Origin of the sequence: Acinetobacter sp. AOR18_HL (assembly GCF_027855145.1) — a bacterium.
Taxonomy (GTDB): Bacteria; Pseudomonadota; Gammaproteobacteria; order Pseudomonadales; family Moraxellaceae; genus Acinetobacter; species Acinetobacter pittii.
Genome location: NZ_JAKTIG010000061.1, coordinates 57672 through 173014, shown reverse-complemented (window position 1 = coordinate 173014; position 115343 = coordinate 57672). Strand labels below are relative to the sequence as shown.

Sequence of the window (115343 nt, the reverse complement as noted above, 5' to 3'; positions counted from 1 at the left end):
TGTCCATCACGGGTAAAAGGAGTCACAGGTGCTGGGGTTAATCCACGTAAATCTAAACTCATAATCGTACTTCCTATATAGTGTAATTAAATATTCTCTGGTTCTTAATCTGACTTAAATCGTGTTGTAGAGAACATGATTGGAGTATAGAAATAGGTGAGCTATGTAGGAATTACCAATTCTTGAATTTCAGTTATACTCAAAATGTATGGCTCAAAATACTGCCTATTTACGATTTAGGAAGAATCGATGAATTATGAATTATGGAAAATATTTTTAGACGCGGTGGAACTCGGTAGCTTAAGCAAAGTCGCGATGCTGCATAACACCAACCAACCGCAAATCAGTCGGCAAATGAACGAGCTTGAAGCGCAATGTGGTGGTCGTTTATTTAACCGAACTGGACGCGGCGTTGAACTCACCGATTTAGGTCAGCATTTACTTCCTAAAATTCGTTCATGGCTAAACGTAACCGACCAACTCAATAATGAAATTTTACATTCGACCGATACACCGATCGGGACGGTTCGCATTGCCAGTTTGCCGTCTACTGCACATCCATTGTTATCAACGTTGTATAAAGTGCTTCAAGAGAAATATCCCTTAATTAAACTGTCGGTGCGTGAAGGGCAAGGGGTGCATTTGGAAAAATGGCTTGAAGATGGCAGCGTCGATTTAGCCATACTTTATCCCTTTAATCCAACGCCTAAACAAGGCGATGTTTACCTTACCGAAGCCGATACTTATTTGGTTGGATGCGAAGGTGATGAGTTAACTCAGGCCAATGAAGTCGACTTTAAAGAGGTAAGTAAGTTACCACTGGTCACGTTTTGCAGGCCAAGTAACTGGCGCAATTTTTTAGACCACATGGCTTATGAAAATGGGGTAGAGCTAAATATTGTGTTTGAGGCCGACTCGATTAGTTTACAAACGCATTTGGTTTCCGAATCTCGCATGTACACCATGCTGGGGCCGCAAGCTTTAAAAAAAGCCAGCCAATACACCTCAATTCAAGCCGCAAAAATTATTAACCCCGCACTCAAGCGCTACATTTCTTTGTCTATTTCTAAGCACGGCTATTTAACACCTGCGTGTAAGGCGGTAATGGAAGAAATTAGAAATCTTGCCGATTTGCTTTAAGAAAAGTGCAGCAAAGCGAGCGGATAATTAATTCAATTTATTAAACAGTGATTTAAGTTTTACTTGAATTATTGCTTGACTTGTTTAAATGATAATTATTATCATTTGTGGGTTCCTTGTTTTGAGTCCAATTGCTGTGAACAAAACTTCTTTGCTTGTAGATCAGTTATATAGAAGTCACCAAAGCTGGCTTCACCAATGGTTGAGACAAAAATTAGGTAATACTGATCAGGCCGCAGATCTGGTTCAGGACATATTTATTAAACTGCTACAAACCCGAGACGAGCTATTCGGCATTAAGGAACCGCGTGCTTATTTAACCTCGATTGCTAAAAATCTGCTCATTGACCAAGTGCGCCGTAAACGCATTGAACAAGCTTATTTAGATGGCTTGAGTCAAATGGAATATATGCTTGATGCAGTGGCGTCACCCGAAGACCAAATGCAAATTATTCAAGCGATTAACCAGCTTTGTAAAGCACTCGAAGGAGTTTCTGATAAAGCACAGCAAGCTTTTATTTTGCATTATCTCGAAGGCTATACCCATAAAGAAATTGCCGAGCGTTTAAATGTGTCGACCAAAATGATTCAAAAATATTTGGCGAGCTGTTTAATTCAGTGCTACCAAAACCGACAAGACATGGACGCTTGCATTTAAATGGCCATGGATAAAAGCAAACATCACCAGTTGGTTGAAGAAGCCGCGCATTGGATTGTTCAACTGAGTTCGGATGATGAAAGCTCACGAAAAAACGCCAAGCAAAAATTTGAAGAGTGGAAAAAAACCAGTGAGCAACACCGTCAAGTGGCTGCCGATATTGAACAGTGCATTGGGTCAATTCAAAAACTTTCCCAAACCAGCGGACATAAAAAAGTCACTAAAGTTGCCCTTAAAGCTGGCCTAAACTCAGGCAAAGCCTATAAACATTTGCGGGCAGGAACAGCTTTTGCCGTTGTGTTTGTTGCCATGAGTGGGGCGTTATTTTATTTAACTGACACCACTGTGGCCTATGTGACTGCCGATATTCAAGGACAATCGGGGCAGTGGACCACGCAAACCTTACCAGATGGTTCACGTTTAATTTTACGTGGTAAAAGCGCAGTCAATCTTGATTTTAAAACCAACCAGCGAGTGGTTGAGTTGGTGCAAGGTCAAATTTATGTCGATGTTGCCAAAGATAAAACTAGACCGTTTTTGGTCAAAACCAGTCATGGACAAATTCAGGCACTCGGCACAGCTTTTAGCGTCAGTTATGACCCTTCGGCAACCGAACTCAACATGTTGCACTCGAAGGTAAAAGTAGAAGCCACGCAAGTTAAAACCACTCAATTGCACGCTACTCGTCAGGCTATTGTCGAGGCAGGTCAAGCCATTAAAATGGACCAAAATGGCGTACAAAAATTGCCTGAACTGAATGTTTATAACGAACAACAAAAATGGCAAAAGCATCAGCTTATGGTAGAAAACCTGCCGCTGAATCAAGTGTTACAAGAGCTAGACCGCAACTACAAAGGCAAAATTATTTTTAATGATGCGGCACTGCAACACGTGCGGGTCAATGCGGTATTACCTTTAGACCAAACCACAGAATCGCTTAAGCTTTTGGCTACGGTTTTTCCAGACCTGAAAATTAAGCAAATCACGCCGTTTGTGGTCATGGTTTCTTTAAAATAATAAAAAATTAAATTTATTTTCGATTTTAGGTTCCACTTTTTTGAAAGTCGTTCGTCATAGTAAGTAGAAGCAATAAATATGGATCATTTTAATTTGTTGTATTGAATGATTCTTATTACGATTTACTGGGGCGGGGCAAATGAAAAAAGCGGGAACAGGGCAAAAGCGGAATCGATCGATTTTTCGATTCTCAACACTGGCGTTTGCAATACATGCTGTGTCGATGGGTGGGCTTGTTGTACTTCCTATGCAGCAGGCTTATGCAGAAACAGCTGGGGTTAAAAGCTATAACATTCCTGCGGGCCGTCTTGCTAACGTACTGAATCAGTTTGCCGAACAATCGGGTACTTCAATTGCAATGGATGCCCAACAACTCCAAGGGCTACATAGCCTAGGCTTAAAAGGTAACTTTGCAGTCGAACAAGGTTTTGAGCAGCTTTTAAAAGCAACCGAATTTAATGCTGTAAAAGTTGGGCAGGGCTACACACTCACCAAAAAATCTATGCCGCGAGTCACTCCCGCTAAGGTCCAGACCGCTAGTCTGCCGCCAAGTAGTGCTGTAATTGAAGAAGATGCGTCGGTACGACTTACGCCAATTGTGGTGTACGGCAAAGAAGACCGTGACACAGAAGGCTATAACAAAGTTTATGACGCAAACCGTTCTTCGGTCTATGCGGGCAAAGACTATGTCGAACGCTTTAAAGGAACCAACCCAGCCGATGTTTTACAAGGTATGGTGGGAGTCTATAGCGGTGATGCCCGTAACAGTGGCGCACTCGACCCAAGTGTACGTGGTGTGCAGGGTGTTGGTCGTGTGCCTTTAACTATTGATGGCACTGAACAGTCGATTGCCGTGTGGCGTGGCTACAACGGGGTAAATAACAGAAACTATATCGACCCCAATCTCATTGCGGGCATTGAAGTCATTAAAGGCCCATCTTTAGAGCGCAATACGACAACTTCTGTAGGTGGTGGTGTGGTAGTTAAAACGCTAGAGGCCGATGACATTGTTCGTCCGGGTAAGTCTTTTGGTGCAGAGTTAAAAGTAGAAGGCTCAACTAACTCAATCGATCCATCTTTGCCAGATATGAGTAAAGTGGGCCAAAACTACGATGCCACAACGCCTTGGATCGACATGAACGGGTCAAAATATGACCCCGATATTTATAAAAAGAACCGGACCAGAAGTGATAACTCTCATTTTTCGGGCGATGACTTAGCGGGCCGACTGGCAATTGCCACCAAGCAAGACAAATTCGATTTACTGGCAGTTTATGCAGTACGTGAGCGCGGCAACTATTTTTCGGGTACACATGGCGCGGGCTACTATAAACGAGCGACGCCAGACAGTAGCCTCGATTTTATTCCTTACTTTGCCTATGCCTATCAACCGGGAGATGAAGTTCCCAACACTTCAAGCCATATGGAGTCGTGGTTGTTAAAAGGGACCTATCGCCCAACCGATAACCAGACTCTTAAACTGACCTACCGAGATACCAAAAATATTTTTGGTGAAATTATGCCATCTCGAATTGTTTGGGGCATTACGCCTGACTTGGGTGTTCCGCAGTGGCCTTTAAGCAATATTCACTTTAAAGCTTATAGCTTCGAATATAAGTTTAAGCCTGAGAATAATCGCTGGATTGATTTCTACGCCAACATTTGGCAAACCGACACCGAAAGCCAGACCTACACACGTGGTGGATGGCCAACCACAATCGATTTTCGAGATAACACCATTATTAACACGGCGATAAGCCATTCTGACAATACGCGTAAAGGCATTACGGTCAGCAATAAAACCCGTTTGTTAGACCAGCTTGATTTGACACTCGGTGGAAGTTTCTTAAAAGAAAAGCTGACATCTGACGATATATATGGCGAATTTGGCCCAAGTTATTCGCTCTATCAAGCATTGCCACGAGCAGGGCGCCGTGAGGAAAAAACATTCGACTTTAACTTTAATTATAGACCGCTATCTTGGTTAAGTTTTGATGCGGGCATGCGTTATCGTTCATATTGGGCTGTTGATGACTTTTTAAATAAGTCTTTGCAGAGCGAGATTGACCCGAGTTTAAATCCGCTGTTTACCAAAAAAAGTAGGCTTAAAGAATATACCTTTGAATATCAGACCATGCCTGAGAGTTACACCTCGACTCAGCAGCGTTTAATCAATGTTTTAAAACAGCGTTATGCCACAAAAAATCCTGATTGGGATGGGCAGCTCGACACTGTACCTGCATCTGAGAGCACTTTATATAACATGATCTGGTCACAGAAAAATACGCTGACCTGGAAAGCCGATGCGAATGGGCAATTGTCGCTTGCCGATAATCCTTTAAACCAGCTCAATGCCTCTGGCCAAAAGTACGTCGTAACTGGCGGGAATTTTATGTCGGTGGTAGACCAAGTTCCAGTTGAGTCTGCCGACAAAGTTAAAGATAGCGGCTGGGCACCGCAGTTAGGTGCCTCAATTCACCTTACGCCAAACAGCAGAATCTATGCACGCTATGCAGAGGAATATCGCTTACCAAGTTTGTTTGAAAGCACTGTCGGTTTTTCTGCCATGTTGCCATATCAAGCAATCAAACCTGAACACGCTTTTAACTACGAAGTAGGGTATGTCTATGACATGCGTGATTGGTTTAGCACAGCGCGCAATGCCGACATTAAGCTCGCCTATTACTACAACAAAACCAAAAATGTGATTGAGCGTGACCAAAACCTTATTTTTACCAATATGGATGAGCAAAAGCTATCAGGTCTAGAGTTACAAAGTCGTTTTGATAATGGCGGTTTTTTCACAGACTTGAGCGTGGCCTATAACTTAAAAAATGAAGTATGTGACACCAATAGTGCCATTAACAAAATGATTTTAGGCGGCACGGTTCAAACCGAGCAGGGCCTTGAGTTCCGCGAACCGTATCAGCGTTGTGTCGATGACGGTTTCCCAAATGGCTACTTGGTAACAATGGCCACTCCTGAACTGAGTTTCCACGGTTTGCTTGGCGCACGCTTTTTTGATGAAAAGTTAGAGCTCGGTGCACGCGCAACATTCTATAAAGCTTATGAAAGCCCGCTACGCAAAAACAATGATGCTAGCGTCAATAAAGGCTATTACCTCAATGTGCCTTTGGCTTGGGATGACACGTGGATTTTTGATGCCTATGCGCGTTATCAGTTCGATAACTACAACACGGTTGAGTTTGTCGGCAGTAATCTTTCTAACCAGTTTTATATCGATCCTTTAACTCGTAGTGCCATGGCCGCACCCGGCCGAACGATGAAAATTAGTTGGACCACCAAATTTTAAACAGAATTTGATTCCCTCTACACATACATAAATGGGAGTCAGGTAACGGTAAATAATAAGTTTGAATGATTATTATTTACAAGAAGAGAGTAGGTTTGCAGCTGGGCCTACTCAATAAACTAAAAAATAGCGAAATCGTTATTTTAAATTAAACAATAACTTAGTTTTAAAAAAGATGGAGTAACAACAAATGAAAATCTCTCAATTGTTCTTGGGTCTCGTTGCTTGTTCAACTGCATTTGCTTATGCAGGAATTGATGGTATTTCGAGTAATGAAAGTAACATCAAAATCGGTGCTGCTGCCAATGCAAGCCATCCGGGTGGTGTAGCAGCGGTGTCGGTTCAAGCTGCGGGTGCACCATATAACGCTTTTACAGGTTTTAGTTCGTTAAAAGGTTTGGCTCAGGCTTTTGCTGCTCAGGGAACGAGTAACACCAATGTAACGGTTGGCAGCAAAACCTTTAATATTTCACATATTCCAGTGTCTGCAATGCCACCTTCACACAGTGCATTAGGTAATTTTAACTTTGGTCAGGTGGGCACACAGGAAGTCTATTTTGGTGAATGGTGGAAAGCGGGCGACACGCCGGCAAGCGCGAGCCATACCGTTTACTACGCGGGTGATAACACCAATACCACTGTTCCAACCGCGGGTACTGCAACCTATACCGTTGCAGGGATTAACGGTTCTGGAAGCAATCTGTTAAGTGGTACGTTCACGGCAAATTATGGCGCTGGTACACTTGAAGGAACGCTTACAGGAACTGGTACGGCTGTTTCATCATTAAGCCTAGATGGTGTGGCATTTAACCCAGGTACTGCTGCGTTTGCAGGTTTGGCAACGGCTAATGGTACGGCTGGTGTCGACAACTCTGGTGTAGTTCAAGGTCAATTCTTCGGTGCAAATGCTTCGGCTTTAGCGGGTATTGCCCAGTTTGATAACGTGTCTTACAACACTGCATTTGGCGGTGCTAAAAATTAATCAATGCAAAAGGAATCTAAATATGTAGGTTCCTTTTGTTTTTGGGCTTTTGCTTGGTTGCTTCAGGTTTATTGTTTTATGAAACGAACGCTTTTGTGCTGTCTGACATTGTTGAGTTGTCCATTTTTATATGCCGACGAAGACACACAGCTTCGTCTCAATCAAAGCTTGGACCAAACACTTTTACAAGAACAGCGCCAGTTTCACGAGCAGGGAACCATTCGTAGTACCGAGCAATTACCAAAACTTCAAATTAATGGACAAGAATATAGTGTTGAGCAAAATCCGAATGATCTTGCCAAGGCGTTATATTTGGCAGTCATGCAAAAACAGTGGCTCAAAGCCACGGTTTATTTAGAACATTATAAAAAATATGTTGGCTACGATCGGGCTTTAACCGACTTTGCCGAAGGGGCAGTTGCACGTTCTCAGGGTCAACTGAAATTGGCTGAACAAAAATTTCAAAGCAGCTTAAAACAACAACCTCATAATTTAATTTGTGAACTTGAGTTAGCGTGCGTGCTGTTTGAACAACAGAAAAATAAGGAAGCAGCACGCCTTTTTATTTCCATTCAAGACCAACTGAAACAAAGTGATCCCGCTGTTATTCCTTCTGGGGTTTTAACAACAGTGAATACCTTTGTCCAAGCATTAAAAAAACGAGACTCTTGGCAAGGCTCGATTTCAGCGGGTTATACCTATGTTAGTAATTTAAATAGTTCGTCTGAACAAAGCAAAACATGGACGCTTTATGGCAAAGATAGTGACGGTAATATTATCCCAATTGAGCAAGTTACCCGTGGGACCCCTAAAGCTGAATCGGCAACGGGGTTAGATTACGAAGCCAGTCTGATTAAACGCTATGCGATTAAGGGGCATCATGGCATGGCTTTACGTGCACTGGCGTTTGGACAGTCCTATAACGACCACGCGGCATTTAATGAATCTACCATTAACATTAATGCAGGCTACAGCTACTTTGACTTAAAAAATCAAATTGGGGTGAGTCCGCTATTTGAACATAAACGTTATGGCAATGATGGTCTTTACAATGCCTGGGGTGCGCGTGCCGAGTGGATGCATTTTATCTCTGCAGATAAAGCTTTCAAGCTTGAGGCTGAGAGTAAAGATTTAAATTATCAGAAATATAAAACCCTAGATGGGGTAGAAAGCTCAGCTTTTGCTACTTTCTGGAAGATTTTTCCAGACCAGTGGACTTTTTTTGGTGGTCTAGATGTGCTCGACCATTCGACCCAAGAAAAATACATGGCTGCCTACCAACAGCAAGGTGTGCGATTGGGCTTAAGCAAATCTTGGAGTACAGGATTTAATACCACTTTGCTGAGTTCTTATCGTTGGCGCCTGTTTGATAAATACGCAGAAACTTTCTTAGCTCGTCGTCATGATTTTGAACAAAACTATACCCTTGTTGTGCAAATGCCGCGCTTTGAGTTTTATGGCATGACGCCTAATTTAACCTATCGCTATAACCATAATAAAAGCAATGTTGATTGGCTGTATTCCTACGATAAACACAACATTAGTCTCAAGCTTGAGCATCGTTTTTAGGGAATAAGCCATGAAATCAAAATCTTTATTCCCTACACATAAGCCGATGGTTATGTTGCCTTTACCACAAGGGCCGAAGCACTTTTATAAGTGCTTAACCGTAGTGGTGGTGATTGGACTGCATGTATTTGCTGTCTGGATGCTGAGTCATTTAATTGAACCTTATACTTTTAAAGCAACACCCAAAGTAGATGCCTTAAAAGTAAGTTTTGTGTCATTGGCGCCTGCTAAAAAGCCATCGGCTGAAAAGATCGAAAGCCAACCTAAAAAAAGTGTAACGCCTCAATCTACGTTAAACAGTTCAGTCTCTTCAGTACCTGAAGAATCAAAAAAATCGCCTACCAATGTCCAAACATTAGTGTCAAAAGCTGCCCCTAAAGAGGTTGTGCAAAATAATTTAAATGACAAACAGCAAGTACAACCCAAAATGACTTTAAACAATCTAGCTTCGTCTCAAGCAGCGCAGCCTACAGAAAGGCGAGTGGCTCATAACGATAAAAAACTGAGTTCGACAGACCTTGAACAAACGCAAACTGAGCATTTGCTACAAAACACCAATAGCGAAACCAAAAGTGGCGGTATCAAAACACCCGCAATGCAGCAAGAATATTCCAAAGCACCGAGCACTCAAGTTGAACACGATGATGTTGTTCAGGTGAGTAGTGTGGATGTGCTGAGTTTTGGCGGGCTTGACTACGATGACCGCGAGTTAAAACAACAAAATCGTTTGGTTGAGCTTCGAATTCGCATTAATGAAAAAGGGCAGTCAATTGACATCCAATTACGTCAAAGTTCAGGCATTCAAAGCCTTGATGAACGGGTCATGCAAGCTACACGTAAATCCAGATTTAAACCCCACAAAATTAACGGTCGAGCCGTGACCATTGTTGTGGATTTTCCAGTCCAACTCAAACTCAATCGGGGCCGTTAACCGATGAGCGATATCCATTTTGCAGGAGAAAGATGATGAACTCATCTACAGACCAAATCATTAGCAACAGCTTGTCTTTACGTTTGAAACAAGAAACTGCTGCTGAACACGAACGTATGCATCAATTAATGTCAGAGGCAAAGGTGTTTTCAAGTAAAGAAAAATACGCGCAATTTACGTTGTCTCAATATTACTTTCAGCGTGAAATTGAACATCTTTTTGAGAAAGAAGGGGTAGCAGGCCTGATTCCAGACTTAGACATTCGTGGCCGCTCAAAACAAGCACTTGCCGATTTAAATGATTTGGGTATTCAACCCAACGGGCAGCAATTACAGAGTGAAAACGTACAGCTACCCGAAGCTTTAGGCTGGATTTATGTGTCTGAAGGTTCAACTTTAGGGGCTGCATTTTTATTTAAAGAAGCTCAAAAGCATTTAGGTTTTTCTGAAACGTTTGCTGCGCGTAATTTAGCGGCCTATCCCGAAGGGCGCGCTAAAGTTTGGAAACGTTTTGTACAAGCACTTGATGAAGCAGGCTTTGACCAAACCCAGCAAGACCGAGTTGTTCAAGGAGCGTTAGATGCCTTTGGATATTTTGGTCAAGCGCTTGATCAGCTTGATGAATTGAAATAATAAAAAGTGGATAAAGGGAATACCCGATATGGATAAACTCAATCAAGTAAATGTAATCGTAAAACATGAGCAGTCGTTAGCACCCGCTCAACCAGTCAGTAAGCTTTCCCGTTCTGTTTGGGCACGTTGGGTGTTTATTGGTTTGGCTTGGTTGTGTATTGCGCTTGGCATATTGGGTATTTTTATTCCGGGTTTACCCACTGTCGACTTTATGATTTTGGCGGTTTTCTTTGCTGCTCGAGGTTCTGAAAAACTCCATCAATGGTTTCGAAATCATCGCTATATCGGCCCACTCATTCGTGAGTGGCAAGAACATCGTCGTATTCCCAAAAAGGCGAAATACATCTCGACCTTAAGTATGAGTCTGGCTGCGGGACTGATGATTTGGACCATTCCGCATCCGTGGTTTGTCTATCCAGCAATTTTATGTATGGCTGGGGTATTGGCGTGGATGTGGCTTAAAAAATAAAATTATGACTGGCATTTTTGCATGGTACGCATCATGGATTTTACAAAATCACGCGGTATTTCAGGACTTTGTAAACTCAAACTTCCAAGTTTATGCATGAGCTTAGGGGAGTATTGGCGTTCTAAACGATGATAAATGCATGTACAGCTTGCACGGCTGTGACCAGCAGCAATACATTTCAAATAGAAATCACGATGAGGACTGTTTTTTTGACCCGCGAAGGCAACAGATACAAATAATAATCCCCCTAAAAAAACTGAAAAATTATAAAGTGACATATATCTACTCGTGATTGTTGTTATTGATTATCCATATTTTGGCATAACTTTTTCAGGTCCAAAACCAGTTGATGTCAACTAGCGGCTTCATCATAGTTAGAACAGTTTTGGAGGTCAAATTGATTTGAGGAGGAGAACAGTTTAGTGTTTTAAAAATAGTCAATTTTGATTGTTGCCATTTTAAAGACAGTGTTACGACATTACGCACCCTATTTTTTTACATGATTTTTTGCTTTCATAAACGCTTTAGTATTATTCATTTTTAAATCATTTATATACAACTTGCTTACTTTAAAGTTTTAATTTAACAGGATATTTTTTATGACAGATACCCCAATTAAAAAAGACACAGAAAGTACCTGGGCAATATGTCGAGATCCTGTTTTACTTACCATGGTGGGTGGAGCAATTGATACTATTGGCTTTATTGCATTGTTTGGCTTTTTCACCGCGCATGTGACGGGAAACTTAGTGTTGGCAGGGGCAGCATGGGTTAAAGGTGGCTCTGGTTTATGGATAAAGCTCGCAGCAATTCCACTATTTATTTTGACTGTTGTCATTACCAAACTGTTGATTGACCGCAGTCAGGTCAAGCACAAAACGCTGTCTTATTTATTTTTATTTGAAGCTATTTTTCTATGTGCCTTTATGGTGGCAGGGCTTTACTTCGAGCCATTTAAAGATCCGGATGCGCTAACAGTTGCAGTAACAGGAGGACTGGGTTTAATTGCTTTGGCTATTCGTAATACTTCAAGCAAAACCCTTATTAAAAATATTAGCCCAAGCACTATGATGACAGGCAACACTACCCAGCTTGGGATTGATATTGCCAACTTACTTAAAAACAATAATGCAGCCAATCGGGCCAGCTTTCTAAAAAGTGCCAGTATTGTAATTGGTTTTGTGATTGGTGCTTTCTTGGGAGCGATCCTCTATGTCTATTTTGATTTCTGGAGTGTAGCGCCGTTTATCTTACCAATTTTGTATTTCTCTTATTTAGCTTCAAAGCAAAAGTTCAACCAAGCTTGATTTGAAAAAATAACAAAAAGCCTGAATTAAAATGAGTTCAGGCTTTTTTTTGAAATAAAGGAAGACGGAAGCGGAGTCGAAATTGTTCGTTCATTGCTTTACAGGCATAATGACCAGATGGGGAATACATTCGATTAAGGAAGGCAGAATGACAAAGTCTTACCATTATTCAATCATAACAATAATGGCTTTGCTCAGTGGTTGTCAGGTCATTCATTTAAAAGAAAGTAATTTAAGCAATGCTTTAAAAAGTAAGAATGAAAGTATTTTGACCGACGGCACCTTAAGTCATCAAACCCAAAACTTACTGTATTTGGTCAAAGAAGATGAAAAAACTTGCCTGCAAAATTTTGATGATTGTTTAAAGAAAATTCAGAGCTTGTCCGAAAATAGTAGCCGAGAAGAACGCTATGCTGCGCTGAGTGAAATTTACTTGGCAAAAGCTTTAGATGTCGGGCGTAGTAGCCAGTGTCATGTTATTAATAAAAGTAAGAGTTGCGTTGAGCAAGAGTTAGCGCTGTTCGATAAAAGCTTGCGCTATAGTTATGTCTATTTATTTGATTCTGAAGAGTCGCCGTTTGATCGGGTGTTTGACCATCGCCAAAATCAGGTACGTATTTTTTATAACGTCGCCTTGTCAAAGCTTATGACCACGTATTTTAATCATTTAAATACACATCGTTTTCCGCCATTGCTGAAAGCAAATGGGCATGAGTACCACGTCAATTTTGACCACGCGTTAGATGTACAAAAAATAGAAGTCGATACTTTTCGCTCAAGCTATAACATGAACTTTTCTGGTTTTAATACCGTTAACCGTAAGGATGGTTTGGGGGCAGAGTTTATTGTTGGGCGTAAAGAAAATGATGTGAATCACGGCTTCATTTTAGACCCCGATAATTTTTATGCTCACCAAGCCAATCCTAATATTCACTTACCACGCTTCTTTCCAGCTACTGCCATTGCATATCCAAAACAAAAAGCCACAGCCGATCAGGTCATTGCTGGGGCAGAGTTAGAAATTTCAATGTTCGATCCATATCGACAAGACCGTGTAAAAATTGAAGGTGTGGACTATCCACTGACTGCAAACTATTCGGCTCCTTATGGGCTTTGGTTGTCGAAATATAATTTAGGTGCGGCAGGTTATTGGTCTTTAATTAATAAAGAAGCCAATTTAATCATGCCGCATTTATATATGCTGGAACCTTTTAACCCAAATAAGAAAATTATTGTGTTTGTTCATGGTTTAGCAAGTAGCCCAGAGGCATGGGTGAGCCTAACCAATGACATTATGGGCGATGCTGAATTAAGGAAAAACTATCAGGTTTGGCAGGTGTTTTATTCAACCAATATGCCGATTTTTGAAAGTCGTTTTCAGATTTATTCATTGTTGAATCAGGCTTTTCAAAACATTGCGAAAGACAGTTATGCGGCACACGATGCAGTGTTGGTCGGGCATAGTATGGGCGGTGTGATTAGCCGTTTACTGGTGAGTAATGCCGATATTTCAGAGCAAGCCATACAAAAAATGAATGAAGCGCAGTTAAATCGTTTAAAAGAAAATCCGGTAATTCGTGAGCGTTTTCAGTTCAAGGCTTTGCCATATTTTAATCGAGTTGTTTTTGTTTCGGCACCGCATCATGGTACAGACTACGCTGATCGATGGTTTACCCAAATTGCCCGCCGTATCATTCGTTTGCCAGCTGATTTTTTTATTGCAGTTGAAATGAGAGATGAGAAAAATACAAAACTCAGAAAAGGCTTAATTGAAAATGGGGCGAGTAATTTAAGTCGCTCTTCTAACTTCATGCAGTTGACTCAAGCCATTCAACCATCGCCACAAGTGGTCTATCACTCAATTATGGGTAATATTAATCGGACAACTGATAAGTTAAAAAGCAGTGATGGGATTGTACCGTATCAAAGTTCGCATTTGGGTGGGGAGCAGTCTGAGTTGATCATTAAAGGTGGCCATTCGATTCAAACTAGCCCTGAGGCAATTTTAGAATTACGCCGTATTTTACGATTGCATTTAAAGCAGTCGCAGTCTTCAAAGTAGAGAGTTTTATTCTTAGAAAACCACTGCTGAACTGGGTCAACAGTGGTTGAAATAATTAATTTAGCTGATTTTGTTTGAGCGATTTTTTATGCTCAAAGTAGCTGATTGAAAAAATAACCAAACCGACCAAATACAACACACCAGACAAGAGTAGTAAGTCTAGTCCTGCGGCATAGAGCAACCAAAGCGCATAGATTGAAGCAACGCTTGCAATCGCAATATGAGGTGTACGTTTATGGCGAATGGATTCTTTAAGGTAAAAAGCCGACACCAGAAAATAAGGCAGCAAAATCATGACCGATGAAATCAATAAAAGCTGAGTGTAGTTTTTATTGAAAAAATACACGGCAATGAGTGAGCCTTGCACCACAAGCGTCGTCAGCCAAAGTGATGAGATTGGTACATTATTTTGATTATTCTTTAAAAAAAATTTCGGGAAAGCACCATTTTTTGCAGCCAGAAATGGAATTTCAGTGGCAAATAAAGTCCAACTTAAATAAGAGGATGCAACAGAAATAATGAGTCCAATGGTAATAATGATGGTACCCGGCAAGCCGATCAGTTGCTGCAAAATGGTCGCCATTGATGGGTTATGCATGCCTGCAAGCGCTTCACGACTTGCCACACCATAAGCCAATACGGTCACCATCACGTAAAAACTTAATGCCAGCAAAACACCTAAAATAGTTGCTTTACCAATATCATGACGTTTTTTTGCACGTGATGATAAAACTACAGCACCTTCAATACCGGTAAATACCCAAAGGGTAATCAACATCAGGTCTTTCACTTGCTGCCAAAGTGGAACTTGCAAAGAAAAGTCATGTAAGTTGAGTTTGAACAAATCAAACTTAAAGGCAATGAAGGTAAAGAAGATGAAAACTACCATTGGAATAATTTTGGCAATGGTCGCCAGTAAATTCACAATCGCAGCTTCTTTAATGCCTCGACTTACTAACCAGTGCACCAGCCACACAAAAATGCTTGAGCCAATCAGTGAATAGAGCGTATTACCTTCACCAAAAATAATATGGTCTTTGTTATCGGTAAACATGCCGACGCCTGAAAAGGCAATCACCACATAACCGACAATACCAATGGTAGTACACAACCAATAGCCCCACGCTGAGCAAAACCCGATCAGGTCTCCAAAGCCTTCTCGTGCATAGTTATAAATACCGCCGTCAAGATCTGGTCGTTGACGCGTTAAATGCAACAATGAGAGGGCCAAGAAAATAATACCGACCCCAGTAATGAGCCATGCGACTAGAAGGGCAGAACCATTGGCAACCTGAGCCATATTTTGGGGGAGGTTAAAGACGCCTGACCCCACCATAGAACTAAAGACCAGCGCTGTAAGAGACAATAATCCGATTTTGGCAGCAGACATGGTATTTATTCTTTAAAAAATTGAGAAAGTTCAGCAATGTGTTCTGGCCCGATACCACAGCAACCACCCACTAAACTTGCACCTGCTTGCTGCCATTGTTTAGCAAAACCTAGATAAGCTGGAGCATCTAAGTCTTTACGAATTTCATCCAGACCATCGTTGGCAGTAGCGCTTTCATCTTGCGGTGGGAAAGCATTGGCATAAGCACCAATTTGCACAGACTCTGGAATAAGACCTTTAATTTCATTAATTGCTTGCAAGATCACTTCAGGTTGGCAGCAGTTAAACAACACTGCTTTGGCATTTGATTGTTTGATGAACTCAGCCACTTGCTGCATATTTTCACCAGAACGAAGGAGTGCTTGTTCTTGTTTAATCTCATCTTGCAGCGTAAATGATACCCAATAGTCTTTACCATCTTGTGGTAATAACGCATGTACTGTTTCAACTTCTTTTAAGCACGATTGAGTTTCAGCGAGCCAGAAATCTACTTCTGGTGCCAATGTGTTAATGATCGGCTCAGCAAGGCTTTTAGCTTGTTCAGGTTGGAACAGGTCGGCACGATAAGAACCAAATAACGGTGGTAAGCAGCCTGCGATTTTGACATTTTTACCGCTTTCTTTAACTGCATTTTTTGCCTGTTCAATTGCAACTTTAATTAAACGCACACCGTCAGTTTCAAAGCGTTCTTGTCCAATATGAAATGGCACAACAGCATAGTTATTGGTGGTAATCACTTCTGAACCAGCATTGATAAAATCAAGATGTACTTCTTTTACTGTTTCTGGAGCTTCAATGAGTGCAAGTGCAGACCACTCTGGTTGACGAAACGGAGCGCCACGACGGGCCAATTCACGGCCTAAACCGCCATCTAAAATCTTCATAAATTACAACATAAAGGGAGAAAAAATATTTGATTAATCTAGCGTGTAGATGGATTGTGTTCAATCGCGAATATGCTCGATATATTTCTAAATAAATTAGATTGTTATGAATATTTTTTCTTAAGAGGATTTCTGTAGACGATGTTCAGTTTTACTGATGAACTTCACGTGAAAAAGATGAGGTATTTATTTGAACACATTGAATAAAAAATGATCTTATAACGCGCCAAATTGCTGCCAACTTTCGCCAGTGTGCTGCGTTTTATAATACGCTTTAAGTTGTTCAAGTTGCATAAAATGTATGCCTGACCAAATCAATAAACTAATGAATAATAAAACCTTAGATAAGCTGCGAACTTTTTCTAGGCGAGCAAAAGCTAACAGTACAAAAAATAAGGCAGGTAAAAATATAAAGAATTGAACAGGGGAGAAAAATAAATGAGCAGTACTGAAATATAACGCCGCTGCACTGATGAGCAGATTTAAAACAGAACATAGCTTTTGATATTTACCGAGCTTAAATGCATAAGCGGTGATGGCAAGTAGTACGGCTGAGCTGATGTAAATTGCTGTACCACCAATCATCCATATATAAAAACCGCTTACCAAAAGATAAGCCAGCAGCAAAAAAAGCACGAGCTTAAAACCAGATGACAAAAGGCGAGGTGATGATTTTAAAGGCGTCATAGCGAATCTAAATATCTCAGCTGAGGTCTTAAAAACAAAAGGACGAATCGAAATTCATCCTTTTGGAATTTTATTTATACATCGTCAAACTTAATTTGCTTTTGCAACTGGGGCAGCAGCAGTTTCATCGTTTGCAGCCTTGAACGGAGATGTATAGTTCAAGCCAAGTGTAGAACTTGTGTACTGGCGAACTTTGTCGAGTAACACAGGATCTTTGCTTAAGTCTTGTTTATAAGACACTACAATTTCATGAAGCTTCTGGTTCCACTTACCTTCAGTTTGCTCAGGGAAAGCTTTTTCAAGTAAGTTAAGCATGATGTATGGAGAAGTCGAAGCACCCGGAGACGCACCTAACAATGCAGTTACAGCACCATCTTTAGACGCAAAGATTTCTGTACCGAATTGAAGCGTTGCTGGTTTACCCGGTTCTTTCTTGATGATCTGAACACGTTGACCACCTTGGCTTAAACGCCAGTCTTCAGCTTTCGCATCTGGGTAGTATTTACGAAGTTCATTTAGACGGTCTTCATCTGACATCATGACTTGGCTCACCAAGTATTTAACAAGATCAAGGTTTTCCAAGCCAACAGTGGTCATTGGTAAAACGTTGTTTTTGTTGGTTGATGCAAGTAAATCAAGCTGAGAACCATTTTTCAGGAACTTGTTTGAATACGTTGCAAATGGGCCAAACAATACATATTTTTTACCGTCGATATAACGTGTATCAATATGCGGTACAGACATTGGAGGCGCACCAAGTTCAGCACGGCCATACACTTTTGCTGTGTGTTCAGCAGTAATTTTTGGGTTGTCAGTAATTAAGAACTCACCACCAACAGGGAAGCCAGCATATTGTTTCGCTTCTGGTAAACCAGTAAGTTGCAATAATTTAACTGCTGCACCGCCTGCACCGATAAATACAAAACGTGTTTTAACGTGATCTACTTTACCAGTTTTCAAATTTTTGAAAGACACAGTCCAAGTTTTGTCATCATTTTGGCTGATGCCTGTCACTTCAGTTGATGTCTGTAATTTGAAATTCGGGTTTTGATTTAAATGACCTACTAATTGTTTAGTGATTGAACCATAGTTCACGTCAGAGCCAACATCCATACGGGTCGCGGCAACTTTTTGACTTGGATCACGGTCATTCATGACTAAAGGTGCCCATTGTTTAATCACAGCAGGGTCTTCAGTAAATTTCATACCTTTGAACAACGGGCTTTGAATCATGGCAGCATAACGTTTTTCTAAGAATTGAACGTTATCGCCCCAAACGAAAGCAATATGCGGAACTGGATTAATGAATGATTTCGGTTCAGCTAAAACGCCTTGTTTTACCTGATATGACCAGAACTGTTTAGCAACTTCAAATTGAGAAGCAACTTTTTCAGCTTTGGCAATTTCCATTTTACCGTTTTTCTCTTCGGTATAGTTCATTTCCATAAAGCCAGAGTGGCCTGTTCCGGCATTGTTAAAGCCGTTTGAGCTTTCTTGAGCAACTTGATCAAGACGCTCAAACATACGAATTTGCCAGTTTGGTTCAAGCTCAGTTAAATAAGTACCAAGAGTAGCACTCATGATGCCGCCGCCAACAAGAACAGCATCAACAACTGGCTCATCTTTTGCAGTTTCAACTTGTTTTGACGTTGTTGGTCTAAACAAGAATGCAATACCTGCAATTAGAATAAGAATGATTAATACCAGAAGGTATTTCAAAAACTTTTTCATGTAAGGGGGACCTTAAAATAAGTTATTTGAGTCACTTAAGGTGTGAGGAAACCTAGACAGCGTATCCAGACAAAACGGATATAAATGCGAAAGTAAATTCTCAAAATTAGAGAACTTCGAAAAAAATAAAAATTACTTGGGATTATCGCAAACACTCTATATTTTAGACTAATTTTGCATTGACAAGACAATTTTTATAATAAATGGGGTTCATCAAAATCATAAATATGATTTATATTTAATCAAATTGAGCTTTGAAAAGATAATTTAAGCCAAATATTTTTATTTAAATATTTGAAATCAAATTAATAATTTTAATTTGATTAAAGTTAAATCATTTGAAGAATATTTGCCTATAAAAATCGATTAATTTTTATTTCATATCATATTTATGTAAATAAGCTGCTCGTAAGCGCTCATTTTCTGTCATACATTGTTATTATTAATATTGGTTATATAAAGATTAAATTAAGGGCATATCTCTGCATAAGAAATATGCCCTTTCAGATTTTATGATGCTACATAGAATGGTGCAGTTGAACGTGGTAACGCTTCACGTCCACGAATTTGGTCTGCAATTTTCTCGGCAATCATAATGGTAGTTGCATTTAAGTTACCGGTAATAATGAGCGGCATGATAGAGGCATCGACAACACGTAAACCACGCATACCGTGTACACGACCTTGACCATCTACAACAGCCATTTCATCTTCACCCATCTTGCAGCTACAAGATGGATGGTAAGCTGTTTCTGCATGGTTACGAACAAAGTCATCAAGCTCTGCATCGGTTTGCAAATGTTTGCCCGGACTAATTTCTTCACCACGATATGGGTCAAGTGCAGGTTGCTGCATGATTTCACGAGTAATACGAATTGCATCGCGGAACTCGCGCCAGTCTTGTTCAGTCGACATGTAGTTAAACAAGATACTTGGATGCTCAAATGGATCTTTCGATTTAAGTTTGATACGGCCGCGTGAAGGTGAACGCATTGAACCTACATGAGCCTGGAAACCATGTTCTTTCACTGCATTACTACCGTTGTAGTTAATAGCAACTGGCAAGAAATGATACTGGATATTTGGCCATGTAAATTCATCCGAACTACGGATAAATCCGCCTGCTTCAAACTGGTTACTTGCACCAATACCTGTACCGTTAAATAACCACTCGGCACCAATTGCAGGTTGGTTATACCATTTCAAGGCAGGGTATAAAGAAACAGGTTGCTTACATTTATATTGTAAGTACATTTCTAGATGGTCTTGCAGGTTTTCACCTACGCCCGGCAAATCATGAACCACATCAATGTCCATTGATTTTAAGAAGGTACTTTGACCCACACCTGAACGTTGTAAAATTTGTGGTGACGCAATTGCGCCTGCGCATAGTAAGACTTCGCGTTTAACCAATGCGCGTTGCAAGTTGTTTTGGTCAGCACCAATAATGTATTCAACACCAATGGCTTGCTTTTGATTAAACAATATTTTATTGGTTGTAGCGTGAGTCAGAATGGTCAGGTTTGGACGACCTTTTGCCATATCCAAATAACCACGTGCAGTACTTGAACGGCGACCTTTTGGGGTAACTGTACGGTCCATTGGACCAAAGCCTTCTTGCTGGTAACCATTTAAGTCATCAGTACGCGGGTAACCGGCTTGTACACCAGCTTCAACCATGGCATGGAACAACACATTGTTGCCATTTTTAGGAGTAGCAACGGACACAGGACCATTGCCGCCATGGTAGTCATTTTCACCAATGTCACGGGTTTCGGCTTTTTTGTAGTATGGCAAACAGTCGGCATAAGACCAGTTTTCAAGGCCCTTATGTGTTGCCCATTGTTCTAGATCCATTGCATTACCGCGGATATAGCACATGCCGTTAATTAAAGATGAACCCCCTAAACCTTTACCACGACCACATTCCATACGGCGGTTATTCATGTGTGGCTCAGGATCAGTTAAATAAGCCCAGTTATAGCGACGGCCTTGAAGAGGGTAGGCCAAAGCTGCCGGCATTTGTGTACGGAAATCCAAGCGATAATCTGGTCCACCCGCTTCTAATAATAAAACGGTGGTATCTTTGTCTTCAGTAAGACGCGCAGCGAGTACATTTCCGGCAGATCCTGCGCCAATAATAATGTAATCATATTCTTTAATATTCATAACTATCCTTTTTTTACTAACAGTTTGCCTGAGCAATCTATAAAGACTGCTCGGCATATGTGATTTAGGTTGAAGTGTTTAAAGCGATGGAGGCATTAAAAAATGCTTTGATAATCGCCAAGTTCAACTTGAATAGATTTGATACGAGTATAGTGCCCAAGCGTAGTTAAGCCATTTTCGCGGCCTACACCAGATTGTTTATAGCCACCGACTGGCATCTCGGCAGGCGATTCACCCCACGTGTTAATCCAGCAAATACCTGCTTCAATTTGGTGAATAATGCGATGAGCACGGCTGATGTCTTGAGTAACCACGCCGGCAGCTAAACCAAAGGTGGTATCGTTGGCACGACGGATGACTTCTTCTTCGGTTTCATAGCTTAAAATGCTCATGACAGGTCCAAAAATTTCTTCTTGAACAATCGCCATCTGGTCAGTGCAGTCGCTAAATACCGTCGGTAGTACATAAGCGCCTTTTGCAAGTTCGCCTTCTGTTGCGCGGCAACCGCCAATTAACACTTTAGCGCCTTGTTGTTTGCCTGACTCAATGAAAGACAACACTTTTTCCATGTGAGGGAAGCTAGTGAGTGGACCGAAGTTGGTGTCTTCAGCCATTGGGTCGCCAATGCGAATACGTTTTACACGCTCTACAACGGCTTTTTCAAAGTCGGCTAGAAGTGATTTTGGAACAAATACACGCGTACCGTTGGTACATACTTGACCTGAGCTAAAGAAGTTCGCCATGACTGCAATATCTGCTGCACGGTTCAGGTCGGCATCTTCACAAATAATCAGTGGAGATTTACCACCGAGTTCCATGGTCACTTCTTTAAGCGTAGAACCAGCAGCACTTGCCATGACTTTTTTGCCAGTTTCCACACCGCCAGTGAATGAGATTTTTTCAATCACAGGATGTTCAGTGAGCCACTGACCAATTTCACGACCAGGACCTTGCACCACGTTAAATACGCCGTCTGGAACGCCAGCTTCTGTATAGATTTCTGCAAGTTTAAATGCAGTGAGTGGAGTGGTTTCGCTTGGCTTGAAAATCATGGCATTACCCGCAGCAAGGGCAGGGGCAGATTTCCATAAAGCAATTTGAATTGGATAGTTCCAAGCACCAATACCAGCAACCACACCTAACGGTTCACGGCGTGTATAAAAGAAACTTGATTCGCGAAGTGGAACTTGTTCACCTTGAATGGCTGTTGCAAGTCCTGCGTAGTATTCGAGTACATCTGCGCCAGTCACAATGTCGACTGTAGATGTTTCGCTAAAAGCTTTACCTGTGTCGAGTGTTTCAAGACGGGCAAGCTCATCATTACGTTCACGAAGAATGTCGACAGCACGACGTAAAATACGCGAACGTTCCATGGCAGTCATGGCAGCCCAGATTTTTTGTCCTTGTTGGGCACTTTGTACAGCAGCTTCAATATCTTGTTCAGAAGCTTGCTGAAGAGTCGCGATTGTCTCGCCGTTGGCAGGGTTAATACTATTAAATGTTTTACCACTGGTTGCTTTAACGTAGCGTCCATGGATATACAATTGATGAACTTGTACATCACTCATTTTGTCTCTCCTGCAAAGGCTTGTTCGCAAATTGCAATTGCGTTTGTACATAATCGTAAGCAATGGAACGAGCAAGATTGCTGTCAAATTCGTTATGACGGCTTAAACTGCCTCGTAACCATAATCCATCAATCAATGCTGCCAAACCTCTAGCGGCAACACTGGCCTGTTGTTCATCCATTAACTTAAGAAAATAAAACTTTAAGTTGGAGTACAGGCGTTGATCATTAATCTTTTGTAAGCGGCTTAAGTCTGGTACATGCATACTTGCTGACCAAAAGTCCAACCAGACCCGCATTGCTTTTTCATTGACCTGACTAATGTCAAAGTTAGAGTCGATAATGGCCTTAATCTGGCTCTCTGGATGCGAATCTGCTTCTGCTCTGTACTGTTCGGTTTTACGACGCAGAACATTTAACATTTCTTGCATGCAGGTATTTATCAACCCTTGTTTGTCGCCAAAATAATGGCTAACAATGCCGGTCGACAGCTCGGCTTTTTTTGCAATTTGTGCAATGGTGGTATTAGATAACCCCACTTCATAAATTACGTCGAGTGCAGCGTTCATGATTTCTTCACGTCGCACATGTTCTGGTTTTACTCTGCGTTTTGTCATGGTTGTCCACATCAGCACTTTTAGTGGTGCTTAAAATTCAACATGTTAACTTGCAGAGCATCATAGCACTTTTTTATCATACTTGTTATTGATTGAACGTTCAATCAATAACAAGTATGATATGTAAAAATCAATGAATTTTTGAACAAGCTTCTAAAAATAAAGAGGTGAAATCAAAGGTTCTTAAGGATAGGATGATGCGCATAAGTACATTACTTATCACGTTATTTTGAGAAAAATACACCGATTGCAAGGAGCAATAAGATGGTGTTGAAAAGTGATGGATATTCTTCAGACCATATTCGGTTAAATCGTTTCGTATTTTGGAGTTCAGCAATCAGTATCGGTATTTTTGGCCTGCTTTTTGTGCTGTTTCCAGAAAAAAGTCAGTTTTGGCTGACCTATGTACAAGTGCAAGTAAATCACTTTTTTGGGTGGTATTACATGCTGGTTATTGTGCTGTGTCTGGGTTTTGTTGGTTGGCTCGCTTTTTCAAAAGTAGGGCAGATTCCTTTGGGAAAAGATGACGACAAACCAGAGTTTAGTTATTTGGCTTGGACTTCAATGCTGTTTTCGGCAGGGATTGGTATTGCGCTACTTTATTATGGTGTGGCCGAACCGGTTGACCATTTTTTAAGACCGCCAGAAGGCGAGGCAGGAACGATTCAGGCAGCCCGTAATGCGATGACTTATAGCTTTTTGCATTGGGGGATTCATGGCTGGGTGCTCTATGCATTGCTCGGAGTTACTTTAGGCTACTTTGCTTTTAGACAAAACTTGCCATTAGCACTTCGCTCGGCGCTTTACCCAATTTTTGGAGAGCGAGTACATGGCTTGGTGGGTGATTTTGTCGATGGTTTTGGAATTTTAGCGACGGTTATTTCCTTAGTCACCAACTTGGGAATCGGAGCATTAGTGCTGGTATCGGGCATTTGTTACTTACTGCCGCAAATTCCGGATAACTCAGCGACCTTAATTACTGCCGTGCTCATCATGATGTTCGTTGCGACGATTACGACAGTGGTTGGTATTGAAAAAGGTTTAGCATGGTTGTCGCGTATTAATTTACGTCTGCTGTATGCCTTACTTTTATTTGTATTTTTAACGGGTCCGACTAACCATTTATTAAATGGTCTGGTACAAAATACGGGCGATTATCTCAATAATTTTATTGGTAAAAGTTTTGATATGTATTTGTACAATCAAAAAGCCAGTGGCTGGTTGGGTTCGTGGACCGTATTTTATTGGGCTTGGTGGATTGCTTGGGCGCCTTTTGTCGGTATGTTTATTGCCCGTATTTCAAAAGGACGTACCATTCGTGAAGTTGTATTGGGTGTATGCCTGATTCCACTAGGCTTTACATTGGCTTGGATTTCAGTTTTTGGAAACACTGCAATTTATTTTATCTTGCAGCAAAAACAGAAAGTATTAGGTGATATGGTCTTAACTGATCCAGCATTATCTTTATTTAAATTACTCGAATATCTGCCGTTTAATCCGTACGTTGCGGGTATTGTTGTTGTAATTTGTTTCGTTTTATTTTTGACACCAGTTGGCTCTGGTACACTAATGATCGCTAATTTGTCCTCAAAAGGGGGCACCAATGATAGTGATTCACCGATCTGGTTACGCGTCTTTTGGTCTGTGGTAATTACCATTGTAAGTATTGGCTTGCTATTAGCCGGTAGTTTTAACTCCATGCAAAGTGCTGTGGTGTTATGTGGTTTACCATTTTCAGTCATTATTTTGCTCTATATGTTTGGTTTAGCCAAAGCGTTAAAGCAAGATGATTTTGACCCTCAATTAGTGAAAAAACAGTTAGCTGTTTCAAAAGACATTTCAGTCCCATCGAACTGTGGACAGAATAAAGTGACCGAGGTTTTATAACCTCAATCGATCACATCTATATATTATTTTTTTGCGTTTAAAGTCGTCTTTTCATTGTTTTAAATAAGAGTGAAAAGACGAAATTAAATATTTTGTTTTTATTTTATTCCTTGAGGATTGTATGGCAACAGATAATCCAAGAGCAGTTGATGATTTAACATTATCTAAATCTAAAAAAGACCCGCTCAACCGTGTGGTTTTTTATTTTTCAGCTGTACTTATTTTAATTTTTTCTCTCGTCACGTTTTTGTTCAACGATTTTGCAAATCGAGTCATGAATGCCGTGCTTCAGTGGGTGACTTCAACCTTTGGTTGGTATTATCTGCTCGCCGCAACATTATATATGGCCTTCGTGATTTTTATTGCCTGCTCAAGATATGGCAGTATCAAATTAGGACCTAAGCATTCAAAGCCTGAGTTTAGTTTACTGAGTTGGTCTGCCATGCTGTTCTCTGCTGGTATTGGTATCGACCTCATGTTCTTCTCGGTCGCTGAACCACTATCTCATTATATGCAACCTCCGGTCGGAGCAGGTCAAACCTATGAAGCAGCACGCCAAAGTATGGTTTGGACATTGTTTCACTATGGTTTAACAGGCTGGTGTATGTATGCCTTGATTGGTATGTCATTGGGATACTTTAGCTATCGTTATAATTTGCCGCTTACCATTCGTTCTGCACTTTACCCAATTTTCGGGAACAGAATTAATGGTGCGATTGGGCATAGTGTTGATACAGCTGCCGTGATCGGGACAATTTTTGGTATTGCAACAACCTGCGGGATTGGAGTAGTACAGCTGAATTACGGCCTACATGTGTTATTGGGGTTACCAGAAAATATCTGGATGCAATTTATCCTGATTGCTGTTGCAGTGGGTATTAGTATTATTTCGGTGACATCTGGGGTTAATAAAGGCCTGCGGATTTTATCTGAAATCAATATTTATGTTTCGGTCGGGTTATTGCTGTTTATTTTATTCTTGGGAAATACTGAGTTTTTACTCAATGCCCTTGTCCAAAATATTGGTGACTATTTAACTCGTTTCCCTGCTTTAGCATTACAAAGTTTTGCTTTTGAACAGCCTAAAGAGTGGATGAGTAGTTGGACTTTCTTCTTCTGGGCGTGGTGGATTGCGTGGTCTCCATTTGTAGGACTCTTTTTGGCACGTATCTCAAGAGGACGTACCATTCGTGAGTTTGTATGCGGTACCTTAATTATTCCACTTCTATTTACACTTACGTGGTTATCTATTTTTGGTAATAGTGCTCTGCATAGCGTTATTTTTGAAGGCAATCAAACCTTAGCAGCGACTGTGTTAGCAAATCCGGCTCATGGTTTTTATGACCTGTTAGCGCAATATCCGGGCTTTACCTTTATCGCTTCAATTGCCACCGTAACAGGACTTTTGTTCTACGTGACTTCTGCCGATTCAGGAGCTCTGGTTTTAGGTAACTTCACCACTAAACTCACGAATATCGATAATGATGCTCCACGTTGGTTAAGCGTGTTTTGGGCAGTGGCGATTGGTTTACTCACATTAGCCATGCTCATGACCAACGGCATTACAGCCTTGCAAAACGCAACTATTATTATGGGTTTGCCGTTTAGTTTTGTGATGTTCCTTGTGATGGCAGGGCTTTATAAGTCACTCAGACTTGAAGATTACAGGCATGCTAGTCGCAGTATGAATGCGGCACCAGTGGTAGGGAACGTTGATATTCTGAACTGGAAACAGCGTTTAACTCGAGTCATGCATCATCCGGGAACCACTGAAACACAGCGCATGCTAGATACGGTGTGTTTGCCAGCTGTTCAGGCTGTTGCTGATGAGTTGATTAAGCAGGGTATGAATGTGGACGTGCAGCAAACCCCGCTTGAAGATGAAGATACGCTTTACCATTTAGATCTGACTATCCATTTGGAAGAAGAGCAAAACTTTGTTTATCAGATCTGGCCTGTACGCTATAGCGCGCCGAACTTCAGTCAGCGTGTAAAACGAGGCAAACAGTTCTATTTCCGACTTGAAACCTATCTTTATGACGGCTCGCAAGATAACGATCTGGTTGGCTACAGTAAAGAACAGGTCATTAACGATATTTTAGATAAATATGAAAGACATATGACGTTCTTACATATTAATCGTATTAGCCCCGGGAATCGTCCATTGTTCCCAGATCCACAAGCTTAAGAGGAAAATGCATGGCTTCTCCTTATCTACATTCTTTTGCTTTATTTTTCTCGTTGCTCAATCCATTTTTAATGAGCATTTATATGATTGGCCTGATCCGCCATTCAGAAGCCAAGGTGTTTAATAAAGCACTGATTCAGGGAAGTTTGATTGCTTTTGTCGTATTCATGCTATTTGCATGGGGCGGCGAAACAATTTTTAGTAAATATCTGAATGTACGTTTTGAAGCCTTTCAGATTTTTGGAGGCCTTATCTTTTTGGTGATTGGCTACCGCTATGTGTTTCAGGGTGCCGACACCATTGGAGAAATGCGTGGTGCTCCAGAACATCTGGCTGGCACCATTGCCATGCCGTTTATGATCGGTCCAGGGACTATTAGCGCTGCGGTAGTCACAGGAATTGAAATGTCAATTGGTGAAGCAGCCCTAGTGATTGCCTTCACTTTGTTTTTAACTTGCAGTATTTTGATTTTAATGAAATTTTCACATGATCATTTACGCTATAAACATGCCAAGCATATCGACCGCTATTTTGATATTGTTGGGCGTTTATCTGCTTTATTAATTGGTACGATCGCCATTGATATGATCATTAATGGTGTGACAGGCGTCATTAATAAAGTTTAGCAAGTCACTCATAACAACCTGCTATGCCATTGAACATGGAATAAAATGGCATAGCATCTTCTAAAAAATTCTAAGATAAATAAAACAGCTTTAAAAAATAACTTTAAAAATAGTGTCTTAAAAAATTAAATTTTAAAAAACAATCAAATATATTAAAAAATACAATGCTATGTTGTGGATTTAAGCATGTTTTTTTTGTGAATTATCAACCATAATGTTGACTGAGCTTGTTTTAAGACAGAGTTGAGCTATGCCTACATTAGATGAAATGACCACAGCAACTGATGATCAGTCTGAATTGACGATGTCAGTTTTGATGACGCCTGATATGGCAAATTTTTCAGGTAATGTTCATGGTGGTACGATTCTAAAACTACTAGACCAAGTCGCTTATGCTTGCGCAAGTCGTTATTCGGGTGGCTACGTGGTGACTTTATCTGTAGATAAAGTAAATTTTAAAGAACCTATTTATGTAGGTGAGCTGGTGACCTTCTTGGCAAGTGTGAACCATGTAGGTCGTACTTCAATGGAAGTCGGAATCCGTGTTGAAGCGCAAAATATCCAGAAGCGGACAGTGCGCCATACCAATAGCTGTTATTTCACGATGGTTGCTGTTGATGAACAGGGCAAGCCATGTGAAGTACCTCAATTAAATCTCAATACAGAATGGAAGCGTTGCCGCTTTGAAGCTGCTGAGCATCGTAAGGTTTTACGTCTGCAAGAAAACCACAACCCATCTTGTAGCATGTATAAGAAAACTTCTTAAAAAAAATACATCGAATTAAAAAAGGATCGAACCGCAGCATGGTTCGATCCTTTTCTTCTTTACCAAAATTCAGCGTCCATTTTTCATTTCAGTAAAATTATCTCTGAGCTTGGAGGAGAATGCTGAGAGAATTAACGAGCTGCAGGAGCAGCTTCAGAAGCAGAACCTACAGCATCAGATGCAGCATTTGCAGTGTTTGCTTGTTCTTGAGTTGAAACAACAACTTTTTCTTCACCAGCAGTGTTATGTGCTTGGTCGTGCTTAGAAGCAGCAAAAGTTGAAGCAGCAGTTAAAGCAAGTGTAGTAGCGAGTAAAGTTTTAGCTAATTTCATTTTATGGCATCCTTAAATTTCATTTAAAAATAAATTAAACCTAATCGTTCATACATACCTGAAACCTGTATGGCTGAATGACTAAGCTAGGACACATGCTAAGCCGAGCTTGGTATTACATCAATTAACTTAACAATCTATTACGGCTATCTTAACAATATGAAATATACGGGTCATTTATGTGAGCAATCTGTAAAATAAAAGGGCTTAAATACACCTTAAAATGTGAAAAAATATTTCTTATCGAATGAAAAAAGATCAACTTTGTTACGTAAACCTAACACTCTGGCATGAATTGTGAATGCGCCTAAATAGAATATTCCGTTTGAATTATAATTATCCAGAGTTAATATAGATTTTAAATGAGATGTATGTCACATATTAACTATTTTGGCCTGATAATTGAAAAGTATATCTTCAAAGTGAAAAATCATTTTCATGCTACTTAAACAGTGATATATCTTTCTTAGTTTTTTGAACCTTGTTGATTTGAGCCGCTTGTGAAACTGATTGCCCCAAAAACTGTTCCTACCCATATTATTTCCGGTTTTTTAGGGGCAGGAAAAACCACATTATTACAGCATTTATTAAGCCAAAAGCCTAAAGATGAGGTTTGGGCTGTATTAATGAATGAGTTTGGACAAATTGGAGTAGACCAACAACTCTTACCTCAAGATGAAGGATATGCAGTCAAAGAACTATTAGGCGGTTGTTTATGTTGTAGCAGTCAATTGCCGATGCATATTGCTTTAGCCCGTCTATTGAGTGAACAAAAGCCAGATCGACTCTTTATTGAACCGACTGGACTTGGACATCCTTCTCAGTTATTTGACCAACTGACTGAGCCTCATTGGCAAAGTAGTTTAGCCATGCGAGCACTGATTACGGTGGTAGATGGCAGTCGTTTACACGATACCAATTGGGTTAAACAAAACCTTTATGAAGATCAGTTAAAAGCTGCCCAAATTGTGGTGGTGTCACATACCGATGTGATGACTTTTGAAGATGATCAAGCGCTTGAGTTATTAAAAGACGAATACCAGCCTTATCACCAAGAGTGGATTAAAACTGAACATGGTCAGTTAGCGTTAAATAAAATTGATGTAGCTGCTCGTTTAACTGAGCGATTTATACAACCTTTACTTAAACTTCAAAAACAAATGACTGAAACCGAGGTTAAGAAGGAAATTCAGCAATTACCTTATCATTATGTCGAGTCGGCACAAGGCTATATTGTGGCAGGTTGGAAATTACCTAAACGCTGGAAATTCGATTTTTATAATTTGCTAGATTTATTATGTGCGCAGCAAGACTGGCTTCGAATTAAGGGAATTTTTAACACAGATCAAGGGTGGAAAGTTTTTAACTTTAATCCTGATCAGTTTAATTATAAGTCTGGTGAAGAGGGCATTGATAACCGTATTGAAATCATTAGCGAACATAACCATGATTGGTTAGCTTTTGAAACAGCATTACTTGCCTGTCAGCTTGAAGAATAGAGAACATTAAACCAAAAGTAATTCAATGTTCTCTGAAGAGTGGGATTAAGGTTGGCTATCTAACACAGCTTTAGCTTGCGCATGGTCAATATCTTTTTCCCAGTGAGCAATCACTACGGTCGCGACACAGTTACCAATTAAGTTGGTACAGGCACGAATAATTCCGATAAACCAGTCGACTGAAAGTAGAAGCACTAAGCCAATTGCAGGGAGACTTGGTATCACTGAAAGCGTGGCTGCAAGAATAACTAAAGCCGAGCCGGGAATGCCGTGCGCCCCTTTAGATGTGATGAGTGAAACCAGCAAAATAGCCAGTAAGTCATGCATAGACAAATTAATATTGCAGGCCTGTGCAATAAAGATCACGCCTAAAGTTAAGTAAATTGAAAAGCCATCTAGATTAAATGAATAACCAGTTGGAATAACCAGACCGACAGTTGAATCTTTAATTCCCAAATTTTTGAGTTTTTTCATAATTTGAGGAAGAACAGAGTCAGAAGAAGCGGTACCTAAAACAATAGCGAGTTCATCTTTAAAATAGCCCACAAATTTGAAAATGTTGAGACCGGCAAGTTTTAAAATCGAACCTAAAACAATAACGACAAATAAAATGCAGGTTGCATAAAACAGTAAAACTAAATAACCCAATTGTAAGAGTGAATCTAAACCAAATTTAGCAGTGGTATAGGCGACTGAACCGAATACACCAATTGGAGCTAAACGAATAATAAGTCCCATAATTTTAAAGAAGACTTCCGAAAAAGCTTCAAGCGCTTGACGTACCAGCTCTGCTAAATGTTTAGGAATTAAAAGTAGGGAAACACCAAATAAAATAGCGATCAATAAAACCTGTAAAATATCGCCGTTTGCAAAAGCAGCAGTGAAGGTCTTCGGAATAATATTGAGTAGAAATTCCGAACCCGTATGCATCTCGTGGGCACGTTCGGTATACGTACTTAAATCTTTTGCATCTAAATGGCTAATATCGATATTCATACCGACGCCCGGTTTAAATACATAAGCCACAATAATGCCTAAAATTAAGGCAATACTGGTGACCACTTCAAAATAAAGAATGGTTTTTGCACCGACTTTGCCCATTTTTTTAATGTCGTTTGCACCATAGATTCCCAGTACAACCACACAAAACACAATTGGTGCAATCAGCATCTTAATTAAAGAAATAAAACCATCACCTAATGGCTTTAGAGAAAGGGAGAAATCATGAAAGCCGATTCCAACTGCAACCCCAAGAAAGAGAGCACAAAGAACCTGTAAAAATAAACTACGCTTGAGCTTTAGCCACATAAGTCATCAATTTTAGCAAGAGGAAAATATCTCTCTCTAAAGCAAAAAGCCGGCCAACTATAAAATAAGCTGAGTGTTTTGGAAGAATATGCAAATTTCACATGACTATGCTTTGGATTGTTCAGTTTTTTTATAATTTCTTATCCAAAATCGAGTATCCTTAGCGCCAAATTTTGGGACATATTAATCATGGCGCTTAAAGCAACAATTTATAAGGCAGACTTGAATATTGCCAATATGGATTACCATATTTATGGTGATTATCAACTGACGCTTGCCTTGCATCCTTCGGAAACTTTAGAACGCTTAATGGTTCGTTTGATGGCCTTTGCTCGTTTCGCAAGTGATGAGCTTGAGTTTACTAAAGACCTTTTTGAAACTGACGAGCCAGCGTTATGGCAAAAAGATTTAACGGGTCAGTTAGAAACATGGATTGAAGTTGGTTTGCCATCTGAAGATAAAGTCAAAAAAGCCAGTGCACGTTGTAAAACAGTGGCGATTGTTGTTTATGGCACACAAGTCGAAGACTGGTGGAAACGAAACAGTAAAATTAAAACGTTAAGTAACGTTCAGGTTTGGCAAATTGCCCCTCAAAGTACAGTAGAGCTAGAGCAACTGTGTGAACGTACGATGCAGCTTCAATTAAATGTCATGGACAACGAGTGGACGCTTTTAGGTGAAAAGGGCCAGGCAACTGTTGTGTGGACACAGTTACAGTAACACAGAAAAGCGCAACAAATTCTACAGATTCAGTTGGTACACTAATGTACCAACTGCGATTTTAAAGATTCAGATTAAGGGGTAAACCATGTCAAATGAATTGGAAATTATCGATTTAAAAGTAGGCGAGGGTAAAGAGGCTGTTAAAGGCGCTTTAATCACGACTCACTATACAGGTTGGTTAGAAGATGGCACAAAATTCGATTCTTCAATTGACCGCGGTAATTATTTTGAATGTGTGATTGGAACAGGCCGTGTAATTAAAGGCTGGGACCAAGGCATTATGGGAATGAAAGTTGGCGGCAAGCGTAAATTAATCGTACCTGCTCATTTAGCTTATGGCGAGCGTAAAATGGGTAAGATTATCCCAGCTAATTCTAATTTAATTTTTGAAATTGAATTATTCGATGTCAAAACTCGTGACTAGTGAAGAACTTAAAGCCCTTTAGAGGGCTTTCTTGTTTATATGAGCTTTAAATATAAATACATTATTAATTTATATTTTAGCTTTATGAATATTTAAGATTATTTTCAGATTATTTGATTATAAATGCTAACTGAAAAACTGTTCATTTGTGGGCAGGATGATATTAAGACCAAATTTCAAAAAAGTTTGCGTTCTAAAAATCAAACTTCGCATAAATAATCTATATTGTTATTGAGACGCTATTTCATGATTATCCGCTTTGCATCTCCTTTGTTGAACATATCACTTGGCTTGGCTTTGGCTGGCTTGTCGGGTATGGCATTAGCCAAACCACCTAAACTGGACGCATCAACACTTACGGTGATTGGTTATCATGAAATTACCGATACTAAAAATGCATTAATTCCTCAATATGCAGTAACGACGCAACAATTTACACAGCATGTTGAATGGCTGCAAAAAAATGGATTCCATTTTATTACGGTTGATCAGTTGATCCGTGCTCATCAAGGTAAATTTCAACTACCTACAAAACCTGTTCTATTAACTGTAGACGATGGTTATCAATCTTTTTATCAAAATGCTTATCCTATTATTAAAGCTAAAAAAATTCCGGTTGTTCTAGCTGTCGTAGGTTCATGGTTAGAGCCAAAAGCAGGGCAGAAAGTCGATTTTTCAGGGGAAGAAATTCCACGTGACAAAATCTTAAGCTGGCCTGAGCTGAAAGAGATGCAAGATAGTGGCTTTGTTGAGATCGCAAGCCATAGCTATCATTTGCACCGTGGTATTACAGGCAACCCACAAGGCAACTCTGAACCTGCTGCAACAACTCGTTTTTATGATGTAAAAACTCAAACTTACGAGAACGATGCACAATATCAGTCACGTATCTATAACGACTTAAAGAAAAATAACGAACTACTAAAAGCACACGGCTTACGTTCACCACGTATTATGGTCTGGCCTTATGGTCGCTATAATATGCAAACTGTTCAAATTGCTAAAAAGCTGGGTATGCCAATTACCATTACACTTGATGATGGGGCTGATCACGCAAAACAATCTCTACAAAATATGAGCCGTATTTTGGTAGAAGGCGATATGACGACTGATGATTTGGCTCAAGAAATTAAAAATCGTGAATTGAATTTAACGGATAACAATCGTCCGCAAAAAATTATGCATATCGATCTGGACTATATTTATGATCCAGACCCGAAACAGCAAGAGCGTAATCTAGGTCACTTATTAGACCGAATTAATGCGATGGGTGTAAATACTGTCTATTTACAAGCATTTTCAGATCCAGATGCCAATGGCTCTGCCGATATGGTTTATTTCCCGAACCGTCACCTTCCAATGCGTGCCGACTTGTTTAACCGTGTAGCATGGCAAATTCAAACCCGTACGCCTGTAAGTCGTATTTATGCATGGATGCCTTTATTGGCATGGGAACTACCAAAAACTGATCCAGTTTCTAAAGATTTGGTAGTGACTCAGCAGGCAAAATCTGGTGAACACCTCAACATGGGGTATATCCGTTTAAGTCCGTTCTCAGCAGACGCACGCCAAACTATTCGTGAGATTTATCAAGATTTGGCTAAGTTATCTTCATTTAACGGAATTTTATTCCATGACGACGTCACCTTATCTGACTATGAAGATGCAAGCCCAGATGCCTTAAAAGCTTATGCGAAACAAGGTTTACCTACAGATTTGGCAAAAATTCGCGATAACGATCAAGATTTGCAAAAGTGGACTGCATATAAGACAAAATATCTAGATGATTTTGCAATGCAACTTGTTGATGACGTGCGACAATATGAACCGTTCTTGCTCACCGCACGTAACTTATATGCGCAAGTTGCTTTAAAACCATATGCAGAAAACTGGTATTCACAATCGCTTGAAGAGTCGTTAAAACGCTATGACTTTACGGCTATTATGGCAATGCCGTATATGGAACAGGTCGATAACTCTGATCAATTCTATAAAGACATGATTGATCGTGTGAAACAATATCCAAATGGCATTAAGAAAACTGTTTTTGAATTACAGGCAACCGACTGGCGTAAAAACGAAAAGGTACCTTCAACTGAAATGGCCGCAACAATTCATTCTCTTTATCAGCAAGGTGTAATGCATGTCGGATATTACCCAGATGACCCAATTAAAGATCAACCGGATGTGGACACTATGCATAAAGCATTTGCTGAAAAATCATCTCGTCTTGTGCCGTAGTTGAGGCTAAAACATGACAATCTTTGCTGCAATATGGTCGCATGCCTTAAAATTCGTTTTCTATTATCCATTATTCATGTCGTATTTATGGATGATTGGCGCGATCATTTTCTATTGGAAAGAACGTCAGGCTCCGCCTTACGATCAACCTGCTCCATTAGAGAGTTATCCAAAAGTCGCTGTGTTAATTCCTTGTTTTAATGAAGGGGATAATGCAGAAGAAACCATTAGCCATGCGTTAAAACTGGACTATCCTCATTTTGAAGTGATTGCGATTAATGATGGTAGCTCGGACAATACAGGCGAGGTACTCGACCGTTTAGCAGCACAACATGAAAAACTCCGTATTGTTCATTTGGCTCAAAACCAAGGTAAAGCCATGGGGTTGCAAGCCGGAAGCTTAATGACCGATGCCGAGTTTTTAATTGGTATTGATGGGGATGCTTTACTTGATCCTCATGCAGCAAAGTGGATGATTCGTCATTTTCAGGAAAATCCAACAGTTGCAGCTGTGACGGGTAACCCACGTATCCGTACTCGCTCAACTTTATTAGGGCGTATTCAGGTCGGTGAGTTTTCTTCGATTGTCGGCATGATTAAACGTGCACAACGTACCTTTGGACGCTTATTTACCGTATCGGGTGTAATTACCGCTTTTCGTAAGAGCGCTGTTCACCAAGTGGACTATTGGTCACCAAATATGTTGACTGAAGATATCGATATTACGTGGAAATTGCAGCGTGCAGGCTGGGACATTCGTTTTGAACCGAATGCCTTAGTCTGGATTTTAATGCCTGAAACTTTAAACGGTTTGTGGAAACAACGTTTACGTTGGGCTATGGGTGGAGCACAAGTATTAATTAAAAATATTGATGTGTTCACTAAGCCAAAATTAAATTTTTTATGGCCATTAATGTTTGAGCTGTGCTTAACCTTAGTTTGGTCATATTTAATGCTCGCGATGGCTTTATTATGGTTGGTACATTTTATTTTACCAGTCCCTGCTTTAGCCGTTGTGAGCTCTCCATTTTTACCGTATGGTAGCGGTATTTTATTGGGGGCGACTTGTCTCATTCAGTTTGCTTTAAGCAAATGGATGGATAGTCGTTATGAACCACATCTAGGAAAAAACTATTTCTGGATGATCTGGTATCCATTGGTCTTTTGGCTAATCACCATCTCGGCAACTATTGTGGCATTTCCGAAAGTTTTAAAACGTGGAGATGAGAAACGTGCGCGTTGGGTGAGCCCGGATCGGGGCATTCGTGGATGAAATGCAAGAGTCATGAGATTTTAAAGATCGTGCTGTATTGATGTCTGGGGAAAACCGCAGCACTTCGTTAGGTAAAGAGAGAAATGAAGACAAATTCGTTGATTATTGATTTACGCCGTCAATTACCATGGCATAAACGCTATGCTTCTACAACAAGCACGGCCATGATGTGGGCGGTTTGGTTGTTGCTGTGGCGTCCATTTGTACTGATCTGGGTATTGGCTGAACTCCAAAAAACACATTTAGTTCACCGTTTGTTTAGTGCCTTTGGTTTGGGCATTGAACATGGCATTACTGCGTTAATTGCTTGTGCAATTTGCTTATTGTTGTGGAGTCATGTGCTGCCTGAGCATCGTGTTGGCGGTAATGCGCTTAAAGCAAAACAGACAGATGATTATGCGCGCTATTTTGATTTACCTGAACATGAAATTGAGCAGGGACGTAGTCAGAAAATTACAGTCGTTCACCATGATGAATTAGGTAAAATCGTTAGAGTTGAATAAAGAAGATTAATGAAAATTAATGAAAAAAGCCCGCATCATGTGGGCTTTTTTTACGCTAATTTCAGTATATCCATAAGTTTTAAACTGTAGAGTGCAGTGCTTGTGCGGGTATTATTTACCTTTGAAAACAGGCGGTCTTTTTTGCAACATGGCAAACACACCTTCTTGAACATCTTCTGTGGTGAGTAAAGGCTGAAGATGACCCTGTAATTGGCTAAAAGCAGTTTCATAACCTTCATTAATGGCTTCGCGAGCAGAGGCGAGAGTCGCTTTTACAGCAAGAGGAGCAGCTTGCGAAACATATTCAGCAAGTTCTATTGCACGGTTGAGCTGAGAGCCTTCTGGGCATATTTCGGTAATCAGGTTCATGTCAAATGCTGCTTTTGCATCGAAAAAGTCACCAGTGAGTAAATAACGCATGGCTTTGGCCCAGCCTGCGGCTTGAGTAAAACGTGCAGTAGCTCCGCCAAAAGGTAAGATGCCACGTTGAACTTCCATTTGAGCAAATTGTGTATTTTCACTCGCAATCGTAATATCTGCGTTAAGAAATAGTTCTATACCAGCGGTATAACAATAACCTTGTACCGCTACTATCAAAGGTTTACTGAGCTTTTGGCCGATTGTGCCCCAAGGGTTAATCTCATTTTCACTAAAATCAAAAACACCTGTAGCGAGTTTAGGTTGTAACTCAACTAGGTCTAAACCAGCTGTAAAATGATCGCCATGAGCAAAAATAACCGCGCAGCGCAGGGCATCATTATTTTCATATTCAGTGAGTGCTAGTGATAAGTCTTTGATCATGTGACTATCAAAAGCATTACGTTTTGCTGCCCGATCTAGACCAATTAAAAAAATATGCCCGCGAGTTTCACGGCTGACTTTTCCTTCTTGATTTGACATATTGTCATGCTCTTTATTTGTCTTTAATCATGTTTTAAACAATCATTTAAAAACTAGCAAATATAATTTGTTGATGACTCGATCAGTATTTCTTTTGTCTATGTATTGAAGTAAATCAAATTCATGCGAAAGGACCAATCCTAAGATAACTTTAATTTCCATCATTTATTTAAATTAGCAGTTTGCTTAGCTTTATATTTTTCTCATAATACCTCGTCAAATTGATCTCAATAAGCAGCTGTTTTATGTCACCTCTAGAAATCTTTGCGGTCTTGATTAGCCTGATTGGAGTCGGATTAACGGTAATCCGTAATATGTGGTGTTGGCTGTTTAATTTCTTTGCCTTTGTTTTATATGCGTATTTGTTTTACGAATTTAAGCTATATGGCGAAACGATTTTGCAGTTCTTTTTTATGGTGGTAAATTTTTATGGCTTTTACTACTGGCTTAAAGGAAAGCAGCAAGATCACGATATTCGAATTGAACCGATTGCAGTTCAAACCGCTATCATCCAAATGATTATTGCTGCGGTAGGTGGTTTGCTTTTTGGCTTAATTCTTAAAAACTTTACCGATGCAGCAGTTCCTATGCTCGACTCACAACTTGCCGCATTTAGTTTGCTCGCAACGTATTGGACTAGCCGAAAACATATTGCGACTTGGATACTTTGGGTATTTGTCGATATTATTTATGTCGGGATGTTCATCTATAAAGATTTATTTTTAACAGCTGCGTTATATGCAGCATTTGTTATGATGGCCGCTTATGGTTGGTATCAATGGGAAAAAGTTAAAAAGAAACAGCTTTTAGCCTCAAACCAGCTTTAATTTGGAGAGCGATCATGTTGTTGAGCTTAGAGGTTTATAAACAACAACAGTTTGATCAAATGGCTGCAAAAATAATGGCCAAGCCAAAAGAATATTGTGAATTTAATTCTGTATCTGATTTTTATAACGCTGCATGGCTCAACGGTTTTCCACAAGGTAGCCAGATTTCAGCTACTGGTTTAGATGATGGTGCTGAAGAGTTTTATGCAGTTATTCAGTTTAAACAACAGTATTTGAAATTTGATATTAAAGAAAATAATTCGACAATTATCTTTCAGGATATGAATGGGAATGTTTTAAAAAGTAATTTTTGATTTATAAAATAAAATCTAAAAAAAAGCGACTTAACGTCGCTTTTTTTTAATAAATAAATTTGGAAATTTTATTCGCTGTTTCAACAACTAGGTTTGCGATATCTTCTTTAAATGTTCTTTCATCGTAAGTGGTAATTGGACAACTTACAGAGATAACAGCGACCATTTTACCATTTGACTGTTTAAAAATAGGCGCCGCGCAGGCTGCCATATCGTGATTGTAATGACCCCAGCTCACCATGGTTTTTTGAGTTTTTACGTATGAAAGCCTTTGCAATAACGCTTTTAAATTGGTTGGCGTCAGTTCAGAGAAACTGTCCCAATCGCTAAAATTGCGGTAACGCTGACGTACTTCAGTTTCAGGTAAATCAGATAAAAGCATTTGACCAATCACGGTTGCATGGGCAGGCCAGCGAGTTCCTAAACTAATGTTGCTCGTGAAGGTTCCCATCGACTGGATATTATTTACAAAGACAATATGAGTGCCTTCTAAAATAGAAAGATGTACCGCGAGTTTGGTCTGGTCACGTAGTTCTTTCATTAAAGGTGTCGATAAATCAAGTAATGAAAGTTTAGATAAACTGTTAAAACCAAGTTCCATGACTTTGGAATCGAGAGCATAAGTTTTTTGAGATGCTTTTCTTAAATAACCGCAAGATTCGAGTGTATAAATCAAACGAAATGCACTAGAACGGTTCACTTCTAAAATTTCAGCAATTTCTGTAATGGTCATTTCTTGCGCTTGTTGATTAAATGCTTGCAAGATAGCTAAACCCCGTACAAGTCCGGGAACTAAATATCGGTCATCATTTTTTGTTGTTTCCGATTCGTGCGAATCTTCTTCAATTGCTATGCTCATTCGTGTCATTTTCCTATAAATAAAACATGATTCAATTTGGGGCATGCTGCTTTATTTTATAACTATTGTAATTGTTAAAAATGCATAAAACAATTTTTATATTTAAAACTTTGTTTCCTTCTTGAAACGTAACAAAATATTTAAAAATTAGTAAACTAATGAATTTTATAATTATTTTTACTTTGACAAAAAATGATCAAGGGGATTATGCTTAGCTTGTGTTTTGAAAATCAAATTATGTTTTGTATATAAAACAAAATGAGGACGCAAGGTATGAGTTGGATCTCAGTTTGTCAGCAGGGTGACGTTAGCGAAGATGAGCCGAAAGCCATCGAAATTGAAGGGAAAAAAATAGGCGTATTTTTCGTCGATGAAAATTACTTTGCTATCGAAAATGTTTGCCCTCATGCGTATGCCTTATTAACCGAAGGATTTATCGAAGATCAGACTGTTGAATGTCCATTGCACGAAGCAATTTTTGACATTCAAACAGGTGAGCTAAAAAGTGGGCCAGGGTGTAGAAACCTATGTACGTACCCAGTTCGTGTTGAAGGACAGGATATTCAAATTCAACTCTAGTCCTCACATGTACAAGGAAGCAGAACAATGAAGACATTTAATGAAAAGTTGGCAAGCTGGATTCATGCAACGCCGGCAACCGAAGCAGGTATCAACAATATTCAAATTCCAGGTCAATCTGAATTGTTGGTTTGGCAGACACGTTATAAAGAGCCAACTCTCTATGAACAGGATTTTGTAAAAAACTTGATTCAGGCATTTTCTGCGGGCGCAACAGAGTTAGATGACGTTGTTTCTGCACTTAATCAACAGGGTTTCCGCTGTGAATCTGGTGATGAATGGACTTCTGCAAGCTTTACAGAAGAAATGCAACGTTTAGGTTATTGATTCAGGGAAGAATAAAATGAACGCAATCGTATCAACTTCACAAAGCGCTGAAGAATATTTAGAACTTGGTTTACGTGACCAATGGCATCCGGTTTTGGCAAGTTGGGAAGTCGCTGCTAATCCAGTCGGTATTACCCGTTTAGGCGAAAATATCGTGGTTTGGCGTGATGCCGAAGGTCAGGTTCATGCACTTGAAGATCGCTGTCCACACCGCGGTGCTCGTCTTTCCCTAGGTTGGAACTTGGGTGACCGAGTTGCTTGCTGGTATCACGGTGTTGAAGTTCGTGCTGATGGTGTAGTTGCTGATGTGCCAGCGGTTCATGAATGTCCAATGACCGGCACTAAATGTTTAAAGAACTATCCTGTCATTGAGCAACATGGCGCAATCTTTATCTGGTTTGGTATTGATGCAAATGAACAACCAGCACCGCTTGAGTTCCCAGAGCAACTTGCAAGTGAAGAGTGGAGTGCGTTCCTTTGCCAAGCAGACTGGAAAGTAAACCATCAATACGCGATTGATAATGTGATGGACCCAATGCACGGGACCTATTTACATGCGACATCGCACTCGATGGCAGATGGTGAACGTACTGCAGAGATGAAGCACCGCACGACCGATAATGGCTTTGTTTTTGAAAAAGAAGGTCAAACAGGTGTGAACTTTGACTGGGTTGAATATGGTTCAACAGGTGCAAGCTGGTTACGTCTTTCAATTCCATACCGTAAACAATTTGGCCCAGGTGGTGAATTCTGGATTGTGGGTTATGCAACGCCAATTGATGCCAACAATACTCGCGTATTTTTCTGGCGCTGCCGTAAGGTGAGTGGTTGGCAACGTAATGTATGGCGTTTCTTATATCGCAATCACTTAGAACAATTGCATTGGGATGTATTGGAACAAGACCGAATTATTTTAGAAAATCTTGCGCCAAATGCGCGTGAAAAAGAGTTTCTCTATCAACACGATGTTGGTCTTGCACGTTTACGCCGTTTAATGAAAAAAGAAGCTGAGAAGCAATTAAAGAAAATTGCTGCACTAAATGCATCAAACCGTATCGAGATGCAGGAAGAAGCTCATGGCTAATGTAGCGTTGTTGCAAGGCAAAAAAGTTTTAGTGACTGGTGCTGCGCGTGGTTTAGGTAGAGATTTCGCTCAAGCGATTGCCGAGGCAGGTGCTGAAGTTGTGATGGCAGATATTTTGTCTGACTTGGTGCAACAAGAAGCACAGGCGTTACAGCAACAAGGGCTAAACGTTCATGCTGTCACCGTTGACCTTGCCAATGCAGACTCTATTGAAAATGCGGTTGCAAAAAGTGTGGAAGTATTACAAGGACTAGATGGCCTTGTGAACTGTGCGGCACTGGCAACCAATGTCGGTGGAAAAAATATGATTGATTATGATCCTGAACTTTGGGATCGGGTCATGAATATTAATGTGAAAGGCACATGGCTCATCAGTAAGACATGCGTTCCCCATTTAAAGCAATCGGCTGCAGGCAAGATCATTAATGTTGCTTCCGATACAGCACTTTGGGGCGCACCGAACCTGATGGCTTATGTTGCTAGTAAAGGTGCAATTGTTGCCATGACGCGTTCAATGGCAAGAGAGTTGGGACAATCTAATATCTGTGTCAACACATTGTCATCGGGCCTTACTCTGGTTGAAGCAACCGAGTATGTGCCTCAAGAACGTCACGATTTATATGTCAACGGAAGAGCGATTCAACGTCAGCAACTTCCACAAGATTTAAATGGAACAGCATTGTATCTACTGTCGGATTTGTCCTCTTTTGTGACAGGTCAAAATATTCCGGTCAATGGCGGTTTTGTCTTTAACTAAGGAGTAGTCAAATGATTACAGGGATCGAGATTTTAAAGTTTGGAGTTGAAGATAGAGCCGCTTCAAACAAGTTTTTGGCAGATTTTGGTTTAAGCAAAAGTACTTCGGATATTGAAGGCACTGATCTTTACCAAACCCAAAATGGTAGCAAGATTTATCTATTTAATTGTGATGATGAGCGTTTGCCGACTGCTATTGAACAAGGTTCAACTTTACGTGAAGTGACTTGGGGCGTTGATAGTGCTCAAGACCTTGATGACTTGGCAGCTCGTTTGGCCGATGTAGAAGGTTTTAAACGTACTGAAAATACAGTTGAGTGTATTGACCCAAATGGCATGACCATTCGTTTTGAACAAAGTTTTGTTAAAGAAGTACCTGAACTTAAAACGGAAGGTATTAACCAATACGGCAACATTCAACGTGTGAATGCAGCAAGTCCTGTCTATGAAAAAGGTCAACCTGTTGCGATTGGACATGTGGTGTTCTTCACACCGGATTTGGCAACAACTGAAAACTTCTATATTGAAAAAGTAGGTTTCCATTTATCTGATGCTTACAAAAATCGCGGTGCATTCTTACGTTGCCGCGGTGAAGGTTATCACCATGATTTATTCTTGCTCAGTGTTCCAAATAAACCTGCTGGCTTAAATCACGTTGCGTTTGTAGTACGTGATATCCATGAGGTGATTGGGGGCGGTTTAAATATGAATCGTTCGGAGTGGTCAACCTTTATTGGACCAGGACGTCATCCAATTTCTTCTGCTTATTTCTGGTACGTCAACTCACCATTAGGTGGTGCATTTGAATACTACACCAACGATGATTATTTGACAGAAGAATGGCAACCACGTGTAGAAGAACATCGTCTAGAGCTTTTCACTGAATGGGCGATTGAGGGTGGTCTTGATGACACAACCCGCCGTCAGGTGAAGCCTGTTTAACAGGTATTGCTTTACAAGGAAGATGGCTATGGAAAAGATCGTAATTGTAGGTGCCGGACAGGCAGCGGGTTGGGCAGTAAGTACCTTGCGTCAAAATGGGTATGTGGGTGAAATTCACGTGGTTTCAAATGAAGATCAAGTGTTTTATGAACGTCCGCCATTGTCTAAGCAAGTACTTTCAAAAGAAGCAACGTATGAAAGTTTGAATCTGTTCTCTCCTGAACAGGTTCAAGAGTTCAACGTTCAATGGCATAAACCGGAAATTGCGACAAAAGTCGATCGTGAGCAAAAACAGGTTCATTTAGAAAGTGGTCAGGTTTTGCCGTATGACAAATTGCTGATTGCAACTGGAAGCCGTGCGCGTGTACCCGTCAATACATGGCAGTTCATTCCAAATGTTGTGACTTTACGCAATGTGCATGACTGTGAACGTTTGGCTGAAATTTTAAAGAATGCAAAAAATGTCGCTGTGATTGGCGGTGGCTGGATTGGTTTAGAAATTGCTGCAACTGCACGTAAGCAAGGTAAAGATGTTCATATATTTGAATATGGCGATCGTTTATGTGCAAGAAGCGTGAGTCCGGAAGTTTCTGCATTTTTAAAAAATATGCATGAAACTCAAGGTACAAAAATTCATTTAGACAGCAAGAGTCTTCATTTAGTTGAAGCGCCAAATCAAAAAGTTGAAGTGGTGAATCACCCACAAAATAGCCAGTTATTTGACTGTGTCGTAGTAGGTGCAGGCGCTGAGATTGCCAAAGAGTTAGGTGTACATGCTGGTCTCGATGTGAAAGATGGCATTGTAGTGAATTGTTTTGGGCAAACTTCAGATCAAAACATTTATGCCGCAGGTGATGTTGCGATTCATCCGGGCTTGGGTTATTGCATTCAGTCATGGGCAAATGCACAAAATCAGGCGATTGCAGCTGCGAAGTCAATGCTCGGCATTGAAACCGAATATAGCGATATTCCATGGCTTTGGTCAGATCAATATCACTTTAATATCCAGATTTTAGGTACGTATCAACCTGAAAAAACTAAGGAAGTAGTCATTCGCCAAGGTGGGGAAGATCAGGTGAGCTATTTATATCTGGACCATGAAAATCGTTTGCTCAATATGATTGCCATTAATGATTCTAAACTGATCAAACTGGCAAAACGTTGGATGCAAGCCAACACCGTTTTAGATCCAAAACTATTAGCAGATGCTGAATTTAATGTCATGAAGTTAAAACCGTAAACATTAAATCTGGTTCTCATTACCAAATCGAAGGAATGACACATGAGTAATGAAGAAAAAAGTGGATTGAAGCATTGGGTACCTGCTTTTGTCCTTATGGTGTGTGTGGTACTGGCGTTTTTCGACAAGATTAGTATTGCGGTTTTATTTTCAGATCCTCATTTTCAAAGTGCAATGGGAATTGCTGAAGATAAGGCCAAGCTCGGATGGCTCATGACAAGTTTCTTACTTGCTTATGGTTTTTCATCAGTCTTTCTAAGCTTTTTGGGTGACATCTTTAACCCAAAGAAAATGCTGTTCTGGAGCGTAACGTCGTGGGGCGTACTCATGTTCTGTATGGGGTTCACCACCAGTTATTCAGGCATGTTGGTTTTACGTGTACTGCTTGGTTTAGCAGAAGGCCCGTTATTTGCCTTGGCATACACCATTGTTAAGCAGACTTATACGGACCGTCAGCAGGCACGTGCTTCTACCATGTTCTTACTTGGAACACCGATTGGTGCATTCCTTGGGTTCCCGATCACTGCAAATGTTTTAGCTCACCACGACTGGCATACCACTTTTTTTGTGATGGCTGCGCTAACCCTGATTGCGATTTTTAGCATTGTTTTTGGTCTGCGTAACTTGCAGCTCAAGAAAACTGTCGAAATTGAGGGCGAGAGTAAACGCACTAATTTCAAAGGTCACATTGCCAATACTAAATTGCTGCTCAGCAACAGCGCATTCTGGTTGGTTTGTCTCTTTAACATTGCGTTGATGACGTATTTGTGGGGCTTAAACAGCTGGGTTCCTTCTTACCTAATGCAAGACAAAGGATTCAATCTCAAAGAGTTTGGGATGTATTCAAGCTTTCCATTCATTGCCATGTTAATTGGCGAAATTATCGGTGCGTTTTTATCTGACAAGTTAGGCCGCCGCGCAATTCAAGTATTTAGCGGTTTATTACTCGCGGGCATCTTCATGTATGTGATGGTCATTATGACTGAGCCATTATTGATTATTGCTGCCATGTCTTTAAGTGCTATGGCATGGGGTTTTGGAGTAGCAGCTGTATTTGCTCTGCTTGCAAGAGTCACGACCTCAAATGTAGGGGCGACTGCGGGTGGAATATTTAACGGTTTAGGTAATTTTGCAAGTGCAATTGCGCCTGTTCTTATCGGTTACATCGTGATGCAAACACACAGTTTTAATTTAGGAATTACCTTCTTGGCTGCTGTCGCTGTCATTGGGTCGTTGTTCTTGGTTCCTCTTTTAAAACGTTATTAATTCACTGTATAGGAGTTTAAAAAATGACTACACAACAATTCGAATCGTGGGCACAACCAGAGGGTGCTTCTTTAGAAGATTGGTTAAACACACGTATTGCTCGCTTTGAGACACGTAAATACGATTTCGATGCTTTGAAGTTCCAAGCAGATTACGACCCGAAATATCGCCGTGCACAAATGCGTTACATGGGTACGGGTGCAACAGGTGTTGCAAATGACGGTAACACCGTTCCAGCAGAAAACTTCACGTTTTCAACCATGGTTCTACCACCACAGTGTGAAGGTCCTTTGCACATTCACCACGATGTTGAAGAAGTTTTCTTTATGCTTCGCGGCGAAATTGATTTGTTCATTGAGCACAACGGCGAAAAATTTGAAACCCGTTTAAAAGAGCGTGATCTGATTTCAATTCCACCGGGAATTTACCGTGGTCTGTTTAACCCAGGTCAAGAAGATGCCTTGATGTGTGTGATGTTAGGAACAGGTAAACCAACCATTCCGAACTATCCACCAGAGCATCCATTGTCTCAAATCAAACGTTAATTGTTTGATGAAGTGAATGAAGGAAAGAATTGAAAATGATGACACTCATTGAAAAGTTAGCAGAATTTCCGGTGAAAACCGTTACTGTTCAAGGCCAACAGCAAGCCTATCGGGAAGCCGGTCAGGGTGAGTACCTTGTGCTGTTGCATGGCATTAGTTCAGGTTCTGCTTCATGGGTAAACCAACTTGAAGTGCTGTCTCATCATTTTCATGTCATTGCCTGGGACGCACCGGGCTATGGCAAATCAGATGAACTTTTAACTGATCAGCCCAATGCTACTGACTACGCAAAGCGTTTGGCAGCATTGTTAGATGTTTTAAAAATTGAAAAAGCAATTGTGGTCGGACACTCATTAGGTGCCTTACAGGCCAGTGCATTTGCTGCACTTTACCCAGAGCGAGTGGAACATTTAGTTGTTGCTAACTTGGCACAAGGCTATCAACGCCACGATGAACAAACACAAATTCAGGTTTTTGAAAAAAGACCAAAAATGTTGAAAGAACTCGGTGCTAAAGGAATGGCTGAAAGCCGTGGACCTCATTTGATTTATAAACAAGAGCCACAAGCCTTAGCTTTAGTTTCAGAGGTGATGCAGCAGTTGACTCTAAAAGGTTTCACCCATGCATCGTACTTACTGGCATATGACGAAATACGTAATTACTTAACCCATTTAAAAGTCCCATGCACAGTCATTGCAGGGCAGCAAGATCAAATCACTCCTGCGTTAGGTATACAAGAGCTTGCTCAGGAATTGCAGTTGGAACAGCGCTTCGTCATAGAAGATGCAGGACATTTAAGTTATGTCGACCAACCGCAAGCATTTAACCAAATTATGTTGACGATTCAGGAACAATCGTAAGAGAGATTAAGGATTATGAGCTTCCAAGTTGAAGGAAAAGTTGCAGTTGTTACCGGTGGCTCATCTGGGATTGGGCTGGCTGCTGTTGAAATACTGGTTGCAGAGGGTGCAAAAGTTGCTTGGTGTGGTCGCGATGAAGAACGTTTAAATGCTTCAAAGCACTATATTTTAGAAAAATATCCGCATGCCAATATTTTTACTAAAGCATGCAATGTATTGAAAAAAGAAGAAGTTCAGCAATTTGCCAAAGACGTCAAACTCAATTTGGGCAATGTGGACATGCTCATTAACAATGCTGGGCAAGGTCGTGTTTCAAATTTTGAAAACACACAAGATGAAGACTGGATGAAAGAAATTGAGCTGAAATATTTCAGTGTTTTACATCCGGTACGGGCTTTTCTCGACGACTTAAAACAATCGGCAAATGCCTCTATTACCAATGTGAACTCGTTACTGGCATTGCAACCTGAACCGCACATGATTGCAACTTCATCTGCACGTGCTGCGCTGTTGAATTTAACCCATTCGTTGGCACATGAGTTTACTCAATATGGCGTTCGCGTGAACTCGATTTTACTCGGAATGGTCGAATCTGCACAGTGGAAACGCCGTTATGAAACCCGTTCAGATTTAAATCTGTCATGGGAAGAATGGACCGGCAATATCGCAAAAAACCGCGGTATTCCAATGCAGCGTTTAGGCCGTCCAGAAGAGCCTGCACGTGCTTTAGTTTTCTTGGCATCACCATTGGCATCTTACACCACAGGTTCGGCAATAGATGTCTCGGGTGGTTTTAACAAACATTTATAAATATCAGGTGCTGTCATGAAAAAGTTGATGATGATTGGTTTCGGCGCAATGGCAGCAGAAGTGTATGCCCATTTGCCCCAAGATCTGCAACTCAAATGGATTGTTGTGCCATCTCGCAGTATTGAAAAAGTGCAATCACAAGTTTCTTCAGAGATTCAGGTGATTTCAGATATTGAGCAATGTGATGGTACGCCAGACTATGTCATTGAAGTGGCAGGTCAAGCAGCAGTGAAAGAGCATGCTCAAAAAGTTTTGGCGAAAGGCTGGACTATAGGTCTGATCTCGGTGGGTACTTTGGCTGATAGTGAGTTTCTGATTCAGCTTAAACAAACTGCCGAAAAAAATGATGCACATCTGCATTTACTTGCAGGGGCAATTGCAGGCATTGATGGTATTTCTGCGGCCAAAGAAGGTGGTTTGCAAAAAGTCACTTACAAAGGCTGCAAAAGTCCAAAAAGCTGGAAGGGCAGTTATGCAGAGCAATTGGTCGATCTAGACCATGTTGTTGAAGCTACAGTCTTTTTTACAGGAACTGCCCGTGAAGCTGCGACCAAATTTCCAGCGAATGCCAACGTTGCAGCAACCATTGCACTTGCAGGGCTTGGAATGGATGAAACCATGGTTGAGTTAACTGTTGATCCAACCATCAACAAAAACAAACACACCATTGTGGCAGAAGGTGGTTTTGGGCAAATGACCATTGAACTGGTTGGCGTGCCGTTACCAAGTAACCCAAAAACATCAACTTTGGCTGCGCTTAGCGTGATTCGTGCTTGTCGCAACAGTGTAGAAGCAATACAGATTTAAGAAGGATTTGATCATGGCAAAGGAAATTTATATTGCAGGTGAATGGCGATTAGGCCGTGGTGCAGTCATTCAAAGCCTGTTTCCGGCAGATCAGTCGGTAAACGCTGAGCTTTCAACAGCAACGCTTGAAGATGTAAATGAAGCAATTGAAAAAGCGGATCAGGCTTGGCGTCAACCGAGCTGGAGAAACAGTTTGCCGCATGAGCGCGCACGTATTCTCTACAAAGTTGCAGACATTATTGAAGCGCGTGTAGATGAGTTAGCAAAATTACAAACACGTGATAATGGTAAGCCTTTAACCGAAACTCGTGGCTTGGTGATGAGCGCGGCGGCAACTGCACGTTATGTTGCTGCGGCATGTGAAACATTGAACGATGAGCTCACCACTCAACGTGCTCCAGACTTTATGACCATGAGCTTGCATGAACCTGTGGGCGTTGTAGCAGCCATTACCCCTTGGAACTCTCCAATTGCAAGTGAAGTTCAAAAGCTTGCTCCAGCTTTGGCAGCAGGAAATGCCGTGGTGTTAAAACCAGCTGAAGCGACTTCACTGATTGCTTTAGAGCTTGCCAAAATTTTTGAAGAAGCAGGTTTACCAAAAGGCTTACTCAGCGTGCTAGTTGGGCGCGGTTCTGTGATTGGTGATGCAATTGCTCAGCACCCATTGGTTCGTAAAATTTCTTTTACAGGTGGAACAACCACGGGGCGTCATTTGGCACACATTGCCGCTGACAAACTGATTACTACTTCGCTTGAGTTAGGTGGTAAGTCACCAACCATCGTTCTGCCGGATGCAGATGTCGAACTGGCAGCTAAAGGTGTGGCGTACGGAATTTTTAGCTCGGCAGGCCAAGCGTGTATCGCAGGTTCTCGCTTGTTTATTCATAGTAGTCTTTACGATCAGTTTTTAACGCGTTTGGTTGAAATTACCAAAGGCTTACGTGTGGGCCATCCAGAACAAGCTGGTGTGCATTTAGGTCCACTGGTCAATGACAAACATTTGCAGTCAGTTGACCGTTATGTGCAGCTTGCTAAAAGCGAAGGTGGTCAGGTTCTAATTGGTGGTGAAGCGCTTACGGCTGGTGACTATGCCAAAGGAAGCTATTACTTACCCACCATTATCACGGGCTTAAATAACAGTGCTCAAACCTGTCAGGAAGAAATTTTTGGCCCTGTTTTAGTCGTTATGAAATATGACAACGAGCAAGATTTAATTGCCCAAGCCAATGACAGTTGTTTTGGCCTTGCTGCAGGTATCTGGACTGAAAGCTATCGCAAAGCTTGGCGTATTGCACGTGCCTTAGAAGTGGGAACGGTATGGATTAATACCTACAAAAAATTCTCGATTAGTGCGCCGTTTGGTGGCTTTAAAGACAGTGGAATCGGACGCGAAAAAGGCCGTTTGGGCATTTTATCGTACATGCAACAAAAGAGTATTTATATGGGGCTGAATGAACAGCCTAACCCTTGGTGCGATTAATAAATTCAAGGACTGAAAACAAATTTTGAGGAATAGACATGACTGAACGTGTAAATGTAGGCGAAGCAATCGCAAGAGTTTTAGAAGCGCACCAAGTTGATAGTATTTATGGTGTTATTTCCATCCACAATTTACCTATTGCCGATGCGGTAGGGCGCCGTGAAAAAATGCGCTTTGTCGCAGCCCGTGGTGAAGCGGGTGCGGTCACCATGGCAGATGCACACTCACGCTTTAAAGGCCTAGGGGTAGCGTTAACAAGTACGGGTGCTGGTGCAGGTAATGCAGTGGGTTCACTGATTGAAGCAATGAATGCGGGTAGCCCTGTATTGCATTTAACAGGTCAAGTTGAGCGTGAATATCTCGACCGTGATGCAAGTTTCATCCATGAAACTAAAGACCAACTTACATTCTTGCGCGCATCAAGCAAAGCGGCGTTCCGTATTACCAGCCCAGACAATGCTGTTGGTGTGATTCGTGAAGCCATCCGTGTAGCAACCACAGTTCCAATGGGTCCGGTTAGTGTTGAGCTGCCGATTGATGTGCAGGCAGCAGAAATTGATTTGCCACTTAACTTAGGGCCAGTCAAAGCACTTGAGTTACCACAGGCAGAGCAAGCAGAAATTGATCTTCTTGTAAGCGAAATCAAAAAAGCAAAACGTCCGATTTTCTGGATTGGCGGTGGAACTTTAAATAGCGTTGCCGAAGTTAAAGCAATTGCAGATTTAGGTATTCCGGTTGTTTCATCTACACATGGCCGTGGGGTGTTGGCAGATGATCATCCACGTAGTTTGGGTGCTTTCCATAACTCAGCAGGTGTTGAGCAGTTATTAAAAGATGCTGACTTAATGGTTGTGGTGGGTTCTCGTTTACGTAGTAATGAAACTAAAACTTATTCGGTTGAATTCCCTGAAAACATTATTCAGGTGGATGCCAACCCAGTGGCTCAGCAACGTAATTACAAAATCCGCAACTTCATTTGTGGCGATGCCAAAGATGTCTTAACACGTGTGTTAGAGCAGCTTCAAGGAACTTCAAAAGTTGATGCCGATTACGATGCTGCTGTAGTGGCTGCTAAACAGGCTGCAATTGATGCACTGCGTAAACAAATCGATCAGTACGCATTAATTTGTGATCACTTGCGCGCAGCTTTACCTCAAGACGGCATTTTTGTACGTGACATCACCATGTCGGGTAGTACATGGGGCAGTCGTTTATTCCCTGTACAAGCACCAAACCAAAACATCCACTCACTCGCGGGTGCAATTGGTTTAGGCCTTGCAACAGCAATCGGTGCTTCAGTTGCTAACCCTGATAAAAAAGTAATTGGTTTAGTCGGCGATGGCGGCTTAATGTTGGGTATTGGTGAAATTGCAACTATGGTGCAAGAAAACACCAACATGGTCTTAATGATTATGAATGATGGTGGTTATGGCGTAATGCGTGGCATTCAAAATAACTACTTTGGTGGTCGTCAGTATTTCAATGAATTGCATACACCTGATTACAAACTTCTTGGCGAATCAATGGGTGTGAAGAGCTGGAAAGTGGGTAGTGCAGATGAGTTTAAAACGGTTATTCAAGAGGCTGTCGCTTTTGAAGGACCAACTGTGATCGAGCTCGATATGAATTCGATTGGACCATTAAACTTCGCGGGTCCACCGCAAAAGAAACTGTATTAACCAGTTTGGATGGTTTAGTACATATGCGATGGGAGCTGCTAAGCCATCCTTTTTTAGATAAATTTTTTTGTCTAAAAAACAATAAAAACGAAGTTTTACAGGTAAAACAAATAAAGTTCCAGCAGGACGCTGGAACTCAATCAAGGATGTAGAGATGAAAAAGACTTCATTGATCATGGCATTCATTGCACCGCTTACGCTGGGGGTAAGCGTCAATGCATTTGCAAAAGACTCATTGCTTGAATGGAAAAGTGATGACGGCACCGACTCATTAAAGTTAGGTGGGGTGGTTCGGTTAAATCAACGCTATGAAGATTGGGAAGGGCCAAACCGTGGTTTTGGTAAGCTCCATTTTGATATTTTCAGGGTTGATCTCAAAGGTAAATTTGATGATGCCTATATCAATGCCAGCTATATGTTTCAAGACCAACAGAAAACGTCCATTGAAAAAGCATATGTTGGCTATAACTTAGATGCCAATAACAGCATTGAAGCAGGTTTGGTTTATAAGCCTTTTACGATTTATCCTTACCCGCAAAATGGCTGGACCTATCACATTCCATTCTTTTTAGGTTATGGCAATAACATTGCACCGGGGATCAACTGGAATTATCACAACAAAGATTGGGATGTAAAACTCGGTTATTATCCTCAAATGTTAGAGACGAACCTGCGTTATTCCCCTGAAAGTGCAACTTATGATGACTTGGCAGGAAATGCATTTCCATCTCAAAAAGCCTATCAAAATGAAAAGCGCAATCAGGTGAATACCCGTATTGTTCGCAAGTTAGAAACTGATTTCGGTAAGCAAGAGTTCGGTGTATCGGGTGCAATCGCCCAGCTACATAATGATATTACCGATAAAGACGGCAAATATTATGCAGTCGGTTTGCATACTGAAAACAACTACAAACGCTTTAATTTACAAAGCTCGGTCATCCACTATCAATACGATGCTAAAAATCCGGATGGTGTAAATAGTGATATGACTTTGATGGGAGCGAATGGCCTTACGCCTGCTTATTTCATTGCTTCGGAAGGTACGATAGCCAGTTTAAACCTTGCCTATACGTTGCCTGTGACCAATATGGGCAAGCTAAAAGCCATTAAGTTTTATAATGACTATAGTTATCTCGATAAAAAACGTGATGATTGGTCAGATTCGCAAATGAATACTACAGGGATGATGTTTATTGCTTCACCATTTATGGTTTGGGCAGATTATACGTGGGGTAAAAACTCCAACATCATTGGTGGCTCGACCAATTCAACAGGATATACCTCTACTACCTCGCCAAACAGCGACAAATGGTTATACCGTATTAACTTTAATATCGGGTTTACTTTCTAAAGTAAGCAGCAATAAAAAACCACGCAATTGGCGTGGTTTTTTATTTAATAAGTGAAAATTTTTAATACCTGTTTTTTTCGAACTTATTCCAAAACACAAAGGCAGTCACAAAGGCCAAAATGGTTAGTGCGAAAATATAATACATCGCACCAATATCACTATATTGACTGAGCCAATGCACTAAAGGCAGGGTCATACCACCAACAATTGCATACGATAAATTATAAGAAAATGAAATGCCCGAGAAACGCACAGGCGCGGGGAACATTTTGACCATACTGCTCGACACCATGCCGACAGTACCAGAGCATAGACCCAACAGCATATATAAACCAAAAATGGTTGAGTGTGCCGCGTGCCCCAAACTGTTATAAAAAACTGCTGCTGTAAGTGCCACAGCAAGCGCACCGACCATCATGACTTTGCCACAGCCAAAACGGTCAGCAAAATAGCCTGCCAAAATACAGCCAAGCATTTGCATAACAATCGCAGCACTTTGCATTTCAAAGGTTTGAGTACGCTCAAAACCAAACGTACCAGTTAATAAATTTGGCATGGCTAAAATCACCACCACCACACAACCTGTTAAAAACCATGTAAATAACATGCCAATCGCAACGGCTGTTTTATGCGTTTTTAAGACTTGTTTTACAGGCATTTCTTTTGAAATTTCTTTACGAGCCTGCATGGCTTTAAATACAGGCGTTTCTTTTAAATACGTTCTTAAATAAAGTGCAACCAGACCAAAAATACCACCTGCAATGAAAGGAATACGCCATGCCCAGTCATGGATTTGTCCTTCACTAAAATTCAGTGAAATCCATAAAGACATCAATGCACCCAATAAAATTCCTAAAGACAGCCCAGCGGTGAGTAAACCATTTGCCAGTCCGATTTTTCTTTCAGGTACATGTTCAGACACAAATGTCCATGCGGCTGGAATTTCACCCCCAATCGCAATACCTTGCACCACACGCATAAGCAATAAAAGTAGGGGTGCCAAATATCCGATATTTTCAAAGGTAGGCAATATCCCGATAAACAGGGTAGGCAGCGCCATCAGTAAAATAGAAAGTGAAAATAATTTTTTACGCCCGACCAAATCACCAAAATGGGCCATGACAACCCCACCTAAGGGCCTAAAAAAGTAACCTGCTGCAAAAATGCCGTAAGTGTTGAGCATGGCCCAAAACGGACTAAGTGTGCTGGGGAAAAAGAGGTCGGAAATGATTTTGGCGTAAAACACATAAATCACAAAATCATAAAACTCTAAAGCTCCACCCAATGAAGAAAGGGCGAGGGTTCGTTTATCTTCTTTATTAAGATAGTTCGCATCCTGCAAAGTTAATTCCTGATCCATTTTTTACTTAATTGTTGTAATTGAAGTTTGGATATTAATGGAAAAGTGAAGTAAAAGTAAATGGAGGAAATTTGTTCTATAGGGCAATGCCGATTGGACTTGCTCAGATCAAAAAGCTTTCAAACAAAAAACGCTTTAGATAAAACAAAAACAGATGTAGGAATGGCTTTTCTTTTGGCTTGTTCAGCGACACAATAAAACTTGTTATAGCCAGTTTAATGAGAGAGTCAAAGGATGAGTGTAGTTTTACCTGTCGCGAAGCGTGGTGAAGATATTTTAAAACTAATTGCGGCTCCCGTCTCGGCAAATGAGTTAAACAGTAATTGGCTTTATCAGCTTGCTGACGCTATGCATGCGACAATGCTCGAACGTAATGGGGTAGGGATTGCTGCACCGCAAGTTTATATCTCTAAACGCGTCATTATTGTGGCATCTCGACCAAACCTGCGTTATCCAGATGCACCTGAAATGGAAGCAGTGGTCATGGTGAATCCTGAGATTTTAGAGTTCTCAGACGAAGTTTGTTTAGGTGAAGAAGGCTGCTTAAGTGTGCCTGACGAACGTGGACAAGTGGAACGTGCCGAAATGGTTAAGGTGAAATACTTAACACTTCAGGGCGAGACGGTGGAAACAATTTTTCATGGTTTTCCTGCTCGTATCGTTCAACATGAGGTCGATCATTTAAATGGGATATTGTTTGTAGAAAGAATAAGCTAATCTTCAGTTTAAAGTTTTGAAAAACCTATAATGAGCTTGAAAAGGATAAGTCATCGGAATTACAATACTTATAGCGTGATATTTAAATCATTACAAAAGATATAATTTTAATATTATCAGCAGGTTGTGCTGAAATTTTACGCGATGTTGTAAATCTCCTCATTTAAGGTTACTGACCATGCAAACCCCTCTCCCAGATTATTTGGCAAATGTTATAGAAGCCTGTGACATCGATAACAGCGGTCATCTCGCCGATTATATTCCTGAGTTGGCAAATGCAAACCCAAATCGATTAGCTTTAGCAATGTCTACGGTAGATGGTGAAATTTATTCGGTCGGCGATGATGATGTTGAATTCACCATACAATCAATTTCTAAACCTTTTGTATATGCCTATGTTTTACAACAGCTTGGCATTGATGCAGTACTTGCGAAAGTAGGGGTAGAGCCTTCTGGTGAAGCCTTCAATGAAATTTCATTGGGTAAAGATGGCCGTCCCAAAAACCCGATGATCAACTCTGGCGCAATTACTGTACATTCCTTGATTCAGGTTAAACATGGTTTGCATAGCGCAGAAATTCTACGCCGTTTTATGAGCGAGCTTGCTGGTCGTGAATTAAGTTTTGATGAGTCTGTTTATGATTCGGAAGTCAAAACAGCCTATCGTAATCTTTCGATCGGTTATATGTTGCGTACGGTGGGGATTTTGGAAACTGATCCTGTCGATATTGTGAATGGTTACATTCGTCAATGTGCGATTATGGTTACAGTTAAAGACTTGGTACGTATGGGCAGTGTACTTGCTAATGGCGGGGTCGATCCTAGAACTGGAAAGCGCCTATTAAATCGATCTGTAGTTAGACAAGTCCTCAGTGTCATGATGAGCTGTGGTATGTACGATGCAGCGGGTGACTGGCTTTCAACTGTAGGTATTCCTGCTAAAAGTGGTGTAGCAGGCGGTATTTTGGGTGTGCTACCGGGGCAGGTCAGTATCGCTGCTTTTTCACCTCGACTAGATGAGCATGGTCATAGTGTTCGAGGTATCGATATTTTAGAACGATTATCTCGTGACATGGGATTACATCTCATGGAAGGTACACCTTCTGCCCAGACCATTGTACAAAGTCATTACCGTACAGGAAAAGATGCATCGTTAAGTGTGTATGTGCTTCGGGGTGTATTGAAATTTACCGAAGCTGAAATGTTGTTGCGTATTTTACAAGATGAGACAACTGACCAAAGCACGATCGTTATTGATTTAACCCAGATTTCACTTATCCACGATGTGGGTAAACGTATGTTTTTAGAAGGCGTAGATCGTCTGATTGATGATGGCCATACTCTTGTTTTAGTCGACCCTGAACAGCGCTTAGATCATGCCAGAACTGGTAAAGATCGAGAACTGCATGTCTATCATGATTTCGATGATTTGCTCGAAAAGCATGACCTACCTGCAAAAAAAAAGACTTATAGCGACATCGCGGCACTTCTAAATTGTTGAGGTGTTTTTCCTAGATGTCGCTTAAACATTGCACTGAACGCGCTGGGGTTTGTATACCCCAGTGATTCTGAAATTTGAGCAATAGATTCACCATTCGCGATTTTACTCAAGGCAAGTGCAATATGCATTTGTTGCAACCATGCCCGATATGACAGCCCAGTTTCTTTTTGGAACATACGCATTAGGGTTCTGGAACTGGCACCAATATCATCAGCCCAATCTGTTAAATCTTTTGAATGGTCAGGAGTATGCAATAACTCTTGGCAAATTTTTAAGAGTCTTTTGTCTTTCGGCCACGGAATCTGAATAGGCAATAAATTGGCCCGATGTATTTCTTCAAAAATCAAAATTTGTAAAGAACGGGAAAGCTCTTGAGAGGTTGCTGTATTTGGAGTTTCCTCACGTTCAATTTCATTTAAACGAATCAAAAGCTCATGCAACAGATTGCTTACCCGAATAATAAAACAATGTTGTCCCATTAAAGCTGCTGCATTTACTTCAACCAATGCCGTATTTAACTTCACGTGACTCAGTGAAATCACGCTGTGCTCTACATGTGCTGGAATCCATAACGCGCACATGGGCGGCACAATCCACACATGATTAGGCGTAAAAACCTGAATAGTTCCAGTAGAGGCATATAAAAACTGCGCACGTGTATGCGTATGGGTAGGGGTGATTTCTCGGTAAGAATGCTCAGAAGATAGTCCAATCACCAGTTCAGATAAATCAGACTGAATAAGAGAATCGGACATAAACTATCCTAAAAATTGTCACTTATACGATGATTATTGGAAGATAACTTTATAAGCGACAATTTACAATAAGCATCTCATTTAAAAATATTGGAGTTTTTCAGGTATGACGTCTTCAATACAATTGAAAGATGGTATTGCCAATACCGTTGCAAATGATCAGCCTCAAGGAATGATTATTAAAATTGTAGGCGCCGTGGCAGTCGCACATTTACTGAATGATTTAATTCAGGCGGTGCTACCAGCCATCTATCCAATGCTAAAAGCAAACTTTTCGCTGAGTTTTGCTCAAGTCGGCCTGATTTCGTTTGTATATCAAATTACAGGTTCACTGCTACAGCCTTGGATTGGACTTTATACCGATAAACATCCAAAACCATATCTACTTCCAGTCGGAATGGTCGTCACATTCTGCGGCATTATCTTGTTAGCATTTTCACCAAGTTTTGCTGTGTTGTTATGTGCATCTGCACTGATTGGGGTAGGGTCTGCAACCTTTCATCCAGAAGCTTCACGTGTGGCACGAATGGCATCGGGTGGGCGCTTTGGTACAGCTCAGTCGACTTTCCAAGTAGGCGGAAACACAGGTACTGCCATTGGTCCATTATTAGCAGCTTTACTCATTGTCCCATTTGGACAGCATGCAGTTGCCGGCTTAGTGATATTTGCACTTTTGGCGATTTGGGTTTTATTTGGGGTAAGCCGTTGGACTGTGAGCCATGCTAAAAATCAGGTAGCTGCACGTGCAACTCAAGCACATACTAAATTGCATGGTCGTAAGCTCATTATTGCTTTGAGCACAATTAGTGTATTGATGTTTGCCAAATTCACCTACATTGCCAGCATTAGTAACTACTTTACTTTTTACTTAATTCAAAAGTTCCATATCAGTATTCAAACAGCTCAATTGCATTTGTTTGCCTTCTTGGCAGCCGTTGCTTTAGGTACATTTGCAGGTGGCCCAATTGGTGACAAAATTGGCCGTAAAGCGGTTATTTGGGTTTCATTTGTTGGTATGGCACCGTTTGCATTAATGATGCCGTTTGCAAACCTATTTTGGACAACAGTTTTCTCAATTATTGCAGGTTTAGTGTTGTCATCGGCTTTTGCTGCAATGGTAGTTTACGCACAAGAAGCTGTTCCGGGCCGTGTGGGTATGATTGCAGGTTTAATGTTTGGTCTGATGTTTGGGGTAAGTGGTATTGCCGCAGCTGGGTTAGGACATTTAGCCGATATTAACGGCATTGAATGGGTATTTGGTTTATGTTCATTGTTGCCATTATTTGGTTTTGCAACTGCATTTTTACCCAACACAAAAGTAAAATAAATGAAAAGACTCTCAGCCATATTTAGCTGAGAGTCTTTTTAATATGAACATAGCCTCATTAGAAAGACTATTTTTGAACACCAAACTTAAATACGGTGACACTGTTATAAGTTTGATTTGGGTTTAAACGTGTAGAAGGGAAAGCTGATTGATTCGGGCTATCTGGAAAATGCTGTGTTTCTAATGCTAGCGCATCTGCTTGTCGATAGAGTACGCCATTTGCACCAGTAACATTTCCGAGTAAATGATTGGCTGTATACATTTGAACGCTTGGTTCAGTGGTTAAAACCTGCATGGTTCGTTTAGATTTTGGGTCAACCACAATAGCTGCAAGATTGAGTTTCCCTTGAGACTTTTGATTAATTACCCAAGTTTGGTCATAGCCATATCCATAGGCCAATTGCTGATTATTCGCTCGAATATCTTTTACGATTGCTTTAGGTGTCCGAAAATCAAAAGGTGTACCTGCAACCGAAGCTATTTCACCTGTGGGTAAAGAGTTTTGATCGGTTACTAATATACGGTCTGCATTGAGTTGTACCACATGATCTAGTACACCATAAGGATTATTGCCAGCGCCTGATAAGTTGAAATAACTGTGGTTGGTGAGATTGACGACTGTCGGTTGATCAGTTTTGGCTTTATATTCGATCTGGAATTCATTTTGATCTGAAAGACTGTAGATCACTTCTACATCTAATTTTCCGGGAAAACCTTGATCACCATTTGGACTGGTTAACTTAAGAGAAGCTTTAACAGTTTCACCTTTAGAAATGAGGGGTTTAACTTGCCAAACACGTTTATCAAAACCGGGATTACCGCTATGTAATGAATTCGGCCCATTATTTTTTTCAAGGTTATACGTTTTTCCATCTAAGTTAAATTTAGCATTACCAATACGGTTCGCATAACGACCAATTAATCCGCCAAAATGAATGCCTTCCTTGGTATCAGTGACTTCATAACCTTTTAGATCATCAAAGCCCAAAACAATATTATTTTGTTTACCTTGTGCATCGGGAGTCAAAATCTGTGTAATTACACCACCGAAGCTAATAAAAGATACCGAGACTCCTTTGTTATTGCTCATGGTGTATAAATCAACTTTTTGACCGTCTTGAGTCGTACCATATGCTTTTACATTTAATGTGGCTGCATTGGTAAGTTGTGCAAAGCTATAAATCGTAATACCTAAAATTACTAATTTTTTCATGTTTATACTCTATTTTTTAATCGTAGGATTGGATGAATATAAGATTGATTTTTCATCTTTTTAAAGAGGTTTTTATTATAGATAGTGTTAATGATGCTTAGTGCCATTAACTCTAAATATTGAACAAACTTGCACAATTTAAGGTTATAAAGAAATTAATCTTATGAGTAAAACTCAACGGTAAGCTATTTTTATGATTCATCCCGACTCGGTTTTAAAATTTTCGCTTGGTCTAAATAGTCTCTCGTTTGATTTAGATAGCCAACACCTTCACCTTGAGCAGGGCTTAGGTTTTATTAATTCAAAAAGTATTAGCAATGGTGTTATTGATGAGCTTGCGATTGAAAAGATGATTTATTTTATTGAAGAAATCATCGAGTCAAAGCCACTCAGAAATCTAAAGATAAGTGGTGTAGCTGTTACGTCTGATGCAGCCATGACACAACTGAGTCAGTTATTTTTTAATGCTAAAAAGCAAATCAGCCGTACTGAGCTTGAGCATGGATTTAATGGTTTTATTGAACGTTTAAGTTACTACACGAATCAAATAGCCCCAGATCAGCTTTATATTTTTACCTACTTTGTATTTGTTCGAGAGATGATGCATCACTTACGAGTTGAGGAAATTCAAATCATTTAATAATTACTTTCTCAATCCGCCAACTCATCAGGTGGCCGACCTGTTTTAACGGCCAAAAATCATTCAGTGATTGGTGGGTTAGGCGAAGCAGTTGGCTCACTACTTCTAAGAAATGGGCAACATCCTCGTTTTGACATGATTGGTTTGCCAGATGCATTTTTAGATGCAGGGGCATTGCCCACTTTGCATGATCGCTATGGTATTTCAACTGAAGCAGTTAAAGAGAAGATTAAGGCACATTTGAAGTAAAAAGATTAAATTTTCAAATTGAAAAGGGCGTGATGGATTTCCTTCACGCCCTATTTTTTAATCAGGTTTATTTATATGAACTTAAACAATCGAATCATCTAAATTCGGCGCTAACCAACGTTTCGCTTCATCCAGTGTCCAACCTTTACGTTTTGCATAATCTTCAAGTTGGTCTTGAGAGATCTTGCCCACGTTAAAGTATTCGCTTTGAGGATGCGAATAGTAGAAACCACTTACTGAAGATGGTGGCATCATTGCAAAGTGTTCAGTCAGTTTAGTACCGATTTTGTCGGTAGAACCTAACCAGTCGAACAACACCGCTTTTTCAGAGTGCTCTGGGCAAGCAGGGTAGCCTGGTGCAGGACGAATACCGACATATTTCTCTTTAATCAGCTCTTCATTGCTGAGCTGTTCGTCAGCTTTATATCCCCAGAACTCTTTACGAATACGTTCATGCAAGTGTTCTGCAAAGGCTTCAGCAAAACGGTCAGCCAGTGATTGAACTAAAATTGCAGAGTAGTCATCACCTTTAGCTTTGTATTCATTTGCCAGTTCTTCTGCACCAAAAATCGATACAGTGAATCCGCCTAAGTAGTCTTGTTGCTCACGGTCATTACGAATGTAATCTGCCAAAGACAAGTTCGGTTTACCTGTCACTTTGTCAGATTGTTGACGTAAGTGCTCAAAAGTATGCGTAACATTTTGACCCGCTTCATCAAATACGCTCACTGTGTCTGCGTCAGTGCGCTGTGCAGGGAACATACCGAATACGGCACGAGCATCAAAACGATTGTTGTCGATAATATCTTTCAACATTGCTTGAGCTTGGTTGTACAAATCTGTTGCAGCTTCACCAACCACTTCATCTTCTAAAATTTTCGGGAATTTACCTGCCAAGCTCCAAGAAATGAAGAATGGTGTCCAGTCAAAATACTCTACAAGGGTTGCAAGAGGGTAGTTAGTGAGAACTTGTGTTCCTAAAAGATTTGGTTTTGGTGGTACATAGCTTTCGTCAATTTTAAAACCGTTTTCAACTGACTCAGCATAGGTCAATTTTGCAGCTTTTGGCTGTTTGTTGGCTAAGCGCTCGCGAATCTTGGCATATTCAGCACGGTGCTCTGCAATAAAGTTTCCACGCATTTCTTTCGAAAGGAGAGTGGTTGCAACACCCACAGCACGTGAAGCATCGGCAACATAAATCACAGCATCGTTTTGGTACTGAGGATCAATTTTTACTGCAGTGTGTGCTTTAGAAGTAGTCGCACCACCAATCAATAAAGGAATGTTAAACCCTTTGCGCTGCATTTCTTTCGCAACAAAGACCATCTCATCTAAAGATGGGGTAATCAAACCTGACAAGCCGATGATGTCACATTTTTCATCAATAGCAGTTTGCAAGATTTTCTCGCAAGGCACCATCACCCCAAGGTCAACAATGTCATAACCATTACAGCCAAGTACCACGCCTACAATATTTTTACCAATATCGTGTACGTCACCTTTAACAGTTGCCATGAGGACTTTACCTTTAGATTGGCTACCTGTTTTTTCAGCTTCAATGTACGGGTTGAGCCAAGCCACAGCTTGTTTCATTACACGTGCAGATTTTACAACCTGTGGTAAGAACATTTTGCCCGAACCGAACAAGTCGCCAACCACGTTCATACCATCCATCAAAGCACCTTCGATTACATCTAAAGGACGTTTGGCTTTGAGGCGAGCTTCTTCGGTATCTTCATCAATGTAAGTTGTAATACCTTTAACTAAAGCATATTCAAGACGTTTTTCGACTGACTCATTACGCCATTCAAGGTTCTCGGCTTCTTTTGTAGCACCGCCTTGTCCACGGTATTTTTCAGCCACTTCAAGCAATTTTTCAGTCGCAGCCTGACCAGACTCACCTTGGTTTTGGTTTAAAATGACATCTTCAACTGCTTGTTTTAGCTCGGCTGGAATATCATCATAAATTGCCATTTGGCCAGCATTCACAATACCCATGGTCATGCCTTGCTTGATGGCATGGTACAAGAACACAGAGTGAATGGCTTCACGAACAGGCTCGTTACCACGGAACGAGAACGAAACATTCGACACACCACCAGAAATCATAGCGTGAGGTAAGTTTTGTTTAATCCAACCTGTAGCCTCAATGAAATCGACCCCATAGTTATTGTGTTCTTCAATCCCTGTTGCAACTGCAAACACGTTCGGGTCAAAAATAATATCTTCAGCAGGGAAGCCAACATCATTAACCAAAATGTCATATGAGCGTTTACAGATTTCACGCTTACGTGCAGCAGTGTCGGCCTGACCTGTTTCGTCAAATGCCATAACAATAATCGCAGCACCATATTGACGGCACAGGCGAGCTTTTTCTACAAACTCGTCATAACCTTCTTTTAAAGAAATTGAGTTAACAACGGGTTTACCTTGTACACATTTTAAGCCAGCTTCAATGATTTCCCATTTTGATGAGTCGATCATGATTGGCACACGTGAAATATCTGGTTCAGAAGCCACAAGGTTTAAGAAATGCACCATCGCATTTTGCGAATCGAGCATCCCTTCATCCATGTTAATGTCAATAATCTGTGCGCCAGCTTCAACTTGTTGCTGTGCAACTTCTAAAGCTTCAGCAAAGTTTTCTTCACGAATTAAGCGTAAGAATTTTTTTGAACCTGTAACGTTAGTACGTTCACCCACGTTCACGAAAAGTGAGTCATCATAAATGTTAAATGGTTCTAAACCACTCAAACGACATGCAGGTACAGTTTCAGGAACTTGACGAGGCGCAATATCTTTTACCGCATTGGCAATCGCGCGGATATGGTCTGGTGTTGTACCACAGCAACCACCAGTAATATTAATTAAGCCGCTTTCTGCAAATTCTTTTAAGAATGCTGCAGTTTGTTCTGGCGTTTCATCATATTCACCAAAAGCATTTGGTAAGCCCGCATTTGGGTGCGCTGAAACAAAGGTATCTGCTACATCGGAAATGGTTTTTACGTGAGGACGCATGGCATCTGCACCAAGCGCACAGTTAAAACCAATCGATAGTAAGTCACCATGACGTACAGAGTTCCAGAACGCTTCCGCAGTTTGACCTGTTAAGGTACGACCCGATGCATCGGTAATGGTCCCTGAAATCATGATTGGTAATTCACGACCAATTTCTTTAAAGACTTCTTTAACCGCAAAAATCGCAGCTTTACAGTTTAATGTGTCAAATACGGTTTCAATCAAAATGATATCTGCACCGCCTTCGATCAGCGCATGAGTCGCTTCAATATAGTTTTCTTTTAGCTCATCAAAGGTGATGTTACGAAAGGCAGGGTCATTTACATTCGGTGAAATTGAACAAGTACGCGATGTTGGCCCAAGCACACCTGCTACAAAACGCGGTTTCTCTGGAGTCGAATACTTCTCACACGCTGCTTTGGCCAAACGTGCTGCTTCACGGTTAATCTCTGGAACAAGATCTTCCATGTGGTAATCAGACATAGAAACACGCGTGCCGTTAAAGCTATTGGTTTCAATAATGTCTGCACCAGCATCAAGATAAGCTTCATGAATACCTTGAATGATTTGAGGCTGGGTCAGAACCAAAAGGTCATTGTTACCTTTTAAGTCATGTGCCCAATCGGCAAAACGCTCACCACGGTAGTCTGCTTCTTCCAATTTATGGCGCTGAATCATGGTACCCATTGCACCATCAATAATCAGAATACGTTTGGCAAGAAGCGCTTTTAGGGTGGCAAGCGTGGACATATAAAACCCCGATATTGTACGAATTTAAAAATGCGGCGCTATTGTAACAGAATAGTTGCGCAATAGATGATCTATGACGACCCACCATTCACCGTAAATTAGTCGTAAAAAAAGTGTTTTCGAACAAAAAGAGGGTGTTTTTTCATCAAATATTCATAAAATGATCATGATATTGAAATATTTCATCTCCAATATTCGATTTTATGACAGTTGTGGTGTTTAAAAAGTAGACGTTTAGGTAATTTTTTAGATATTTTGCTTCAAAAATAGTCATAAAATAGATGGGTGGGGATTTATGTAAATTATTGTATTTAAATAAAAAAATAAAAATCATAGAGGAAAGGTGCATCAAATGAGGTCAAAATGTGAAAAATTGACTTCATCAGGCGCCGCTTTGTCATATAATTGTCATAATTTAATTTAAGAATACAGAGGATTTTTTTATCCTCTTACCGTCTGCATGAATTCTAATCTACCCCCTGTTTCGGATTCAAAACTTGCGGCAAACCTGCAAGTCAAATCGACGAATGTACATGTCCCGACACCTAAATTTTTTATGCCGGTGTTTCTGACGATTATTGTTGCAACACTTATTTATATTGGATTTCAGGTGAGTGCTGATTTAGCACATGTACCACCTTTGAGTCTTTATTCAGTTATTCTTTTATCAACTGCACTCTTGATTGCTTTAGGCTTTGAGTTTGTAAATGGCTTCCACGATACTGCAAATGCAGTGGCAACAGTGATTTACACCAATGCTTTACCAGCACCGGTTGCAGTCATGTGGGCTGGTTTTTGTAATTTCCTTGGGGTAATGGTTGCAAGCGGCGCAGTCGCTTACGGCATTATTGCATTGTTACCTGTTGAATTGATCATGAATATGGGTAGCGGTGCAGGTTTCGCAATGGTTTTTGCGCTTCTTATTGCTGCGATTCTCTGGAACTTGGGTACTTGGTTCTTAGGTATTCCTGCATCTAGCTCACATACCTTGATTGGTTCAATCTTGGGTGTGGGCATTATGAACCATCTATTGAGTGCATCGACTGGCGTAACGACCAGTGGTGTTGATATGGATCAGGTGATTAAAGTCGGTAAGGCATTATTATTTTCACCTTTAATTGGTTTCGCTTTTGCAGCGATTGTATTCTTGTTGGTTAAAACTATTTTTAAACGCCAATTAGAATTATTCCAGCCACCTGAAGGGAATAAACCACCACCAGCAATCATTCGTGCAATTTTGATCTTTACCTGTACAGGTGTGAGTTTTGCACATGGTTCTAATGACGGTCAAAAGGGTATGGGGCTCATCATGCTGATTTTGGTTGGTCTGGTGCCGTTGGCTTATTCATTAAATAAAAATCTTGATACTCAGCAGATTCAATCATTCCATCAGCTTTCTTCTCAAACTGCCGTATTTTTGAATCAAAATCAGCCAGAATTAACCGATGAAAAAGCACGTGTTATTCTGACTAAATATATTCAAACTAAACAGCAAACTCCGGAAGTTGTGCCTGCATTGGCAAGTATGACTGATCACTTGGGTGAGCGAGTTTCTAGCTATAGCAACTTAAAAGATATTCCTGAAGCTGCAATTAGCGAAATTCGTAATGACATGTATTTAAGCACCACGACGTTTAAGCGTTTGGATAAAGCAGATGCTTTACCAAAAATGGATGACTCACAGAAAAAGCTTGTGAAAGAATACCGTAGTAGCTTAGATTCATTCTTACAATACATTCCGACTTGGGTAAAAGTGGCTGTTGCTTTAGCACTTGGTCTAGGCACAATGGTGGGTTGGAAACGTATCGTTGTGACTGTAGGTGAGCGTATTGGTAAGCATCACATGACTTATGGTCAAGGGATGTCTGCTGAGCTTGTTGCAATGAGTACAATTGCAGCTGCTGATGGTTTAGGTATGCCAGTTTCAACAACACACGTTTTAAACAGTGCTGTTGCGGGTACGATGGTCGCGAATAAATCAGGTTTAAACTTTAATACTGTGAAGACAATTCTCTCTGCATGGGTATTTACTCTTCCTGCAACAATCTGCTTGTCAGGTGGTTTGTACTGGTTATTCTTACAGTTTGTATAAAAGCATTTAAAAAATTAAAGCCACTGTTCACAGTGGCTTTTTTATTTGTTTAGTTTTTAAAGTTGAGACTATTTTTCATATACATTCATCTATAAATTAATAGGTTGTTATAGGCCATCAAACAGCTTTATAGATTGGGCTTAAAATTTTATATCAGGATATATTATGAATGCGGTTCAAATAGATCAGCTAAAACAACAATTTCCACTTATTGAAACACTTCAAGCCTATCAAGAAACATTTTGGTTTACACCTCATCGCTATCCTTTAAAAGAAGCTTTAGAAAAAGTTGGACTAACCGCTAAGGATGTAAGTGAAGCAGAAGCAAGACTAGCGCGTTTCGCACCTTATTTGGCAAAAGTATTTCCTGAAACTCAAGCACAACAGGGAAAAATTGAATCAGATATTGTTGAAATTGCTCATATGCAGCAAGCACTTTCTTCAGCAAAACAAGTACAGCTTAACGGAACATTCTGGTTGAAAAAGGATAGTCATCTACCAATTTCAGGCTCTATCAAAGCACGTGGTGGCATTTATGAAGTGCTCACACATGCTGAAAAACTTGCCATGCAGGCAGGGTTACTCAAACCAGAAGATGATTATAGTAAACTCGACCAGGACGCATTTCGAACATTTTTTTCTAAGTATCAAATTGCAGTAGGTTCTACGGGCAACCTTGGGCTTTCTATTGGCATCATGAGCGCCAAACTCGGCTTTAGAGTCACTGTTCATATGTCGGCTGATGCTAGACAGTGGAAAAAAGACAAACTACGTTCACTCGGCGTCAACGTTGTAGAATATGCCAGTGATTATGGAGTAGCTGTTGAAGAGGGACGTAAAGCCGCAGAGCAGGATCCACACTGCTTTTTCATTGATGATGAAAACTCAACAACATTATTTTTAGGTTATGCCGTTGCAGGAATACGCTTAAAACAGCAATTTGAGCAAAAACAAATTAAAGTCGATGCTGAACACCCATTATTTGTTTATTTGCCGTGTGGCGTCGGTGGTGGGCCTGGTGGGGTGAGTTTTGGACTAAATCTGGCTTTTGGTGAGCATGTACACTGTATCTTTGCAGAACCAACACATTCGCCGTGTATGTTACTTGGTGTCCACACAGGTTTGCATGATCAGATTTCAGTCAATGACATTGGCATTGATAACGTTACTGCGGCAGACGGACTTGCGGTAGGGCGTGCTTCAGGTTTTGTCGGGCGTGCTATGCAACAATTAATCGATGGCTACTACACCATTCATGATGAACGTTTATATGAGCTTATTGCGCTTTTAAATCAAACTGAGAATATTCAGCTTGAGCCTTCTGCGGTAGCAGGCATGATGGGACCGTATTATGTACAGACGAGTCCTGATTACTTAGCTTTGCACCAATTTACAGCTGAGCAGTTGCAACAGGCAAATCATGTGGTATGGGCTACCGGGGGCGGCATGGTGCCGCCTGATGAAATGCAAAAATATCTATCACACTTTCAAGATAAATAAAGAAACTTTAGAAAAAAGCCCAATTCTAAGATTGGGCTTTAATCAAATTATCTTTTAGATGATTTTCTAAAAGGCAGTTTCTCGGTAGCAAAACCATAAATTGCCGCAAAAGGCAGGGCAGTTCGTGCTAAATAAGCCACACGCCATAGACCACCATGATTGGCACCTTCCATCATAAGTTCAAGCGGATGGTCTAAGACAGTTTCAGGATTCGCCACAGAAGACTCATTTCTTAAGTCATGAATCCAGAGCGCCGCCATAATGGCATTGGTGGTTTCAGGGCTAAATGCTTCTACATCGAAAAGTTCTGCGCCATTAAAAGCTGCTTTCAATAATGGATTTTTAGTCACTGAGTGAGTCGTTGTCGATGGTGCAATATTAATGCTGACACGTTGTCCTTGATGGCGGGCCAAAATAGCACGCCATTGTTGAATACGTTTTGCCAAAGCATAGTTTGGACCTTGTTCAACCACTAAGCAGTCGGCAATACCATAAGTTTTTCCATTTTCACATGTAATCAAGTCTTGGTATGGCGCTTGAAAAAAACGATTTAGCGAAAGAGCAGAAACGCCTTTTACTGCCAATTTTTGCATTTTTCTGCGGGATTTAAATTTCTCTTGAGCAGCCTCTGCAACTTCTTTTGGTACTGCATAAACATCGGTTGGAGTACACATAAACATAAGGCTTGTATCAGATTTATGCTCGCTCACAAATTGCATGATGCTATCCATTGCCATGGAAACGCGGACATGCTTTTCACCATCTAAATAGGCGATTGCTGCCAAATCTAACTTTTGTGGAAACTGCACCAGCCACTGCGCTATTTCTGGTAATTGAGTCAGTAAATTTGCACCCAGCTTATCTTTTAACTCCGAAGCTTTTGCTGACGAATCAACGGCTTCAACACATGGTGCAATAAGTGTTGCATTCCCTTGTTGAATTGTATTTAGGATTTTGCCCCAGACTCGTGAGTTTGGTAAATCTACAGCAACAATATTTGCTTTCCATTTGGCTAACCAAGGCAGTGGTCCTGCTTCTGAGGCTGCACCAAACAGCACCATCGTACGGTCAGACAAATCGAACCATTCTGGATGAGCAATAGCTTCACGAAGTGCTTTTGCATGACTTGGCTCAATAATACCAGTCTCTTCCCAGCGTTGAATCTGGTCTAATAAGCTTTGTCCACTTAGTTTTTGTCCTTTATAGGGAACATACCATTCAGGTGCTGCGTCACTTTCACCTTTAAGTTTTACTGTATAAAGAGGAGTAGATGAAGCAATATGAACGGCATCTTTTAAAAGGTAGTGTTTACCATCACGATAATAATCAAAAATATGGTGAGCTTTATGCAATCCTTGCTTCGCAATAGTAATTGGGTTGTTGATATTAGAAATCCCTTGTTTAACAAGAGCTTTAAAATATACAGGATAGTTTTTTCGCCAGTTTTTTTCATTCAACACTTGTTGTGCGGTTTTATTATCTACAATAGATAAGGCCTCTGACAAAATCTCTTGGCCTGTAAGAGATGTACTTTGTTTTTTTGTTGAGGCGTGTACCGGAAATTGTAGACCTTCGACTTGACTTGTGCTGGACATAAAATATCTCGTTTATACGACTGGGTTAATATACATGTGTATACATTATCTATGCCAATGAAAGGAAACGAGTGGCAATAACTGACAAAATAATATTGATTATTTATGTGATGAAACGTGAAAGAGAAAGTTATTATGATAAATTCATCTCATTTTGGTCTTAATTTTTTTTCACATTTTTAGAACATTTTTATAGACTTACGTTACATAAATGTTTATTTTGTATTAAGCAAATACATCAGTATTAACCTGAAGGTAAAATGTTCAAAATGTATCAATAATAGAGATACAGAAATGATTAAAAACTAGACTTTTTTCTTAAGCGGTAAGAAAAGTCAAACGGAATAAGAAAGAATTGGGGTGAAACTAGATAGAAGACAACGTAAGATTGTCTTTTAAAAATCTTGGGGATATGGTGATTTTTTTACACCATAATTTTCTAGTTTCATCCCATCTATTTTTGGGCTGGAACCCTCCATTTAGTATTCAATTCATCACTTGATTGAAGCCTATTTCTTTAGAGTAACTTAAAAATTACTCTAAAAGAGGGAATTTCTAACAACGTCCTTTTTTAGCTTGTCCTGGTGGGCAAAAGCCTCCTGGATGTCCGTAATATGGTGAATCTGGGTCAATCACAATACTACCTTCAGGTGTATGGACCGCACAGGCTGATAGTGACATTGTGAAAATTGCTGCGGCACAAAGAAGTAAAGTTTTCATCTTGTTCTCACTTTTTTATCATTCTCACTTGTACTATAAAAATATTTTGATTATTTTTCGATCTAATTTTGGTTAAAAAATATCTTTAATAAGTCTAATTAAGAAGAAATTAAGGAGACCGTAAAATAGTTCGAAATCCAACATGTGTTGCAGCTAAATCAAAATCTTGCGGGTAGCGGCTACTGCTACGATAACGTGAACAATAATTTTGTGCGCAAAGAAAAGATCCGCCCTTAATTACATATTGTGTGCTCGCAATTTGTTGTTGTCGTAAATCAGAATAATTTCCCATATGCTGGTCATGAGCACCTTGATACGGAGATGATGTCCATTCCCATACATTTCCAATCATATCAAATAGTTTGAAATTATTTGGCGTAAAACATCCAACGGGTGCCACATCTTTAAAGTGATCTTGATTTAGGTTTTGAAAAGGGAATTCGCCTTGCCAGTAATTGGCTTGCGGATGTTGATGTTCATCAGTAGGGGCCTGATGTAAAGGGGTATCAGTTTTTGAATTGGCTTTAGCTGCATATTCCCATTCTAGTTCTGTTGGTAAATCACGTCCTAGCCACACTGCATAATGTTCAGCATCATTTTTACTTACATACCTTACAGGCTCATTAGGATTTGCTATAGCTCCAGTACCGCCGTTTGGCGTTTTCCATGTATACCCTGATTTTAGCTGCCACCATTGCTGTGGGTGATGAGGGTCTGGTGAGAAAACAGCAGCCTGTTTTTGTTTTTCGGCATCGGTAATATAGCCAGTTGCTTTTACAAAACTTGCAAACTGAGCGACCGTAACTTCAGTTTGGTCAATCCAAAATCCTTTGACTTCGCGCTGCTTTTTTCCAAAATTAAGTTCATCGGGATAAGCCTTTTCAGAACCAAAGTTAAAATCTCCATCGACAATTAAAACCATTCCTGCTGTAGGCTGTTTGAGCCAACCCTGAGGCAGACCAGTATAGTTTTTACACTTTTCAATAGATCCTAAATCAGCTAAAGATGTTTGCTGTTGCGTCGAAGATGTAGGTTCAGAAACTTTTGAAGATTGGCTACAGCCCGTCATGATAGACAGGCCGATTGTGGTGACTAAAAAAGGTTTCAATTTCATTTGGCGTTATATTCCCGCACACCATTTTTTTCAGTATATTTCTGATAGACTGATAAGAGTTCTTGAACTTTTGCAGGATAAAGCTGAGCAACGTTTTGTCTTTCACCGCGATCTAATTTAATGTTGTATAGCTCCCAAGTCCCTGTGCCTAATTCAGGTCGTCCTTGAAGTGCGATTTTCCATTCACCTTGTTTTGCATATTTGCTGCCATGCAGCTCATCGGCAAAGCTAAAATTTGCAGGGCGAATAGTATCGGTTTTGTTTTCAAGCAAAGGTTTCCATGAAATTCCAGATGGCGTATTAATGGCCCGGCCATTGTATTGACCTTGTGGTACTGGAATATGAGCATATTCTAGTAAGGTAGGGAAAACATCGAGTACAGATGCAAAGCTATGATTTGTCTCTTCCGCTTTTTTCTGATTTGGTAATTTCACAATAGCAGGTGCAGTCGTTGCGCCTTCGCCCGCCGTATCTTTCCATAAGTGGAAAGGTGCCGCACTGACTTCGGCCCAACGTGGCCCAATATAGTGATATGAAGTAGGTGTGCCAACATTGGCTACTGAGTTATCAAAACCAGATTCACTGCCATATCCGCCACGTACAAAACCTTCTGCACCATTGTCTGAAACAAAGAAAATTAAAGTATTGTCATAAAGATTATTTTGTTTGAGATATTGAATAATGCGGCCGACATTGGCATCAAGATTTTCTACCATACCCGCATAGATTTCCATCTTACGAGCTTCTAGTGCCTTTTGTTCGGCTGTTAACTCATCCCATTTCCCATATTTTTGTGGAGCATTTTGAGTCGCAATTGGTTCTGCTGCATCAAAGTTTGTAGGAATAATTCCAAGCTGTTTTTGTCTCGCAATGCGGGCATTACGAATTGAATCGTAGCCTACATCATAAACTCCACGATATTTTTCACGATATTCGGCTGGGGCTTGAATTGGCCAGTGAGGTGCCGTGTAAGCAGCATAAGCAAAGAATGGTTTACCACTATTTTTGCCTGAATCTAAGTAGCTTAGTAATTTATCGGTAAAATAGTTGGTAGAGAAAAAGTCATCAGGCAATGCTGAAATAGGAATAGTTTGCCCATCTTCTGTATAAGTTGAATTTCGTTTAAAGGCACTTGGAGCTTGTTTAAAATGATGGTCTAAACCTTGTAATAAGGTAAATGAATGATCAAAACCTTTAGCATGTGCATTGCTTTCACGGGTTAAGCCTAAATGCCATTTACCACTAATATACGTGCGATAACCATTGTCTTTAAGTACTTGGGCAATCGATAAAGAACGTTCGTTTAAATAGCCCTCATAACCTGGTTGTCCTTTCAAATGCTCTGGTGTGAGTTCAGCCATTGCCCCAATACCAGCTAAATGATGATCAGTACCGGAAATAAGTTGAGAACGTGTTGGCGAACAGGTTGGGGCAGTATGATAATCCGTTAAAAGGCGACCTTCTTGAGCCAGACTATCAATATTAGGGGTGTGAATTTCGCCACCAAAAGCCCCTAAATCTGAATAGCCTAAGTCATCAGCCATAATAAATAAGATATTGGGTTGCTTAGGCGTGCTTACGACATTTTCTTGATTATCGTTGTCATTACATCCAGCCAGAGATAAGCTAAATAAGGCAATAGAAAGGCTAGATAAAATTGCTCTGTACTTCATTGTATCATCTGAATTATTAAAAGAATTCGCATGAGTTTAATCAGATGGTTTTTGCAAACAAAACAACGAATTGATCAAAGAAAATCAGAAAAAAGACTGAGAATTTATGCAGATAAATAAATCAGAAAAAAAGAAAAGCCCATAACGGGCTTTTCTTTGATTTATATCGTTTAGAAAGGAAGACGGGTAAGCTGGTCTAAGAAATGTGGAATAACTTTAGGTTCAAGTAAAATGGTTACGATGATCCCGTAAGCTGCACCCCACAAATGAGCGCTATGGTTGATATGACTATTACCTCGCTTACCAGCCCAAATACTGTACGCCACATATAAAATAGCGAAAATAATAGCGGGTATAGGAATGAAGAATACAAAAATCAGCTTCCATGGCTGAAACAGAATATAAGCAAATAAAACCGCTGAAACAGCACCTGAAGCGCCTAGACTGGCCCAGTTCGCATCATTTTTATGTTGTAAATAGCTTGGCAAAATCGCAAAGATTAAGCCACCTAAGTAAAACAACACAAAACCCATGTCGTAAAAATATTGGCGATAAAAGCTTTCAATAATACTGCCAAAGAAAAATAGGGTAATCATGTTGAAGAGTAGATGTGTTCCATCAGCATGAATAAAGCCATGAGTAATGAATCGATCAATTTGTCCACGTTGCATTGCAGGCGGCCAAAAAATCAATCGGTTCATTACTTTTTGATTGCTAAAAGCAAGTAAAGAGATAATGACCGTAATAATAATAAGAGTAACTGTATGGTTAAACGGCAAATGCAACATAAGAAATATTTAAAAAATGATCAATACTGAGGTCAATAATGCCATTAAAAACTTAACTTGAAACCCTGTTGTGTATAAATCCGACAAATTTAGTTGATTTTTTTTAAATCTACCTCATCTTCGGTTAATATAAAGGCATCAGCTTGAGGAATATTGTTATGTCGACTGAGAACACCAACACTGCTGTTGCAGAAGAAATTCCAAACCTTTTGATTACACCATCTGCACAAGAGTATTTGCACGATTTACTAACGAAGCAAAATACTCCGGGAATTGGCGTTCGAATTTTTGTTGAGCATCCTGGTACGCCACGTGCCGAATGCTGTATGGCATATAGTGCGCCAGAAGAAGTGATTCCAACAGATTATAAACAGGACTATCCTGATTTTCCTGCGTATATTGATGCGCCATCTATTCCTTATCTTTTAGATGCCGTAATCGATTACAACAAGGACCGTTTTGGTGGTCAGCTCACTTTCCGTGCTCCAAATTCTAAAGTTCCACGTGTTGGTCCAGATGCTTCGATTGAAGAACGTATTACTTACATTCTTCAAGCAGAAATTAACCCAGGTCTTGCAGGGCATGGCGGAAATTGTAGTTTGGTAGAAGTACAAGATGATCCAGAACACGGTTTAACTGCTGTATTGAAATTTGGTGGTGGTTGCCAAGGTTGTTCTGCAATCGATGTTACCTTGAAACAAGGTGTAGAAACTACTTTAAGAGAGAACATTCCTGAGCTTCAACGTGTGGTTGACCAAACAGACCATACACAAGCTGAAGGTGCTTACTTCAAATAATTAAATTATTTGAAAAGTAAAATAAAAAAGCCTCGCAATGAGGTTTTTTTATTATTCAATATAAATAATGATAATTATTATCAATATCATTTGTAATTTTATTTATCTTTGTTACAATGCGGAACTGAAAATGAGAGATGTTTAATAAATCAATATATTGGGAATACTTATGTCGAAGCGTATTATCCAGTCAGTGCTTTCTGTTTCAGTACTGGCAAGTATGATGTCTATGGCTTATGCTGCACAAAATGAGCAAGAACAAGCTGAAAAAGCATTAGAAAAGCCTGCTGAACCTGTGAAATTGGAAACAATTTTTGTAACAGCTGAAGAGCAGGTGAAGCAGTCGCTCGGCGTATCAGTAATCACCCAAGAAGATTTAGAAAAACTACCAGTTCGTAATGATATTTCTGATTATGTGCGCCGTATGCCTGGTGTCAATTTAACAGGTAACAGCGCAACAGGGCAGCGTGGCAATAATAGACAAATTGATATCCGTGGAATGGGGCCTGAAAACACGCTTATTTTAGTAGATGGAAAACCAATTAACTCTCGTAATTCAGTTCGTTATGGCTGGAAAGGAGAGCGTGATACACGAGGTGACTCAAACTGGGTGCCAGCAGAAGCAATCGAGTCGATTGAGGTTTTACGTGGACCGGCAGCAGCTCGTTATGGCTCTGGTGCGGCAGGTGGTGTGGTTAACATCATTACTAAAAAAGTGACTAATGAAACCCATGGCTCAGTAGAGTTTTATACATCGCAACCTGAAGACTCTAAAGAAGGTGCATCAAATCGTGTTGGTTTTAACGTAAGTGGGCCACTGATTAAAGATGTTTTGTCTTATCGTTTATATGGTAATTACAATAAAACAGAAGCTGACGATGTTGATATTAATAAATCAATTGGTAGTACCGCAGCTGGGCGTGAAGGCGTTAAAAATAAAGATATTTCAGGTCGTTTAGCTTGGCAGGCAACAGATCAGCAAACTGTTTTGCTTGATGTTTCTTCTAGCAAACAAGGTAATATTTATTCTGGTGACTCTCAGTTAAATGCAAATGCTGAGGCGGATGCGATTCTTTCAGAACTTATTGGTAAAGAAACCAATACTATGTACCGTGATAGCTATGCATTAACACATGAGGGGGATTGGTCTTGGGGTAAGAGTAAGCTCGTTGCTCAATATGACAAAACGCATAATAAACGTCTTCCAGAAGGCCTTGGCGGTAGCACGGAAGGAAAAATTAATAATCTTGATGATAAAGCCACTTCACGTTTGGAAACTCTTCGATTTAATGGTGAAGCCAATATTCCTTTTGAATATTATGTACCGCATGTATTAACACTTGGTACTGAATGGGTTGAAGACAGATTTAAAGATAATGTATCGACAAACCAAGGGAAAGACAGTAGTGGTTCAGGTTATGGCGATCAATTGGCTAAAGGCGATCGCAGTAAAATGGAGTCACGTATTGCTTCTGCATATGTCGAAGATAACTTGAAACTCACAGACAGTACAGATATCGTGTTAGGCCTTCGTTTTGATGACCATAGTAAATCTGGTTCTAACTGGAGCCCAAGCTTAAATATTACCCAAAGACTTAACGATTATTTCACTTTAAAAGGTGGGGTAGCAAAAGCTTATAAAGCACCGAATATGTATCAAAATGCCGAAGGGTATTTATTAAGTACAAATGGTAATGGTTGTCCGGCCAATATTGAGTCACGTTGCTTGTTGCAAGGTAATGGTGATTTAAAACCAGAAACTTCGGTAAACAAAGAGCTTGGTATCCAGTTCCAAAAAGATATCGTGAATGCAAGCTTAACTTGGTTCCGCAATGACTATAAAGATAAAATTGTGGCTGGTACAAATGTGGTTGGAACAGTTGATGGTTCAAGCACGAATACAAATACAGGAGCTGTGACCAATACCAAGTGGAATATCTTACGTTGGGAAAATACGCCTAAAGCATTAATTCAAGGTTTTGAAGGAAGCTTAGGATTAGACTTCGGTGATATCCGCTGGACTAATAACTTTACGTATATGATGGATTCAAAAGATAAACAAACAGGTAATCCATTATCTTTAGTTCCAATCTATACAATTAACTCAATTTTTGATTATGACATCACAGATCAGTTAGATGTAAATTTTGTATTTACTCAATATGGTCGTCAAAAATCACGTCAGTTTGCAGAAAGTAGAATCGAATCTGGTATTGGTTCAGGTGGAGCAAATTCTGCGCTTAAGCCAAGTACTGTAAAAAGCTATAGTACCGCTGGAATCAATGTCGGTTATAAATTTTCAGACAATATAAGTACGCGTGTTGGTGTAAGCAACTTGTTTGATAAACAAATTTTAAGAGACAGTAATTCAATCAGCCAAACTTATAATGAACCAGGTCGAGCTTATTACGCTTCTTTAAAATATTCTTTCTAATCAACACAAATAACAAAGGCGCTTTAAGCGCCTTTGTTATTTAAAATATCTAATGTTTTTTCAGAATAATAAAACTTTTCTAAGTAAACACGGGCACGGCGTCTTAAATGTCCTGTTGTAATTAACTGCTGTAATACAGGCACAAGTAACTTGGTCAGCTCATGTTGTACTAAACCTTCATCAATATTGAGGTCACGAAGTAACAAGTCAAAACTACGCTCCTGATTACGTACATACCAAGTATAGATACCATCATGTACTTGCTGTTTTAGATAATCAGTTTGACGAATGTGGTCCCAGATTTCATGCCCTAAACCAACCGTTTTTGATAAGTCTTGAGTTTCTACATAATTTTTTAAAACAGAAAGTGGCATAGTTTTAACTTTATGCCAAACATTTGCCTGAAAATGGTAGAGCTTATCATTGTCAAAATGTTGGTTTAAAACACGCTCACTCATTTGGCTGAGTTTTAAAATATTCTTTTGCAAATAATGATTAATCGTATCGTCCAGATTTGAATCGGTTACTGTTTCTAAAACAGATTTCCCCATTTTCATAAAACGACCTACACCGGGCACACGTTTTGACATCGATTCATCTAAATAATCATGCATTGTTTGCTGAATCAGTTGCGTGAGCAGGGCCGAAAAAGCAGGGTTATTCACAATCGTTTTAATCAGTTTTTTACGGTGCTGTTCCTTACTTGCAACGTATTGTGCAATTCGGTCAATCGTTAGAACAGGAATAACATCTTCAACAGTTGCGCTTTCATTTGCAGGATGAATCAATGCAAAGCGAATATGCTCAGCAATTTGTTCAATCAGGAAATCAGAAGCAGGCGTATCTAAAATCTGCTTTTGAATGAGCTGTTGAATTTGTTCAAAAGTCCACAGATGTTGTAATTGCCGACTCCCCAACCAATGATAAAATTGCTCAAACTCTTGCTGGATCACCTGAGTCTGAGCAAATTGCTCATCTAAAAAATCTAGATGAGCTTCAATAAGTTTTTCAATAAGTGGTTGGGTAGACATAAGGTCTCACAAGTCCGAAGTTTTATTAAGGTGTGGTCGTTTTTGACGACTGATTTGTTTCTACTTTAAGTAAAAACGGTAGATATTGTTGCATAACCAACTGTTCAGCTTCCAATATTGGCATATGACCTACATTTTCTAAAATAACTGGAGGCTGAGCATTCTTTAAAAGTCGTTTTAGTTCACTTGCTACTTCGACATTAATAATCTTATCTTGTTTGCCCCATAGAATGAGCGTCGGTGCATCGATCGTTTTGGTAAGTACCGCAAAGGAGTCTGGTGTATAGACTTTATTAAGTGCAATCAATTGATCAACCAGTTTTTGTGTTTGAGGTGCCTGATCAATCATCAACTTTTCTTGAGCTTGAAGAAACTCTTTAGGAATAAACGGAGGATTAAACATGGTTTGTTTTAATAAATAATTAAAGTCACCTTTTTTAGACACTAAAAGTTGTTTGAGGTAAGCAGGATCTTTTAAATAAATTGTATTGGCTGAGCGAAAAATACCGCCGCTATCTACTAAAAATAAACTTTTCGTTTCAAATGGATATTGTCCAGCATAGAGTAGGGCAATAGAGCCGCCGAGTGAGTGCCCAGCAATATGAATTGGACCTTTTAAATTTGCAGCCTCAACAAAGCGACGTAACTTTTCAGCAAGATTTGGTACAGAATAATCGAAGTCTTGTGGAACGATAGTTTCACCACTACCCGGTAAATCAGGAATAATGACATGGTAATTTGTGGTGAGATAACGAGCCACTCGGTTCCAGTTATCACGGCTACCCGCTAAACCATGAATAAGGAGTAAAGTCGGTTTTGTTGTAGAGCCGCCTTCGCTATATGACCAAGTCACATCACCGACTTTTAAGCTTTTGCTTTGTAGGCCTGCCCAGCTACGTTCTTGCTGTAATACATTCTGGAATGTCACATCAATATTATCGGCTGCCTGTGTTTGAGAAATAATCATCACTGACAATACGCTACAAGCCAAAGTCAGGGCGGTAGCAGTTTTTTTCATAGAGGCCATAATTGATGTGGACAGCCTTGTCATAGATTTCATCCTTGAAGCTTAAGCGAGTTTGAAAAATTATTGAAAAACTTTGCCAATGAGTCATTTGCCAAATGTTTGGAATGAAGAAAATTATAGTCAATCCGAGAACCAAAGTATGTCTATTTTTTCACTAAACAGTAGTGAATATGCAGTGAGCTCTACATTAAAACAGGTTAAGTATTTTTAAATTTTTTCATAGAAAAGGATTTATTTTTTGTCAGTGACATTCAAATTTTGACACATTAAAATGATTTCCAACCTTGAAAAAACAATGGAAATATAAAATGCCTACTGCGCAAGAAGTTTTAGATCGTCTGAAAGCCGGTAATCAACGATTTGTAAATGGAAATACTTCCCTTGCAAAAACCTTATCTCATCAAGAACGCGCTGAAATGGCAAAGGATCAAAATCCGTTTGCAATTGTACTTGGCTGCTCAGATTCTCGTGTTCCAGCAGAGATGGTATTTGACCAAGGTCTTGGTGACTTATTCGTAATCCGTGTAGCTGGTAATGTGGTTGCACCTTCACAAGTCGGTAGTGTTGAGTTCGCAGCAGAGCGTTATGACTGCCCAGTTGTAGTTGTATTAGGACACAGCCATTGTGGTGCGATTCAAGCAACAATTGATACGTTAATGAATCCTGATCACCCGCCATCATCTAACCTAATGTCGATTGTGAACCGCGTTCGTCCATCAGTTGAAATTTTAATGCAGACTGACTTAAAAAATGATTTGAAAAAATTATCATGTCATGCGGTACGTTCAAACGTTTTTGCTTCTGTAAATCAATTACGCCATGGTTCAGCGGTGTTAGAGAGCCTGATTGCAAAAGGTGAATTAATTGTTGTTGGTGCAGAATATTCACTCGAAACAGGTGAAGTTACTTTTTTTGATTTCTGATCATATTAAAAAGAATGCTTAAAGATAAAAGGTGCCTATAGGGCACCTTTTATATATGGGTAAGCTAAATTAAGTAGTTTTGACTGCGCTTGAGCATTGGGATGAATCAAATCATTTTGCATAAGCTGTTTTTGACCAGCAACACCATCTAGAAAAAACGGTAGTAGTTTCACCTGATATTTTTGACTTACAACTTTATAATTATTTTCAAAAGCTTTGCTATACGCAGCCCCATAATTTGGCGGAATCTTCATGCCAAAAAGAATAACTTTGGCTTTTTGTTTCTGGCTTAATTGAATGAGCTGATCCAGATTCTTTTGAATCATTTGAGGTGATTGACCACGCAAGCCATCATTCCCGCCTAATTCAATCACGACAACATTGGGCTTATAAGTCTGTAATAACTTAGGTAATCGAGCTAAAGCACCGCTTGTTGTTTCTCCACTAACACTTGCATTGACCACTTTGTGTTGTTTGGGATACTGTTGGTCTAAACGTTTTTGCAGTAATTGTACCCAACCTTGTTTGGGATCAATTCCGTAACCGGCACTAATACTATCTCCTAAAATTAAAATAGTTTTCGCCGATACAAGCATGGGCAGCATACTTAATGAGATGAGCATGATGCTTTTAGAACCAATCAAAAAAGATTTAGACATTTGTACTTCGACCCTGATTCTGAATACATAGGACTTTTCACATCATGCCACAACCCATCATTGCTGCCCATCAAGTTACACAAACTATTCAGATTAACCAAAATCAGTTTACGATTTTAAAAGATATTGATTTAGAGATTTTTGAAGGGGAACAGGTAGCAATTACGGGACGTTCCGGCTCAGGTAAATCAACCTTACTAGGAATTTTGGCGACTTTAGATCAACCGTCTGAAGGAGAAGTCTGGTTGTGTGGTCAAGCTGTTCATCAGTTAACAGAGGAACAACGTGCCCAAATCAGAATGCAGCATATTGGTTTTGTATTTCAGTCTTTTCAACTTCTGCCTCAGTTGAGTGCGCTTGAAAATGTGATGTTACCTTTACGATTACGTAAAGACTTTGATTATAAAACAGCGGAGAAAAAAGCTTTAGATTGGTTGCATCGAGTAGGGCTGAGTCGTCAAGTTGAACAAACGCCTAAAGTCTTATCTGGTGGCGAGCAGCAGCGTGTAGCCATTGCACGCGCTCTCATTGCAGAACCACAAATTATTTTTGCGGATGAACCGACTGGAAACCTAGATGGTCAGACGGCACAAGAAATCGAAAGCTTGCTCTTTGATTTAAACCGAGAGTTAGGTACGACTCTGATTTTGGTGACCCATGATCGTAATTTAGCAACCCTTTGTCAGCGTCATGTTGAGTTAGATGATGGCCGACTAAAGACAGTACAGGGTGGTTAAGCTATGCGTAATCTTCTCAAACCACTTTTGCTACAGAGTTTTCGTACGGGTGGATTATATCTACTCATTATTGCTTTATCGCTTGCGATTAGCGCAACGACAGCCCTGAAATTTAGTAACGATCAAGTTAAAAATGCAGTAAGTCTGCAAGCTTCACAAATGCTGGGTGCTGATTTAGTTCTGTCGAATAACGAGCCTATCGAGCAGTCGTGGAAAAAAAGGGCAGAGCAGCTAGATCTAAAACAAACCAATGTCACTATATTTAGCTCGATGGCACATACCCAAGATCAGTTTGTCATGGTGAATGTAAAGACAATTGAGCCTTTATTTCCACTCAGAGGACAGTTGGAAATTGAGCCAAGCGCTAAAGCAATTCAATCTGGTGAGGTTTGGCTAAGTCAAAGAGCAGCCGATTTACTTAAAGTAAAGCTAGGAGATACTGTTTCTATTGCTGATGGTACCTTCCGTTTTAGTGGCGTGATTGTGCGTGATTCAAATCAAGAACTCGGTTTTTCAGGCTTTTCTCCAAGCGTTATTATTCATCAAGCCGATATTGCTAAGACTCATGCGATTCAGATAGGGAGCAGAATTGACTATCGTTTATTAATGGCAGGTAGCCCTGAACAGGTTCAGTCATTTTCAAAGCAATTTAAGCAACAGCATCAACCATCTAAAGAACCAGATGAAACGGCAGGTTTGCGTTTACGTGATGCGAGTGAATCAAATAGTCGGTTATTACGCCCGCTTGAAAACCTAGATACCTTTTTGCAATTAGCCAATATTTTAACGATTTTGTTGTGTGGGATTGCCATTGCTTTAACGAGTCAAAGATATGTTCAGCAAAACCAAGATCATATTGCACTTATTAGATGCTTAGGCGCCAGTAAGTTCCAAATCTTGTGGGCATATATTGGATTGCTTTGTATTGTCAGTGCGATTTCAATTGTGCTGGGAAGCCTATTAGGTTTAATCATGGGGTTTGGCCTGCTGCAACTTATGCTGCAATTGATTCCTCAATTAGAGTTAAGTTTTTCGGTTGTACCTCTTTTGGTCGGGCCTTTACCAATTGCGATTTTTACCAGCGTGATTGTGCTGCTTGGTTTTATTTTGCCAAGCATTTGGGAGCTTTTAAATACACCTCCAATTCGTGTTATTCGGGAGCAAGCCAAATCTCGCAAATCTTTATTTTTTATGTTTTTTGCAGGAATCACTAGCCTAGTCGTTTTTAGTTTGGTATTGAGTGAAAACTTAATGCTCAGCATTCTGGTTTTAGCAGCCATTATTGTTCTTTGTATTTTGCTTTACACTGTTGTTTGGCTATTGCTTCGCAGTTTAAAAAAGCTGAAAAATCGTTTGTCTTTTTATATTCGTTCGCCATCGCAAAGCGCCTTACAAATTACTGCATTGGCTTTAGGCTTAAGCCTCATTACAGTACTCAGTGTATTAAGAACAGATTTATTAGAGCGTTGGCAACAACAACTTCCGGAAGGAACACCGAATCAATTTGTTTATGGATTGCCTCCATTTGATTTAAAAGCCTTTGAGCAACAGTTAAAGCAACATGGTTGGCAAAGCACCCCGTTATACCCAAATATTCGTGGCCGATTACTGGCTAAAAATGATGTACCTTTTTCAGAAGAGGCTATAAAGCAAAATAATTCTTTGCGCCGTGAATTGAATTTAACACAATCAAATCAATTGCCGAATGACAACGTAATTACAAAAGGACAAGCTCAGTTTAATGGCGTAGGGCAAGTTTCAGTCGAAAGTAAAACTGCCGAAAGTTTGGGAATCCAAATTGGAGATAAGCTTACTTTTGGTTTGCCCGAAGGCAACTTACAGGCCAAAGTTGTGAATTTCCGGAGTGTCGAGTGGGAAAGTTTTAGCCCTAACTTTTTCTTTATTTTTTCACCTAAAACCTTAGACGAAAATGCTGGAAGTTATTTAGGTAGTTTCTATGTGCCTAAGCAAGATCAACCTAAAATGATCACTATTATTCAGCAGTTCTCAAATACAGTATTTATTGATGTTGACCGGATTTTAGATGAAGTAAAACGCTTAATGAATGTTTTGGTCAAAATAGTAACTGTACTGGCAGCGTTAGTCGGTTTTTCTGGAATATTGGTACTGATTGCATGTTTAAACCTGTTAATGGACGAGCGACGCCGTGAGGTTGCTTTACTGCGCTCATTTGGTTTATCTAAAAATAAAATGAAGCAAATGCTCAGTTTTGAGATTGGTTTCTTAGGTCTGCTAGCAGGCATAGTTGCCTGCTGTTTTGCAGAAGTGATTAGTGCGATCGCAAGCTATAAAATGAATATGGCAATACAGTGGCATATTGAAATATGGCTGATTTTACCAATTGGCATGATGCTGGTTTGTGCGCTGATTGGTCGTTATCGACTAGGCTATCTCTGTAATTTGCCACCTTTACAAAGTTTAAGAGAATTAAACCAAGTGTAGTTTAAGGAATAATGTCAGGGTTCTGGATGATGATTTCATGCCATAGGGGAAGCAACGGTGAGTTGAGCTGTACACAGTACATATAAAAACCACCTGTAATTACAACTGCTCCTAATAAGCCTAAGATTTTGAGCACATTTTTTAACTTGCTGACATAGCTTAAGTACCACATCAGTGCAAGAAATGCTCCAATAATCATGCCGCCAATATGCGCGGCATTATTAATACCTGTTGCGACAAAACCAAAAATAAGGTTGATGGCCATAACCATTAATAAAGCTTTTTTATCGAGTATGTAGGCTTGATGCGGAAGCGGGGGAAATAGAGAAAGTACTGTTAACGCAGCACCTAATCCCATTACGGCACCCGAAGCACCTGCACTGACATGAGGAAGTAAACTTTGATCGAAATGTTGCAGTAATTCATGCCCATTTTGAATAGTCATATAGCTACTGAGAAGGCTACCAAATAAGCCAGCAAGTAAATACATACCTATAAAATAGAAGCGACCAAATAGTGACTCAGCTACATTACCGAAAATATAGAGGGCCCACATGTTAAGCATGAGGTGAACAAGACCAAAATGAAAAAACATGCTGGTAAATAAGCGTTCGGGCTGCCCAGTAAAAGTAAGTGGTGTAAAATCAGCGCCCCAATGAATAGCATCTTTCATGACTGGGTCGCTAATATCGACACCAGTCGCAATTTGCCAGACAAACAAACTTACATTAATCAAGATCAGTAAGGCGGTCAGCCACCAAGTTTGTACATTGAGTTTACGATTAATGTGCGGAGGCTGATATTGAGTCATGCTATGCTTTTGTTATATATGAACATGCTTAACAGCTTAACATGAAAAAAGTTGAATACAGGAGATCAGGACGAACATGAAAGCTTTTATTGTTCGCGTGTTGTTAATTTTTATTGGGGCAATTCTCCTTATTCAGCTTTGGATTTTCTCAAGTTTAGTTTGGTGGCGTACACATGAAGTCGATACCACCATGTTTATGCGAATTGATTATTGGTCAGATACCTCAGAGCCGATCATTCATGAATGGCTTGACTATGATGATATTAGTGACAATTTTAAACATGCGATTTTAGCTGGGGAAGATGCAAAATTCATCCATCACCATGGTTTTGACTGGGATGGCATTCGTTTTGCACTAGAGCGGAATAATGAAGAAGGCGAAGTGGTTGCTGGTGGTTCTACAGTATCTCAACAACTGGCAAAGAATTTGTTTTTATACAATAAGCGTTCGTTTATTCGTAAAGGCCAAGAAACTATCGCAACTTGGATGATGGAGCGGATGTGGTCAAAACGCCGAATTCTTGAGGTATATATGAACTCTGTTGAATTTGGCAAAAACCGATATGGTGTAGAAGCAGCCGCGCAATATTATTATGGTAAAAGTGCGAGAAGCTTAACGCGTGAACAAGCTGCTTTTTTGGCCGCATTATTGCCTGATCCGAAATATTATCAAGATCACCGCAATGATCGTAAACTACAGTATAGAAAACGCGTTATTCTACGTTATATGAATAGCACCCAGATTCCCGAATAATGATGTTTTAAAGATGTGTAAATTTTTTAGTTTTTACCAAATTGTCATATTTTTGCAGCATACTGTTTTATAGAGATTTTGGCTGGATAGAGAATTGAGTTAGACATGAATACAGCGATTACACCAACGACCCCAACAGAATATAGTTATAATGACCGTTACATAAATCGTGAATTGTCTATTCTTGACTTCCATTTGCGTGTATTGGAGCAAGCGGTAGACCCTTTACATCCATTACTTGAGCGAATGAATTTCTTGCTCATTTTTTCACGTAATCTAGACGAGTTTTTCGAAATTCGTGTTGCAGGGGTGATGGAGCAATTTTCTCTGGGCAATGAGAGTCGTAGCCCTGATGGTTTGACGCCAAGACAAGTCTTACAAAAAATCTCTGAAACTGCTCACGCTGCGATTGAACGTCAATATCGTATTTTAAATGAAGAAATCTTACCTAAATTACGTGAAGAAGATATTTGCTTCCTCCGTCGTGGTGAACTAACGCCAGCACAGTCAGCTTGGATTAAGAAGTATTTTCAAGAACAAGTTGCACCTGTATTAACCCCAATTAGCTTAGATCCAGCGCATCCGTTCCCACGTCTCGTAAACAAGAGCTTAAACTTTATTATTACCTTAGAAGGTAAAGATGCTTTTGGCCGTCAAATTGATTTAGCCGTGGTTCCAGCCCCACGTTCATTACCTCGCGTTGTACGACTGCCAGATGAGTTAACAGGTGGTAAAGAACATCACGTCATGCTATCTGCAATTATCCATGAGCATGTGTCCGATTTGTTCCCTGGCATGACAGCAACAGGATGTTATCAATTCCGTGTTACACGTAATGCAGACTTGGCATTAAATGAAGATGTTGAAGATTTAGCAAAAGCTTTAAAAGGTGAATTAAGTTCTCGACGTTTTGGCCGTGCTGTTCGCTTAGAAGTAACTCATAACTGTCCGCAGCATATTTATGAGTACTTATTAGAAGAATTTGATTTAACCGATGAGCAGTTATACAAAGTTGATGGACCTGTAAACTTAGCTCGTCTGGTTTCAAATTTTAAACGCCTTCATTTGCGTTATGACTCGCATACGCCGATTGTGCCTAAAGTGTTTAAAAAGACCGAGAACATTTTCTCTGCAATGCAGAAGCAAGACATTTTACTTCATCATCCTTTTGAATCTTTCGCACCCGTGATTCAGCTACTTCGTGAAGCTGCTCGCGATCCACAAGTATTGGCAATTAAGCAGACGCTTTACCGTAGTGGTGCTGACTCTGAAATTGTACAGATTTTGGCGGAAGCAGCGCGTAATGGAAAAGAAGTGACCGCAGTTATTGAATTGCGTGCCCGCTTTGATGAAGAATCAAATATTGAAGTAGCTAACGTTTTACAAGAAGCGGGGGCTGTCGTTGTTTACGGTATTGTTGGTTATAAAACTCACGCCAAAATGATTATGGTGGTGCGCCGTGAAAATAACAAACTTGTGCGTTACGTTCATTTAGGCACTGGTAACTACCATGCAATGAATGCTCGAATTTATACCGATTATGGTCTCATGACGACCGATAAAGATCTCTGTGAAGACGTGCATCGTATCTTCCAAGAGTTGACTGGTATGGGCAAAATGGCGAAATTGAAAAAGCTATTACATGCACCATTTACCTTACATGCTCAGCTCATCAACTTTATTGATGAAGAAATTGCCAATGCTAAGGCAGGACGTAAAGCTCAAATTATTGTGAAAGTGAATGCCTTAACGGAAGTTCAATTGATCAATAAATTATATGAAGCATCTCAAGCAGGTGTTCAGATTGATTTGATTATTCGTTCTATTTGCTGTTTACGTCCAGGTTTGCCTAACTTATCAGAAAATATTCGTGTACGTTCAATTGTAGGGCGCTTCCTTGAACATACCCGTGTTTATTACTTCAGCAATAATGGTGATGCGCGTATTTACTGCTCAAGCGCAGACTGGATGGATCGTAATTTATTTAACCGTGTTGAAGCATGTTTTCCTGTGGAAGATCCTGCATTGAAAAAACGTATTTATCAACAAGGCCTAGTGAACTATTTGCAAGATAACCAGCAAGCTTGGTTGTTACAGTCAGATGGTACTTGGGTACGTGCTGAGCCAGCAGAGGGTGAAAAATTGCATAATGCTCAAAGAGCACTATTAGAAATGATTAAATAATAAGTTTTAAATTTAATTAAAAAAGCCGACAAAATGTCGGCTTTTTTAATTCACTGAAATTCAAAATAATTTAATTAGTTTTTCTAAATGGTTGTTGGGTATACGATAATAAGTTGAAGCACAGCAAGATGTTTTTAAAATATGTGATTTTTTCCATAAAACATTGAATTTTATAAATATACAAATCATGTGAAATCTACTTTAATACGCCGCATTAAATATACTTAACTTCGGTAAATGAATAAGATGCAATGCTTTATTAGAAATTTACTTATTAGAATACTTTTGGGGATAATGCCAGTGACCGCCTATGCAGATCAGAAGTGTTATGGGGATATCATCGTATTTCAAAGGTTTGATGATCAAGCGATATATCCTTATTTTGCACCCGTTTCCAGTGATAAAACTAAAAAGAGTGAGGTAAGGAATAAAACAATAATCATCCAAAAAAGAAAACAAAAGCAAGATGAGTTTTTAACGCAAAAGAAAAATGAGGAAGTTCACACAAAAAAAGTAGAAGAAAAGAAAAATTCTGAAAATAAAAAACAACTTGATGCTGCGATCGCTAAAGAAATTTTAGAAAATGGTGAAAAAAAGTGGATGGTTCAGGTTGCATTAGCAGCTAATCAAAATAAAGCAAATCGGGTTCAATCTCAGCTTGAAGCAAAAGGCTATAAGGTTGTCACTAGTTCAACCACTAAAGGAATACGCGTCATGATAGACCCAGCCAATGACTATGCTATCGCACAAATTATTAGAGAAAAAATTATTGCCGATAATAGTTTGAATATGCCGTCTGCTTGGGTGTTTAAGTGGGCATCGCTTACAGCTCAGTAAAACAAAAAGGAGTCCGAAGACTCCTTTTTTTATTCATGTAAATTCGTGGTGATTTTCTGCATAATTTGCAGTAATACGTCAAATTCACTTTGTAGCGGCGTACTTTTACGAGTGACTAATGCTAAAATGCGGCTTGGAGCATCTTCAATTGGTTTTGCAGTAATTTGATCATTAAACTTGATCATACTATTTTCAATTGCAATTTCTGGTAAAAGCGTAAAACCTAAATCAGAAGAAACCATTTCAACTAAAGTTGGTAAAGAGCTTGCTTTTAAACGGTTGTCATTTTTACGTTCACCGATAGGGCATGCACTTAAAACGTGGTCACGTAAACAGTGGCCTTCTTCAAGCAAAATTAATCTCGATAAATCAAGATCATCTAGTGAGTTTGCTTGCAAAGCATTTGTATCTTGCTTACTACATACAAGGTACAAATTTTCTTTCGAGATTTCAGCGACTTTTAGGCCTCTGGTATCAAACGGTAGAGCAAGAACAATCATGTCTAGATTACCGTGTTCTAGACGCTCTACAATTTTTTCACTTTGAGCTTCATGCAGATGCAACTGAATTTTAGGTAACTGCTGATGCACTTCATCAAGTAACCGTGTCAGGATAAAAGGTGCAATGGTTGGGATAACTCCCAAATGCAAATCGCCTGTTAACGGTTCACTCATTTCACGGCTCAAACGCATTAAATCTTGAGCATCTGCTAGTAGTACACGGGCACGAGCAACAACTTGTTCACCCAATGGTGTTAAACGCACATTCTGACGGTCACGCTCTACCAGAACGCCACCTAACAATCGTTCAAGCTCCATGATGCCGCCTGATAACGTCGATTGCGTGACAAAAGAGCGGCGTGCTGCTTCAGTAAAATGCAAAGTTTCCGACAACGTAACTAAATATGATAGCTGTCTTAGTGAGGGTAATGCAGCCATAGTGTCCTAGTATGATGATTTAAAATGATGCGCAAATAAACCGCTAAGCTGAGGAATAAAATGTGCAGGGATATCATGCCCCATTCCATCAATTAATTCAAACTTAGCACCGGAAATTGCTTTTGCTACAGCCTTACCATGACTAGGTGGAAGTAAGCGATCACGAGAGCCATGTAAGACTAACGCGGGTTGCTTAATTTCACGGTCCAGTTGAAGTAAGGAGCCTGTACATAATATTGCTAAAAACTGTTGAAGTACACCAGCAGGATAATAGCTACGTTGATAAAGTTTGCGTGCAGTTTGCATTGCTTCAATCTGGTTGACGTAACCAGGTGAACCAATCAATTGAAATAATTTTAAACTGTGATTAACAATACCATCTTCGTCACGTGACTCAGGTTTGCCAATTAAACTCAAAAGCTGTTTCGGAAAAGGAGGGGGTAAAAAAGGCTGATTATTACTTGTAAACATGAGTCCCAATTTCTCAACCTTTTCAGGATATTTTGCTGCAAGAATTTGAGCGATCATCCCGCCCATTGATGCACCAATGACATGTGTTTTAGTCACGCCTAAGCGGTCAATAAGCATTGATACATCATCTGCCATATCATGCAGAGTATAAGGGGCACCTTGATTACTTAGTCCGAGCGCAAAGCGACCCATCAATTTAACCGTATTTAACCGTTTACCTTCATGACGTACTTTTGAAGAAAGGCCAATATCGCGGTTATCAAAACGAATAACACGAAAACCTTGATCAATGAGTGATTTACAGAAGAAATCCGGCCAGAAAAGCATTTGAGCGCCAAGACCCATAATCAGCAAAATGGTTGGATGTTCCGGTTTTCCACCTACTTCTACATGTAGCTCAATACCATTGCCTAAGTTGACCTTGGTTTCTTGCATGAAAGATGTGTACGGCGAAATGTTAAACTGTAAGGCACTATTCATGTTATTCATTCCTTAAAGGAATACTCACAAAAGAGTATTCCTGATTCAAACCTTATGCTTGGGCTGGAATAAGATCTGGAACAAGCTTTGTTAAAGTTAAGCGTTGTTTACCTGCTGTTGCACCTAACAATACGAAACCACGCAATGTTCCTTCATTGTCAATTGCTTTAGCAAGCATACCATCGTCGAACTCTTCTGTTTCCCAGTTCACTTCTACATTCATTGGAGCTGGTAACACTGTAAGTGGAGCTGCAGGAGTTTTTACTGCAACTGGCATAGCAGGGTAGTGCACGGCAGTTTGTTGTCCGCTGAGGGTTTTTGCAAGAGCACGAGCTTGCTGCATAATCGGCATTACATACGGAAGTAGCGTGCCATTTACTTCAGCGCAATCGCCAATCGCATAAATATCGGCTTGATTTGTTTCAAGTAAACTATTGGTAATAATGCCACGGCTTGTTTGAATATCTGCACTTTTAGCAAGTGAAATATTTGGCTGTAAACCAATCGCTGAAAGAACGATGTCGGCTACCAAAGTTTGGCCGTTTGCGAGTGTAATCGCATAATCTTCGCCATTATTAATTTTACTGACTTTTTCAACGGTTGTGCCTAATGCAAATTTAACACCAGCCTCTTCGAGATTTTGCTGGAATGCAGAAGCAATATGACCTGGCAATAAGCGACCTAATGGTTGAGGTGCCAAATCAATGACAGTAATGTCATATTCACTATGAAGTAAGTCATTGGCGAATTCACAACCAATTAAACCAGCACCTAAAATAACAACACGTTTGTCTTTACGTTGAGCTAGATTTTCACGGAAAGCACGGTAATCAATTAGCGAGTTCACTACATGAATGTCATCACTACCATCGCCTGCAATTGCAAGACGAATTGGGTTAGCACCAACAGCTAAAATCAGTTTTGAATAGGGTTGATTCGAAGTTACCCCATCTTTCTCAAGAACAAGCTCATGACGTTCAGCTAAAATTTCTTTTACAAAAGTGAAAGGCTCAATACGCATATTGAGTTGGGCACCCATTTTAGCAGCATCACCTAAAGCAATCTGTTCAGGTGCTTTTTTACCTGCAAATGCATTTGATAATGTTGGTTTTGCATAATTCACTGCATCATCCGCACAAATCATCACAAGTTCTTGCTCTGGGCTAAGCTTACGAAACTCACGTGCTAAGGTATAACCCGCCATGCCTGATCCGATAATGACGATAGGATGCATTTTTCTCTCCAGAGTTAGAATTGTTTAATTAATACGGTAATGGGTAATATTCGTAAAAAAGACCATGTCAATCATGGCCTTTTGCTTTAAATCATTAGATTTCGATCATTTCGAAGTCAGCTTTTGAAACGCCGCAATCAGGGCAAGTCCAGTCATCAGGGATATCTTCCCATTTTGTTCCAGCTGCAATGCCTTCTTGTGGCCAACCTTCTGCTTCATCGTAAATCCATCCACAAACGATACATTGATATTTTTTCATGAGACTCTCCGCACTGATAAGTTTGCTCAAAGCTGCCTTTCAGTAAAACTATTCCATCTATTAATAATGTAACCACGATCCGGTCAATAATAACCAATGTGCCTTTGATCGGATATCAAATTTTTACGCAGTTCTACATTTAATGTAAAGCAAATAACGGAGTTTAATCATTCGTAAGCAAAGATGAATGGCAGGTTAGGACAAATAAGTGGTTTTTTAGGCAAAACTTGGGCATAAACTAATAATAACTAATACATTCTTAACGTTAATTTTAAACTTAATGTTGTTTGTGAAATTATTGAGAAATAAAAAGTGCCTTCTCATTTAAAAGATTTATATAATAAGAAAGCTAAATAACAACAAATAAAGATTCAACAGATGTCATCATTAAACGCGAAAATTAAAAGTCGACATCATAAAAACGGCATAAATCAGGGAAGTAAAATATGGAAAATTTAGAATATGAAGTAGAGATTGAGGCGCCTATAGAGAAAGTATGGGAATTACTTTGGAATAGCGAGACATATAATGCTTGGACAAAATTTTTTGCCCCAGATTCCTCAATGTGTACCGATTGGCAAATTGGTGGTAAAACTTATTTCTTAGATGGCGAAGGCAATGGCATGGTTTCCACCATTGAAGAATTGAAAAAGCCGGAAATCTTGATTTTTAAACATTTAGGAATGATTAAGGACGGTAAGGAAGATTTAGAAAGAGAAGAAGTTAAAGGCTGGAGTGGTTCCCAAGAAAAATATTTTTTGAGCCAGCACGATAGTGTAACTACTTTAAAAGTCGAATTAGCCACCTTACCTGAATACATGGGTATGTTGAAAAGTGGCTTCGTTCAAGGATTTGACGTAATCAAGAAATTGGCAGAAGAAAAATAGGCAATCTGCATTAATTTAAGCCAAATATTTTTTATAAATTTTCATAATCAAATCATTGAGGCGAGAAGGATAGGCCAAACGATGATGTCCGCCTTCAAAGGTTTCAATATTCATGTAGGGCGCAAGTTTTTCTTGAACCTGATACATATCAAGTTGCTCATCTCCTAATTCTAAATAAGCCATTTTAGGATTAGAGTGAGTAAGTTCTTCTTCGGAAAGCTGAGGGTAGTCTGCCCGAAAATTAGGGGTAAGACTTGGATTTGCCACAATCACAGCTAATTTATGTTGAGCGGCAGTTTTTAAGGCCCAATATCCTCCAAGGCTGTGACCAACCAGTAAATCAGGTTTGATCGTCTGAATAGCCTGATGATAAAAGTACTCAACAGATGCATAACTTAAGTTACGATAATCAACGTCAATACAAAATTTTTCAGGATGTGAAATGGCGTGGAACTTTGTCGATTCACGAGAAGAATCCAAGCCATGTAAAAATAAAATTTTCATTATTTACGACACAATCTCATTGATAAAATACAAGGCAAATAGGGCCTTTGAATATCGAGGTTATTTGGATTTTTTTATATTTTACTAAAAGCTTTAAAAAATGATCTTAGCGATTGGTCTAAGTCATTTTTCCTTTAAAAAGTACTGCTCTTTTCTATAAATTGTCTTTTTTCATTTTTGTTTGATTGAAATCATTCGAAAAACTCCTGCAATCTGTTAAGCTATGCCACTTCATTTTTACTTAATCGAGGCAGAGATGACGCAACAAAACGCTCAATCGACTTCTGAACCAACTATTTCCGAAAACGATTTAATTGCACAGCGTCATGCCAAATTAAAGCAAATCCAAGATGTTGCGAAGGAAACTGGAAAGAGTCCTTGGCCAAATACTTTTAAGCGTGAACATTACGCAGCTGATCTACAAGAACAATTTAAAGATCAGTCGAAAGAACAAATTGAAAGCGCTGAGCATGTCTATGTAAAAGTGGCTGGCCGTATCATGTTAAACCGTGGTTCTTTCATGGTGATTCAAGACATGACAGGTCGTATTCAGTTATATGTTGACCGTAAAGGCTTACCAAAAGATATTCTTGAAACTATTAAAGGTTTAGATCTTGGTGACATTATTGCTGCCGAAGGTTATATCGGACGTTCAGGCAAAGGTGACTTATATGTTCATCTTGAAGGTTTTGAACTTCTTACAAAATCTCTTCGTCCGTTACCAGATAAATTTCATGGCTTAAATGACACAGAAGTTAAGTACCGTAAACGCTACCTTGACTTAATTGTGAATGAAGAAACACGTAAGACTTTTGAAATCCGTGCCAAAGTTGTTGCAGGTATTCGAGCATTCTTAAACAATGAGCGTTTCATGGAAGTTGAAACGCCAATGATGCATGTGATTCCAGGTGGTGCTTCTGCACGTCCATTCGAAACACATCACAATGCTTTGGATATGCCTTTATTCTTACGTATTGCGCCTGAACTTTATTTGAAGCGTTTAGTTGTGGGTGGTTTTGAGCGTGTGTTTGAAATCAACCGTAACTTCCGTAATGAAGGGGTGTCAACACGTCACAACCCTGAATTCACGATGATCGAGTTTTATCAGGCATATGCTGATTATAAAGACCTAATGGCATTGACTGAAAATATGCTTGAAAAGTTGGCTTTGGATATTCTAGGTACAACTGATGTTCCTTACCAAGGTGAAGTATTTAGCTTCAAAGGACCATTCAAGAAAATCTCTATGTTCGATGCGATCTTAGAGAATAATCCGCAGTTCACACCTGAAAATGTAGGTGATCGCGAGTTTCTTGCAAAATTTATTCGTGAAGAGTTGAAAGAAGAGGTTAAGCCAGGTTTTGGTTTAGGTAAGCTTCAAACAATCGTATTTGAAGAAACTGTTGAAACTAAACTTCGTCAGCCAACATTTATTACTGATTACCCAGCGGAAACTTCTCCATTGGCGCGTCGTAATGATGACAATCCACACGTTACAGATCGTTTTGAATTCTTCATCGGTGGTCGTGAGTTAGCAAATGGCTTCAGCGAGTTAAATGACCCAATCGATCAAGCTGAGCGTTTCCAAGCGCAAGTTGCTGAAAAAGACGCTGGTGATGATGAAGCAATGCATTACGATGCAGAGTTTGTTGAAGCACTTGAATATGGTTTACCTCCAACAGCAGGTGAAGGTATTGGTATTGACCGTTTGGTTATGTTATTTGCTGACGCACCAAGTATTCGTGATGTAATTTTATTCCCGCATATGCGCCGTAAAGAAGGTTAATCTTCTAAGATGCAAAAAGGCAGTATTTATACTGCCTTTTTTATTACTTTTTATATCTAGAAACTTACCTAATTATACTAATCTTAAGATAGCGTTAAAAAATGTAATTGCACAGTTTAACAATTGCAAAGTTGTGATAAAAAATTTAAGGTGTTGCTCATAAATAACTTTGAGAATTGGCTGGCATGTTTCTAAGAAAAACACTTTCAATTGCAATATTGGCAACTGCTTCATCCGCTATTTTTGCACAAGGTTTAGTGCTAAATAATGAAGACTTACGTACCGACTTAAACTGGTTAAATCAACAAGGTGTTATCAGTATTAGCACTTCAACTTGGCCGTTAAGTGGTGATGAAATTCAAAGAGCACTTTCTCAAGCAAAAGTGACGCATCCAGCTCAACAAAAAGTTATTAATTCAGTACTTAATGCGTTAAAAGCAGATAACAATACAGTTAAAGTGGGTGCTTTTGCTGAATCTGATATTAAAAATATTCCACAAGCATTTGGCGATAACCAAAAATCACAGTACCAAGGTTCATTAGAGTTTAATGCTGGCGGTGAAAACTGGGATGCTAAAATCCGAGTAAATGCAGAAAAAGATCCTCAAATTGATAATGGACAAGACGTTAATGTTGAAGGTTCATATGTCGCTGGTAAACTTTGGAATCAATGGGTAGTTGCAGGTCAAATTCCAACATGGTGGGGACCTGGACACGATGGTAGCTTAATTCGTGGTGATGCTAGTCGACCAGTTTATGGGGTAACTGCACAACGTGCTGTGCAAAATGCTTTTGAGACAAAATGGTTGTCTTGGATTGGACCTTGGCAATACCAAGCTTTTGCTGGTCAATTAGATGATTATAAAATACATAATGCAAAATTAATTGGGATGCGTTTAACTGCACAACCATATCCTGCTTTAGAACTTGGTGCTTCTAGAGCGATTCAAATTGGTGGAGATGGTCAGCCAAATAGTTTTAAAGCCTATTGGAATGCGATTATCGGTAAAGATAATGGTTGTACTGAAAGTAGTTGTGTGGGCGAAGATAATGCATCTAATCAGTTAGCAGGTTTTGATGCTCGTTTACAATTACAACCGTTGTTTAATATCCCAGTCAGTGTTTACGGGCAATATGTAGGGGAAGATGAGGCGGGTGGTTTACCATCTAAAAAAATGTATTTGGCTGGAGCAGATTATTCTTCAATAGTTAATAATATGCCTTATCAACTCTATGCTGAATGGGCAGATACACGTACAAATGGTGATGCAAGAGGGATTTCATATAATCACCACCAATATACAGATGGCTATTATCAACATGGTTTCTCGTTAGGTCATGCGATGGGTGGTGACGGGCAAATGTATTCAGTGGGTGGTGATATCCGCTTTGATGTCATGAACCGTTTAAGTGGTCGTGCAATGGTGGTTAAAGTTAACCAATCTAACTTGGCAATCAATAAAGCATTCCCTAAAGATGATGAAATTAAAGCGCTTGATTTAACATGGACGCATTTCATCAAACCTGATCTTCCATTAAAAATTAATGGATGGGTAAGTGATTCGGATCTTGAGGGTAATGATGTAGGCGCATCTATTGGTATTGAAATTCCATTAGAACGTAAAATGTTTGGTTTCTAAGATTAGATTATGTTTTAAAAAAAGAGAAGCGATTAATGCTTCTCTTTTTTTATGGTTTTTAAAGAAATCTAAAGACTAGAACATGATTTGCTTAAGTTGACTATACAAGCTAGGATTACAAAGTTATGCATGTGAATCAGCATATTACATGTATATGATTAAATCGAATATCAATATGAAAAAACAAGCAAAAGGAATCGGTTTTAAATCACTATAATGCATAACTAATGCTATAAGCCATATAAAGGCTTGTGGTTTGATTATCTATCACGAAAAATTGGAGTTGTTATGGCACTCGTTCCTCCACATGGTCTTCTAGGTGGTGGTTTAATACTACTTCTAGATTTTATGGGCAAAATGGATAGAGAAGGGCGTGTTCATGACTGAATCAAGACTTACACATCTCAAGCAACTTGAAGCTGAGAGTATTCATATTATCCGTGAAGTAGCCGCAGAATTTGAAAATCCAGTCATGCTTTACTCAATTGGTAAAGACTCGGCTGTGATGCTTCATCTTGCATTGAAGGCATTTTATCCTGCAAAACTTCCTTTCCCTTTATTACATGTAGATACGGGCTGGAAGTTTAAAGACATGATCGCGTTTCGCGATAACATGGCAAAAACACATGGTTTTGATTTAATTGTTCATCAGAATAAAGAAGGCCGTGAAGCAGGAATCAACCCATTTGATCATGGCAGTTCGAAATATACGGATATTATGAAAACCCAGGCTTTAAAACAGGCTTTGGATAAATATCAGTTCGATGCTGCTTTTGGTGGTGCGCGCCGTGACGAAGAAAAATCACGTGCGAAAGAGCGCGTATATTCATTCCGTGATAGTAAACATCGTTGGGATCCTAAAAACCAACGTCCTGAACTTTGGAACCTTTACAATGGTAAAGTGAACAAAGGCGAAAGTATTCGTGTATTCCCTTTATCTAACTGGACTGAGTTGGATATCTGGCAATATATCTATTTAGAAAATATTCAAATCGTTCCTCTTTATTTCTCTGCTGTTCGTCCAGTAGTAGAGCGTAGCGGTACGTTAATCATGGTTGATGATGAGCGTATGCGTCTAAAAGAGGGTGAAGTTCCACAGATGAAGTCTGTACGTTTCCGTACGCTTGGCTGTTACCCGTTAACTGGTGCAGTTGAGTCTGAAGCAGATACGTTACCTGAAATTATCCAAGAGATGCTTTTAGCCACGAGTTCTGAGCGTCAAGGTCGTATGATTGACCATGATGAAGCGGGCTCAATGGAAAAGAAAAAGCAAGAAGGCTATTTCTAAGACAATTTCTAAATTTGTGGAGTTTGAGCAATGTCTCATCAATCAGAATTAATCAGTCAAGATATCTTGGCCTATTTAAAGCAACATGAACAAAAAGACCTTCTACGCTTTTTGACTTGCGGTAACGTAGACGATGGTAAAAGTACGCTTATTGGACGTTTACTCTACGATTCAAAATTGATTTATGAAGATCAATTGCAAGCAGTAACGCGTGACAGTAAAAAAGTAGGAACTACGGGTGATGCACCAGACTTGGCGTTACTAGTAGATGGCCTTCAAGCAGAACGTGAACAAGGTATTACCATTGACGTAGCTTACCGTTATTTCTCAACAGAAAAGCGTAAGTTTATTATTGCTGATACCCCAGGGCATGAGCAATATACACGTAACATGGCAACAGGTGCGTCAACTGCGGACTTGGCAATCATCTTGATTGATGCGCGTTATGGTGTACAAACTCAAACTCGTCGCCATACGTTTATTGCGAGTTTGCTTGGTATTAAAAATATCGTTGTTGCAATCAATAAGATGGACTTGGTTGAATATTCACCTGAACGTTTCACTGAAATTCAGATTGAATATGATGCTTTCGTAAGCCAATTAGGTGATCGTCGTCCAGCCAATATTCAGTTTGTACCAATCTCTGCCTTAAATGGCGATAATGTTGTGAATCCGTCAGCTCATACGCCGTGGTACAAGGGTCAAACCTTGATGAGCATTCTTGAGTCGGTGGAAATCAGTCGTGAATCGAATAAACACGAATTCCGTTTCCCTGTTCAGTATGTAAACCGTCCAAATCTTGATTTCCGTGGTTTTGCGGGTACCGTTGCTTTAGGTGAAATCAATGTTGGTGATGAGATTGTTGCACTGCCATCAGGTAAGCGTTCAACAGTTAAAGAAATCGTTACTTTTGATGGAAACCTTGAGCAGGCTGTAGCGGGTCAAGCGGTTACATTGACCCTCAATGATGAAATTGATATTAGCCGTGGTAACGTTTTGGTACGTGCTGGCGAGCAACCATTAATTTCACGTAGTGTTCGTGCTTCAGTGGTGTGGATGAATGAGCATCCGCTCGTGAAAGGTAAGTTATACAACGTTAAGATTGGTACCCAGACTGTTCCTGCTAAAGTCACTAATATTCACTATCGAGTGAATGTGAATACACTTGAACATACTCATGTGGAAGAGCTTGAGTTAAATGCAATTGCAGATGTTGTAGTTGAGTTCGATGCGCCAGTTGTGTTTGATCAATATCAAGATTCTCGTTATACAGGTTCATTCATCTTCATTGACCGCTTAAGCAACGTAACGGTTGGTGCTGGTATGGTTGAGGCTGCTGTTGAATGGACTGCACATAGTAATCCTGTAACAGCTGAAGATCGTGCTGCACGTTTGGGCCAAAAGCCAGCGGTGATTGGGATTTCTGCACAGTTAATCGAGAAATCTCAAGTTTTAGAAAGCTTATTGATCCAACAAGGTGTAGTTGCGATTGCAAAAGCCAACTTAACTGCTGAGCAAATTACTTTATTGCGTGAGACAGGTGTTGTAGTTATTACTACGGCTGTGGATGGCACAGATACAGAAGTTACTGCTGAAACCGTTGAAGAAGCAGTTGAAAAAGTTGTTGAATTAGTCCGTCTTTAATAGGCTGAATTAATTTTGAAAAAACCCGCCTAAGCGGGTTTTTTTTATTGGGTTTAGAAAATACTTTGAGCTTTTAAAGTTAAATATTCTCTTAAATCTTTAGGATAGCTCTGAATCATCTTTAAAAATATATCTCGATCACCTTGATATAAGGCACGTGTTGCTTCTTCGTAATTTGGCATATTGCCCAACATGGCAGACATAAAACGGTCGATGGCTTGTTTAGCGAGCATAATATTACCTTCAGAATTTGGGTTATTTAACTCTTTATCAATTAACTTACGAATTACTGCTGATGCACTCGCACTTTGTTGATCTAACCAATTCCAATGTTTTTTCTGTAAAGTGATTTCACGAGAAATTACTCCGAGTTTAGGTCGTCCAACTTTTTTAATTTCTTCCGGTTCACCATAACGTTGATGAAATTCTTGTTCCGAACCAGAAAGATCAAGATCAATTTGTTGACCTGTTTGATCATTAAAAATCAGAATATTTTCCGTTGTTTTCGGAAGATCTTTGAGTTTTTTTGCAAGTTCAATAAGGGAGTCACTCGCAATAAGCGTGCTTCCAGTGAAGGCAGTATAGGTGATTTTAGTATTCATTTTAGCCATATATTTTTATCTGGGTAAAATAATATTATCAGGGTAAAATTAATTTGGCAAATAATTAAAATTATAACCAAAGAATTATTTGATTTTATGAGTGTAGTCTATGAAGTTAGGACTATAAAAATAGTCAAGATAATGAGCTATTTAAAATTTTACTCTGTTTTAGTATCGCTTTTATGAGAGAATACGCCTTTAGTTGTATGTATAGAGACTCCTATGTTTGAGCAATCTCCTGAATCTTTAAGCGATATCGAAATTTTAGACATTTTACAGTCGATGAAAAAAGATAAGCTAGATACGGAAGCAAATGAGATCATCCGTAACGGGGGAAAAGCAGGACGTCAGGAAGCACATAAACAGGCTTTAGTGGCACTGAATACAAATTTTGAAGAAAAGTTTGTAGAGGCAGTTACTCTTGCACTAGGTTTAAATGCAGCTCAAGCTAAAAAAATTCGCTATAAAAAAGATCGAATTCGTATTTTAAAAGCGCGTGGTATTGATTATTTAGCTATTGATGGTGCAGAAACAGCGCAAGTTTTGGCACAAATTTCACAAGCGATTGTTCGAGAAGATGCAATAGTTACTCATGACTTACATGACATCTTCCCATTTTGGAAAGAAGGTTGGCCAATGGTGCAATTTGATAATGCCTATAAAATTTTAGAAGAAGATATTAGCTTGCACTTTCATGCGTTCTTAGACGCCATGATTGAATATATAAATAAATAAAAATAAAAGCCCCGTTTGGGGCTTTTATTTATAGGGGAATAATTAAAGTGTACTAAAGAGCGGGAAAACGCCAATCACTAATGCAGTGCCCATCAAAACCATACATGTTATAAATGCCCATTTAAATGTGAACTTTTGATGATCTGCAAAGTCAACTTTAGCAAGACCGCATAACAAGTAAGTTGATGGAACAAGAGGCGATAGTAAGTGTACTGGTTGACCTACAATTGATGCACGAGCAATAGCTTCTGGGCTAATACCGTAATGTGAAGCCGCTTCAGCAAGAATTGGTAAAACACCATAGAAGAATGCATCATTTGACATAAAGAATGTCAAAGGCATACTGACTAAAGCGGTAATCGGTGCAAGATATGGACCCATGCTTGGAGGAATCATTGCGACGAATTCTTTAGACATCGCCTCAACCATACCTGTACCAGATAGAATACCTGTGAAAATACCTGCTGCGAAAATTAAACCTACAACAGCTAAAATACTATCTGCATGCATTGCGATACGCTTTTTCTGGATATCAACATCAGGATAGTTAATCAGCATTGCAATACAGAACGCTAGCATGAATAGCACTGACATTGGCAAAATGCCTTTGATTAATGCAATCATGAGAATAATAGTAAGTACCATATTTACTTTACGTAAATGTGGACGCGTCGCTTCAGGGTCTTTCGACACTGTAATATTGTCACCATGATGACTTTCAAGCTCAATCACGCCTAAACGTTTTTGCTCATAACGGCCATATAAATATGCCAAGAAGAATAACCAACCAATACTAATGATCATTGGAAGGATCATTGGTACGAAAATATGGCTTGGATCAACTTGTAACGCACTTGCAGCACGAGCAGTAGGGCCACCCCATGGCGTTAGGTTCATTACACCACTACATAACAGCATAAGCGCAGTCATGATGAGTGTGTTCATTCCTAGACGTTGATAAAGTGGCAACATTGCAGCCACACAGATCATATAGGTGGTTGAGCCATCACCATCTAAAGAAACGAGAGTGGTTAAAAAGACAGTTCCTAGAGTAATTTTTAAAGGATCGCCTTTAACTTTTTTCAAAATCCATTTAACCGGGGGGTCGAAAAGACCTGCATCGATCATTAAGGCAAAATACAAAATTGCGAATAAAAGCATTACGCCAGTTGGCGCTAATTTTTTGATGCCATCCAGCATCATCTCACTGAGACCTTTAAGTTCAATGTGACTTAAACTTTCAAAGTAATGACCTAGGCCCCAAGCAATGAGAGAAAAAATAAACGGGATGAGAATTAAAGCAATAATAGGGCTTAAACGTTTGGACATGATTAAGTACATGAAGCACAAAATCATGCCAACACCAAGTAATGTCAGCATACAATCAATCCTTTGCCTATAGTTTTACTGAACAAGTTTATTCAAAACTCTGACCTTGGTTATTCTTATTAATTTTTATTAAAAAGACAAATAATATATTTAGTTTATTTGGTTAATATATATTCGTTTGGATGGGTATATTTAGATGAAATACTGAACATATATATTAAGATTATAATGGTTTTATAATAAATGAATGCTATTATAAAATAATATAAAGGTATTATAAAAATAAAAATTATATGGCATTTTTTTTAATTATATATATTTTGATGAGTGAAATGAGAAGAAGAAGCATTTAGGGGCTTACTTTGAGCTAAGCTACATAAGTTTGTTTGCAATGTAAATGGGGCTTAATCACTTTATAAGCAGTTAAGAGATATAGATTATTTTATTAATTTTCAGTATTTAAGCTTTAATAGAGTTGTTAAATAAAATAATAATACTTTTAGATTAAAAGAGCAAATTGAATAAATGAATCTAAAATAATTATTACATATATTTAAAAAAGTTATTTAGTTTTAAAAAAATACCCCAGCTAAATTGTGGGGCATTTAAATTAATAACGATTAGTTTTCATCAATTGATGAGTGTGTTTCGGTTTGTTCTAAAATCCGAGTTACAAGAAGTTGGTCAATTTTAAAATGGTCGACATCGACAACTTCAAATTTATATCCACCAAATTCCACAAAATCTGCTGGACGGGGAATTTTGCGTAAACGGTACATCATGAAACCTGCAAGCGTCTCATAGTTTTCTTCATCAGGCATTTCATCAATTTCAAGAGCATGTCTTAGATCATCAATTGGTGTACTGCCATCAATTAACCATGAGTTATTATCACGTTTAATGATTTGCTGTTCTTCTTCAATAGGAGTAACCCAATCACCCATAACTGTGATCATGATATCGCTTAATGTAATCACTCCGACAACAAGTGCATATTCATTGATAACGACAGCAAATTTCTCTTTTGTAGAACGAAAACGGTCAAGTAGTTCAGAGAGTGTGAGAGTGTCGGGAATCATGAGTACAGTACGAATAGTAGACTCATTCAATTGAGTTGGTGATTGATTATTTAAAATGCGTACTAAGAAATCTTTAGCATCAACATAACCAATAACCTGATCAATATTTTCATTACACACTAAAAATTTCGAGTAAGGATATTCTGCTAATTTTTGACGAATACTATCTTCATGTTCATTTAAGGTGAAGTAAACGACGTTTTCGCGTGTCGTCATGCTTGAAGGTACAGTACGTTCTTCTAGTTCAAAAACATTCTCAATAAAGTGGTGTTCTTGTTTTTGAAGTACGCCAGCTTGAGCACCTGCATCCATGACTGCTGAAATATCATCAAAAGTAATATTGTCTTCGCGTGTTGTATTGACTTTAAACAAGCGAAATAACAGATTCGCAATAGCATTAATTCCCCAAGCTAAGGGTTTACATACCTTAATAAAAACTTGAATCGGGTTAATAACGCTAATTGCAATTTTTTCAGGTGCAATCATTGCCAAGCGTTTTGGCATGAGATCGGCAAATAAAATAAATAGAGAAGTTACTAAAGTGAAGGAGAGGGCAAAACCGATAGTTTGTGTCCAAGGGCCTTCATAAAAGCGGTCAACTAAAGTGACGAAAAAAGGACGAAAAGCAGCTTCACCCAAAATACCGCCTAAAATTGCAACTGCATTTAGGCCAATTTGAGAAGCTGCAAAAAAATCGGCAGATTGTTCTTGTAGATCAAGTACTTGTTGGGCACGTTCTTCGCCAGCTTCGGCTAAAATTTTTAACTTTACTTTTCTGGCGCCAGCCAATGCAATTTCAGTTAAAGATAAAAAGCCTGCTGCGATGATGAGCAGTACGATGATAATGATATTTTGAAAGAGACTCACAAATCACCCGAGGTTCATCATTATTATGACTATGTTTTAACACAAAAAAGCGCTGAGGTAATCAGATTGATTGCTCAGCGCTTGAAGATAATGTCTAAAATCGACAATTAAATCAAAATTTACTTAATAGTGAGAAAATTGCGAATTGTTGGTTAGAAATTCACGATTTTCTTCTTCAATCATTTGACGAGCAACAAATAAAATAAGTTGGCGCAACCAGCGATGAGCTGGGTGATGATGTAATAATGGGCACCAAGCCATTTTAAGTTCAAATTCTGGAATATAAAAAGGAGGATCTTTTATAACCAGTTTAGGATTTTGAGTTTGTAGGCGTGCCATTCGAGTTGGAAGCGTGGCAATCAGGTCAACATTTTGAGCAAGTAATGCTGGCATTTGGTAGTGACGAGTAAATACAGAAATTTTACGACGTTGACCAATACGTTCTAATGCCTGATCGATCCAGCCTAAACCGCCTTGTTTATCTGGATTTACACCAAAGCCTACACCCATACCAGTTTTAGAAACCCAGATATGCTGTGCATCTAGATAATTTTTAAGATTCAAATGGGTTACAGCAGGGTGTTTGTCATTAAGAATACAGCTGAAACTATCACGCCAAACTAAAACTTGGTGGAAACTTTGCGGTATTTCATTAAATCTATTAATTGCAAGATCAACTTTACCTTGTTCCATGTCTCTATAAGACACATCACTTGGTGTAAGAAAGTCGAGTACAACATTTGGAGCTTCAGAGCGTAGAGCTTTGACAAGACGAGGAACTAAAGTTGCCTCGGCATAGTCAGATGTCATAATGCGGAAAACGCGATTACTTGTATAAGGGCGGAATTCGGTACGGGGTTCCAAAATCATGGAAAGATCAGAAAGGGCATCACGAATACGAGGTTGTAATTCAAGTGCACGTTCTGTTGGGGTCATCCCTTCGGAAGAACGGATAAGAAGCGGATCATTAAATAAATTACGTAAGCGACGTAAAATATTACTCATTGCAGGCTGAGTTACCCCAAGCTGTTCGGCTGCGCGCGTAACATTTTTTTCACGAAGAAGTACATCAAGATATATTAATAGATTAAGATCTACTCGCTCCAGATTCATAAAAAAAATACCGAAAATAAAACCCTGAAATTGTTTCAAATTATGCCATATTTAATGATCATTGTGTGAAAAAATGATGAGAAAAGCGACATTTTTTGTAGGAATTAAGTAGGGTGGAAAGGCGTTTCAAAGGCACGATTTTACTGTCTTTGCTCAGTTTTGAATGAAAGAAATCTAAATAGAATATATTTATGAATAACTTCTCAATTTCTAGCATATCAATTGACTTTTTACATTGGCAAAAATAGCCTAATTTACAATTGACTTTTAGATTTAAAAATGAGTGGAAAATCTCCAAAAATTGTATAAAAATAAGACTTATTGAGTTTTTAGAATAAAACTCTATACTCCTTTAGGATAATTTTATTTTTATAAACAAAGTGTTAAAGTTTTTGGTTTTATCTATAATATCGATTTATTGGTATATTTTTTAAATAAATACTGAAGATTAACAAAGGATATTGGATTAATTGATTGGCTAAGTCTAAGCTGTGTTCATGAGGAAGCAGCTGGTGTCATAAGAAATTTAAGTAACGTGACTCTAGGCTTCAATCGATGAAATCCTAAAATGAATACAGGACAATATCATGACTACATATCAAACAGCGATTGATGCAGTACGTCAATTAAAAGCAAAATTCGGCAATACTTGGGCAGACATTAGCCCAGAAGATGCTGCTCGTATGCAACTTCAAAACCGTTTCAAAACTGGTTTAGATATTGCTAAGTATACAGCTGCGATTATGCGTCGTGATATGGCTGAATACGATGCTGACTCAAGCAAATACACTCAATCATTAGGTTGCTGGCATGGTTTCATCGCACAACAAAAAATGATTGCGAACAAAAAATATTTCGGTACTACAAGCAAACGTTATATCTACCTTTCTGGTTGGATGGTTGCTGCTCTTCGTTCTGAATTTGGTCCACTTCCTGACCAATCTATGCACGAAAAAACTTCTGTTCCTGCATTGATCGAAGAAATCTATACTTTCTTACGTCAAGCTGACGCAAAAGAATTAAACGATTTATTCCGTGCGCTTAAAAAAGCACAAGAAGCTGGTGATACTGCTAAAGCAGCTGAAATCACAGCTCAAATCGACAACTTTGAAACTCACGTTGTGCCAATTATTGCGGACATCGATGCTGGTTTCGGTAACGAAGAAGCAACTTACTTACTTGCTAAGAAAATGATCGAAGCTGGTGCTTGTGCGCTTCAAATCGAAAACCAAGTTTCTGATGCTAAACAATGTGGTCACCAAGCTGGTAAAGTAACTGTTCCACACGAAGACTTCATCGCTAAGATCCATGCATTACGTTATGCATTCTTAGAAATGGGTCTTGAAGAAGGTATCATTGTTGCGCGTACTGACTCTGAAGGCGCTGACTTGACTCAAAAAATCCCAGTGGTTAAAGAGCCAGGTGACATCGCTTCTCAATACATCAGCTACTTAGATACTCAAGAAATTGACATTGCTGATGCTCAAGAAGATGAAATCTTAATCAAGCGTGATGGTAAATTACACCGTCCTAAGCGTTTACCTTCTGGCTTATATCAGTTCCGTGCTGACACTCAAATTGACCGTGTTGTACTTGACTGTGTGTCTAGCTTACAAAATGGTGCTGACCTTCTTTGGATCGAAACTGCGACTCCAAACGTAGAAGAAATCGCACACATGGTTAACCGTGTTAAAGAAGTTGTTCCAAATGCTAAGCTTGTTTATAACAACAGCCCATCATTCAACTGGACTTTAAACTTCCGTCAACAAGCTTACGACCGTTGGGTTGCTGAAGGTAAAGACGTTTCTGCATATGACCGCGCTAAATTAATGAGTGCTGAATATGACAACACTGAATTAGCTGCTGATGCTGATGACAAGATCCGTACTTTCCAAGCAGATGCTTCTCGTGAAGCGGGTGTGTTCCATCACTTGATCACACTTCCGACTTACCATACTGCTGCTCTTTCTACTCATGAGCTTGCACAAGGTTACTTCGGTTCTGAAGGTATGTTGGCTTATGTTGCTGGTGTACAACGTAAAGAAATCCGCGGTGGTATCGCTTGTGTTAAACACCAAGCAATGGCGGGTTCTGACATCGGTGATGATCACAAAGAAATCTTCTCTGGTGATAACGCTCTTAAAGCACATGACGATGCTAAAAACACAATGAACCAATTCGCAGCTCACTAAGAATTGATTCATAAAAAAACCCGCTCAAATGAGCGGGTTTTTTAATTATTAAAAATTATTTTTTCAAAACATAGTGTTCAGCTAAAGAGCCTTCAACTTTTTTACCTTCCATATCTAAAGCAGTTGCAGTATTTTCACCAATAAAGAATTTACGATTTTGGCCTTTATCATCTAACGTAATAACTGAAGTATTATCTTTGTCGAAAGTAAAGGTACCATGGGTTTCAAATGGGTTGGTGTCACCTTTACCAAGATAAGTTTCGGTTAGCTCGTAGGTTTTATCATCTTTAAGTTCTAATTCGGTTTTAATACCTTCACAGTCTGCGCATGGAAGAGTGCCTTTATATGTGCCGTCCCAATCGAGTGAGTTTTCAGCTGTGTGCGCGGTATCTACAGCATTATTATTGGCTTCAGTGGTTTGTGCTGGAGCAGATGCTTGAGTTGTCGTGTCGGCTTTATTTTCATTTTTGCTACAAGCGGCAAGAAGGATACTTAAGAGTGCTACTGATAATAATGTTTTTTTCATGATGATCTAAACCTCGGAAAATAAATAAAAAACAAGTAAACAGGCTATGAAATATAAGAGCCTAATAAAAGTTTAAGTATGTAATTTAATTTTAACAAAAGGTAAATTGAGTAAAATTTAATCAAAAAAGAAAGATATAAAATTAAAAAAAAGTATCCACTAAAAAATTAGCGAATACCTCTATATATTAAGGTTGAGAAGAAACCCCACCTAAAGAATCACAAGCTGATTTATAAAGTTGATATTGTTGCTTTAAAACTTCATCTAGCGGCATGTCAAATAACTCTTCACCATTTTTATAACTCTCTACATATGAAGTCGCCTTTTCTTTGCTTACCGCTAAAGACTGTTGGTAGTAAGAATTAATTGAACTTGTTGCAATCTGACTTGTCTCAACATTTTTACATTCAAAATTATGGAGAATTTTTTCTGCACGTTTGACCTCACTAGATTGGCCAAAAATACACCCAGTTAAAAAGACAAGTGGCGTTAACACGAAAAAAAGTTTCATGGAGAGCAAGTATGGAAGCAACGGTGGGCGCTATTGTATAAATAATTCCATAAGTTACTGTGGTTTTATGTTAGACATTGATTGTTTTTTAACTCATTAAAATCAAAAAATTGTATCTAATTTTATCATTTTGCTTATTTTTATATTTGGTGCGTATTTTGCTTATAGCTTTAAGCACTTATTTTGAACATATGAACCAGAATGAATCAGGTACAAACGTTTTCAAAAAACTCTTTAGCACCATTTTGGTATGCGCGATTAGAGCTCGGATTTTGTTTTGAAAATTCGCGCACCATAATGAGTCATAGAAAGCACCATGGCCCTGTAAGGGTGCAAAAAATGCTCTGGCCTGAAAAAACAGGCGTATGTCATGCGATTATTGTACATCCTCCAGCAGGAATCGCAGGAGGAGATCATCTTACTTTTCAAATCGAAACCAAAGATCAAGCTCATGCGGTTGTAACGACTCCTGGTGCGGGAAAGTGGTATAAAACCAATGGAAAGCAAGCCTTTCAGCATATTCATCTTCATGTGCGAGATCAGTCTATTTTGGAGTGGGTTCCACAAGAAACGATGCTGTTTGACGGAGCTCTAGCACACTCAGAAACTCATATTCATCTTGACCATGCTGCCAGTTTTATTGGCTGGGATATGTTGGTACTCGGGCGGCAGGCACGCGCTGAACGTTTTGTGCAGGGAAGTTATCACAACCAGTTTAAGTTGTGGCGAGAACAAAAATTATTGGTTGCAGATACATTGTTTTTTGAGGGTGAAGACCGTTGGCTTAGTTCGTGTTTAGGTATGAATAATCAAGCAGTAATGGGAAGTTTTTGGGCCGTAGCACCTGAGAAATATCGGTCTTCATTTTATTTGGAACAACAGCTCGAACTCATTCGCGAATTGATAATGCGTATGCAAGCACCTGTAACTTTAACATTATTAGATGATGTGGTTTGTGCGCGTTTCTTGGGAAATGATGTCCGACATTGCCATGATGCATTTGCGGCAATAAGAGCAAGATTAAGACGTTATTGGTTTGATTTATATGAAGAATTTCCGAGAATTTGGAGAACCTAAGTTACGTTAAATTGCGTATTTAAAAAACGATTAAAACAAGTATGCTGCTTTTGAGCACGTATTTTGCTTAAAGAAAGTTAGATGCTATTTAGGAAAGAGATATGGAACTCAATCCAACAGAAAAAGATAAATTACTTATTTTTACCGCAGGGCTAGTCGCTGAGCGCCGTAAAGCTCGTGGCTTAAAGCTAAATTATCCGGAAGCTATCGCTTTTATTTCTGCTGCTTTGCTTGAAGGGGCACGGGACGGTATGACGGTGAGTGACTTGATGCATTACGGAACAACTTTATTAAAGCGCGAAGATGTGATGGATGGTGTGCCAGAAATGATTGCTGAGGTTCAGGTCGAAGCAACTTTTCCTGATGGCTCGAAGTTAGTCACTGTTCATCAGCCAATCGTATAAAAGGAGCGTTTATGATCCCTGGTGAAATCATTACTCCAGATGCAGACATTGAGCTGAATGTTGGGCGACAAACTTTAAAAATTGTAGTTGCTAATATTGGTGATCGACCTATTCAGGTGGGTTCTCATTTTCATTTTTATGAAGCAAATGATGCACTACAGTTTGACCGAGAAACAGCGAAAGGCTTTCGATTAAATATCGCTGCAGGCACAGCAATACGTTTTGAACCGGGACAAAGTCGGGAAGTGGAGCTTGTTGCTTTAGCGGGTAAGCGAGAAGTATATGGTTTTGCTGGTCGAGTCATGGGGCGTTTGGATGAAAATGTTGATTAGAAAAGCAATGAAAGATGACACAGATACTATCGTTGCCATAATCGCTCCATATGTAGATCAAGTGATTGCAAATGAAGAAGGGCGCTCACGCTTTAAACCAGAAGTCATACAAACAATTTTTGATCGAGAAGATATTCATTATTTTGTTGGAGAGATTGATCAACAGATCGTGGGTATAGTCGCTTATATGGAACCCTCACATTTAATGCATTTTTTTATTAAAAAAATGCATTTGAAACTAGGTCTAGGGCGACAGCTTTGGGATTTCATAGAAGAAAAAATTAAAAATGAAAATATAGACGTTGAGAAAATTACGGTAAATTCAAGTTTTTATGCTCAAGATGTCTATGAAAAATTTGGTTTTATTGTAAGTGGTGATGCTGCTGAAAAATGGGGAATCCGGTTTATCCCGATGACAAAATATTATGCTTTGCCATCAGAAAAATAAGGAACTAATCATATGAAAATGTCACGTCGTGCATATGCTGAAATGTTTGGTCCAACGGTTGGTGATCGTATTCGCTTGGCTGATACAGAGCTTTTTATTGAGGTTGAGCAAGATCTAACGACTTATGGTGAAGAAGTTAAGTTTGGCGGTGGCAAAGTTATTCGTGATGGAATGGGGCAATCTCAACTTTTAGCTGATGAAGTTGCCGACACTGTGATTACCAATGCTTTGATTGTCGATTGGTGGGGGATTGTAAAAGCTGATGTTGGCTTAAAAAATGGTCGAATTTGGAAAATAGGGAAAGCTGGAAATCCTGATATTCAACCTGACATTACTATTCCTTTAGGTGCTGCAACAGAAGTGATTGCGGGTGAAGGCCAAATTTTAACGGCAGGTGGTATTGATACTCACATTCACTGGATTTGCCCACAGCAAGTTGAAACGGCACTAATGTCGGGGACAACAACAATGGTGGGTGGTGGTACGGGACCTGCGGCAGGTACTTCGGCAACGACAGTGACTCCAGGGCCTTGGCATATTGCGACCATGTTGCAAGCCATTGATGATTTACCTATGAACATTGGACTGTTAGGCAAAGGTAATTTGAGTTTGCCAGCCCCAATTCGAGAGCAAATTAAAGCTGGGGTAATTGGTTTAAAGCTGCATGAAGATTGGGGTTCAACACCAGCAGCCATTGATAACTGCTTGAGTGTGGCAGATGAGTTTGATGTGCAGGTTGCAATTCATACAGATACTTTAAATGAAGGTGGGTTTTTAGAAGAGACTCTAGCTGCATTTAAAGATCGCACGATTCATACGTACCATACCGAAGGCGCGGGTGGTGGGCATGCACCTGACATTTTAAAGGCAATTGGACAAAGTAATGTGTTGCCATCTTCAACTAATCCAACACGTCCTTATACGATTAATACCATTGATGAGCATTTAGACATGCTCATGGTTTGCCACCATTTAGACCCAGCAATTGCTGAAGATATTGCTTTTGCAGAAAGCCGTATTCGCCGTGAAACTATTGCCGCTGAAGATATTTTGCAAGACTTAGGCGCAATTGCCATGATGTCCTCTGACTCTCAGGCGATGGGTCGTGTGGGTGAAGTAATTATACGTACTTGGCAAACTGCTCATAAAATGAAAATTCAACGTGGTCCTTTAGAGGGTGATAATGAGTTTCATGATAACAATCGCGTTAAACGCTACATTGCCAAATATACAATTAACCCAGCCATTACCCATGGTTTAAGCCATGAAATTGGTTCGATTGAAGTTGGAAAACTTGCTGATTTAGTGTTATGGAAGCCTGCATTTTTTGGTGTAAAACCTTCCATGATTATTAAAGGTGGCATGATTGCAGCGGCACCGATGGGTGACATTAATGCTTCAATTCCGACACCTCAACCCGTGCATTATCGCCCAATGTTTGGTGCCTATCCGCGTGGTGTACATAACACCTGTATTACCTTTTTATCTCAAGTGGCAATTGATGAAAAAGTTGCTGAGAAACTAAATCTTAAAAAGTTAATTAGCCCATGTAAAAACACGCGTGCAATTACTAAAGCCGATATGAAGCACAACACATATTGTCCAGTCATGCATGTTCATCCTGAAACTTACGAGGTGCGGGCTGATGGTGAATTATTAACGTGTGAACCTGCAGACACATTACCAATGGCTCAGCGTTATTTCTTATTTTGATGAATTTTATAGAGATGATATGTCTCATTACTCTAGATATGAAAGAAATAAATAAGGAGAGAGAAGCTAAATGAAAATTTACACCCAACGACTTGAAGATATTTCTCCTGATCAGGCATTTGAAACGGTTGAACTGACTTTTGATACCCGCCAAAAATCCCGCTTTCGAGCGGCTTTAGCGAGTGGCATCGATATTGGTGCGGATTTACCGCGTACTGGCATTTTGCGTAGTGGTTCATATATTGCAACGCAAGAGGGCGATGTATTACGTGTTGATGCCAAGCCTGAGCGATTAATGCAAGTCACTTCTCAAACCGATTTTGATTTACTTAAAGCTGCCTATCACTTAGGTAATAGACATGTACCGTTAATGTTGACCCCTGCAGCTTTGTATTTTGAGCCTGATCATGTGCTTGCAGAAATGGTAGAAGGTTTAGGACTTACAGTTTCAGAAACTGATCATCCGTTTGAACCTGAAAGTGGTGCTTATGCGCAGCATAGTCATGATCATCGTTTAAGCCCAATCAAAGCTTTACATCATGTCCATTCATAGTGCCGCGCAATTACTGCAACTGCTGACACTGTCTTCTACGGCATTGCCAGTTGGGGCGTATTGTTATTCACAAGGGGTGGAAACGGCAATTGATATTGGCCTAATACATGACGAAACCTCAGCAATTGCTTACTTTGAAGAAGTTCTTGAAATGCTGTTAGTACGGTTTGAGTTGCCCGTATTAAAGCGTCTCATGCAGCATCATGATGACTCAGAACAGTTTCTGGTTTGGGCAAATTTGTATAAGGCAAGCCGAGAAAGTAAAGAACTTTTGGCAGAATCTCAACAGCTGGCATTTTCTTTAAATGCGTGGATTAAAGATGTTTTAAAAAAAACAGTTGAGGTTAAAAAGCAGTTTGGTTTCGTACCAGTCTATGCACAGCTTTGTGGCCGACTCGAACTCAACGAGATGGATGTACTTACGGCTTATACCTTCACTGTTTTAGAAAATCAGGTTTTAGCTGCAGTAAAAACTGTTCCTTTAGGACAGATGGCTGGGCAAAGAATTTTATGGCACTTACATGGTTTAGTACCACAAGCGGTAGAGAAAGCTTTGAAGCTTAATGACGAGCAATTGAGCAGCGCTTTACCTCGTTATGCCATGCTGAGCATGAAACACGAAACACAATATTCACGGTTATTCAGATCTTAAGTTTAGGAAAAAGGATAAAAATCATGACAGAGCGTAGTCCATTACGAGTTGGAATTGGCGGACCAGTGGGTTCGGGTAAAACAGCACTTACACTTAATTTATGTTTAGCCTTGCGTAATAAATACAATATGGCTGTGGTGACAAATGATATTTACACCAAAGAAGATTCAAACTTCTTAACCCGTAATGAGGCGATGTCACCAGATCGTATTGTGGGGGTAGAAACTGGTGGTTGCCCGCATACCGCAATTCGTGAAGATGCTTCAATTAACTTGGCTGCAATTGATGATTTGTGTGAAAAATTCGAAGGCTTAGAACTTATTATCATTGAAAGCGGTGGGGATAATTTGGCAGCGACATTTAGTCCTGAACTTTCTGATTTAACTCTATATGTGATTGATGTAGCTGGTGGTGAAAAAATTCCTCGTAAAGGTGGGCCGGGTATTACCAAGTCAGATTTACTCATTATTAATAAAACTGACCTTGCGCCAATGGTAGGTGCAAACCTTGATGTAATGGACCAAGATGCGAAACGCATGCGCGGAGAAAAGCCATTCTTATTTTCAAACATGAAAACACAAGATGGTCTTGAAGAAATTATCCAATTTATTGAGAAACAAGGGCTGTTTAAAGCTTAAGGAGAGATTATGGACTTCATGAAAAAATGGAGTGTAGCGCTCCTTTCATTATTGCCGGCTCTTGCAATGGCCCATCCGGGACATGACCATGCACATTCTGGTTTTATGGCAGGCTTTATTCATCCGTTTACCGGTCTAGATCATTTAGTCATGGCTTTAGGTTTTGGTGTCTTGTTGTGGTCAGCTGCTAAACAGTGGAAAATTGCTGGAGTCATTGCCTTAAGTACTACCTTAATTGTAGGCTTTTTAAT

106 protein-coding genes and 1 pseudogene (2 of these 107 cut by a window edge) are annotated in these 115343 nt (G+C 39.7%); 69 read left to right on the top strand and 38 right to left on the bottom strand.

Features of this window, described 5'->3' with window-relative positions; genetic code table 11:
* Window positions 1-62, bottom strand: partial view of a dihydrodipicolinate synthase family protein gene (locus MKL51_RS16010; RefSeq protein WP_000050879.1) — the start only. It extends 883 nt beyond the left edge of the window; the window shows 62 of its 945 coding nt (coding positions 1-62); it begins with the start codon at window positions 60-62; its stop codon lies off the left edge, out of view.
* A gap of 187 nt (window positions 63-249) precedes the next feature.
* Between MKL51_RS16010 and MKL51_RS16005 the strand changes: the two genes are divergently transcribed.
* The 9 genes from MKL51_RS16005 (at window position 250) to MKL51_RS15965 (ending at window position 10711) form a co-directional block, all read left to right on the top strand.
* Window positions 250-1140: a LysR family transcriptional regulator gene (locus tag MKL51_RS16005; RefSeq protein WP_005803078.1), complete on the top strand. Its 891-nt coding sequence runs from the start codon at window positions 250-252 to the stop codon at window positions 1138-1140.
* Between the two features lie 136 nt (window positions 1141-1276).
* Window positions 1277-1798, top strand: a complete 522-nt coding sequence (locus MKL51_RS16000) for a sigma-70 family RNA polymerase sigma factor (RefSeq protein ID WP_005803076.1) — start codon at window positions 1277-1279, stop codon at window positions 1796-1798.
* Entirely contained in the window at window positions 1799-2815 is a 1017-nt protein-coding gene (locus tag MKL51_RS15995) for a FecR family protein (protein WP_005803074.1), read from the top strand. It abuts the gene before it with no gap.
* 139 nt (window positions 2816-2954) lie between these two features.
* A complete protein-coding gene (locus MKL51_RS15990; RefSeq protein ID WP_005803072.1) occupies window positions 2955-6128 on the top strand; it encodes a TonB-dependent receptor domain-containing protein in 3174 nt (1057 codons plus the stop codon).
* 190 nt (window positions 6129-6318) lie between these two features.
* Complete coding sequence (locus MKL51_RS15985; protein ID WP_002041986.1) at window positions 6319-7110, top strand: Slam-dependent surface lipoprotein; 792 nt, start codon at window positions 6319-6321, stop codon at window positions 7108-7110.
* Between the two features lie 78 nt (window positions 7111-7188).
* On the top strand, window positions 7189-8679 hold the full coding sequence (locus tag MKL51_RS15980; protein ID WP_430623043.1) for a surface lipoprotein assembly modifier: 1491 nt from the start codon (window positions 7189-7191) through the stop codon (window positions 8677-8679).
* A 10-nt stretch (window positions 8680-8689) separates the two neighbouring features.
* Window positions 8690-9610, top strand: coding sequence for an energy transducer TonB (locus MKL51_RS15975; protein ID WP_005803067.1), 921 nt, complete (start codon window positions 8690-8692; stop codon window positions 9608-9610).
* A gap of 32 nt (window positions 9611-9642) precedes the next feature.
* Window positions 9643-10242, top strand: coding sequence for a biliverdin-producing heme oxygenase (locus tag MKL51_RS15970; RefSeq protein WP_005803065.1), 600 nt, complete (start codon window positions 9643-9645; stop codon window positions 10240-10242).
* 28 nt (window positions 10243-10270) lie between these two features.
* Window positions 10271-10711, top strand: coding sequence for a YbaN family protein (locus MKL51_RS15965; protein ID WP_005803063.1), 441 nt, complete (start codon window positions 10271-10273; stop codon window positions 10709-10711).
* Between the two features lie 2 nt (window positions 10712-10713).
* Here the strand turns inward: MKL51_RS15965 and MKL51_RS15960 are convergent, their stop codons facing one another.
* The gene (locus MKL51_RS15960; RefSeq protein ID WP_000061143.1) at window positions 10714-10989 is read right to left on the bottom strand and encodes a hypothetical protein; all 276 of its coding nucleotides are present in this window, start codon (window positions 10987-10989) and stop codon (window positions 10714-10716) included.
* A gap of 321 nt (window positions 10990-11310) precedes the next feature.
* Between MKL51_RS15960 and MKL51_RS15955 the strand changes: the two genes are divergently transcribed.
* Both MKL51_RS15955 and MKL51_RS15950 read left to right on the top strand, forming a co-directional pair.
* Window positions 11311-12018, top strand: coding sequence for a YoaK family protein (locus MKL51_RS15955; RefSeq protein ID WP_005803061.1), 708 nt, complete (start codon window positions 11311-11313; stop codon window positions 12016-12018).
* Between the two features lie 148 nt (window positions 12019-12166).
* The gene (locus MKL51_RS15950; protein ID WP_005803059.1) at window positions 12167-14080 is read left to right on the top strand and encodes an esterase/lipase family protein; all 1914 of its coding nucleotides are present in this window, start codon (window positions 12167-12169) and stop codon (window positions 14078-14080) included.
* Between the two features lie 55 nt (window positions 14081-14135).
* Here the strand turns inward: MKL51_RS15950 and MKL51_RS15945 are convergent, their stop codons facing one another.
* From MKL51_RS15945 to betI, 7 genes are all read right to left on the bottom strand, one after another.
* A complete protein-coding gene (locus MKL51_RS15945; protein WP_017481347.1) occupies window positions 14136-15470 on the bottom strand; it encodes a basic amino acid/polyamine antiporter in 1335 nt (444 codons plus the stop codon).
* 5 nt (window positions 15471-15475) lie between these two features.
* Window positions 15476-16354, bottom strand: coding sequence for a homocysteine S-methyltransferase family protein (locus tag MKL51_RS15940; RefSeq protein WP_005803054.1), 879 nt, complete (start codon window positions 16352-16354; stop codon window positions 15476-15478).
* A 216-nt stretch (window positions 16355-16570) separates the two neighbouring features.
* On the bottom strand, window positions 16571-17041 hold the full coding sequence (locus MKL51_RS15935) for a hypothetical protein (RefSeq protein WP_005803052.1): 471 nt from the start codon (window positions 17039-17041) through the stop codon (window positions 16571-16573).
* A 90-nt stretch (window positions 17042-17131) separates the two neighbouring features.
* On the bottom strand, window positions 17132-18772 hold the full coding sequence (gene mqo, locus MKL51_RS15930) for a malate dehydrogenase (quinone) (protein WP_017387098.1): 1641 nt from the start codon (window positions 18770-18772) through the stop codon (window positions 17132-17134).
* A gap of 510 nt (window positions 18773-19282) precedes the next feature.
* Window positions 19283-20941: a choline dehydrogenase gene (betA, locus tag MKL51_RS15925; protein ID WP_017481348.1), complete on the bottom strand. Its 1659-nt coding sequence runs from the start codon at window positions 20939-20941 to the stop codon at window positions 19283-19285.
* 95 nt (window positions 20942-21036) lie between these two features.
* Window positions 21037-22509 (bottom strand): betaine-aldehyde dehydrogenase, encoded by a 1473-nt coding sequence (gene betB, locus MKL51_RS15920; RefSeq protein ID WP_017481349.1) that lies wholly within the window; start codon window positions 22507-22509, stop codon window positions 21037-21039.
* Complete coding sequence (gene betI / locus MKL51_RS15915) at window positions 22502-23125, bottom strand: transcriptional regulator BetI (RefSeq protein WP_005070763.1); 624 nt, start codon at window positions 23123-23125, stop codon at window positions 22502-22504. Before betI ends, betB begins: the two co-directional genes overlap by 8 nt.
* Before the next feature lie 264 nt (window positions 23126-23389).
* On the opposite strand from betI, the gene MKL51_RS15910 reads away from it, so the two are divergent.
* The 4 genes from MKL51_RS15910 (at window position 23390) to MKL51_RS15895 (ending at window position 28592) form a co-directional block, all read left to right on the top strand.
* Window positions 23390-25012, top strand: a complete 1623-nt coding sequence (locus MKL51_RS15910) for a BCCT family transporter (RefSeq protein ID WP_005803045.1) — start codon at window positions 23390-23392, stop codon at window positions 25010-25012.
* Window positions 25013-25133: 121 nt separating this feature from the next.
* Complete coding sequence (locus tag MKL51_RS15905; protein WP_005803043.1) at window positions 25134-27200, top strand: choline transporter; 2067 nt, start codon at window positions 25134-25136, stop codon at window positions 27198-27200.
* A gap of 11 nt (window positions 27201-27211) precedes the next feature.
* Window positions 27212-27826: a MarC family protein gene (locus MKL51_RS15900; protein WP_002117499.1), complete on the top strand. Its 615-nt coding sequence runs from the start codon at window positions 27212-27214 to the stop codon at window positions 27824-27826.
* Window positions 27827-28076: 250 nt separating this feature from the next.
* Window positions 28077-28592: an acyl-CoA thioesterase gene (locus tag MKL51_RS15895; protein WP_005070756.1), complete on the top strand. Its 516-nt coding sequence runs from the start codon at window positions 28077-28079 to the stop codon at window positions 28590-28592.
* 131 nt (window positions 28593-28723) lie between these two features.
* Here the strand turns inward: MKL51_RS15895 and MKL51_RS15890 are convergent, their stop codons facing one another.
* Entirely contained in the window at window positions 28724-28924 is a 201-nt protein-coding gene (locus tag MKL51_RS15890) for a hypothetical protein (RefSeq protein WP_005803041.1), read from the bottom strand.
* A gap of 500 nt (window positions 28925-29424) precedes the next feature.
* Here MKL51_RS15890 and MKL51_RS15885 point away from each other — a divergent pair, with 500 nt between their 5' ends.
* Complete coding sequence (locus MKL51_RS15885) at window positions 29425-30423, top strand: CobW family GTP-binding protein (RefSeq protein WP_005803039.1); 999 nt, start codon at window positions 29425-29427, stop codon at window positions 30421-30423.
* 45 nt (window positions 30424-30468) lie between these two features.
* On the opposite strand, the gene dctA is transcribed toward MKL51_RS15885, so the two are convergent.
* Window positions 30469-31731, bottom strand: coding sequence for a C4-dicarboxylate transporter DctA (gene dctA, locus MKL51_RS15880; protein ID WP_270904353.1), 1263 nt, complete (start codon window positions 31729-31731; stop codon window positions 30469-30471).
* Window positions 31732-31920: 189 nt separating this feature from the next.
* Between dctA and MKL51_RS15875 the strand changes: the two genes are divergently transcribed.
* The 5 genes from MKL51_RS15875 to pgaD all read left to right on the top strand — a co-directional run bounded on the left by MKL51_RS15875 (window position 31921) and on the right by pgaD (window position 36895).
* A complete protein-coding gene (locus MKL51_RS15875; RefSeq protein WP_005803035.1) occupies window positions 31921-32451 on the top strand; it encodes a YaeQ family protein in 531 nt (176 codons plus the stop codon).
* Window positions 32452-32539: 88 nt separating this feature from the next.
* Window positions 32540-32878: an FKBP-type peptidyl-prolyl cis-trans isomerase gene (locus MKL51_RS15870; protein ID WP_002117532.1), complete on the top strand. Its 339-nt coding sequence runs from the start codon at window positions 32540-32542 to the stop codon at window positions 32876-32878.
* A gap of 246 nt (window positions 32879-33124) precedes the next feature.
* Window positions 33125-35119, top strand: a complete 1995-nt coding sequence (pgaB, locus tag MKL51_RS15865) for a poly-beta-1,6-N-acetyl-D-glucosamine N-deacetylase PgaB (protein ID WP_017481351.1) — start codon at window positions 33125-33127, stop codon at window positions 35117-35119.
* Between the two features lie 13 nt (window positions 35120-35132).
* Entirely contained in the window at window positions 35133-36392 is a 1260-nt protein-coding gene (pgaC, locus tag MKL51_RS15860; RefSeq protein ID WP_005803031.1) for a poly-beta-1,6-N-acetyl-D-glucosamine synthase, read from the top strand.
* Between the two features lie 83 nt (window positions 36393-36475).
* A complete protein-coding gene (pgaD, locus tag MKL51_RS15855) occupies window positions 36476-36895 on the top strand; it encodes a poly-beta-1,6-N-acetyl-D-glucosamine biosynthesis protein PgaD (RefSeq protein ID WP_002117522.1) in 420 nt (139 codons plus the stop codon).
* Between the two features lie 111 nt (window positions 36896-37006).
* Here the strand turns inward: pgaD and MKL51_RS15850 are convergent, their stop codons facing one another.
* Window positions 37007-37795: a crotonase/enoyl-CoA hydratase family protein gene (locus MKL51_RS15850; RefSeq protein WP_005803029.1), complete on the bottom strand. Its 789-nt coding sequence runs from the start codon at window positions 37793-37795 to the stop codon at window positions 37007-37009.
* A gap of 245 nt (window positions 37796-38040) precedes the next feature.
* Here MKL51_RS15850 and pnuC point away from each other — a divergent pair, with 245 nt between their 5' ends.
* Window positions 38041-38622 carry a nicotinamide riboside transporter PnuC gene (pnuC, locus tag MKL51_RS15845; RefSeq protein WP_005803027.1) on the top strand — a complete coding sequence of 194 codons (582 nt, stop codon included), beginning with the start codon at window positions 38041-38043 and terminating at the stop codon, window positions 38620-38622.
* Between the two features lie 14 nt (window positions 38623-38636).
* Window positions 38637-38936: a hypothetical protein gene (locus MKL51_RS15840; RefSeq protein WP_005803025.1), complete on the top strand. Its 300-nt coding sequence runs from the start codon at window positions 38637-38639 to the stop codon at window positions 38934-38936.
* A 46-nt stretch (window positions 38937-38982) separates the two neighbouring features.
* Here MKL51_RS15840 and MKL51_RS15835 read toward each other — a convergent pair whose 3' ends face one another.
* Window positions 38983-39795, bottom strand: coding sequence for an IclR family transcriptional regulator (locus MKL51_RS15835; protein WP_005803024.1), 813 nt, complete (start codon window positions 39793-39795; stop codon window positions 38983-38985).
* Window positions 39796-40068: 273 nt separating this feature from the next.
* Here MKL51_RS15835 and MKL51_RS15830 point away from each other — a divergent pair, with 273 nt between their 5' ends.
* From MKL51_RS15830 to MKL51_RS15765, 14 genes are all read left to right on the top strand, one after another.
* Window positions 40069-40374: a non-heme iron oxygenase ferredoxin subunit gene (locus tag MKL51_RS15830; protein ID WP_002117586.1), complete on the top strand. Its 306-nt coding sequence runs from the start codon at window positions 40069-40071 to the stop codon at window positions 40372-40374.
* Window positions 40375-40401: 27 nt separating this feature from the next.
* Window positions 40402-40701 (top strand): recombinase-like helix-turn-helix domain-containing protein, encoded by a 300-nt coding sequence (locus tag MKL51_RS15825; RefSeq protein WP_005070730.1) that lies wholly within the window; start codon window positions 40402-40404, stop codon window positions 40699-40701.
* Window positions 40702-40717: 16 nt separating this feature from the next.
* Window positions 40718-41785, top strand: coding sequence for an aromatic ring-hydroxylating oxygenase subunit alpha (locus MKL51_RS15820; protein ID WP_005070727.1), 1068 nt, complete (start codon window positions 40718-40720; stop codon window positions 41783-41785).
* Entirely contained in the window at window positions 41778-42542 is a 765-nt protein-coding gene (locus tag MKL51_RS15815) for an SDR family oxidoreductase (RefSeq protein WP_017481352.1), read from the top strand. The genes MKL51_RS15820 and MKL51_RS15815 overlap by 8 nt, the downstream gene beginning before the upstream one ends.
* An 11-nt stretch (window positions 42543-42553) precedes the next feature.
* Window positions 42554-43483 (top strand): VOC family protein, encoded by a 930-nt coding sequence (locus MKL51_RS15810; RefSeq protein ID WP_005803019.1) that lies wholly within the window; start codon window positions 42554-42556, stop codon window positions 43481-43483.
* A gap of 28 nt (window positions 43484-43511) precedes the next feature.
* Window positions 43512-44723 carry an NAD(P)/FAD-dependent oxidoreductase gene (locus tag MKL51_RS15805; RefSeq protein WP_005803017.1) on the top strand — a complete coding sequence of 404 codons (1212 nt, stop codon included), beginning with the start codon at window positions 43512-43514 and terminating at the stop codon, window positions 44721-44723.
* Between the two features lie 42 nt (window positions 44724-44765).
* Window positions 44766-45989 carry an MFS transporter gene (locus MKL51_RS15800; protein WP_005803015.1) on the top strand — a complete coding sequence of 408 codons (1224 nt, stop codon included), beginning with the start codon at window positions 44766-44768 and terminating at the stop codon, window positions 45987-45989.
* Window positions 45990-46012: 23 nt separating this feature from the next.
* Entirely contained in the window at window positions 46013-46534 is a 522-nt protein-coding gene (locus MKL51_RS15795; RefSeq protein WP_002117566.1) for a cupin domain-containing protein, read from the top strand.
* A 35-nt stretch (window positions 46535-46569) separates the two neighbouring features.
* Complete coding sequence (locus tag MKL51_RS15790) at window positions 46570-47394, top strand: alpha/beta fold hydrolase (protein WP_005803013.1); 825 nt, start codon at window positions 46570-46572, stop codon at window positions 47392-47394.
* Between the two features lie 15 nt (window positions 47395-47409).
* Window positions 47410-48204 carry an SDR family oxidoreductase gene (locus tag MKL51_RS15785; RefSeq protein WP_005803011.1) on the top strand — a complete coding sequence of 265 codons (795 nt, stop codon included), beginning with the start codon at window positions 47410-47412 and terminating at the stop codon, window positions 48202-48204.
* A gap of 15 nt (window positions 48205-48219) precedes the next feature.
* Window positions 48220-49011 carry an aspartate dehydrogenase gene (locus MKL51_RS15780; RefSeq protein WP_005803009.1) on the top strand — a complete coding sequence of 264 codons (792 nt, stop codon included), beginning with the start codon at window positions 48220-48222 and terminating at the stop codon, window positions 49009-49011.
* Window positions 49012-49024: 13 nt separating this feature from the next.
* Window positions 49025-50491 carry an aldehyde dehydrogenase gene (locus tag MKL51_RS15775; protein ID WP_107908844.1) on the top strand — a complete coding sequence of 489 codons (1467 nt, stop codon included), beginning with the start codon at window positions 49025-49027 and terminating at the stop codon, window positions 50489-50491.
* A gap of 38 nt (window positions 50492-50529) precedes the next feature.
* Window positions 50530-52170: a thiamine pyrophosphate-binding protein gene (locus tag MKL51_RS15770; protein ID WP_016141928.1), complete on the top strand. Its 1641-nt coding sequence runs from the start codon at window positions 50530-50532 to the stop codon at window positions 52168-52170.
* A 154-nt stretch (window positions 52171-52324) separates the two neighbouring features.
* Window positions 52325-53521, top strand: coding sequence for a hypothetical protein (locus MKL51_RS15765; protein ID WP_005803004.1), 1197 nt, complete (start codon window positions 52325-52327; stop codon window positions 53519-53521).
* 61 nt (window positions 53522-53582) lie between these two features.
* Here MKL51_RS15765 and MKL51_RS15760 read toward each other — a convergent pair whose 3' ends face one another.
* Window positions 53583-54881, bottom strand: a complete 1299-nt coding sequence (locus tag MKL51_RS15760; RefSeq protein ID WP_005803000.1) for an MFS transporter — start codon at window positions 54879-54881, stop codon at window positions 53583-53585.
* Between the two features lie 234 nt (window positions 54882-55115).
* Between MKL51_RS15760 and def the strand changes: the two genes are divergently transcribed.
* Window positions 55116-55598: a peptide deformylase gene (def, locus tag MKL51_RS15755; protein WP_005802999.1), complete on the top strand. Its 483-nt coding sequence runs from the start codon at window positions 55116-55118 to the stop codon at window positions 55596-55598.
* Between the two features lie 178 nt (window positions 55599-55776).
* Window positions 55777-57099 carry a glutaminase gene (locus MKL51_RS15750; RefSeq protein WP_002060167.1) on the top strand — a complete coding sequence of 441 codons (1323 nt, stop codon included), beginning with the start codon at window positions 55777-55779 and terminating at the stop codon, window positions 57097-57099.
* On the opposite strand, the gene MKL51_RS15745 is transcribed toward MKL51_RS15750, so the two are convergent.
* Window positions 57066-57854, bottom strand: coding sequence for an AraC family transcriptional regulator (locus MKL51_RS15745; protein ID WP_005802997.1), 789 nt, complete (start codon window positions 57852-57854; stop codon window positions 57066-57068). The two genes, MKL51_RS15750 and MKL51_RS15745, sit on opposite strands and share 34 nt — an antisense overlap.
* Window positions 57855-57960: 106 nt before the next feature.
* Between MKL51_RS15745 and MKL51_RS15740 the strand changes: the two genes are divergently transcribed.
* Window positions 57961-59181: an MFS transporter gene (locus MKL51_RS15740; protein WP_017481354.1), complete on the top strand. Its 1221-nt coding sequence runs from the start codon at window positions 57961-57963 to the stop codon at window positions 59179-59181.
* Window positions 59182-59248: 67 nt separating this feature from the next.
* Here MKL51_RS15740 and MKL51_RS15735 read toward each other — a convergent pair whose 3' ends face one another.
* Window positions 59249-60394: an aldose epimerase family protein gene (locus MKL51_RS15735; protein ID WP_005802994.1), complete on the bottom strand. Its 1146-nt coding sequence runs from the start codon at window positions 60392-60394 to the stop codon at window positions 59249-59251.
* Window positions 60395-60587: 193 nt separating this feature from the next.
* Between MKL51_RS15735 and MKL51_RS15730 the strand changes: the two genes are divergently transcribed.
* Together MKL51_RS15730 and MKL51_RS15725 are read left to right on the top strand one after the other, a co-directional pair.
* Window positions 60588-61034, top strand: a complete 447-nt coding sequence (locus MKL51_RS15730; protein WP_005802993.1) for a hypothetical protein — start codon at window positions 60588-60590, stop codon at window positions 61032-61034.
* Between the two features lie 24 nt (window positions 61035-61058).
* Window positions 61059-61283, top strand: a pseudogene (locus MKL51_RS15725) (transketolase family protein); the annotation flags it as partial.
* An 81-nt stretch (window positions 61284-61364) separates the two neighbouring features.
* Here MKL51_RS15725 and metH read toward each other — a convergent pair.
* A complete protein-coding gene (gene metH, locus MKL51_RS15720; protein WP_005802991.1) occupies window positions 61365-65051 on the bottom strand; it encodes a methionine synthase in 3687 nt (1228 codons plus the stop codon).
* Between the two features lie 460 nt (window positions 65052-65511).
* On the opposite strand from metH, the gene MKL51_RS15715 reads away from it, so the two are divergent.
* Both MKL51_RS15715 and MKL51_RS15710 read left to right on the top strand, forming a co-directional pair.
* Window positions 65512-67143, top strand: coding sequence for an inorganic phosphate transporter (locus MKL51_RS15715; RefSeq protein WP_270904352.1), 1632 nt, complete (start codon window positions 65512-65514; stop codon window positions 67141-67143).
* 165 nt (window positions 67144-67308) lie between these two features.
* Window positions 67309-68643 carry a D-serine ammonia-lyase gene (locus MKL51_RS15710; protein ID WP_005802989.1) on the top strand — a complete coding sequence of 445 codons (1335 nt, stop codon included), beginning with the start codon at window positions 67309-67311 and terminating at the stop codon, window positions 68641-68643.
* A gap of 47 nt (window positions 68644-68690) precedes the next feature.
* Here the strand turns inward: MKL51_RS15710 and MKL51_RS15705 are convergent, their stop codons facing one another.
* The 5 genes from MKL51_RS15705 to MKL51_RS15685 form a co-directional block, all read right to left on the bottom strand.
* Window positions 68691-70238, bottom strand: a complete 1548-nt coding sequence (locus MKL51_RS15705; RefSeq protein WP_005802988.1) for a hypothetical protein — start codon at window positions 70236-70238, stop codon at window positions 68691-68693.
* 555 nt (window positions 70239-70793) lie between these two features.
* Entirely contained in the window at window positions 70794-70958 is a 165-nt protein-coding gene (locus tag MKL51_RS15700; RefSeq protein WP_000854552.1) for a hypothetical protein, read from the bottom strand.
* A 109-nt stretch (window positions 70959-71067) separates the two neighbouring features.
* Entirely contained in the window at window positions 71068-72072 is a 1005-nt protein-coding gene (locus MKL51_RS15695; protein WP_005802986.1) for a formylglycine-generating enzyme family protein, read from the bottom strand.
* On the bottom strand, window positions 72069-73745 hold the full coding sequence (locus MKL51_RS15690; protein WP_005802985.1) for an arylsulfatase: 1677 nt from the start codon (window positions 73743-73745) through the stop codon (window positions 72069-72071). The genes MKL51_RS15695 and MKL51_RS15690 overlap by 4 nt, the downstream gene beginning before the upstream one ends.
* A 170-nt stretch (window positions 73746-73915) precedes the next feature.
* A complete protein-coding gene (locus MKL51_RS15685) occupies window positions 73916-74533 on the bottom strand; it encodes a rhomboid family intramembrane serine protease (protein ID WP_270904351.1) in 618 nt (205 codons plus the stop codon).
* 158 nt (window positions 74534-74691) lie between these two features.
* Between MKL51_RS15685 and nfuA the strand changes: the two genes are divergently transcribed.
* Window positions 74692-75330, top strand: a complete 639-nt coding sequence (gene nfuA / locus MKL51_RS15680) for a Fe-S biogenesis protein NfuA (protein WP_002117617.1) — start codon at window positions 74692-74694, stop codon at window positions 75328-75330.
* 169 nt (window positions 75331-75499) lie between these two features.
* A complete protein-coding gene (locus MKL51_RS15675) occupies window positions 75500-77764 on the top strand; it encodes a TonB-dependent siderophore receptor (protein ID WP_017481355.1) in 2265 nt (754 codons plus the stop codon).
* Between the two features lie 23 nt (window positions 77765-77787).
* On the opposite strand, the gene MKL51_RS15670 is transcribed toward MKL51_RS15675, so the two are convergent.
* Window positions 77788-78795, bottom strand: coding sequence for a hypothetical protein (locus tag MKL51_RS15670; RefSeq protein ID WP_005802980.1), 1008 nt, complete (start codon window positions 78793-78795; stop codon window positions 77788-77790).
* 25 nt (window positions 78796-78820) lie between these two features.
* Window positions 78821-79846 carry an alpha/beta fold hydrolase gene (locus MKL51_RS15665; protein WP_005802979.1) on the bottom strand — a complete coding sequence of 342 codons (1026 nt, stop codon included), beginning with the start codon at window positions 79844-79846 and terminating at the stop codon, window positions 78821-78823.
* 284 nt (window positions 79847-80130) lie between these two features.
* Between MKL51_RS15665 and MKL51_RS15660 the strand changes: the two genes are divergently transcribed.
* Window positions 80131-80745: a carbonic anhydrase gene (locus MKL51_RS15660; RefSeq protein ID WP_002117769.1), complete on the top strand. Its 615-nt coding sequence runs from the start codon at window positions 80131-80133 to the stop codon at window positions 80743-80745.
* Between the two features lie 35 nt (window positions 80746-80780).
* Here the strand turns inward: MKL51_RS15660 and MKL51_RS15655 are convergent, their stop codons facing one another.
* Complete coding sequence (locus MKL51_RS15655; protein ID WP_005802977.1) at window positions 80781-81404, bottom strand: arylesterase; 624 nt, start codon at window positions 81402-81404, stop codon at window positions 80781-80783.
* Window positions 81405-81448: 44 nt separating this feature from the next.
* Here MKL51_RS15655 and MKL51_RS15650 point away from each other — a divergent pair, with 44 nt between their 5' ends.
* A complete protein-coding gene (locus MKL51_RS15650; protein WP_005802976.1) occupies window positions 81449-82141 on the top strand; it encodes an ABC transporter ATP-binding protein in 693 nt (230 codons plus the stop codon).
* 3 nt (window positions 82142-82144) lie between these two features.
* Window positions 82145-84604 carry an ABC transporter permease gene (locus tag MKL51_RS15645; protein ID WP_005802974.1) on the top strand — a complete coding sequence of 820 codons (2460 nt, stop codon included), beginning with the start codon at window positions 82145-82147 and terminating at the stop codon, window positions 84602-84604.
* Window position 84605: 1 nt separating this feature from the next.
* Here MKL51_RS15645 and MKL51_RS15640 read toward each other — a convergent pair whose 3' ends face one another.
* Window positions 84606-85415 carry a rhomboid family intramembrane serine protease gene (locus MKL51_RS15640; RefSeq protein ID WP_005802972.1) on the bottom strand — a complete coding sequence of 270 codons (810 nt, stop codon included), beginning with the start codon at window positions 85413-85415 and terminating at the stop codon, window positions 84606-84608.
* Window positions 85416-85491: 76 nt separating this feature from the next.
* Between MKL51_RS15640 and mtgA the strand changes: the two genes are divergently transcribed.
* Both mtgA and ppk1 read left to right on the top strand, forming a co-directional pair.
* Complete coding sequence (gene mtgA / locus MKL51_RS15635) at window positions 85492-86169, top strand: monofunctional biosynthetic peptidoglycan transglycosylase (protein ID WP_002117784.1); 678 nt, start codon at window positions 85492-85494, stop codon at window positions 86167-86169.
* A gap of 105 nt (window positions 86170-86274) precedes the next feature.
* The gene (gene ppk1 / locus MKL51_RS15630; protein ID WP_270904350.1) at window positions 86275-88353 is read left to right on the top strand and encodes a polyphosphate kinase 1; all 2079 of its coding nucleotides are present in this window, start codon (window positions 86275-86277) and stop codon (window positions 88351-88353) included.
* Between the two features lie 60 nt (window positions 88354-88413).
* Here ppk1 and MKL51_RS15625 read toward each other — a convergent pair whose 3' ends face one another.
* Window positions 88414-88542, bottom strand: coding sequence for a hypothetical protein (locus MKL51_RS15625; protein WP_078210343.1), 129 nt, complete (start codon window positions 88540-88542; stop codon window positions 88414-88416).
* 57 nt (window positions 88543-88599) lie between these two features.
* On the opposite strand from MKL51_RS15625, the gene MKL51_RS15620 reads away from it, so the two are divergent.
* Window positions 88600-89190: an SPOR domain-containing protein gene (locus MKL51_RS15620; protein ID WP_005802968.1), complete on the top strand. Its 591-nt coding sequence runs from the start codon at window positions 88600-88602 to the stop codon at window positions 89188-89190.
* A gap of 29 nt (window positions 89191-89219) precedes the next feature.
* Here the strand turns inward: MKL51_RS15620 and oxyR are convergent, their stop codons facing one another.
* The 4 genes from oxyR to rubA all read right to left on the bottom strand — a co-directional run bounded on the left by oxyR (window position 89220) and on the right by rubA (window position 92572).
* Entirely contained in the window at window positions 89220-90128 is a 909-nt protein-coding gene (gene oxyR, locus MKL51_RS15615; protein ID WP_005802965.1) for a LysR family transcriptional regulator OxyR, read from the bottom strand.
* 6 nt (window positions 90129-90134) lie between these two features.
* Window positions 90135-91079: an esterase EstB gene (gene estB / locus MKL51_RS15610; protein ID WP_002117541.1), complete on the bottom strand. Its 945-nt coding sequence runs from the start codon at window positions 91077-91079 to the stop codon at window positions 90135-90137.
* A 52-nt stretch (window positions 91080-91131) separates the two neighbouring features.
* A complete protein-coding gene (gene rubB / locus MKL51_RS15605) occupies window positions 91132-92313 on the bottom strand; it encodes a rubredoxin reductase RubB (protein WP_005075479.1) in 1182 nt (393 codons plus the stop codon).
* Window positions 92314-92407: 94 nt separating this feature from the next.
* The gene (gene rubA, locus MKL51_RS15600; RefSeq protein ID WP_017481356.1) at window positions 92408-92572 is read right to left on the bottom strand and encodes a rubredoxin RubA; all 165 of its coding nucleotides are present in this window, start codon (window positions 92570-92572) and stop codon (window positions 92408-92410) included.
* Between the two features lie 446 nt (window positions 92573-93018).
* Here rubA and MKL51_RS15595 point away from each other — a divergent pair, with 446 nt between their 5' ends.
* Entirely contained in the window at window positions 93019-93459 is a 441-nt protein-coding gene (locus MKL51_RS15595; protein WP_005802956.1) for an SRPBCC family protein, read from the top strand.
* A 15-nt stretch (window positions 93460-93474) separates the two neighbouring features.
* Here MKL51_RS15595 and MKL51_RS15590 read toward each other — a convergent pair whose 3' ends face one another.
* Window positions 93475-93963, bottom strand: a complete 489-nt coding sequence (locus MKL51_RS15590) for a YqiA/YcfP family alpha/beta fold hydrolase (RefSeq protein WP_005075483.1) — start codon at window positions 93961-93963, stop codon at window positions 93475-93477.
* A gap of 256 nt (window positions 93964-94219) precedes the next feature.
* Here MKL51_RS15590 and lysS point away from each other — a divergent pair, with 256 nt between their 5' ends.
* From lysS to cysN, 5 genes are all read left to right on the top strand, one after another.
* Window positions 94220-95749, top strand: coding sequence for a lysine--tRNA ligase (lysS, locus tag MKL51_RS15585; protein WP_270904349.1), 1530 nt, complete (start codon window positions 94220-94222; stop codon window positions 95747-95749).
* A 185-nt stretch (window positions 95750-95934) separates the two neighbouring features.
* Complete coding sequence (locus MKL51_RS15580; protein WP_005802952.1) at window positions 95935-97389, top strand: capsule assembly Wzi family protein; 1455 nt, start codon at window positions 95935-95937, stop codon at window positions 97387-97389.
* Window positions 97390-97677: 288 nt separating this feature from the next.
* The gene (locus MKL51_RS15575; protein ID WP_004793966.1) at window positions 97678-97776 is read left to right on the top strand and encodes a hypothetical protein; all 99 of its coding nucleotides are present in this window, start codon (window positions 97678-97680) and stop codon (window positions 97774-97776) included.
* Window positions 97769-98677 carry a sulfate adenylyltransferase subunit CysD gene (cysD, locus tag MKL51_RS15570; protein WP_000140408.1) on the top strand — a complete coding sequence of 303 codons (909 nt, stop codon included), beginning with the start codon at window positions 97769-97771 and terminating at the stop codon, window positions 98675-98677. Before MKL51_RS15575 ends, cysD begins: the two co-directional genes overlap by 8 nt.
* A gap of 30 nt (window positions 98678-98707) precedes the next feature.
* Entirely contained in the window at window positions 98708-100321 is a 1614-nt protein-coding gene (gene cysN / locus MKL51_RS15565; protein ID WP_005802949.1) for a sulfate adenylyltransferase subunit CysN, read from the top strand.
* A 53-nt stretch (window positions 100322-100374) separates the two neighbouring features.
* On the opposite strand, the gene MKL51_RS15560 is transcribed toward cysN, so the two are convergent.
* Entirely contained in the window at window positions 100375-100932 is a 558-nt protein-coding gene (locus tag MKL51_RS15560; RefSeq protein ID WP_005802947.1) for a DUF2239 family protein, read from the bottom strand.
* Between the two features lie 213 nt (window positions 100933-101145).
* Here MKL51_RS15560 and MKL51_RS15555 point away from each other — a divergent pair, with 213 nt between their 5' ends.
* Window positions 101146-101658 (top strand): hypothetical protein, encoded by a 513-nt coding sequence (locus tag MKL51_RS15555; RefSeq protein WP_002117749.1) that lies wholly within the window; start codon window positions 101146-101148, stop codon window positions 101656-101658.
* 42 nt (window positions 101659-101700) lie between these two features.
* Here the strand turns inward: MKL51_RS15555 and MKL51_RS15550 are convergent, their stop codons facing one another.
* From MKL51_RS15550 to MKL51_RS15540, 3 genes are all read right to left on the bottom strand, one after another.
* A complete protein-coding gene (locus MKL51_RS15550) occupies window positions 101701-103038 on the bottom strand; it encodes a CitMHS family transporter (RefSeq protein ID WP_005802944.1) in 1338 nt (445 codons plus the stop codon).
* A 569-nt stretch (window positions 103039-103607) separates the two neighbouring features.
* On the bottom strand, window positions 103608-104933 hold the full coding sequence (locus MKL51_RS15545) for a hemolysin family protein (RefSeq protein WP_002117726.1): 1326 nt from the start codon (window positions 104931-104933) through the stop codon (window positions 103608-103610).
* A gap of 123 nt (window positions 104934-105056) precedes the next feature.
* Window positions 105057-106046, bottom strand: coding sequence for a LysR family transcriptional regulator (locus MKL51_RS15540; RefSeq protein WP_270904348.1), 990 nt, complete (start codon window positions 106044-106046; stop codon window positions 105057-105059).
* A 587-nt stretch (window positions 106047-106633) separates the two neighbouring features.
* On the opposite strand from MKL51_RS15540, the gene MKL51_RS15535 reads away from it, so the two are divergent.
* On the top strand, window positions 106634-108238 hold the full coding sequence (locus tag MKL51_RS15535; protein WP_002117581.1) for an isocitrate lyase: 1605 nt from the start codon (window positions 106634-106636) through the stop codon (window positions 108236-108238).
* Between the two features lie 55 nt (window positions 108239-108293).
* On the opposite strand, the gene MKL51_RS15530 is transcribed toward MKL51_RS15535, so the two are convergent.
* Both MKL51_RS15530 and MKL51_RS15525 read right to left on the bottom strand, forming a co-directional pair.
* On the bottom strand, window positions 108294-108764 hold the full coding sequence (locus MKL51_RS15530; RefSeq protein WP_005075493.1) for a copper resistance protein NlpE: 471 nt from the start codon (window positions 108762-108764) through the stop codon (window positions 108294-108296).
* Window positions 108765-108951: 187 nt separating this feature from the next.
* The gene (locus MKL51_RS15525; RefSeq protein ID WP_005070594.1) at window positions 108952-109275 is read right to left on the bottom strand and encodes a hypothetical protein; all 324 of its coding nucleotides are present in this window, start codon (window positions 109273-109275) and stop codon (window positions 108952-108954) included.
* Window positions 109276-109476: 201 nt separating this feature from the next.
* On the opposite strand from MKL51_RS15525, the gene MKL51_RS15520 reads away from it, so the two are divergent.
* The 9 genes from MKL51_RS15520 to MKL51_RS15480 all read left to right on the top strand — a co-directional run.
* Window positions 109477-110352, top strand: coding sequence for an urease accessory protein UreD (locus MKL51_RS15520; RefSeq protein WP_005802940.1), 876 nt, complete (start codon window positions 109477-109479; stop codon window positions 110350-110352).
* A gap of 101 nt (window positions 110353-110453) precedes the next feature.
* The gene (gene ureA / locus MKL51_RS15515) at window positions 110454-110756 is read left to right on the top strand and encodes an urease subunit gamma (protein WP_002117495.1); all 303 of its coding nucleotides are present in this window, start codon (window positions 110454-110456) and stop codon (window positions 110754-110756) included.
* Window positions 110757-110767: 11 nt separating this feature from the next.
* Window positions 110768-111088, top strand: coding sequence for an urease subunit beta (locus tag MKL51_RS15510; protein WP_005802937.1), 321 nt, complete (start codon window positions 110768-110770; stop codon window positions 111086-111088).
* On the top strand, window positions 111078-111536 hold the full coding sequence (locus MKL51_RS15505; RefSeq protein WP_005802935.1) for a GNAT family N-acetyltransferase: 459 nt from the start codon (window positions 111078-111080) through the stop codon (window positions 111534-111536). The genes MKL51_RS15510 and MKL51_RS15505 overlap by 11 nt, the downstream gene beginning before the upstream one ends.
* 12 nt (window positions 111537-111548) lie before the next feature.
* Window positions 111549-113249 carry an urease subunit alpha gene (ureC, locus tag MKL51_RS15500; RefSeq protein WP_005802933.1) on the top strand — a complete coding sequence of 567 codons (1701 nt, stop codon included), beginning with the start codon at window positions 111549-111551 and terminating at the stop codon, window positions 113247-113249.
* Between the two features lie 70 nt (window positions 113250-113319).
* Complete coding sequence (gene ureE / locus MKL51_RS15495; protein ID WP_005802931.1) at window positions 113320-113802, top strand: urease accessory protein UreE; 483 nt, start codon at window positions 113320-113322, stop codon at window positions 113800-113802.
* Window positions 113789-114454 carry an urease accessory protein UreF gene (locus MKL51_RS15490; protein WP_005802929.1) on the top strand — a complete coding sequence of 222 codons (666 nt, stop codon included), beginning with the start codon at window positions 113789-113791 and terminating at the stop codon, window positions 114452-114454. Before ureE ends, MKL51_RS15490 begins: the two co-directional genes overlap by 14 nt.
* A 23-nt stretch (window positions 114455-114477) precedes the next feature.
* Window positions 114478-115092, top strand: a complete 615-nt coding sequence (gene ureG / locus MKL51_RS15485; protein WP_002117800.1) for an urease accessory protein UreG — start codon at window positions 114478-114480, stop codon at window positions 115090-115092.
* Between the two features lie 9 nt (window positions 115093-115101).
* Window positions 115102-115343: the start of a HupE/UreJ family protein gene (locus tag MKL51_RS15480; protein ID WP_005802927.1), read on the top strand. It continues 328 nt past the right edge of the window; 242 of the gene's 570 nt are visible here — the first part of the coding sequence; its start codon is at window positions 115102-115104; its stop codon lies beyond the right edge, outside the window.

Bases quoted from the DNA above. Each gene is read 5' to 3' on its own strand.
- MKL51_RS15825 (WP_005070730.1), top strand. From the start codon at position 40,402: ATGAAGACATTTAATGAAAAGTTGGCAAGCTGGATTCATGCAACGCCG.
- MKL51_RS15665 (WP_005802979.1), bottom strand. From the start codon at position 79,846: ATGACAAGGCTGTCCACATCAATTATGGCCTCTATGAAAAAAACTGCT.
- MKL51_RS15900 (WP_002117499.1), top strand. From the start codon at position 27,212: ATGGCTTCTCCTTATCTACATTCTTTTGCTTTATTTTTCTCGTTGCTC.
- MKL51_RS15640 (WP_005802972.1), bottom strand. From the start codon at position 85,415: ATGACTCAATATCAGCCTCCGCACATTAATCGTAAACTCAATGTACAA.
- MKL51_RS15850 (WP_005803029.1), bottom strand. From the start codon at position 37,795: ATGTCAAATCAAGAAGGAAAAGTCAGCCGTGAAACTCGCGGGCATATT.
- MKL51_RS15650 (WP_005802976.1), top strand. From the start codon at position 81,449: ATGCCACAACCCATCATTGCTGCCCATCAAGTTACACAAACTATTCAG.
- mqo (WP_017387098.1), bottom strand. From the start codon at position 18,772: ATGAAAAAGTTTTTGAAATACCTTCTGGTATTAATCATTCTTATTCTA.
- MKL51_RS15715 (WP_270904352.1), top strand. From the start codon at position 65,512: ATGAATTCTAATCTACCCCCTGTTTCGGATTCAAAACTTGCGGCAAAC.
- MKL51_RS15645 (WP_005802974.1), top strand. From the start codon at position 82,145: ATGCGTAATCTTCTCAAACCACTTTTGCTACAGAGTTTTCGTACGGGT.
- MKL51_RS15625 (WP_078210343.1), bottom strand. From the start codon at position 88,542: ATGATTTGTATATTTATAAAATTCAATGTTTTATGGAAAAAATCACAT.
- pgaC (WP_005803031.1), top strand. From the start codon at position 35,133: ATGACAATCTTTGCTGCAATATGGTCGCATGCCTTAAAATTCGTTTTC.
- rubA (WP_017481356.1), bottom strand. From the start codon at position 92,572: ATGAAAAAATATCAATGTATCGTTTGTGGATGGATTTACGATGAAGCA.
- MKL51_RS15590 (WP_005075483.1), bottom strand. From the start codon at position 93,963: ATGAAAATTTTATTTTTACATGGCTTGGATTCTTCTCGTGAATCGACA.
- MKL51_RS15820 (WP_005070727.1), top strand. From the start codon at position 40,718: ATGAACGCAATCGTATCAACTTCACAAAGCGCTGAAGAATATTTAGAA.
- MKL51_RS15775 (WP_107908844.1), top strand. From the start codon at position 49,025: ATGGCAAAGGAAATTTATATTGCAGGTGAATGGCGATTAGGCCGTGGT.
- ureE (WP_005802931.1), top strand. From the start codon at position 113,320: ATGAAAATTTACACCCAACGACTTGAAGATATTTCTCCTGATCAGGCA.
- MKL51_RS15805 (WP_005803017.1), top strand. From the start codon at position 43,512: ATGGAAAAGATCGTAATTGTAGGTGCCGGACAGGCAGCGGGTTGGGCA.
- MKL51_RS15895 (WP_005070756.1), top strand. From the start codon at position 28,077: ATGCCTACATTAGATGAAATGACCACAGCAACTGATGATCAGTCTGAA.
- MKL51_RS15910 (WP_005803045.1), top strand. From the start codon at position 23,390: ATGGTGTTGAAAAGTGATGGATATTCTTCAGACCATATTCGGTTAAAT.
- MKL51_RS15655 (WP_005802977.1), bottom strand. From the start codon at position 81,404: ATGTCTAAATCTTTTTTGATTGGTTCTAAAAGCATCATGCTCATCTCA.
- MKL51_RS15745 (WP_005802997.1), bottom strand. From the start codon at position 57,854: ATGTCCGATTCTCTTATTCAGTCTGATTTATCTGAACTGGTGATTGGA.
- MKL51_RS15620 (WP_005802968.1), top strand. From the start codon at position 88,600: ATGCAATGCTTTATTAGAAATTTACTTATTAGAATACTTTTGGGGATA.
- cysN (WP_005802949.1), top strand. From the start codon at position 98,708: ATGTCTCATCAATCAGAATTAATCAGTCAAGATATCTTGGCCTATTTA.
- MKL51_RS15990 (WP_005803072.1), top strand. From the start codon at position 2,955: ATGAAAAAAGCGGGAACAGGGCAAAAGCGGAATCGATCGATTTTTCGA.
- ureC (WP_005802933.1), top strand. From the start codon at position 111,549: ATGAAAATGTCACGTCGTGCATATGCTGAAATGTTTGGTCCAACGGTT.
- MKL51_RS15955 (WP_005803061.1), top strand. From the start codon at position 11,311: ATGACAGATACCCCAATTAAAAAAGACACAGAAAGTACCTGGGCAATA.
- MKL51_RS15790 (WP_005803013.1), top strand. From the start codon at position 46,570: ATGATGACACTCATTGAAAAGTTAGCAGAATTTCCGGTGAAAACCGTT.
- MKL51_RS15575 (WP_004793966.1), top strand. From the start codon at position 97,678: ATGGCACTCGTTCCTCCACATGGTCTTCTAGGTGGTGGTTTAATACTA.
- MKL51_RS15505 (WP_005802935.1), top strand. From the start codon at position 111,078: ATGTTGATTAGAAAAGCAATGAAAGATGACACAGATACTATCGTTGCC.
- MKL51_RS15950 (WP_005803059.1), top strand. From the start codon at position 12,167: ATGACAAAGTCTTACCATTATTCAATCATAACAATAATGGCTTTGCTC.
- MKL51_RS15890 (WP_005803041.1), bottom strand. From the start codon at position 28,924: ATGAAATTAGCTAAAACTTTACTCGCTACTACACTTGCTTTAACTGCT.
- MKL51_RS15870 (WP_002117532.1), top strand. From the start codon at position 32,540: ATGTCAAATGAATTGGAAATTATCGATTTAAAAGTAGGCGAGGGTAAA.
- MKL51_RS15765 (WP_005803004.1), top strand. From the start codon at position 52,325: ATGAAAAAGACTTCATTGATCATGGCATTCATTGCACCGCTTACGCTG.
- ureA (WP_002117495.1), top strand. From the start codon at position 110,454: ATGGAACTCAATCCAACAGAAAAAGATAAATTACTTATTTTTACCGCA.
- MKL51_RS15940 (WP_005803054.1), bottom strand. From the start codon at position 16,354: ATGAAGATTTTAGATGGCGGTTTAGGCCGTGAATTGGCCCGTCGTGGC.
- MKL51_RS15840 (WP_005803025.1), top strand. From the start codon at position 38,637: ATGTTGTTGAGCTTAGAGGTTTATAAACAACAACAGTTTGATCAAATG.
- MKL51_RS15780 (WP_005803009.1), top strand. From the start codon at position 48,220: ATGAAAAAGTTGATGATGATTGGTTTCGGCGCAATGGCAGCAGAAGTG.
- MKL51_RS15960 (WP_000061143.1), bottom strand. From the start codon at position 10,989: ATGTCACTTTATAATTTTTCAGTTTTTTTAGGGGGATTATTATTTGTA.
- MKL51_RS16005 (WP_005803078.1), top strand. From the start codon at position 250: ATGAATTATGAATTATGGAAAATATTTTTAGACGCGGTGGAACTCGGT.
- MKL51_RS15835 (WP_005803024.1), bottom strand. From the start codon at position 39,795: ATGAGCATAGCAATTGAAGAAGATTCGCACGAATCGGAAACAACAAAA.
- MKL51_RS15700 (WP_000854552.1), bottom strand. From the start codon at position 70,958: ATGAAAACTTTACTTCTTTGTGCCGCAGCAATTTTCACAATGTCACTA.
- MKL51_RS15980 (WP_430623043.1), top strand. From the start codon at position 7,189: ATGAAACGAACGCTTTTGTGCTGTCTGACATTGTTGAGTTGTCCATTT.
- MKL51_RS15970 (WP_005803065.1), top strand. From the start codon at position 9,643: ATGATGAACTCATCTACAGACCAAATCATTAGCAACAGCTTGTCTTTA.
- MKL51_RS15710 (WP_005802989.1), top strand. From the start codon at position 67,309: ATGAATGCGGTTCAAATAGATCAGCTAAAACAACAATTTCCACTTATT.
- MKL51_RS15730 (WP_005802993.1), top strand. From the start codon at position 60,588: ATGATTCATCCCGACTCGGTTTTAAAATTTTCGCTTGGTCTAAATAGT.
- MKL51_RS15695 (WP_005802986.1), bottom strand. From the start codon at position 72,072: ATGAAATTGAAACCTTTTTTAGTCACCACAATCGGCCTGTCTATCATG.
- dctA (WP_270904353.1), bottom strand. From the start codon at position 31,731: ATGTGGCTAAAGCTCAAGCGTAGTTTATTTTTACAGGTTCTTTGTGCT.
- MKL51_RS15810 (WP_005803019.1), top strand. From the start codon at position 42,554: ATGATTACAGGGATCGAGATTTTAAAGTTTGGAGTTGAAGATAGAGCC.
- MKL51_RS15705 (WP_005802988.1), bottom strand. From the start codon at position 70,238: ATGTCCAGCACAAGTCAAGTCGAAGGTCTACAATTTCCGGTACACGCC.
- MKL51_RS15690 (WP_005802985.1), bottom strand. From the start codon at position 73,745: ATGAAGTACAGAGCAATTTTATCTAGCCTTTCTATTGCCTTATTTAGC.
- MKL51_RS15800 (WP_005803015.1), top strand. From the start codon at position 44,766: ATGAGTAATGAAGAAAAAAGTGGATTGAAGCATTGGGTACCTGCTTTT.
- MKL51_RS15785 (WP_005803011.1), top strand. From the start codon at position 47,410: ATGAGCTTCCAAGTTGAAGGAAAAGTTGCAGTTGTTACCGGTGGCTCA.
- MKL51_RS15525 (WP_005070594.1), bottom strand. From the start codon at position 109,275: ATGAAACTTTTTTTCGTGTTAACGCCACTTGTCTTTTTAACTGGGTGT.
- MKL51_RS15580 (WP_005802952.1), top strand. From the start codon at position 95,935: ATGTTTCTAAGAAAAACACTTTCAATTGCAATATTGGCAACTGCTTCA.
- MKL51_RS15770 (WP_016141928.1), top strand. From the start codon at position 50,530: ATGACTGAACGTGTAAATGTAGGCGAAGCAATCGCAAGAGTTTTAGAA.
- MKL51_RS15735 (WP_005802994.1), bottom strand. From the start codon at position 60,394: ATGAAAAAATTAGTAATTTTAGGTATTACGATTTATAGCTTTGCACAA.
- MKL51_RS15815 (WP_017481352.1), top strand. From the start codon at position 41,778: ATGGCTAATGTAGCGTTGTTGCAAGGCAAAAAAGTTTTAGTGACTGGT.
- MKL51_RS15905 (WP_005803043.1), top strand. From the start codon at position 25,134: ATGGCAACAGATAATCCAAGAGCAGTTGATGATTTAACATTATCTAAA.
- ppk1 (WP_270904350.1), top strand. From the start codon at position 86,275: ATGAATACAGCGATTACACCAACGACCCCAACAGAATATAGTTATAAT.
- MKL51_RS15530 (WP_005075493.1), bottom strand. From the start codon at position 108,764: ATGAAAAAAACATTATTATCAGTAGCACTCTTAAGTATCCTTCTTGCC.
- MKL51_RS15935 (WP_005803052.1), bottom strand. From the start codon at position 17,041: ATGACGCCTTTAAAATCATCACCTCGCCTTTTGTCATCTGGTTTTAAG.
- MKL51_RS15995 (WP_005803074.1), top strand. From the start codon at position 1,799: ATGGCCATGGATAAAAGCAAACATCACCAGTTGGTTGAAGAAGCCGCG.
- MKL51_RS15945 (WP_017481347.1), bottom strand. From the start codon at position 15,470: ATGTCTGCTGCCAAAATCGGATTATTGTCTCTTACAGCGCTGGTCTTT.
- MKL51_RS15490 (WP_005802929.1), top strand. From the start codon at position 113,789: ATGTCCATTCATAGTGCCGCGCAATTACTGCAACTGCTGACACTGTCT.
- MKL51_RS15875 (WP_005803035.1), top strand. From the start codon at position 31,921: ATGGCGCTTAAAGCAACAATTTATAAGGCAGACTTGAATATTGCCAAT.
- MKL51_RS15740 (WP_017481354.1), top strand. From the start codon at position 57,961: ATGACGTCTTCAATACAATTGAAAGATGGTATTGCCAATACCGTTGCA.
- MKL51_RS15595 (WP_005802956.1), top strand. From the start codon at position 93,019: ATGGAAAATTTAGAATATGAAGTAGAGATTGAGGCGCCTATAGAGAAA.
- betI (WP_005070763.1), bottom strand. From the start codon at position 23,125: ATGACAAAACGCAGAGTAAAACCAGAACATGTGCGACGTGAAGAAATC.
- MKL51_RS15555 (WP_002117749.1), top strand. From the start codon at position 101,146: ATGTTTGAGCAATCTCCTGAATCTTTAAGCGATATCGAAATTTTAGAC.
- MKL51_RS15510 (WP_005802937.1), top strand. From the start codon at position 110,768: ATGATCCCTGGTGAAATCATTACTCCAGATGCAGACATTGAGCTGAAT.
- cysD (WP_000140408.1), top strand. From the start codon at position 97,769: ATGACTGAATCAAGACTTACACATCTCAAGCAACTTGAAGCTGAGAGT.
- mtgA (WP_002117784.1), top strand. From the start codon at position 85,492: ATGAAAGCTTTTATTGTTCGCGTGTTGTTAATTTTTATTGGGGCAATT.
- MKL51_RS15660 (WP_002117769.1), top strand. From the start codon at position 80,131: ATGCCTACTGCGCAAGAAGTTTTAGATCGTCTGAAAGCCGGTAATCAA.
- MKL51_RS15550 (WP_005802944.1), bottom strand. From the start codon at position 103,038: ATGCTGACATTACTTGGTGTTGGCATGATTTTGTGCTTCATGTACTTA.
- MKL51_RS15520 (WP_005802940.1), top strand. From the start codon at position 109,477: ATGAATCAGGTACAAACGTTTTCAAAAAACTCTTTAGCACCATTTTGG.
- ureG (WP_002117800.1), top strand. From the start codon at position 114,478: ATGACAGAGCGTAGTCCATTACGAGTTGGAATTGGCGGACCAGTGGGT.
- MKL51_RS15540 (WP_270904348.1), bottom strand. From the start codon at position 106,046: ATGAATCTGGAGCGAGTAGATCTTAATCTATTAATATATCTTGATGTA.
- MKL51_RS15670 (WP_005802980.1), bottom strand. From the start codon at position 78,795: ATGTCTACCCAACCACTTATTGAAAAACTTATTGAAGCTCATCTAGAT.
- metH (WP_005802991.1), bottom strand. From the start codon at position 65,051: ATGTCCACGCTTGCCACCCTAAAAGCGCTTCTTGCCAAACGTATTCTG.
- oxyR (WP_005802965.1), bottom strand. From the start codon at position 90,128: ATGGCTGCATTACCCTCACTAAGACAGCTATCATATTTAGTTACGTTG.
- pgaB (WP_017481351.1), top strand. From the start codon at position 33,125: ATGATTATCCGCTTTGCATCTCCTTTGTTGAACATATCACTTGGCTTG.
- MKL51_RS15750 (WP_002060167.1), top strand. From the start codon at position 55,777: ATGCAAACCCCTCTCCCAGATTATTTGGCAAATGTTATAGAAGCCTGT.
- MKL51_RS15535 (WP_002117581.1), top strand. From the start codon at position 106,634: ATGACTACATATCAAACAGCGATTGATGCAGTACGTCAATTAAAAGCA.
- rubB (WP_005075479.1), bottom strand. From the start codon at position 92,313: ATGCATCCTATCGTCATTATCGGATCAGGCATGGCGGGTTATACCTTA.
- MKL51_RS15685 (WP_270904351.1), bottom strand. From the start codon at position 74,533: ATGTTGCATTTGCCGTTTAACCATACAGTTACTCTTATTATTATTACG.
- MKL51_RS15795 (WP_002117566.1), top strand. From the start codon at position 46,013: ATGACTACACAACAATTCGAATCGTGGGCACAACCAGAGGGTGCTTCT.
- pgaD (WP_002117522.1), top strand. From the start codon at position 36,476: ATGAAGACAAATTCGTTGATTATTGATTTACGCCGTCAATTACCATGG.
- MKL51_RS15560 (WP_005802947.1), bottom strand. From the start codon at position 100,932: ATGGCTAAAATGAATACTAAAATCACCTATACTGCCTTCACTGGAAGC.
- lysS (WP_270904349.1), top strand. From the start codon at position 94,220: ATGACGCAACAAAACGCTCAATCGACTTCTGAACCAACTATTTCCGAA.
- MKL51_RS15675 (WP_017481355.1), top strand. From the start codon at position 75,500: ATGTCGAAGCGTATTATCCAGTCAGTGCTTTCTGTTTCAGTACTGGCA.
- MKL51_RS15985 (WP_002041986.1), top strand. From the start codon at position 6,319: ATGAAAATCTCTCAATTGTTCTTGGGTCTCGTTGCTTGTTCAACTGCA.
- MKL51_RS15760 (WP_005803000.1), bottom strand. From the start codon at position 54,881: ATGGATCAGGAATTAACTTTGCAGGATGCGAACTATCTTAATAAAGAA.
- estB (WP_002117541.1), bottom strand. From the start codon at position 91,079: ATGAATAGTGCCTTACAGTTTAACATTTCGCCGTACACATCTTTCATG.
- MKL51_RS15965 (WP_005803063.1), top strand. From the start codon at position 10,271: ATGGATAAACTCAATCAAGTAAATGTAATCGTAAAACATGAGCAGTCG.
- MKL51_RS15975 (WP_005803067.1), top strand. From the start codon at position 8,690: ATGAAATCAAAATCTTTATTCCCTACACATAAGCCGATGGTTATGTTG.
- def (WP_005802999.1), top strand. From the start codon at position 55,116: ATGAGTGTAGTTTTACCTGTCGCGAAGCGTGGTGAAGATATTTTAAAA.
- betB (WP_017481349.1), bottom strand. From the start codon at position 22,509: ATGAGTGATGTACAAGTTCATCAATTGTATATCCATGGACGCTACGTT.
- betA (WP_017481348.1), bottom strand. From the start codon at position 20,941: ATGAATATTAAAGAATATGATTACATTATTATTGGCGCAGGATCTGCC.
- nfuA (WP_002117617.1), top strand. From the start codon at position 74,692: ATGTCGACTGAGAACACCAACACTGCTGTTGCAGAAGAAATTCCAAAC.
- pnuC (WP_005803027.1), top strand. From the start codon at position 38,041: ATGTCACCTCTAGAAATCTTTGCGGTCTTGATTAGCCTGATTGGAGTC.
- MKL51_RS15830 (WP_002117586.1), top strand. From the start codon at position 40,069: ATGAGTTGGATCTCAGTTTGTCAGCAGGGTGACGTTAGCGAAGATGAG.